This window comes from Clostridium sp. DSM 17811, from assembly GCF_018861905.1.
GTDB lineage: Bacteria > Bacillota > Clostridia > Clostridiales > Clostridiaceae > Clostridium_AD > Clostridium_AD frigoriphilum.
In genome coordinates, this window is record NZ_JAHLDU010000010.1 from 1 (window position 1) to 115,343 (window position 115,343).

Consider the following 115,343-nt stretch of genomic DNA (forward strand, 5'->3'; position numbering starts at 1 on the left):
ACATAATTTATTTGTTATAGAAGATGCAACAGAAGCACTAGGATCTACTTGTGATGGCAAAATGGCCGGAACTATAGGTGATATAGGATGTTTTAGTTTTAATGGAAATAAACTTATAACTACTGGAGCAGGTGGAATGCTTGTAACTAACAATTTAGAATATGGTGAAAGAGCAAAATTTTTATCTACTCAAGCAAAAGTGGTTACTGACAATAAAGCATTTTACCATTCAGAAATAGGATATAATATGAGAATGCCAAATCTTTTAGCTGCATTTGGAGTAGCTCAACTTGAGAATGTTAAGGAATATTTAAAAACTAAAAGAGAAAATGCATTGTATTATAACGAGCTTCTGGGTAAGATTAAAGGAATTACATTGCCAGTTGAAAGAAAAAATGTAGAAAACTGTTATTGGCTATATTCAATCCTAGTTGAAGATGAATATGGTATAACTCGTGATGAGCTTATACAAAAATTAAATGCAGATAAAATAGAGGCGAGACCTTTCTTTATGCCTATCCATGATATGCCTCCATATAAGGGAAGTAAACATGGTGATTTAACTGTTACAAATGATCTTTACGCACGAGGAATAAATCTTCCAAGTTCTGTAGGACTTAAAAAAGAGGACATAAAAGCGGTATGTGAAATAATAAAAAACTCCAAGAAATAACGTTGTTATTTCTTGCTTTTTAATGGCACAAAAGAAGATGGTTAACAGCACCAGAGGTGATGGTTAACAGCAGCAAAAGTGATGGTTAAGCTGGATAGGAGACAGATATGAACATAGATTTTTTAAAAAAACTGTACCAGAGCAGATTAGTGAAAAGTGGGATATGGTTTACTATAGGAACTTTTTTCATACAAGGAATTTCATTTATAACCATGCCTATATTTACGCGTATGCTTGGTACTACTGGCTTTGGAATAGTTAATGTATATACTACATGGCTTTCCGTTTTTACGACCCTAATTACATTAGGACTCCTTGCTACAGTTAATAATGCAAAAGTGGATTTTAAAGAAAGATATGATGAGTTTGCCTCCTCTATACTTTTTTTAGCTACACTGCTTGCTATTTTATGGTTTATAATTGCATTTATTTTTAAAAAGCAAATAGGTAATATTATTAATTTAAATTCTATATTAGTTATGTGCCTTATCATTCAAAGTTTTTTTGGATTTATTGTGGATTTTTCAAATGCAAAATTAAATGCTGAATATAAGTATAAGAAATTTTTACTAATATCAATAAGTAATGCTATTTTAAACACAATTTTAGCTATAATACTTATATATAATTTAAAAACAGATAAATATTATGGTAGGATTGGTTCTTTACTTATTGTCGCTTTACTTTATGGAACAGTTTTATACATAATTGCAATGAGAAAAGGAAAAAAACTAATTAATTTTAAATACTGGAAGTATGCTTTAATATTATCGATACCAGCAATTGTACATCTTTTATCGGGTGTAATATTGCAGTCAGTGGATACAGTAATGATAAACAGTATGTTAGGGTCAAGTGCCGCAGGAATATACAGTTTTGCTTATAAAATAGGAATGATAATGTACATTGTGTGGCTAGCTTGTAACAAAGCTTGGGTGCCTTGGTTTTATGAAAATATGAAAGAAAAAAACTATGATGATATAAGACTTAAAATTAAATATTATATTGCATTGTTTTCTGTTATGGGATTTGTATTAATATTTATATCTCCTGAAATAGGAAAACTAATGGGATCATCAGATTTTTATGGTGGATTAAATTATGTACCATTAATAATGGTTGGATATTATTTTCAGTTTTTATACAGTATACCAGCTAATCTTGAGTTTTATACTAAAAATACAAAGTTACTTTCCCTTGGAACGCTTATTGCGGCTTTAACAAATGTTGTTTTAAACTATATCATGATTCCAAGATATGGTGCAGTTGCAGCTACTTGGACAACAATAATAGCATATGTTATATTGTTTTTATATCATTATTTTATATCCCTACGTATATTTGATGTAAGAATATATACTTTTAAACCTTTTGCATATGGTATTATATCAATAGTATTAAGTAGTGTTATGTTTTATATAGTTAAAAACAATTTGATTTTAAGATATGGAATTTTAATAACAATATTAGTTATATTAGGTTATCAGATTAAAAAGATTAGTAAAAGATTAATGCAAAAATAAATCAAAAGAGTAGGATGGAATTTAATGGTTAAATTAATCTATACAGCACAAAAAAAAGAATTAATAATGAATGGTAAGGTTATGGGTTTATTTGAATATATAGGGAATATAAACATAGAAGATGAAGCCTTCAAATATTTAAGCTACTTAGAAAATCAAAAGGTTAATGGGTTAAAACTTGAAGAATTATATTTATATGATAATGTACCCTTATATGTGTTCGATAGACCTACAATATACAGAAAATTGAATGGTTTGATCTTTTGTATTATGGTTATAATGAATACAAAGGATAAAATTAATGAAGATTTAGAAGTAGATACAGATGATGACATTATGGAAAAGGTTTGTGATGATGTATTCAATATTAAATGTAATAAAATATATAACAAAAAAAACATTCGTACAGTAAGTAAAGTAAAGTTATTTAGAAGATTTATCAGAGGAATAGGGAGTTATTCTAAATTTTTATTAAATAATTCGCTCCTTAATAAAAAACAATGTAAACAACCATTCTTAGTTATTTCGCATGCTTCAGATTTAAATCCTGTTAAAGGTAATAAAAATGGTTATTACGATACTCAATTAGGACAAGTTATAGATAAATTAAAAGAAAATTATAATGTGATAAATTTCCAACAGTTAAACAATAAATATATTATAGATAAGACCTTAAATTATCATGAAAATTTTGTACCATTCGAATTATTTATTTTTTACAAAAGACTTAAATCAAAAAAATATATAAATATTAGCCTAATAGTTGATAATTTAATTTATATTAATAAATTAGATTTTCATTTCAATGAACTAAATCTTAAAAATGTTATGCTTAATTACGTAATGAAGAATTTAAGACAAAACTATTATTCTTATTTATATGAGTTGGTAGTAGCGGAAAAATTTATTGACAAATTGAAGATTAAGAAATGTTTAGTAGTTGGAGAAGGGGATAGAGGACGATGTTTTATAGCTGCAGGCAATAGGTTTAAAATAGAGACCTATGCAGTACAACATGGAATAATAAATGAAACATCATCTACTTATATAATTAATTCAAAGTATAAAGAGGTGTTAGTTCCTAAACATACATTCGTGTGGGGAGAAAACTATAAAAACTTATTAATATCTCATACAAATGTATATAATAAAGAAAATATTAGTGTTGTTGGACAAGTAAGAACAGACACTTTAGTTCAAAATGGATATTTAAAAACCGTTAAAAGAAGCGGGATGCTAAAAATAGTTTATGCAACTCAATATTTTAGAGATTTACTTGAACCTGCTACTATAATGTTATTTAAGGCACTAAGTTTAATGAAGGAAGACTATAAATTAATTATAAAACTTCATCCTGCAGATTTAAACTTCGAATTTTATGAAGCTATGGTGGAAAAATTTCATATAAAAAACTGTGAAATAATGAAAGATGGAGATTTGTATGAATTAATTAAATGGAGTGATCTCATAATAAGTGTACATTCAACTGTAGTTGTAGAAGCTGCTCTTATGAATAAACCATCTATTTGTATAATCCTTCCTAAATATAACGATGCTGGTGGGTTTGTTAAAGATGGAATCTCATTTGGTGTTAAGGATGAAAATGAACTTTTGGAATATATGGTAAAAGTAAATTTAGAAAATATTACTTTAAACAATAACATGAAAAAGTATATTACTGAAAATTTTTATAAGTTAGATGGAAAAGTAACAGAGAGAATAATAAGTATTATAGAAAACCCTTATGAGAGTTTTAAAGGGACAGTTAAAAATGGTGATTTATAATTAATTTTCTAAGACTCTTGTTTATGCTTAAATAGTATAAAAGAATAGGAGGAAATCCATGGTAAAAATTTGTTTTTTAGCAGATGCACAAAGTATACATACCAGAAAATGGGCTCAATATTTTTCTGGTATTTATAATGAAATTCATATAATTTCTATGAGAAAAACAGAGTATGTTTATGAAAGTAATGTATATGTGCATGTACTGAGAAGTATATCTAAAAATAAATTAAGTTACTTTTTACTAATTAAAGATATTAAAAAATTAGTGAAAGAAATCAATCCGGACATATTGCATAGTCATTATGCATCTAGTTACGGACTTTATGGGAGAATGTGCAATTTCCACCCTTTTATAATTTCTGTATGGGGTAGTGATGTATATGAGTTTCCTAAAGGGAACATTGCTAAAAAGTTGTTACTTAAGTATATATTGAAAGGATCAGACAAAGTCTGTTCTACAAGCTATAATATGGCTGAGGAAACAAGGAAATATTATAACAAAGAGATTATAATAACCCCATTTGGTGTAAATATAGACAAATTTAAATGTTACACACCTATATTAAGTAGTAGTAATATTACAATAGGGGTTATTAAAGGATTAGAAAAGATATATGGAATAGAGTATCTTATTGAGGGCTTTTCAAAGGCTATACGTGAATACCAAGGGAGCAAAGAATTAAAGCTTTTAATTGTTGGTGATGGTACCCAAAGAATTAAACTTGAATCATTAGTAAAGGAACTAGGTATTAATTCTAGTGTTATTTTTACAGGGAAAATAGATAATGATAAAGTACCTGAATATATAAATATGATGGATATCGTATGTTTACCTTCGTTAAGTGAGAGTTTTGGGGTTTCAGCTGTTGAGGCATGTGCATGTGGAAGGCCAATACTTGCTACTAACGTAGGTGGATTAAAAGAGATAATTTTTGATAATTATAATGGCTTTATAATAAAGCAAAAAAGTAGTGAAGATATAAAATTAAAAATTATTAAAATTATTGGGAATGAAGCACAAATGATGGAATTTTCAAAAAATGCAAGAAAGTTAGTTCTTGAGAAGTATAGTTGGGTTAACAATGCAAAAATAATGGATAATTTATATAAAAAACTGGTCAATATTGATAAATAGTGATATTATGTTATAGTTTGAAACAACTTTGTTATTAAAAACAAAAATAGAAGGAGTAATACAATTAATAGTATGAATTGGGGTAGTGGTGACGTTAAATGAAACATATAGCATTTATATATTTTAATGAGGCATTTAAAAATCAAATAGAATATACAGTTAATACTATATTTCAGGATTATGAAGTAGATGTCTTAATAGTTAGTGCTAATGATTTTAAGTGTTTAGACCAAATTTTTGATTTAGTAATATGTTATGGAAATATTAGGACTGATATTTGTGCAAATATGATATTATTAGAAGGCCCTTTATTTTCAAAGGAATACCTGACTTTAAAATCAATTCCAACGGATATACAAAGCTATGAAGGATTACCTGTTTTTTTTATGAATAGTGACGAAGACTATTTTATGAAAAGTGTGGAAAATAAATTTATTGTCAATATAGACATTATTCAAGCTAGTTTTTTCTTTTTGACTTGTTATGAGGAATACGTCATAAATGAATATGATATGTATGGTAGGTTTAACATAGAGAAAAGTACATTGTATATACATGATTTACTCAACAGGCCGGTTGTAAATGAGAGCATTCAATGGTTTGTAGATACGATAAATTTAAAATATAATTTTAATATTAAAAAAAAGAATTTATGGGGTGAGAAAAACTTTCAGGTATTATTGTCACATGATGTAGATGTGGTTAGTAAATACTTGACTTTTCTGCGGGAAGTAAGGCTTCAACTTAGTATTTTGCTTATAGACAGAAAACCAATAGAAGTTTTAAGGCGAATCAAAGGATATATAGCTACAGAGTTATGTAAAACAGAGAAGGATCCTTGTGACACTTTTAATATGATTTTAACTATGGAAAAAAGCAAGGGATACAATTCTAGCTTCTATTTTATGGCAGATGGTAAGGGATATAGTCCAAATAATAGAAAAGTGAAAGAAATCTTAAAACAAATATCTTATGGAAGAAATGAAATTGGATTTCATCCAGGGCTTGGTACATCTGATAATGAAAACTTATTCAATAAAGAATTTATGATATTTAAAAAAAACTTTATGGGGGTAGGTAAGGTTGGGGTTAGGCAGCACTATTTAAGTTTTAATGCTCAAAAAACTTGGTCAATTCAGGAGAAGTATGGAATTAATTATGACACTACGTTATGTTTCCCCGAGCGTGCTGGTTTTAAGGGTGGATATTGTTTACCTTATAAGCCATATGATTTAAAGAACGATAGAATTGTTGATGTATGGGAAATCCCATTAATAGTTATGGATGGCTCTTTAATGCAATACATGAAATTGGATTTTATGGGATCCGTAAAGTATATTAAGGAATTGATTCAAAAAGTTGAGATTCATAAGGGTGTTTTTGTTTTATTGTGGCATAATTCTGCAATTTCAAATGAATATAATATTCATTCTAGAGATATATTTCAGTGGTTTTATGATTATATTAAAACTTGCAATTGCGATGTTACTAGTGGAGGAGATATAATTTCAAAATACGAGAAAACTATTTAGGAGGATGAAAATGAAATTTACAGGAGACCTTAAGGATTATTATAATTATATGAAAAAATATATTTATATAATTTTAGGATTATATGTGATTATAGAAATAGGACTATTTATAAAAATTGGTACATCAAATGTGCTTATGTTTCTCTGTAGCATATTTGTAACGTTATTTGTAATTTGTAGTTTGATATTAATGTTTAAAGACTTTATTACAGCAAGTAAGATTTACGCTATATCAATGCCCATAATACCTATGGTGTTTTATATTATGCATAGGTTGCATATGGATGAAATAGGTCAAGTATTATATATAGCTTACTTTGCTATATATTTAATCACTATGATTCGTGAATATAAAAATGGTGAATTTGATCTTTCAAGACTTACAACTAAATATAAGAAAATAAGTATATTATATGTTATATTGTTAATACTTGCAATAATATCTTCGGTGGGAAGCATTCATGTTTTAGAAGCATTTAAACTCGTGATACTTAGCATAGTCTCAATGATGGTATATAGTATTGGAATGTTATGTTATAAGAAAAACAATAAAGACTTTTTTAAGGATATATTGTTTTATTTATGTATAGGAGTTACATTATCATCAATTCCAGATATAATAGTTACAATATATAATTTAATAATTAGACATACTAATCAGCATCTTTATGGTGTTCTAGGTAGCAATTTTATGCTTGGATATACAATAATGGTAATGCCGTTTATATTACTCTATGCTTTAAATAAAGAATTGTCTGGGAAATATAATAAAATATATCAATTGTTATTATTAATTCAAATAATCAATTTTTGTGGTCAAAAATCAAGAGGTATTCTTTTCACATTAGCAATATGCTTTTTTGTTTCTATTATCATTGATAGAAGAAATTGGAAAAAGTATATATTAATCTCTATCGTTGTATTTTCTTGTATGACTTACAATGTTATGCATAGATGGGATGTGGAGGGTATTGTAGATGGTATTAAAATAACTAGTCCAGCAAGCCTTGTTACGAGTAATGCAAAAATATGGAACAGATTAATAAATGAAGCTAAAAATAGAAGACCTATATGGGCTTTAGCTCTTGGAATGGTTAAAGATCATGCGTATTTTGGTGTGGGACCAGGGCATTTTAAATATTATTACTTAGAATATGGTGGTAATCCTAAAAAAATGTATATAGATGCTCATAATATTGTGCTTGATTTAATTACAGAATTCGGAATTGTATTTTCATTTACATTTATGGTAGCATGGATAGGAGCTTTATTAAAATCAGTATTAGATATTATTAAAAATAGGAAGAAAGATTTTAAAGAGTTTAAATGGCCTGGAATTATTGGGGTTATTTGTCTCTTAATTTATGGAAACATTACAGGGCAATCTTTTATGGCCTCAGCAAATCCACTAAGTGTAGCACCTGCTTTTGTTTTTACTGTGGTGATGATATTAATGATATACCCAGAAGGAAAATCTACTAATTAAGATTTAGAATAGTGTGAGGGGTTTGTAATGAAAAATATACTAATTGTTGCTTATTTTTATCCGCCACTTGGTGGTGCAGGAGTTCAGAGAACTTTAAAATTTGCTAAATTTCTAAAGAAATTTGGCTATAATGTATTTGTACTTACTGTAAATAATGAAAAGGGAACTATAAAGGATGAATCTTTAAAACTTGAGTCAACTGATGGAATAAAAGTATTTAGGGCTATTCAAAAAGAAAATTTTATTGTTAATTCCATTCTTAATAGAAAAGTAACTGATGTTAAAATAGATAATAAAGAAAATACTATAAAAAAAGCGCCTGAGACTACATTGAAATCTAGAATTAAGAGGAAAGTAAAAAAACATTTATTAAATATGTATAGAAATATGTATATACCTGATGATAAAATATCGTGGAAAAAAGATGCGGTAAGGGTAGGTCTTAAAATAATTAATGATGAGAAAATAGATATAATATATTCTACATCAGCACCATATACTGCACATTTAATTGCATATGAATTGAAACAAAAGTCTAATCTGCCATGGATTGCAGATTTTCGTGATCAGTGGGTAGCTAATCCATTTGTAGCTTACTCATCCTATGCTAAAATAAAAAATGAAAAAATGGAGAAAATGGTAATAGAAAAGGCTGATAAAGTAATATCTGTAAGTAAACCTATAATAGATGAGTTCGCTTATAGATATAAAGATGAGGCAGCAGGTAAATTCAAGACTATTACTAATGGATATGACGAAGAAGATTTTGCTGATTTTAACATGAATTTGGTGGCAAAAAAATATATTATAACTCATAATGGTACTCTATATGGTAAGAGATCACCTAAGAATTTCTTGATAGCTATAGATAAACTGATAATGGAAAAAAAGATAAAGCAGGATGAACTTACAATTAGATTTGTTGGACAAATAGGAAAAGATGCCCAAGAGGATATACGATTTTTTGTTGCTAAATATGATAATATTATTGAATTTATATCATACTTGCCACATAAAGAAAGTTTAAAGAAATTAGAAGAGTCTACTGCAACACTTTTAATTATTGAAGCTGGCGAGGGTAGTGATGGAATATATACAGGTAAGCTTTTTGAATACATAAGGAGTGGACGCGATATCGTAGGTATTGTGCCTCCAGGGGTTGCTAGAGATTTAATAATAAGTACAAATACAGGTTTTTGTTGTCATCCTGAAAAAGTGGATGAAATTGAAGTGGCTATATACAAATCTTATAGTATTTGGAAGGGTATGCATAAAAGAACAGATATTAATTGGAAAAAAGTTAGTGAGTACAGTAGGGAAAATTTAACTCGCGATTTAATGAATGTTATTGAAAGTTTATAGAGAATGTTGTGGAAGGAAGTGTAAATCCTGATTTTATCAAAGAAAAACTTTGGTGAATGGTAGGAGTATATATGAAAATATTAACAGTAGTAGGAGCAAGACCACAGTTCATAAAAGCAGCGGCAGTATCTAATATCATCAGAAAAGAGCATGAGGAAATTTTAGTGCATACAGGCCAACATTATGATGAAAATATGTCAAAAATCTTTTTTGAGGAACTTAACATACCTAAACCTGATTATAATTTAGGAGTAGGTTCAGGTGGACATGGCAAACAAACAGGAAATATGTTAATAGAACTTGAAGAACTTTATGAAAAAGAAAAACCAGATATGGTTTTGGTTTATGGAGACACGAACTCAACTTTAGCTGGTGCACTTTGTGCAAGTAAATTACTTATTCCAGTAGCTCATATAGAAGCTGGACTTAGAAGCTTTAATATGACTATGCCAGAAGAGCAAAATAGAATTTTAACAGACCATATATCAAAATATTTATTTGTACCTACGGCTTCAGCTATTAAAAACCTTAGTAACGAAGGAGTTACGAGTGGTGTTTATAATGTAGGAGATGTAATGTATGATGCAACACTTAATTTTTCAAAACTTTCAAAAGAAAAATCAAAGATTATGAAAGAGCTGAACTTAAAACAGGAAGAATTTATATTAGCGACTATTCATAGAGCAGAAAATACCAATGATATAAATAGGTTAAGAAATATAATTGAAGCATTAAATGAAAGTGGTCAGCAAGTAATACTACCATTACATCCAAGGACCAAGAAGTATATGGACGATTATAATTTATCATTTAACAAAAATATAAAGATAATAGATCCAGTTGGGTACTTAGATATGATAAGTTTAGAAATGCACTGTAGAAAGATTATTACAGATAGTGGTGGAGTTCAAAAGGAAGCTTTCTTTATGAATAAGCCTTGCATTACTATGAGAGATGAAACAGAATGGGTAGAAACAGTAGAAAATGGTTGGAATATTGTTGTTGGAACTAATAAAGCTAAGATATTAGATGGTATAATCAATTTTACACCCAATAAAGTTCAACAAAATATTTTTGGTGATGGTCACGCTGCAGAGAAAATTTTAGAAATCATAAACAAATAATAGAGGTGGAAAATGCGTATTTTATTCTTAACACAATATTGTCCTCCAGAAGTTGGGGCGCCTCAAAATAGAATTTTTGAGTTTGCTAAAAAATTAAAAGAATTTGGTCATGAAGTTACAATATTAACAGCTCTACCTAACTACCCTAGGGGAGAAATCTTTGATGAGTACAAAGGACGTGGAGTTGTTATCGAGGAAATCGAGGGTATAAAGATAGTTAGAACTAGTATTTATGCTACAAAATCTAAGCAGTTTACTAAAAGGTTAAGAAATTATTTATCTTTTACTTTTTCATCAGTAATTAGTGGCGCTAAACATATAGATAAACAGGATGTAATAATAACAGAATCTCCACCACTGTTCCTTGGATTTTCAGGGTTCGTATTAGCTAAGCTTAAAGGAGCTAAATTTATTTTTAACATATCTGACTTATGGCCAGAATCAGCTATAAAATTAGGTGTGCTTCATAATAGATTGTTCATAAAAATGTCTGTATGGCTAGAAGAATTCTGTTATAGAAGGGCTGCAGCTGTTACATGTCAAACACAAGGAATAGTTGATGACATAGTTAATAGAGGTTTCGATAAAAATAAAATACACCTTTTAACTAATGGAGTGGATACAAAGTTATTTAAAAAAGAAAACCGAGATGAAAATTTTAGGCGAGAAATAGGTATAGAAAATAAATTCGCATTATGTTATGCTGGCATTCATGGTATTGCACAAGGACTTGAAGTTATAATAAATGCAGCGGAGATAGTAAAAGATGAAGAAAATATTCAATTTATTTTTGTAGGTGATGGTCCAGAAAAACAGGATCTTATAAATTTGGTTAAAGAAAAAGAGTTAACAAATGTTACATTTTTGCCTCTTCAGCCGAAAACTAATATGCCTAAAATAGTAGCATCAATGGACGCCGCTATAATTCCTTTAAAGAAATTAGAGCTGTTTAAAGGTGCACTACCTTCAAAAATGTTTGAAACATTGGCTTCAGAAGTTCCAATTATTCTTCCTGTACAGGGAGAAGCTGCAAAGCTAATAAATAATGCAAATGCAGGGATAGTTGTGGAACCTGAAAATTCAAAAGAAATTGCAGAAGCGGTGTTAAAGTTATATAATGATATAGAACTTAGAAATGAATTAGGTCAAAATGGCAGAGCTTATGTTATGGAAAATTATGCTAGAGAAAATATAACAAGAAAACTTGAAAAAATATTGATGAATTTATAAAAATCATAATAAGTTGCAGTCCCTCACTTACAAATTGAAGCGTCTTTGAAAGTGAGGGACTGATTATGTAGTAATGATATTATTATTGTATAAAGAGGTGTAAATAATGAAAAATAAGTATAGTATTTTATATTGTTTAATGTGTGTATATATAGTAATAATGCCTTTGATTCAGGAAGGAACAAATTTTAGAGGAATACCTGTGTCGGATATCTTACTAGGAATAGTTATATTTGTGTATCTTATAAAAATAATTATTGAGAAGGCTACGCGTGAAAGGTTTCTTTACGGCATTAAAGACTTGTTTAGTAGTGTTTTAAGTATTTCCATAATGGTATTATTAGGTATAATGTTATTGTCCACATTGTATGCAACTGAAAAAACATTAGCATTAACCGAAAGTGCAAGATTTTTAACTTATGTATTTATATTTTTTGTAATTAAATATGAGTTTAATACTAAAAAATTAGTGAAGAATTTATTGAAATGTTATATATTCACAGCAGGGCTCTTAAGCATTTTTGGTATAATCCAACATTTCACAAGGATTGGATTAGATAAAAAGTTTGTAGTTCATTATACAGGATATAGTGTGGTTAAAATTGCAGCGACTATGTTTAATCCTAATGCCTATGCTGCCTTTCTTATTTTAATTATATTTCCAGTAGTAATGCTCACTATTTATGAGAAAAACAAAAAAAACAAGGGTATGTACGGGATAATATCAATTTTATTATTTGTAAATATAATTATGACTTATTCTAGGAATGCACAAGTAGGAGTTTGTATAGGTGCAGTAGTATTATGTGTAATTTACAGCTATAAATTAATTATAGCTTTTGGTGGTATAGGGATTTTTACTTTATTTATGCCATCGGTCCTTGATAGGGTTCGAGATTTACCAAATACAGCGGAAAATGAATCTAGAATTAAATTGTGGAAAACGGCAATGATGATGATTAAAGATCATCCGATTTTAGGCGTTGGAAATGGTAACTTCATTAGTAGATATAATGAATATGTTAGTAAATATAAGGGTTTAAGTTATAATGCTTACAAAAGATATCCTGCTCATAATTCTTATTTGAAGGTTGAGAGTGAATTGGGTATAGTAGGAATAGCATCTTTTTTAGCAGTTTTAGTGACATCACTTATTAGAGTGAAGAAACTATTTACTATAACAAATGATAAGTTTATAAAAGCTTTTTATATGGGAGCATTTGCTTCAATGATTGCATTTTTCTTTATGAATATATCAGATAATTTATTTTTTGTACCTATGGCTACAACGTATTTTTGGTTTTTAATAGCTACAGCTGAGAGTTTATTAAATTCATCAGAAATTAATTAAAATATATGAATTATTAAAAAAATTGTAAATAAAAAGTATTTAAATATTCATGAGAAGGTAGGGGTATAAGGTGAATAAAAGTAAAATGATAACTATAGATAAGAAAACACACATTGAGAATAAAAAATTTCAATTTGCACTTAAGAGATTAATGGACATTATATTATCTTTAATAGGGATAATTATATTATCACCTATATATTTAATTATCATTATTGCTATTAAAATAGACTCAAAAGGTGGAACTATATTTAGGCAAATTAGGGTTGGGAAAGATGGTGAAAATTTTACCATTTATAAATTTCGAACCATGATAGTTCAAGCTGAGAGTAAAAGAAAACTTGATATTAATCCAGATGATCTTGAAAATTTTGTATTTCAAAGCAGGTCAGACAGTAGGGTAACTAAGGTGGGTAATTTTTTAAGACGTAGTAGTTTAGATGAGATCCCTCAACTTTTTAATGTTTTATTTGGCAATATGAGTCTTGTAGGACCTAGACCTGAAATACCAGAAGTAGTTAAGTATTATCCAGAAAGTTATCATCAAAGACTTCTAGTTTTGCCAGGAATAACTGGACTTGCACAAATTAGTGGAAGAGGTGAAATAGAGCTAGGAAAAACGGTTGCTTATGATCTTGATTATATTAAGGACTTTTCAGTTATATTAGATATAAAAATAATCTTATTAACAGTGGTGTCTGTATTTAAGAAAGATGGTGCTTTTTAGTAGCTCACATTAGTGAGTTACTAAATTAAAGTAATTTAATATTGAATCTGCTAGAGGTAGGTTGTTTGGAGGAATTTATGATAACGAAAATTTTACAATATAAAATTTTTAATGATAATATGGGAGCTTTATTTGAGGCTATAGACAATTTTGAAAAAGTACATATTATTTCAGGAAACCCAGAAGTTCTCCTTAGTGGACTTGAAAATACTGTTTTGCTCCATAATTTTACAAGTGAAAATTCGATTATTATTCCAGATGGAATTGGAACAGTTATTTGTTCGAAAATTGTAGGAAATCCTGTTAAAGAAAAAATTGCAGGTATAGAAGTCATGGATAATATAGTGAAAAAATGTGAAAAAGATAATGAAGGAATATATCTCTTAGGATCAACAAAAGAGACAGTTGATATGTGTAATATAAATTTACGAACTAAATATCGAAAGCTTAATATACTTGGTAGCCATGATGGATATTTTGAATTAGATAATTGTGAAGATATATTAAAAGAAATAGAAACCGTAAAACCTAAAGTATTATTCGTTGCAATGGGATGTCCAAGGCAAGAATTATTTATAACAAAGTACATGGACAGGCTTCCTTGCAAAATATTTATGGGGGTTGGGGGAAGTTTTGATAATATTGCGGGTAAGGTTAAACGCGCACCTAAATGGATGATAAACTTAGGAATGGAATGGTTATATAGAGTAATAAAAGAGCCATTTAGGATTAAAAGATTATCATCTATACCAAAATTTATTATGATGGTAATAAAATATAAAAACAAACAGGAGTAAATATTGTTTTTTTAGATAAATAAAGGAGGGGTAAACATTAAAGTATTACATATTATATCTGGTAATGACAATGGTGGTGGTGGAAAACATGTATTAAATATATGTGACAAATCAAATAAAAAATTTGAAAATATAATTGCTTGTCTTGGAGAAGGGCCATTATATATAAAAGCTAAGGAACTGGGTGTTAGTTATAAGCTTTTTAGTAAGAAGCTTTATAATATGGAGCTTGTTAACTTCATAAATCACAATTCGATAAGCATAGTTAATTTCCATGGAGCCAAACCTTTCCTATTACACTTAATTTTAAAAAGCAAATTAAATGTACCAACAGTAGCCGTAGTTCATAGTGATTTTAGATATGATTTTCTTAATAATAAGTTGAAATACTTTATATTTACACCTTTAAGCACTAGGGGATTAAAGAGTTTTAAAAATTATATTTGTGTATCAAATAACTTGAAGTCTTTACTTGAAGATAAAAAAATAGAAGGAAAGATTTCGGTTGTAAACAATGGTATAGATATAAAAAGTTGTATCATTGAGACCCCTGCAAAAGATATAAGAAATAGTTTGAAAATAAAAGAGAATGAATTCATATATGTTATGGTAGCAAGATTACATCCAATAAAAAACCATAAAGAAGTTATTTTAGCATTTAAAAAATTAGAGCTTGAATTTCATGATGTGAAATTATTACTAGTTGGTGGTGGAGAGTTAGACTTAGAACTTAAAAATTTAATAAAGGAATTAAAACTAGAAAATGAAGTTATTATGGTAGGAAATGTTTTTAATCCTTTAGACTACATAAATGCATCTAGTGTTAGTATTCTAGCTTCTTTAAGTGAGGGTGGAGCACCTCCACTTACAGTATTAGAATCAGGGATTGTAAAGAAACCATTAATTTATACTCAGGTAGGAGACTTAGAGTGTATATTAGATGACAATAGTGGATATAAAATAAAAGATAAGGATAATGTTTATATTTATATGGCTATGAGAGAGGCATATTTAGATAAGGATTATTCAAATGTAAAAGGAAAAAATTTGCATGACATCGTTATTAATAATTTCACTATAGATAATTTTTGGGAAAAATATTATCAAATTTATAAAAAAATATTAGAAAAATGATTTAACAGTGAAGATGATAATAATTCTTAAATTCACAAAAATATGGAGCGTATCATGAAAGAAAACAAAGTTTTAAAGAGTTCAATGATTGTAATGGTTTTTGTAATACTTGGAAAAGTATTGGCTATAGTAAGAGATAGCTTAATGTTAGCTAAATTTGGAACTACTCATTCAGCAGACATATATGTATGGTGTTTTGGTGTAGTATTTCTTTTTACTAGTTTAGGTTATGGACTTAGTACAACCATAATACCCATTCTCACAGAGTATATTGAGACAAAAGAATTAAAAGAACGAAATCGTTTTGTAAACAATGTAACTAATACTTCCATGTTATTAACCATAATTATTACGGGAGTTGGGATATTATTTTCATATTATATAGTTTATTATTTCGCTAATAACTTATCTAATGACCCAGTTATGTTTAATCAAACTGTAAAAATACTTAAGATTATGTTCTTATCAGTGTTATTTTTAACTCTACAAGGTGTTGTCGCAGGAGTACTTCAAGCTCACAAAGAATTTTCTATTCCAGCTGCAATGGCTGCTGCTGCAAACTTAATATATATAATTTATTTAAGCTTATTTGTAGATAAATTTGGTCTTAACGGATTTGCAATAACTACTGTATTGGCTTTTTTCGTTCAATTTATAATTAATGTACCTAAGTTTAAGCAACTAGGATACGGGTATAAATTTGAAATGAATTTTCGTGATAAAGACTTAAAAAAACTATTTATATTAATGATCCCTATAATAATAAGCACTTCAACCATGCAACTTAATTTGTTTATTAATAGATCATTTGCCATGGCATTATATGAAGGTGCAACTGCAGTTCTTGATTGTGCAAATAAGGTAACTCTACTTACTTATGAAGTTTTTGCTGTAGCGGTTTCTATGATAATATACCCAATACTCTCTACATTCATAGTTCAAAATAATCATGAGGAATACAAAAAATCTTTAGTTAAATCAATTAACATTATAAATCTAGTAATGATACCTGCTGCACTTGCAATAGTGATATTAAGAGAACCTTTAATTAGTGTACTATATTTAAGAGGTAAATTCACCATAAGTGATGTGAAATTAGTTTCAGAGGCGTTAATATTATATTCTCCAACTATGGTAGCTTATGGAGTGCGTGACGTATTAAATAGGGCCTTTTACTCCGCTAAAGACACTAAAACACCTATGATTTATAGTATAGTGGGTGTAGTGATAAATGTTGTTTTAAGTGCTATTTTGTACAAATACATGTCAGTACCAGGACTTACACTTGCTTCATCAATCTCAGCTACAGTTATTACTGTAATGTTGTTAATCAAGATGAATAAGAAATTTCCAGGGATCCAATTTAGTTCTATGATTAAGACAATAGAAAAAATATCTATAGCTTCTATAATTATGGGGTTTGTAATATATTTCATGAAAAAAATATTTATAATTAATTTAGTGTCAGGATTTGTTTTGAATTTAACAATTTTATTTGTTTGTGCAGTTATAGGAAGTATGATATATTTTGCTTTAACATACCTTTTTAAAATCGAGGAAACTATGTATATATGGAATATATTTAAAAGCAAAATTTCGAAAAAATAATTACATTGTTTATGCAACTATTACACATACTAAATTTAAAGGAGTGTGTTATATGGAATTTTATGATGTAGTTGAGAGTAGAAAAAGTATTAAGAAATTTAAAACTACCCCAGTAAATGCAGAAAAGTTAGCTAAAATGATTAATGCGGCTATGATGTCGCCATCATGGAAAAATAAGACTTCTTACAAATTTATATTAGTTGATGAAAAGAAGGAGCTTATGGAAATTTCAAAATCAATAATGAATAAGGATAATTCAGCAGCACAGTCAATAATTGATGCGCCAATGACGGCAGTTGTAGTTGCGGACCCAGATGCTTCAGGTGAAGTAGAAGACAAAGACTACTATTTAGTAGATAGTGCAATAGCTATGGAGCATTTTATTTTATCAGCTACTAATGAGGGTTATGGAACTTGCTGGATTGCTGATATTAATGAAGACATTATCAAAACAGCATTATCAATTCCACAAAATTATAAGGTAGTTGCTATAACTCCAATCGGAGAAATAGCAGAGAGTAAAGATCATTATGATAAAAAAGATGTAAAAGAATTTGTATTTTCAAACACTTGGGATAAGGCATATACTAAGAATAGTAAATAGATAATTTATTCTAGGACCCTATGATGTTTTTGTTATCATGGGGTCTTATTTTAGTTGATTTTAAGTTACAGTGTTTTTTATTACAATGTTATACATCTAATATTTGTAAAGTTTTAGTTAATTGATGAAATAATAACATAAAGATGGTACAATTTTAATAGTTATGCGATTGTTATTTAGTTTCATTTAATCTATGTGAAAACGAGGAGGGATACTATGGAGAAAACAAAAGGAATTCTATATATTATTTTATCAGCTAGTGCTTTTGGAATTATGCCAATACTTGCGAAATTGTCATATAGAGGAGGAGCAAATACCTACAGTACATTGTTTCTTAGGTTTTTGTTTGCAGCAATTATGCTTTTTTATTATTTGAAGACTAAAGGTATATCTATGAAATTAACTAAAAAACAGTCCATTTTAATATTAATTATTGGTGTGTTTGGATTTACACTTACAACTTCTAGTTTATACATGTCATATAATTATATAGGCATTGGAATGGCAAGTATGATTTTCTACATATATCCATCCATTGTCACTATATTAGCATATATGGTTTATAAAGAAAAAATATATTCTAGAAAGATTATATCTTTGATTATATCTTTAATGGGTATTTATATTTTAATTGACAAGACAAGTGTCAGTTTTAACATAAAAGGAATAATGCTCGCATTAATAGCCGCAGTATTATATTCATTATATGTGTTAGGCGCTTCTAATAAAGAAATTAAGAATATAAATAGTTACGTATTAACCTTTTATATTTCATGTGCATCTGCAACCGTGATGTTTATAGCTGCTATGACCACTAATAATTTTAGCATCCATATTTCTTTCTATGCACTTGTGGCAATTCTACTTATAGCATTTATATCTACGGTTGTAGCTTTAATGGCATTTTTAGAAGGGGTTAGACTAATAGGACCTTCTAAGGCTTCAATTCTAAGTACTATTGAGCCTATAGTTAGCTTAATACTAGGAATAATAATCTTAGGAGAGCCTATTTCATCTAGAATAATAATTGGGAGTATAATGATTGTTTTGTCAGTCGTGATATTAACAAAAAAATAATTAGATTTTTAGGCCTTTTTCAATCCTTTTTCCAAATTCTTTGTTCGCCTTCATAAAGTGCACAAGCATTCTTTCTTGAATAGGTTTGATGGCAGCACTTAATGATTCAACTATATTTGAGACCAAATGATCTTGTTCAATAGTACTTAATGAGCAGTACCTTTCGCCTGCTTGAGCATAATCATTTTTCTTACTTATTGCTTTGCGGACTTCGTAACCTTCAACATAAGTTTTTTCAGGAATGCCGTTTTCTGGTGATTGCTTAGGAAGACCACATCCAAGTGAATTTGGATAATAATTCGTACTACTATGGTTTGGCATTATCTGCATGAAACCATCTTGCTGATTATTGTTAACAGGTACTTTGGGTCTATTAATTGGTATTTCTAGATAGTTAGTACCAAGACGATATCTTTGAGTATCAGTATATGAAAATACTCTACCTTGAAGTATCTTATCATTCGAGAAATCAATTCCGGGAACAATAGTAGCGGGACAAAATGCTGATTGCTCAACCTCTGCAAAAAAGTTTTTAGGATTTCTATTTAATACTATTTTTCCAATTGGCATTAATGGCAATATATCCTCTGGCCAAACTTTTGTATCATCTAATGGATCAAAGTCAAATTTATATTCATCCTTTATATCAATCATTTGAACAAACAATTCATATTCTACTGGAATGCCTTTTGCAAGTGTGTCAAAAAGATCGCGACTAGCAATGTCTGGGTCGATGCCTGCTAATCGTTTTGACTCAGCACTATTTATAGATTTAATTCCTCCAAGTGGTATCCAGTGATATTTAACATAAATAGCTTTTCCTTTTGCATTAATCCATTTATATGTGTTAACGCTAAATCCTTCAATAAATCGGTAGCTCTTAATTGTACCTATATCTGAGAATAGGTAAGTAAGCATATTAGTTGCCTCCGGTGTTAAAGATATATAATCCCAAAAACGACTGTTTGCAGAAGAATCACCTGGTATGTTAGAAACAGGATCAGGTTTTAAAGCATGAATTAAATCTGGAAATTTTATAGCATCTCTTATAAAAAATACTGGGATGTGATTTCCAACTAAATCATAATTACCTTCATTGGTATAAAATTTTATTGAGAATCCTCTAACATCACGTACTGTATCAGCAACTCCTTTTGATCCTACAACTATCGAAAATCTTACAAATATTGGTGTTTCTTTTGATGGGTCTTGTAAAAAATTAGCTTTTGTATAACGATACATATTTTTGTATGGCTTAAAATAACCATGTGCTCCTGCTCCTTTAGCATGAACTACTCTCTCAGGAATTCTTTCACGATCAAAGTGAGCAATTTTTTCTAAAAGAATATGATCCTTTATTAATACTGGTCCTCTTTCTCCCACACTTAGTGAATTTTGATCATCGGTTACGGGAGCCCCTTGATTTGTAGTTAGGTAATCTTTTTTCATATAAATCTCCTTTTTATAAATGCATTAGATTTTAAAAGTGAATAATAAAAATATTTATATATTATAATATGAATCATAAAAAAATTTATTCTTATTAGTGTATTTCTTAAAAGCATAATATGTTTGTGACTTTTGCTTATTTTCGTACAAATGCTATACAGATTGTAATGAAAAATGGTAATATTGTAATACGAAATTAATTAATAATAAATAGATTTTATTTAATTTATAGTATAAGTAAATAACATATTAGATTTTTGAAGGGAGAATAAAAAATGTTAGATCAAAAAACTGTAAGAGAATTTATTAATGAATTAGGTTCAAATTCACCTGTACCAGGGGGTGGAAGTGTTGCAGCACTTGCAGCATCTTTAGCTAGTGGATTAGGTTCTATGGTGTTTAATTTAACTATAGGTAAGAAGGTATATAATGAATATAGTGATGAGGAAAAAATACTTATTTCTAAAACTCTAGATGCATGTCTTAAATATCAGAGTAAATTTTTAGAACTAATGAACAAAGATAAGGAGGCATTTTTAATCCTGATGTCAGCTTTTAAACTTCCAAAGGAAAGAGATGATGACAAGAAAGTAAGAAGTGCTAAGATAAAAGAAGGATATTTAGGCGCCTTAGAAGTCCCCTTAATTGTAGCGGAAGAAGCATATAAAATATATGAGTATGTGATGGTAGCGGCTAAGTTAGGTAACAAAAATGCTATTTCTGATGCGGGGGTATCAGTTTTAATGCTCCAAGCATCTATTGAAAGTGCAATTTTAAATGTTAAAATAAATCTTTCTAGTATTAAAGATGAAATTTACAAAGAAAAAGTTAAAAAACGTTGCTATGAATTGGTTGAAAATGGAAGAATAAAACGGGATGAAATATTAACTATTGTTGATGAGAGTTTGTAGCTAAATAATAACACGATAAAACTAAATGTTAGTAACCTGGGTGGGAGAAAATAAATGCTTGATTTATTAAAACAAGAAATAAAAGAGGTATATAATATTATAATAAGTCCAATAGATGATGCATACAAAGTAATTGCTCTTAAAAATTATAAAATAAAATTAGAAAGATCAGGAAAAAAAAGTTTTGGTGATGACTATTATAAATTTATAAAAAATAATAAAGAGAAGGGTACGGTGTATACTCCAGAACCTATAACCTCTTATATGATAGAAAATACTATAAAAGCTGAGCAGATAATAAATAATCCATATATAAGAATTGTCGATCCATCCTGTGGCACAGGAAATATTTTGATTTGTTGTTTTAAATTTCTTAAAAATTTATATAAGGATAATTTGGGCTTTATTAATGAGAAAAATGGATTAAAATTAAATGTAAAAAGTATTGATGACCATATAATAAGATATAATTTGTTCGGATTTGACATTGATAATATAGCGTTAAAAATTCTTGTTATTGATTTATATGATTTAAGCAAGGGTTGCATACTTGAAAATATTTTCAATAAGGATTTTTTATTGTATGAGAATGAATGTAAATATGATATCGTAATAGGGAATCCACCTTATGTTGGCAAAAAATCTATAGATAACGAGTATGCTTCATTTCTAAAAATAAAATATAAAAAAGTATACAGCGACAAAGGGGATTTATCATATTGTTTTTTTGAGAAAGCATTAGAGGATTTAAGTGAGGGTGGAAAGCTTACATTTATTACTTCAAGATATTTTATAGAATCACCTAGTGGAGAAGATTTGAGGAAAGTGTTAAAGGAAGGCTACACCATAGATAAAATGATAGATTTTTATGGTATAAGACCATTTAAAAATGTAGGGATAGATCCTTTAATTATATTTATTACAAATTATAAAACTATGGATAATAAAATTGCAATTATAAAGCCATTGGCCGTAAAAAGTAAAGAAAAAAAAGAATTTTATAATAATGTATTTTTAAAAGGTGGCAATAAATTTAACGCTTTTATGCTAAATAAAAAAGAATTAGATGATAAGGGTTGGGTTTTAGTAGATGAGAAAGTTAGAACTATTATAAAAAAAATAAAACAACAAAAGTATACTAGCCTTAGTAATATATGCAATAGTTATCAGGGAATAATAACTGGGTGTGATAAAGCTTTTGTACTAAATAAGGATACTTCACTAAGAAAAAACATTGAAAATGATATAATAAAACCTTGGATTAAGAGTAGTTACATAGAAAAAAATAAAATTTTAAGGCAAGATAGTTATATAATATATTCAGATTTGATTTGTAATCCTAAAGAATATAGTAATGCTATAGCTTATATTGGATTACAGAGGGAAAAGCTTCTAAAAAGAAGAGAGTGTCAAAAGGGTATCAGAAAATGGTATGAACTTCAATGGGGAAGAAATCAAAGTATATTTGAAGGAGAAAAGATAGTTTTCCCATTTAAAGCCAGTAGTAACAGATTTGCTCTTGATACGGGAAGTTATTTTAGTGCAGATGTATATGCACTTACATTAAAAGAAGATGCTGCGGTTACTTATGATTTCTTATTATACATATTAAATAGTAAAATATACGAATTCTATTTTAAGACCTTTGCGAAAAAACTTGGTGAGGATGCATATGAGTATTATCCAAATAACTTAATGAAATTATGCATTCCAACCATGATGGAGTATAAGGGCAAAGATGAAAATTATTTATATGATTACTTTCACCTTAGTGAAGAAGAAAAAGAGATTATACTTGGAGAAGTATAATCTCTTTTGGCATGAATATTGCTTTATATATAATAAAAGATTAATATTTAGGAGGAATTATTATGAGCAATTTAGAAAAACTAAACAAGGTGTTACGTGATGTATTTGATATAAAAAAAAATGAGGATATAAATGATGATATGGGACCTGATGAGATTGAAGGTTGGGATTCTATTGGACATGTAGAACTTATAACTAATTTGGAAGAAGTTTTTGATATAGCTTTAAATGTGGTGGATATTTCTAGAATGTATACTATAGGTGACATTAAGAAAATAGTTGGCAAGTATGGTGTTGAGATATGACCTTTACAGATTATATTTTCGAGAATTCATCAAAAATTAATAAAACAGCTGTCATATTTAAAGATGAGATTAGCTATAAAGAAATTTATGAAAATGTAAAAAAAAAGCTTCTTTCTTAATAAACAAGAATTTATCTAAAAAGAATGCTGTACTTTTAGTTTCTGAAAATTCTAACTTTTTCATTGAAAACTACTTTGGGATAATTAAAAGTGGAGCTATATGTGTTCCTATTAATCCAGCTTTAAGTAGTAATGAGATAAAGTATATTATTGACTCTCTAAATATTAAGGTGATTTTTACTCAAAACAAATTCAGTGAAAAAATAAGGTCACTTAATTATAAAGATGTTGAAATTTATACAGATAAAAGTGATCTTAATATAATTTGTTATGAGGAAAATAACAATACGGATAATATAAACATAAAAGAAGATGTAGCTGTAATATTGTTTACTTCTGGGTCTACAGGTAATCCTAAGGGCGTAATGCTTACCCATTATAATCTTATATACAATACAAATTCTATAATAGAATACTTGAAACTTACAAATAAAGATAGAGTGGAAACGGTACTTCCTTTTTATTATTGTTATGGTACTTCAATTTTACATACTCATTTTAGAGTAGGGGGAAGTCTTGTAATTAATAATAAATTTATGTTTCCACAAACAGTTATTGAGGATATAAATAAGTATAATTGTACAGGGTTTTCAGGTGTTCCTAGTACTTATCAAATATTGCTTAGAATGACTGATATGAAGAATACTAAGTTTCCAACATTAAGGTATATAACTCAAGCAGGTGGAAAGCTACCAGAGATATTTATAAAACAACTTATAGATATTTTGGGGGTTGTGGATATATTTATAATGTATGGTCAAACTGAGGCTACAGCAAGGTTATCTTATTTACCACCCTATTTAATTAAGGAAAAGATGAATTCAATAGGAAGAGGCATTAAAGGAACGCAGCTCCAAGTCTTAAATAGCGAAGGAAAGAAAGTAAAAGTTGGAGAAATAGGAGAGGTTGTAGCTCAAGGCGACAATATAATGAAGGGATACTTTAATGATAAGCAGGCAACTGACAAAGTATTAATAAAAGGTAAGTTGTATACAGGAGATGTGGCTAAGGTAGATGATGAGGGATATATATATATAGTGGCAAGGGAAAAAAATATTATTAAAAGTGGTGGAATTAGAATAAGTCCTAAAGAAATAGAGGATGTAATATTACAAATTCCAGAAGTAGTAGAATGCGTTGTTATTGGAGTTTTAGATGATATTTTAGGAGAGGCGGCAAAAGCCTTTGTAGTATTAGTCGCGGATAAACCATTTGTAGATTTTAAATATATTTTAGATTTTTGTAAAAAGCAATTGCCATCATATAAAACGCCAAGATATATAGAGTTTTTAAGCACTCTTCCTAAAAATTCTTCAGGTAAGGTGTTAATTAAACAACTTAAGTAACAATAAGAGGGTGATGAAATTGGGGATTGTGGAAATTATAGATGAGCTAGTGCTTGGTGAACAGTTTAATTTAAATCAGAAAGATAAGGAAAAGCTGCTTTTAAAAACAATATTATCTCAGCTAGATAATAATATGGAGAATATAAACATAAAATCTATGTATGAAAAATTAAGTGTAGATATAAATAGTATTAAAACATTAGAAGAGGTTCCATACATACCTGTAAATATGTTTAAATCTTTTGATCTTAGAGTTTGCGAGGTTGGGAAAGTAGCAAGAGTGTTGCTTTCTAGTGCTACAACCACAGGAATTCCTAGTAAAATATATTTAGATAAAAAAACTTCAATAAGGCAAACACAAGGGTTAATAAGTACATTATCAAATTTTTTAGGTTCCAAAAGAAGACCAATGCTTATCATAGATGATGAAGATAGCAACAAAAAAGGGGATAGCATGACTGCACGTGGGGCAGCGATAAGAGGAGTAAGCGCTTTTGCGAGTGAGATTTGTTATGTAATGGATAAAGAGAATGATGAACTTAGGGTAAATATAGATAGACTACGTACATTTGAGCGAAAGCATAAGGGCGAGAAAATTATAGTTTATGGATTTACTTATATATTATGGTCTAAATTTTTAAAAGTTTTAAAACAGGAACAAATACAATTAAATATGCCAAATATGAAGCTGCTACATAGTGGTGGATGGAAAAAATTAATATCTGAAAAGGTAGAGAAAAAAGTATTTTCAGAGACTGCTGCACAGTTATTTAATACTAAAGTCTCTAATATAATAGATTTTTATGGAATGGTGGAGCAGTTAGGAGTAGTTTTTATTGATTGTGAATATGGGTATAAACATGTCCCTAATTTTGCAGAGATTATTATAAGGGATATACAAACATTAGAAGAAGTGAAATTAGGACAAATTGGGATTATAGAGGTTATGAGTATTTTAGGTACTAGTTATCCATCACAAGCCATCCTAACTGAAGATGTTGGCAAGTTTATAGGCATAGATGATTGCCCATGTGGTAGACATGGCAAGTATTTTAAATTTAAGTCGCGAATAGACAAAGCTGAAGTTAGAGGATGTGGAGATACTTTTGCACAGAGAGAGGTAGGAAGATGATAAATTGTTATGAGCTAAATGGTGAATTTAATGAGAATGGTTTGAGTTTTAAAGATTTTAACGAAATGGAAACCTACTTAAATAACAATCTTTCGGAAATTCATAAAATTCCAGTAGAAGCTATAATACTTATAATTAATGAGTATAGTAAAAAAATTGCGAAAAACAAAGAAATATTAAGAATGGAAGGCGTTTCATTTTTATGTTTCTATTTGAAGAAGATAAATATTGAAAAACAGTTAAAACTTAACTTAGAAAATATCGAATACTTAAATAAATTCGTACAGATAGATGATGAAAAATACATTAAAGCACAACCCAGAGGTATAGTATGTCATTGGATGGCTGGGAATGTGCCTACACTTGGAATTTATTCCGTTATGCAAAGCATATTATGTAAAAATGCCAATATTCTTCGAGTATCTAAGAAAAGTGTAAGTGTTGTATATAATTTATTAATAATTTTAGCAAATATAAATGTTGAATATGAAGGGCAAACATATTCTTCAAATATTTTACTTAAGAATATTGCCCTTATTTATTTTGATAGTTTTGATAGAAATCTTAATTCTTTGATGTCCTTAAAAGCTGATGTTAGGATAGTTTGGGGAAATAAAACAGCAGTAGATATTATTTGCCTGTTGCCAAAAAAAACTACTTGTAAGGATTTGATTTTTGGCCCTAAGTATTCATTTGCTGTTTTTGATAAATCAGCAATTGAGAGTAATGATTTAGAAGAATACTTAGAGAATTTGGTTACAGATACAATTGTTTTTGGTCAAAAGGGATGTTCTTCGCCTCAAGTGTTATTTATAGAGAAAAGTAAATTACATGTAAAAGATGTAGCTCAAATGTTAAGTTTAAAGTTTGAAAAAATAACTAAAAGATATACAAATTTAGATTTAGAGGAGGCTATTGTTGCTAAGATAATTAACAAAAGAGGAGAATATTTATTAGGCCTTGATAAGCTAGCTTATATAAGTAAGGGGCTTAAATATACAATATTAATTGATAGTGAAATAAAGCTTGAGGAGCCAATTACGGGGCGAACTATATTTATAAAAGAGGTGGAGGATATATTTGATGTATGCCCTTTAATTACTAAAAATATACAAACTATAGGAATAGCTTCTAAGAATAAGGAAAAGGTTTTAGAATTTACGGATAGGGTAACAACATTTGGAGTAGATAGAGTTGTGAAAATTGGGTACATGAACTTCTATGATTCTCCTTGGGATGGAAGCTTAATAATGAGTGAATTAGTTAGATGGTGTTCACTTAGTATAAAGGGAATGATATAACAACATTAATTTTAATATGTAAGAAATAATTGTACAATTTATGAAAGCTTAATATAAGCTCACCTTTTCTGATATAATAAAATTGAACTATGTAATGTATAATAATGCATGGTTTAATTTATTATAAATTGAGAGGTGTTTTTTTTGAAAGTAAAGGATATTATGACGAAAAGTAATTTCAAACTAAAAGAAAATAATACTTTTTATGAGGCAGCGCAGTTATTTAATAATAATGAAGTAGAAGTAATACCTATATTAGATAAAAAAGAGACCTTAGTTGGCGTTATAACGAAAAATGATATAATTAATAATTTTATTAACGGTACAAGCCCTGATACATATGTAAAATACCTTTTAAGGTGTACAACAAATATTATAAATGAAGATTCTAAAATATCAGACTGCATTGATAAAGCGGAAGGTTATATGGCAGTTACAAATTCAGATGGTAAATTTGTTGGATATTTCAATGTGAATAATATTTATAAGCATCGGTTTGCTAATTCATTAGAAAAAATAAATGATCTTAAGCAAAGATTAAACTGCAATAATGAATGTGGCATTGGAGAGCTCAATTGCATTGAATTGGATGCAGTTATTGAAGCATCATTTGATGGTATCTATATAACCGATGGTAAGGCTAATACATTAAAGATTAATAAATCTTATGAAAACATAACAGGGTTACAAAGAAAAGATATGATTAATAGAAATATGTTTGAACTAGAAAAAGAGGGCTATATATCTAAGTCAGCTACACTTATGGTATTAAAAAATAGAAAATCTAATACAATTGAGCAAGAATTTAATACAGGTAAAAAGGTGCTGGTTTCAAGTAGCCCTATATTTAATGATAAAGGTAATATAAGTATGGTAGTTACAAATGTACGGGATATAACAGAACTATATGAGTTACAAGATGAGTTGGTTAAAAATATGAAATTAACAGAAAAATACCATTCTGAGATAGAAGCTATGCGAATTCAATATCTAAATTTAGCTGACATAATTGCTAAGGATACAGTGATGATTGATTTGCTTGAGGTGGCTAAAAGGGTAGCTAGTGTGGATACTACTGTTTTAATATTAGGTGAAACTGGAGTTGGGAAAGAGGAAATAGCTAAATTTGTATATAAAAATAGTTTGAGAAAGAGTAAAAACTTTATTAAAATTAACTGTGGAGCAATTCCTAGTAATCTTATAGAATCTGAGCTTTTTGGGTATGTCAAAGGGGCATTTACAGGAGCTAATAAGGAAGGGAAAATGGGACTTTTTGAAGTGGCAGATGGAGGTACAGTTTTTTTAGATGAAATTGGAGAACTTCCTTTAGATATACAGGTTAAACTACTTAACGTGCTTCAGGAGGGCGAAGTTGAAAGAGTTGGAGCAGTAAAATCAATAAAGATTGACGTAAGAGTATTAGCTGCTACAAATAGAGATTTAGAAGAAATGACTAAGGATAAGACTTTTAGAGCTGATTTATACTATCGTTTAAACGTTGTCCCGCTTGTCGTACCACCACTAAGAGAAAGGAGAGGTGATATTATTCCTTTAGTCCAATACTTCTTATCTAAATTAAATAAGAAATATAAGTTTAAGAAAACATTTACTATTGAGGCATTGAATACACTTTACAATTACAGTTGGCCTGGCAATGTTCGCGAACTTAAAAATATTGTAGAGAGGGTTATAGTAATGAGTAGCAGTGATAAAATATTCAAAAACGATCTGTCAATTAAAAATTTTCCTGATTCTATTGAAACAAATATTAATGGTGATGATATTTGTAATTTAAAAGAAGCAGTAGAAAAGGTAGAAGCTAAACTTATTAATAATGCTTTTAATAATGCAGGCAATGTTCGAGATGCTGCTAAAATGCTTGGCATTAATTCTTCTACTTTTTTTAGAAAGCGTAAAAGATATTTAGAAAAAGATATGTTTTAAAAATGAAACATGTACCATAAATGCAACAATAATAAATATAATGTGCCATGGCATAAACTTTGGGAGCGTTTACAATAATTCCAATTAAAATGTTAAGATGTGTTTCGTTTATGAGACACATCTTATTTTTTATAAATATAATTATAGGAATAATCATAACAAATAGTTAAAATAGCATATTAAATTATCAAAATGTGCTTAAATCATACTATTAAAAAAAAATCATATAACCATAACTTTGGCACGGGTATTGCTAAGTATATAAGTGTAAATATATAAAGTTACATAAAATATAATTGTGAAAGGAATGATTTATAATGGGATTAATGACAGGAGAACAATACGTAGAAAGTCTTAGAAAATTGAATTTGAAAGTTTATATGTTTGGAGAAAAAGTAGATAACGTAGTAGACAACCCAATAATTCGTCCTTCAATGAACTCAGTAAAAATGACTTATGATTTGGCACAATTGCCTGAATATGAGGATTTGATGACTACTACTTCGAGTATTACAGGAAAAAAGATTAATAGATTTTCTACTCTTCATCAAAGTACTGACGACTTAATTAAAAAAGTTAAAATGCAAAGACTGTGTGGACAAAAAACTGCTTCATGTTTCCAAAGATGTGTTGGAATGGATGCTTTTAACTCTGAATATAGTACTACTTTTGAACTTGATAAAGCTCATGGAACAAAGTATCATGAAAATTTTGTAAAGTTTTTAACATATGTTCAGGAAAATGATTTAATAGTAGATGGAGCAATGACGGATCCTAAGGGTGATAGAGGTTTATCACCATCAAAACAAGAAGATCCAGATATGTATCTTAGAGTAGTTGAAAGAAGACCAGATGGTATTGTTGTTCGTGGTGCAAAGGCTCATCAAACTGGTATATGTAATTCACATGAAGTTTTAGTTATGCCAACGCAGGCTATGAGACCAGAGGATAAGGACTATGCAGTATCATTTTCAGTTCCAACAGATACAAAAGGTATTTTTATGATTCTTGGGCGTCAATCTTGTGATACAAGGAAAAGTGAAGAAGGTGCAGACATTGATGTTGGAAATTACAATTATGGTGGAGTAGAAGCATTAACCATATTTGACAATGTTTTTGTACCAAATGAGAGAATATTCTTAAATGGAGAAACTGAATTTGCAGGTATGCTTGTTGAAAGATTTGCAGGATATCATAGACAAAGCTATGGTGGATGTAAAGTTGGCGTAGGAGATGTGCTTATTGGTGCTGCTGCTGTAGCTGCAGAGTATAATGGAACTGCCAAAGTAACACATATCAAAGATAAATTAATAGAAATGACCCACTTAAATGAGACACTATACGCTTGTGGAATTGCATGTTCTGCAGAAGGTCATAAAACTGAATCAGGTAACTTTATAATAGACTTATTACTTGCCAATGTCTGTAAACAAAATGTTACAAGATTCCCATATGAAATAGTAAGACTTGCAGAGGATATAGCAGGGGGACTTATGGTAACTATGCCTTCAGACAAAGATTTTAAAGATCCAATTGTTGGACCTTATTGTGAAAAATATTTAAAAGGTGTTGCATCAGTTTCAACTGAAAATAGAATGAGAATATTAAGATTAATAGAAAACATGTCGCTTGGAACTGCTGCAGTTGGTTATAGAACGGAATCAATGCATGGTGCAGGTTCACCACAGGCTCAAAGAATAATGATAGCAAGACAAGGGAATTTACCTCGTAAAAAAGCCTTAGCAAAAGTTATTGCTAGGATAAAAGAATAAATTTATAAACATGTGTGGGAGGAACTCTCGCACATATTTTTAAAGAATGGAGTGACGCAATGGTTTCTAAAGACAAAGTGGGCGCTAATGAAGTTATGTATTCAGAGATTGAAAAAATTCTTGAGTTTAATGTTAGACCCAAGTTAGCAGAGCATTATGGAAATATCGAACTTATTAGTTACAATGATGGGATAGTTGAAGTTAAGCTTATGGGGCAATGCAAAGGATGTCTTTCTGCAAAATATACAGTTGAGGACGTAGTTGAAGTTGCACTTAAAAAAAATATACCATGTATTAAAAAGGTAATTTTAAGAAATGAGGTAAGTGAAGAGCTATTAAATCAGGCAAGGAAATTTCTAAATGAACGCAATAGAGGGAAATAATGAAAATTGGAATTAAATATTGTGGAGGATGTAATCCAACCTATGAGAGAATAGATGTTGTACTAAGAATAAAGAAAAAGATTGGTATAAGTCATAATATTGAAACGATAAAACAAGGAATTTTTTACGACATAGTGATTATTTTATGCGGATGTAGTCGTGCTTGTGCGAGTCATAAGAATATTGAAGTTAAATACGAAAAAATATGTATAACTAGTGGAAACGACGATAGTAAGTTATTGAAGGTTATAGATAAAATAAATGTTTTGTCTAGGGGGGAGTGGGACATATGAATTTAGAAAAAATTTACAAATCAAAAATTATTACTGCAAAGCAAGCAGCAGTGAAAATAAAGTCTGGCGACAGGGTAGTAATAGGCCATGCAGTTGGTGAACCAACTGCAGTTATAGATGCTATGGTAGCAAACTGTAATGATTATGAAAATGTTGAAATCGTTCACATGGTAGCGATGAGTAAAAGTGAATACGCACAACCAGGTATGGAAAGCCATTTTAGGCATAACTCACTATTTGTAGGCGGAAGTACAAGGGAGGCAGTAAGTTCAGGAAGAGCAGATTTTACACCTTGCTATTTCAGCGAAGTTCCGAGTCTTTTTAAAGAAGAGTTACCAATAGATGTAGCACTTATTCAAGTAACGTCGCCCGATGAACACGGTTTTTGTAGTTATGGTGTATCTAATGATTATACAAAGCCAGCAGCAGAATGTGCAAAACTAGTAATTGCAGAAGTAAACAATAAAATGCCAAGAACAATGGGTGATTGCTTTATACACGTTTCTAATATAGATTACATTGTAGAATTTGATCATCAAGTAATTGAGCTAAATCCTCCTAAAATAGGAGATATCGAGAAAGCTATTGGTGAACATTGCGCATCTTTAGTTGAGGATGGATCTACACTTCAACTTGGAATAGGTGCTATACCAGATGCAGTATTGTTATTTTTAAAACAAAAGAAGAATCTTGGTATTCATTCAGAGATGATTTCAGATGGAGTTGTGGAATTAGTTGAAGCAGGTGTAATTACTGGTAAATCTAAAACTATTCATAGTGGAAAAATTATTGTTACATTTTTGATGGGAACTCAAAGACTATATGATTTTGTTAATAATAATCCAATGGTTGAAATGTATCCTGTAGATTATGTAAATGACCCTATTGTTATTATGAAAAATACAAAAATGATATCAATAAATTCTTGTGTGCAAGTGGATTTAATGGGTCAAGTAGCTTCAGAAAGTATTGGTTTAAAACAGATAAGTGGTGTTGGCGGTCAGGTGGATTTTGTACGAGGTTCAAATATGTGTCCCGATGGTAAATCTATTATGGCTATGTCATCTACAGCAGCTAGAGGGAAAATCTCTAAAATTGTACCATTCTTAGACGAGGGGTCAGCAGTTACCACTGGTAGGAATGATGTGAATTATATAGTAACAGAATATGGAATAGCAAAGCTTAAGGGCAAGAATCTAAAAAATAGAGGTAGAGCATTAATCAATATTTCTCATCCAAACTTTAGACCTTCACTCATTAAAGAATGGGAAAAAAGATTCAATGCTAAATTCTAAAGTATACAATGAAATAATAAAGATAAGCTAATAAATTAAGTTCAACTTGAAAATAAGTTTTAAATTAAATTTTAAATCGAATTTAGGGGGGGAAATAATATAAGTTTAAAAAGAGAAGATGGTAAAGGTGGACCTATTGTAGGCGGAACTTTATGGCCACATATTCAATGGGGATTTTCACAATCAGCATTTGGAGAACTCTGGAGTAAATGGACGTTCTGGTCAATAGGTTTTCCGCCGGCTATTATGTTTATAAAAGCTCTTCCAATGGTTTTTTCAGCCTATATCATACTATTTGGTGAGATGATTCAGGCACAAGCATTTCTAGAAGATGCAGCACCATCAAGGCCAGATGAATTAATAGATTATAACCCTAATAGATCTCACATGATATTTGGATTACGTAATATGATAATGTCAATAACCGGACCTGATTTAACAATGTGTGGGCCGCTTTGGGCAGCAATGCAAGTTGTTGTATGTGATAGATATAAACATGGTAGAAAATCAATGGATTCAATAAATGGACACATATATATTTGAAGATAAATCGCAATTATCGGAATAAAAGTATATTATAAACAAATTAATGAATGGATAACTTTAAATTAGTGCAATTTACACCTGAAAAAATGACCAATGCACAAGCATGAGTCATTTTTTTAATTTTAATTTAACAGACTTTAATTAAAATATAATAATGATATTATGAATATTTAAATTAATGACGTTATTCATACACCATAAAAAGTATTTTTAAGAACATGTTTCAAAAATGAAACACGTTCCAGATATGCAACAACAATAAATATAGGGTGTAACACTTATATAGTGCAAGGGTTTAAGTGATTCGCTAATTTAAATTGTCAAGATTTGTTTCTTTTATGACACATATATTATTTTTTTTGTGAAATTTACATGCATATAATATTCAGAATATTTAATTAAAAGAAACGTAAAAAGTGCTAACGAGTCAATAATTTCAGAAAATATTATTTTATTTTAACTTTGGCATAAGTATTGCTACATATGTAAGTATATTTCTGAAAATGTAACTTTGTTAGATGAAGGTTCAACAATTACTACTGGCAGAAATGATAAGAATTTCAATCAGAACAAATATGAAGAAAAGAAAGGTAGGATGTTATGAAAAACTTTCAATTAGTACCTCAGATTCATAGTTTTAATAATTTTAAAGATTTTGCAGATGAGTTTAAAATTGGTGAAGGTGACTTAGTATTAACTCAAGAATTTATTTATGAACCATTTATGAAATATTTGAATTTAAAAGCAGACTTTATTTTTCAAGAAAAATATGGTGTTGGTGAACCTTCTGACGAGATGATTAACAACATTATTGCAGCGATGCCTAATAAAAACATCAAAAGAATTGTTGGTATAGGGGGCGGAACTGTTATAGATATTTCTAAATTAATGGTTTTTAAGGATGTAAAAAATTGTCTTGATTTGTTCGAGAAAAAAGTACCTTTTATAAGGGATAAGGAATTAATAATTATCCCTACGACTTGCGGAACTGGGAGCGAAGTAACTAATATCTCAATTGCAGAAATAAAATCAAAACATACAAAAATGGGACTTGCGACTGATGAGTTATTTGCAAACCAAGCAGTGCTTATTCCAGAGTTAATTAAGGGATTGCCTTTTAAATTTTTTGTTGCTAGCTCCATAGATGCATTAATTCATGCTATTGAATCTTTTGTATCTCCTAAGGCTAGTGTATACACAGAGATATTTTCAGTTAAAGCTATAGAAATGATTATGAAGGGTTACATGGAAATTATAGAAAAAGGTGAGGATCATCGTCAGAATCTATTAAAGGAATTTTCAACCGCCAGTAACTATGCTGGAATTGCTTTTGCAAATGCTGGAGTTGGAGCAGTTCATGCTATGTCTTATCCATTAGGTGGAGTTTATCATGTAGCACACGGAGAGGCAAACTATGAACTATTTACTGAAGTTTTTAAAATGTACAGTAAAAAGAATCCAAATGGAAAGATAAAGGAAATAAATACTCTTTTGGCAGATGTATTAGGTCTTAGTCATGGTGAGGATGTTTATAAAGAAATTGAAAATGTGTTAAATAAATTATTGATGAAAAAGCCATTAAAAGAATTTGGAATGAAGAAAGAAGAAATAGAATTGTTTACTGATAGCGTTATAGAGTCGCAACAAAGATTGTTAGTAAATAATTATGTAGCATTATCAAGAGAAGAAATGATTGAGATATATACAAATTTATATTAGGAAACATATTTTTAGGAGGTAGATTTCAATGGAAAATCAAGGTGGTCAGCAGGTATTTAAACGTACTTTAAAATTACATCACTTAACTTTATTTGGGCTGGCATATTTGGCGCCAATGATTGTATATGGAATATATGGTGTTATTTCTGAAACAACTCATGGCGTCGAAGCAGGAGCTTATCTTGCATCCTTAGTGGCTATGTTTTTTACCGCTCTCAGTTATTGCCATATGGTAAAGGCCTTTCCTGTAGCGGGATCAGCTTATACATATACTGGAAAAGCAATTAGCCCGCATCTGGGATTCATGGTAGGGTGGGCAGTTATGCTTGATTATGTCTTCATCCCAATGGCAATCTGGCTAATTGGTGCTTCTTATTTTAACGCTGCTTTCCCAAGTATTCCATCATGGGCGTTTGTTTTAGGATTTATTTTCGTCACTACCTCAATCAACATCATCGGTATCAAGATTGGCGCACAAGTCAATGTTGTCATGGTATTACTGCAACTTCTAGTAATTGGCGCTTTTATTGCTTTTAGCGTTAAAGCTGTTATGCATGGTATTGGTACAGGAACTATGTTATCGATAAGTCCTTTTTACAACAAACATGTTCCGTTTGGCTTTGTGATGGCCGGTGCATCTATTGCTTGTTATTCATTTCTTGGATTTGACGCCGTTTCTACTTTCGTTGAGGAAGCAGTGGATCCATTAAAAAATATTCCACGTGCTATCATACTTACAACAGTGATTGGTGGGTTGATTTTCATAGTGGCAACTTATACTACCCATATGGCTCACCCAGGTTATGTTTATAAAGATGCAGGTAATGCTGCATTTGAGATTGCTAAACAAGTTGCACCACCTATATTCGGTACCATTTTCCTAATCGGCATGATTATCGCGCAGTTTGCCTCGGGTATTTCAGCCCAAGCAAGTGGTGCCCGACTTATGTATGCAATGGGGAGGGATAACGTATTACCTAAAAAAATATTTGGAGTACTGAGCAACAAATTTAATACTCCAATTAATAATATCATCATCACAGGAGTGATTGCATTGCTTGCTCTTAAACTTACTGTTGCCACATCTACATCCTTTATTAACTTTGGAGCTTTCACGGCATTTGCATTTGTGAATATTTCAGTGATTGTCCATTATTTCATCAAGGAAAAGAGACGGTCATTTAAAGATACTATTCTGTTTTTGATTTTTCCAATGATTGGTGCAAGTTTTTGTTTTTTGCTTCTTACGAACTTAGACAAAGCTGCTTTGACTTTAGGATGCATCTGGGCCACATGCGGTTTTATCTATTTAATATTTCTTACTAAAGGGTTTAAAGTAAGCCCACCAGAGATGGCAGCTGGCAGCAATGATATAATAACGACTAATGTAGAAAGTAAAATAAAAATAGAACAATAGTTATTTAAATAATGGAACACAAAGTGTTTACACAATGAAGTTGTTAATGAAAAACTATATATAAAGTTAGAAATACAAATATTAGATTATTAATATAATCGAGGAGGAATTTATTATGACCGAATTAAGAACTAGTTTACCTAAAATAATAACAACAATACCGGGACCAAAAGCAAAGGAATTAATAAAACTTAGACAAGAAAATGTTCCAGTTGGAGTATCATCCGGAGTACCTACTTTTATTGAAAGAGGAGAAGGTGCAATGTTTGAAGATGTAGATGGAAATATCATGTTGGATTTTGTTGGTGGAATTGGGGTTTTAAATATAGGATATTCTAATCCAGAAGTTATTGAAGTTGTAAAAGAACAAGTTTCAAAATTTTTTCATTCAAGTATAAATGTAGTACAGTATGAATCTTATGTACGTTTAGCTGAAAAGTTAAATAGTATTATTCCGGGGAATTTCAAGAAAAAAACAATGTTCGTAAATAGTGGATCTGAAGCTCTTGAAAATGCTGTGAAAATTGCCCGTAAATATACAAAAAGAACAGAAATAGTTACATTTACAGGTGGGTTTCATGGAAGAACAAGTTTAACTATGGCAATGACAAGTACAATAAAACCATATAAACTTGGCTTTGGACCTTTTGCTCCAGGAGTTCATCAAGCAGAATTTCCTTATATTTATCGTCGTCCAGCTGGAATACCTAAGGAAGATGCAATGAAGTACTACATTGAAAAATTAAAGAATTTTTTCTTAGAAAAAATAAATGTAGAAGACGTTGCAGCAGTAGTTATTGAGCCGCTTCAAGGCGAGGGTGGATTTCTTCCAACACCTATGGAATATGTAAGAGAGCTAAGACGTATATGTGATGAGAATGGTATATTATTAGTATGTGACGAAGTACAATCAGGATACTGCAGAACTGGTAGAATGTTTGCTAGTGAATACTGGGCAGACAATGGATTATATGCTGACATAATAACTTCTGCAAAATCACTTGGAGCTGGAATGCCAATCAGTGCAGTAACAGGTAGAGCTGAAATTATGGATGCTTCTCAAGCTGGTGGAATTGGTGGGACTTATGCTGGAAACCCAATAGCATGTGTTTCAGCTTTGAAAGTTATTGAAATTATGGAAAGAGATAATTATGCTGCTAAATCAAACCATATTGCAGAAATAGCTATGGATAGATTTAATAAAATGAAAGAAAAATATAAAATTATTGGAGATGTTCGAGGCCTTGGGGCAATGATGGGTGTTGAGTTTGTTACTGATAGAGTAACAAAAGAACCAGCTTCAAAAGAAGTAAAAGCAATAATTAAAAATTGCAATGATAATGGCTTAGTCATATTAAATTGTGGCGTTAGAGGAAACACCCTTCGTTGCTTAATGCCTTTATGTATTACGGATGAACAATTAAATGCAGGACTCGATATACTTGAAAATGCAATTTCAAAGGTAAGCACTAAAGCATAAAATTAATAATTATTATTTGGATTTTAAAATGGCTGTAGATAAATTATCTACAGCCATTTGTATAAGTTGTTATTAACAGGTTATAATGTTCAAGCTTTTTTTATTTGAATGGATTCTCTGATTTGTAAAGCATTCCTTTTGGTTGATTAAATGATAATTCTTTAACGCCTAAGTATCTAAACAAATTGTACATTGCTTTTCCATAATGGCCAAATGCAACTGCACCATGATGTGGATATCTCTTTTCGATTAACACATTACGATAGAATCTTGCCATCTCAGGAATTGCAAAAACACCAATAGATCCAAATGATCGAGTTGAAACTGGTAATACTTCACCCTCTGCTACATATGCTGTTAATTCTGATTCTGCATTGCTTTGTAAACGGAAGAAAGTTATTTCGCCTGGAATAATATCTCCTTCAAGTGTTCCACGAGTTATGTTTGGTTCTACATTAGGTTCAAGGGATCTTGCCATAATTTTTTGGAATTTCATAGTACCACTTGTTAATTTACAAGCTGCTGTGTTACCACAGTGGAATCCCATAAATGTATCCTTTAATGTATAATCAAATTTATCTTTAATTTCTGATTCATACATATCATTTGGTACTGTATTATTAATATCTAGTAATGTTACAACATCTTGGCTTATGCAGGTTCCTATATATTCACTTAATGCACCATAAATATCAACTTCACATGACACAGGGACTCCCATTGCAGTTAACCTACTATTTACATAACAAGGTACAAATCCAAATTGTGTTTGGAATGATGGCCAGCATTTATTTGCAAAAACAACAAATTTTCTTGAACCTTTATGCTCCTCCATCCAATCAAGTAGTGTTATTTCATATTGTGCAAGCTTTGGCAGTATACCAGGCATTTTATTACCTTTACCTAATTCTTTTTCCATACTAGCTATTACTTCTGGAATTCTTGAATCATTTGCATGTTCATTGTAGGCTGCATATAAATCAAGTTCTGAATTCTCTTCTATTTCAACTCCTAGATTATATAGCTGTTTTATTGGTGCATTACATGCTAAAAAATCTTGTGGACGAGGCCCGAAAGATATTATTTTCAAATTGTCGAGGCCTAGTAATGTAGTAGCAACAGGTACGAATTCTGAAATCATATCAGCAACTTCACTAGCTGTTCCAACAGGATATTCAGGAATGAATGCCTTTATATTACGTAGTGCTAAATTGTAACTTGCATTTAACATTCCACAATAAGCATCTCCACGTCCATTCATTAAATTATCACCACTTTCCTCAGAAGCAGCAGCAAACATTACTGGTCCACCAAATTGTTTTGCAAGTAGGGTTTCTGAAGTTTCGGGACCGAAATTTCCAAGGTATACTACTAAGGCATTTACACCAGCTTCTTTAACTTCTTTTAATGCTTTTAACATATGTGTTTCATTTTCCACAGTAGTTAAACATTCAAATATATCAACGTTAGATTTTTTGAAATTTTCTACTACTGCTTTTCTACGGCTCTCAGATAACTCCATTGGGAAGCAATCTCTGCTTACTGCAACAATTCCTAATTTTAATTGTGGTAAATTTTTCATTTTTCATTCCTCCGATTATTTTATTATTAATAGTTATTTTTATACTTTTTTACTTTATTGAAATATTTTTACCTTTTAAGCCTATAAATGCTCCTTGAGTTCCTAAATCAGTATCTTTGTGACCAATTAACCATTTGTTTCTAGCAAAGAGTAAAACATCTTCACCAGATTTATTAATTTTATTTTCGAGTGGCAAATTAGTATCCCTAGGTAGTACAACCACACATTTAAAGCCATTTTCATTTGCATTACAAGGTGCATAATGAAGTGTAGTTGCATAAACCTCAAGGATTGTACCAGCCGGAACTAAAAAGGCTTCTATATTTGAAGTATCATATGAATAATCTTTTTCAACATCTTGAATACAACCTAGAAGTAAAATAAAATCAGTAACTGCAACATTTATTTCAGATGAACGATGGTATTCCACAGCGTTTAGTAAATAATTATTACCATTACAATATCCTATTTGAATTGGTAATTCACCAAATTCTCTTATTTTTAAGTCTTGCGCTATTTCTAAATCTTCTAATTCTTTAATTGATGGCTCATAGACGACATCATTTGTTAATGGTGTCGTTTTCATTTTTTCAATTAATTTAGAACAATCATAATTTTCTAAAACATGTCCATATTTCTTAAACTCACTTTCTGTAATTTTTTTAATAATCATAGTCATCTTCCCTTCTATTAAAACTTTTGTTATTATAATAAATAACTTTTTAAATTCCCTTTAATAAGTCTATTCTACTATTCTTTTATAATTTTATCAACATGTTTTGTAAACTATTTCATTTTATTCAAAAGTTTTTAATATTGTGGTAGGTACTAGCGAATGTTAAGATAATATTATTAAAGCGGAAAACTTAATTTTTGTTTTGATAATAATTTTTTTTACATGTACAAGTTAAAAAAGTTGGTGTATAATGGAACAATAAAGAAGTGAGTGAGCCTAATGCAAAACTAAAGACAAGAAATATCACAAAGGTATAATATACATCTTTATGAGATTTTTTTTAAAAAAGATTGTGAAAATAATCACAAAAATATACTCTAAAACTATGAAAAATGTATTAATACATGTAGTAATAATAGTAAATCAATTAAAATTATGGACAAAAATTTGATTATTAGGGAGAGTGTAGTTATGAATTTACAAGAAATCTACAAATCAAAGGTTATTACCGCAGAGCAAGCTGCTGGAAAGATAGTGTCTGGAAATAGGGTAGCAACAGGGCATGCTTGTGCTGAACCTGTTACTCTTATAGAGGCAATGTTAAAGAATAAGGATTCCTATCAAGATGTTGAAATTGTGCATATGGTTCCTATGGGAAAAGATGAATATACTAAGCCAGAAATGGAAAGTCATTTTAAACACAATGCACTATTTGCAGGTGCAAGTACAAGAGAAGCTATCGCTTCTGGAAGAGCAGATTTTACGCCCTGTTTTTTTTCTAAGATACCTGAGCTATTTAAAAATAATTATCTACCAGTAGATGTGGCACTTATTCAAGTTTCATCACCTGATGAGCATGGTTGTTGTAGTTTTGGTCTATCTGTTGATTACACAAAGACAGCAGCAGAATGCGCAAAAATGGTAATTGCAGAAGTAAATAAAGAAATGCCAAGAACTATGGGTGACTCTTTTATAAATGTTTCTGACATTGATTATATAGTAGAATCAAATCATCCACTAATAGAACTTACTTCTCCTAAAATTGGGGATGTTGAAAGAGCTATTGGAGAGAATTGTGCTTCTTTAGTTGAGGATGGTTCTACATTACAACTTGGAATAGGTGCTATTCCAGATGCAGTTTTATTGTTTTTAAAAGGAAAGAAGGACTTAGGAATTCATTCTGAAATGATTTCAGATGGAGTTGTGGAACTAGTTGAAGCAGGTGTAATTACGGGTAAGGCAAAATCCCTTCATGAGGGAAAGATTGTTGTGACATTTTTAATGGGAAGCAAAAGACTATATGATTTTGTGGATAATAACCCTATGGTAGAAATGTATTCTGTAGATTATGTAAATGATCCCTATATTATTGCTAAAAATAATAAAATGGTGTGTGTAAATTCTGCTATTCAAGTAGATCTTATGGGTCAAGTTAATGCAGAAATGATAGGAGAAACTCAGTTTAGTGGAACTGGTGGTCAAGTTGATTTTGTTCGCGGTGCATCTATGGCCAAAGACGGTAAATCCATAATCGCAATGCCATCGACTGCATGCAAAGGAAAAGTTTCGAGAATTAAACCAAATCTTGATGAAGGAGCAGCTGTTACAACACTTAGAAACGATGTGCAATATATAGTTACTGAATATGGTATTGCAGAATTAAAAGGTAAAACTTTAAAAAATAGAGCAAAAGCGCTAATAAATATCGCTCACCCGGATTTTAGAAATGAGTTAATACAGGAATTTGAAAAAAGGTTTAAGTGTAAATTCACATCAAAATAATTAAATATGATTAATAATAGTAGCCAGATAATTAAGTACCTAATTATCTGGCTACTATTTATTTTATTGCAGTAGATTTAGAATAATAAAAATATTTAATGTGCATTATGTTAAAAAGTACAAAATTGGGTATAATATAAAGAAATGAAAAAATATTACATAAAAAAGAAGGATTATCTTATAAGTTAGCGAATATAGAATATGGATACATTATTTAGACGATATCAAGATAATATTTAAATTCCAAATGATTCGGGGGGAAGAGAATGCATTTAAATTTTGAAAATAGCGAAGATAAATTGATAGTTTACATGTCTGGGGAATTAGACCACCACAGTGCTGAGGAAGTTAGGAATATTATAGATGATAGGTTAGAACGAGATAGTTATAACAAATTAATTATGGATTTTGGAGAAGTGACATTTATGGATAGCTCTGGTATTGGTGTAGTTATTGGAAGATACAAAAAGTTACATATGAGAAATGGAAAAGTAGGTGTAACTAATATTAAATCTTCAGTAAAAAGGGTATTTGAATTGTCAGGAATGTTTAAAATTATCATGTTATACGATGACGTAAAGCAAGCTGTAAACAATATTTAGTGGGGGGATTAGTATGTGTTACAATAAAATTAAGATAGAATTTTTAAGTAAATCGCAGAATGAAAGTTTCGCAAGAGTATCAATAGCAGCATTTGCTTCACAATTAGATCCTACAATTGATGAAATCACCGATGTTAAAACAGCTGTATCAGAAGCAGTTACTAATGCAATTATTCATGGATATGAAAGTGAAGAGGAAATGATCACTGTTGAAGCAATTATTAATGGCACGGAATTGACAGTGATAGTTAATGATACAGGTAAAGGAATTGATAATTTAGAGTTAGCTATGCAACCGCTATACACTTCTCGTCCAGACCTGGAGAGGTCTGGAATGGGTTTTACTGTAATGGAGACTTTTATGGACAGTCTGGAAGTAAAGTCTGACAAAGGTAGGGGAACAAGTATAATAATGAAAAAAATATTTAATCCTTTAAGTTAGGTGGAATATTATGGATCAAAAAATAGTGAAAAAAAGCAACTATAATTATGAAGATAATATGCAACTTATTCAAATGGCTAGAAATGGAGAACCTGGTGCACTAGACACTTTAGTAGAAATGAATTTGCCATTAGTTTCATCTATAAGTAAAAAATTTTTAAATAGGGGATATGAATATGATGATATCTTCCAGATAGGTTGTATTGGGCTCGTAAAAGCAATTAATAATTTTGACACTAAGTATAATGTGAAATTTTCCACATATGCAGTGCCTATGATAATGGGAGAGATTAAAAGATTTCTTAGAGATGATGGAATTATAAAAGTAAGCAGGAGCGTTAAAAATACTGCAAGGCAATTGCATTATGATAAAGATACTCTAACCAAAAAATTGGGTAGAGATCCTACAATTGACGAATTGTCGGTCTTTTGTAATATAGAAAAAGAAGATATAGTATATGCATTAGAGTCTGCTAGCAATATGTTGTATTTATTTGATACGATACATCAAGATGATGGTGCACCAGTATTGTTAATTGATAAGCTAAGTGAGAAATATGAAGAAGATAACCAAGTTTTAGATAAAATATCTCTCAAAGAAGCACTTAGAAAACTTGATGCAAAATCAAGGCAAATAATTATGCTCAGATACTTTAAAGATAATACACAAATTCAGGTAGCAAAAATGATGGGAATTAGCCAAGTGCAGGTATCAAGAATAGAAAAGAAAGTTTTGAAAATAATGAGGGAAAAATTAATTTAGAAAGATAATAAGATGTATTATAGACAAATAACTTCAAGTTTGATTTGAAGCCGTTTATCTTTAGTTACATCTTATTTTTTGACTAAAAACTATATAAATGCAAATACTAAAATTAAGAATCAGAGTATTATATTTTTATAAAAAAACAAATCAATAATAACTTTCAAAAGTGACAAGGAGGATTTTATGAAGGTAGAAGAAAAAGCCATAAGAAAAAAATTCAATAAACTTAATTCAAATAATATCCCAAAGCCAAATTTATTAAAACATTGTTTTAATGCCTTTTGGGTTGGAGGATTAATATGTGTAATTGGACAATTTATAAGTGATATTTTTTCGAAATTTGGTGTTCCAAAGGATGAGCTAGGGACATATGTATCTATAGTCATGGTGTTTTTAGGTGCAGCACTTACGGGTATTGGTGTATATGATAAGTTGGGTGATTTTGCGGGCGCAGGTTCTGTTGTGCCAATTACAGGATTTGCAAATTCAATTGTTTCACCTGCAATGGAGTTTAAAAAAGAGGGTTTTGTTTTTGGCGTTGCAGCTAAAATGTTTACTATTGCAGGACCTGTTCTAGTTTATGGAATTGGTTCATCTGTAATTGTAGGAATTTTATATTATTTTTTAAGGTGGTGATGCAGAATGGGTAGAAGAATTGGTCTTCAAACAGTAGAAATTGAAAGTAAACCTAGAATTATCGGCACCTATAACATAGTTGGTCCTAAGGAAGGTCAGGGACCATTAAAAGAGTATTTCGATAAAATTATAGAAGATGATCTTAATGGAACTGCAAGTTTTGAAAAAGCTGAAACAAGTCTTTTATATACTGCTATATCAGGAAGTATAAAAAAAGCAAAGTTAAAGGAAGCCGATATCAATTATTTATTAGCGGGTGATTTATTAAACCAGTTATCATCTTCATGTTTTGCTGCTAGAGATTTAGACATACCGTTTATAGGTCTATATGGAGCTTGTTCAACTATGGCAGAGTCTTTAAGCGTTGGTTCAATGATAATGGAAGGTGGCCTAGCTAATTATGTTGTAGCAGCTACCTCCTCACATTTTTCTTCAGCGGAAAGGCAATTTAGATTACCACTTGAAATGGGAAGTCAGAGACCACCAACAGCGCAGTGGACTGTTACTGGTGCAGGTTCAATGGTTTTAGGTAAAAAAGGTAAATTCCCTTATGTTACTCATATTACAACTGGAAAAGTTAAAGACTATGGAATAATTGATGCGAATAATATGGGAGTTGCAATGGCACCAGCAGCCGTTGATACTATTAAACAACATTTTATGGATACTGGTAGAAAACCTTCAGATTATGATGTTATTGCTACTGGAGATTTAGGTATTATAGGAAAGGAGTTTACAGAAAAATTATTACTTGAATACAAGTACGATATGAGAGGTCATTATATTGATTGTGGTGAGAAAATTTTTGATGCTTCGAGGCAAGGAACTAATGCTGGTGGTAGTGGTTGCGGTTGTTCTGCAGTAGTTGCAACAGGTTATTTACTTAAAAATATGCTGAAGGGAAAATTTAAAAGGATCCTGTTAGTTTCAACAGGGGCTCTTTTAAGTCCTACTTCAACTTTGCAGGGTGAAACAATACCAGGAATTGCTCATGCTGTTTCAATAGAGTTTGGGGGTGAATAAATGAATAATTACATTATGGCTTTTATAGTTGGAGGACTTATATGTGTAATAGGTCAAATACTTATGGATACAACTAAACTTACTCCTGCTAGGATATTGGTTGTATTTGTAACGGGTGGTGTAATACTAGGAGCATTTAATATATATGATGTAGTAATCAAATATGGGAAAGCTGGGGGGAGTATACCTCTGCCGGGTTTTGGATATAGTTTGGCTAAGAGTGTAATGAAAGAAGTAGATGAGTTTGGTCTTATAGGTGCTTTTACAGGAGGTATAAAGGGTACTGCGGGCGGCATTACTGCTGCAATTTTCTTTGGATATATAATGGCATTGATTTTTAATCCTAAAACTAAATAAAAAACAACTATTAAAATACATAATATTTTAATAGTTGTTTTTTTAGTTTGTTTTATGTGTAGTAGTGTCATTATTTTGATTAGGATAAGTATTGTTAATAGGTGTATTTGGGTTAAGTTGACCACCACCATTCGTAGTGTTATTTCCTCCATTAGTTTTAGGAGTAGTAACAGGAGGTGTTATTTCAGGGGTAGTTGATGGAATATTTGGAGTGACAACTGAAGGAGAAGAAAAGGAACCCGAAGAGGTATCAACTGCTGTTGGTAATACAAAAGCAGAGTCTTCTAAATATGCATTAGGAACATAATCCCTCTTTATAAAAACCCTTGTTTCAATTTTCCAAATTGGTGTATATTCTGATGCCAAAACATAGCTACCACTTGCATCCCTTGTGACTTTAGCAGAAACATGTATGCTGTCAAGGGTTGTAGGCTGAGTCCCGTCAATAAACAGTTCAGAGTAAACCCTATCGCCCCTTGGGTCTGCAATAGTTAAATCTGTAGGTATATTACCTGAATCCTTTGATACGGACAAGGAAGATATACCAGAAGGCATATCAACGTTCTTTACTGGAAGAGAAGTATGAGCAGATTTCATAACTTTTCCCCATAACTGCGCAGCATCATTACTGCCCAATCCTTCAATTTTATCTGCTTTATCAGTTCCAATCCAGACTGCGGCAGAGTAATATGGAGTTAAACCAACAAACCATAAATCTTTTGAATTAGAAGAAGTACCAGTTTTACCTCGAACAGGCATGTCGCTAAAAATAGCGTTTGTTCCAGTGCCACCTGGGCCTACAGGTCCGCTTAATAAATCGTACATGATATAAGCACTTTGAGGTGATAAAACAGGTGTTGTTTCAGGTTTTGTATCAAGCAGTACCTTACCAGTTCTATCGATTACTTTAGTATATAATCTTGGAGTAGTACGATTCCCGCTATTACCAAAAACGCCATATGCAGCTGCCATAGTAAGAGGATTAGTTCCACTATTTAATTGACCAAGGGACATAGCAGACAGACTAATCTTATCTACGTTATCTAGCTGCAATCCAAACTTTTCACCATAGGAAACTCCAGTCTTGATACCAATCATATTTTCTATTTTTACAGCTGCCACGTTAACAGAATATTTCAAACAATCTCTTAGAGTTAAATACCCTCGATATATATCAGGCGAATTTTTAGGGTTATATCCAATACTTGCAGAGACGGGTGAATCCTCAATAACAGTAGATGCCGTAGCTATTTTTGTATTAATAGCTGGACTATATACGGTTAAGGGCTTAATACTTGATCCAGGAGCCCTTAAAAATTTATCATCATAGGCAGCTCTGTTGTAAGAGCCAGGAACTTTAACATTACGACCACCTATAATAGTTTTAACTTCACCTGTATGATAATCCATGATAACACATGAGGCTTGTAGTTTTTCTTGTGAAGAGTTCATAGGAGCATCAATTAAACTTTGTGATGTATTTTGCATATTCCTATCCATGGTTGTATAAATTTTTACACCATCATACATAAGCATTGAAGATGCTTCCTTTTGGCTAATCTTATATTTTTTCATTAGATCATTAGTAACTTGAAGGAGTGCAGGTCTTGAAAAGAACTCATAGTTCATTTTATTTGCATCTTTTTTTGAAAAACTAAAAGTTAATTTTTCAGCCATGGCTGAGTCAAATTGTACTTTACTAATTTTATTATATTTGTACATATTAGCTAAGACCGCTTTGGTTCTAGCTGAATCAAAAGCTGTTTTAGTATCATATGATTTAGTTGCCATAGAATATGAAACACTAGGGTTTTGTGCAGCACTAGCTATAAAAGCAGATTGTTTTAAGGTTAAGTTTTTAACAGATTTATTAAAATATTGTTGTGACGCCGCTTCTATACCATGAGCATTTCCACCTAGAAAAATAGTATTCATATATGTCTCTAAAATTTGGGACTTGGTTAATACTTTTTCTATTTGTAGTGATAAGTAAATTTCTTGAACTTTTCTTTTTATAGAAGTCCTATTTTCGATAGAATCTTCTAAAAATACTCTGTATTTGACCAGCTGTTGAGTTATTGTTGAAGCACCCTGAAGACTTTGACCACTTCCAGTTATTTTTATTTTTATATCATTAAATATAGAACCAGCTAGTCTTTTTATATCAATACCTGGGTGAGTTGCAAATCTAAAATCTTCAATACTTATAAATGCTTCCTGAAGATTAACTGGAACATCACTAATAGGTACATTAATTCTTCTTTGCGAAATAACATATTCATCCATAAGTTTTCCGGAATCATCTAATAATACAGTAATTTCATCTAATTTTAAAAATTCATTAATATTTAAACTAGGAGCCGTCTTAATCATAGCTAAGACTACTCCACCGATGGCTACACTGATTGTTAAGGCTATAATTAGAATGGTAAAAATAAGTTTTTTAAAAACATGCTTCTCAGCTTTTTTTTTCTTTTTCTGAGAAGTTTCTTTTTTATCCATTGAGCATCCTCCTTGTATTTTTATGAAGCAGATAAAAACTAACAATTTTTACCATGACATCTAAAAATTCACGTTGTTTAGCTATAATTAGCTTTTAATATTATAACATATAATTATATTATTTATTTAAATAAAACTTAATATAAAATATTGTGTTTTGAAATGCTATTTGAATTCTTTACTTTAAATGAGTTACATATAATAATGTATAACCTTAAATGGGGGTAATGAATATTAATAATAAAATTAAAGGTAGAATATTAATAATTATAGCCATAGTTATGATTAATTTTACAATATTCATATATATTTTTGATAAAACTACAATGCCAACTGTAATGGCAGTCGCAGATTCAGAAATGAGAGCAAAAGCAACAGAGATTGTAAATAAGGCAATTATAGATGAATATTCAAATCAATTTAACTATGATGAGATAATAAAGGTGGATAAGGATTCTGTTGGAAATATCGTAATGCTGAAAGCGGATACTTTGAAAATGAATAAAATAGCTTGTGATGTTGCACTAAAGTCACAAAAGGAATTAATGAAATTGGGCGATGTAGGAATTAAGGTTCCAATAGGATACATAACAAGAAATAATATTCTATCCTATTATGGACCTAGTGTTAATATCAAAATGCAGCCTATAGGACATGTAGAAACTAAATATTCATCGGAGTTTGAAAGTGCGGGTATAAATCAAACAAGACATAAGATCTATGTTAAGGTGAGAACTACGGTTAGAGTAATTATACCTTTGAGAAGTAATGATATTGAGGTAACAAATGAGGTGCCAATTGCCGAAACTATTATAGTTGGAAAAACACCTAATACTTCAGTTCAATTAGATTTAAATGGAACTGGATTTAAACTAGGAAATAGCAATTAACAAAAGTATAAAAAATAAAGCGCGCGGTGCGCACTTTATTTTTTATACTTTTATGTATTTATAGGGCATTTAAATTAATCTTCCCAATTAAATATGTACGGTATATTTCTGTAGTAGTCTCCATAATTTAATCCATAACCAACTACAAAAAGATCTGGAATCTCAAAGCAATAGTAATCAGGTGTTATTTCAACCTTTCTTCTTTCTATCTTATTTAAAAGAACACAAGTTTTAACACTAGCAGCGCCTAAAGATCTAACGTGATTCACAACGAAATCCATAGTTAAACCAGTATCAACAATATCATCCACTATTAATACATCAAACCCAGAGATATTGTCAGGTATGTCATTCACAATATTAACGAGTCCTTTTGATTCTTCGTCATCCCCATAACTCGAAGTTGTCATAAATCCTATTTTTGTAGGTACAGTGATTTGACGTACAAGGTCTGCAGTATATATGAAGCTACCTCTAAGCAATGATAGAACATATAATTTTTTTCCCAAATAATCTTTGGAAATTTCAGTACCAAGTTGTTCAATTCGCTCATTAATTTGATCTTTTGATATAAGAATATTTATTTTTTTATTATCCAATGTTAATCCCGCCCTCTTTACATATTTACAATATGCTCTCAATAGTATAAAATTATAAGAAACTTGTCAAGTATAAGAATAAGAAAATTAGTTAAAATATTAGTAGAATGGAGTGATATGATGATATATGGAAATATAGATGGAGTTAAAAATTCAATTTTAAATAAATTAGAAAAGGCTTGTGAATTAAGCGTTTCTAAAGATTCTATTTTATCTGTTGAATTGGTAGATATATTAGTTGAGGTAACACAAAATCTAGATAGAGAAGTTAGTGCAGCTATAGATAGAAAGGGCCAAATTATAAGTATGGGTATTGGCGACAGTAGTACTGTGGAACTGCCTATAATTGATATAAGAGAAGGACGGTTATCAGGGGTTAAAATAATACACACCCATCCAAATGGCAATTCTAGATTATCAGCGCTTGATATGTCAGCACTTGTAAAACTAAAATTAGATTGTATAGTGGCTATTGGAGTAAGTCCGGAAAAGGAAAATTTAAAATACAACATAGGTTTTTGTGGAATAGATAAGGGTATTTTAATAGAAGAAGAAGTGGGTCCAATAAGTTTAAATGAAGTAATTGAATATGATATTTTAGACAAAATTAAATACATTGAAAAATTAATGAAAACATGCGATGTTATTGAAGATGATACAGAACGAGCTATTTTAGTAGGGATAGGTAGTGAAGAGGATTTAGTAGAACTCACAGAACTTGCAAGAGCATGTAATGTAGAGACTGTAGACACTATACTTCAAAATAGACATAAAATAGATGCAGCTTTATATATAGGTAGAGGAAAAGCTGAAGAAATAGCAAGCATAAGGCAAGCGTTAAGAGCAAATCTAGTTATATTTGATGATGAATTATCAGGTTCTCAAGTTAGAAACTTGGAAGAAGTTCTTGGGTGTAAGGTAATAGACAGAACTACGCTAATTTTAGAGATTTTTGCACGAAGAGCAAGAACCCGGGAAGCGAAAATACAAGTTGAGCTTGCACAATTAAAATATAGATTACCAAGATTAACTGGACTTGGAACAATGCTTTCAAGGACAGGTGCTGGAATTGGAACAAGAGGTCCAGGGGAGAAAAAGTTAGAAATTGATAAAAGACGAATAAGAGAAGGTATTTTTGATTTAAACAAAGAATTAGCAAAAATAAGAACAACGAGAAGTGTACAAAGGGAGAAGAGAAGTCGAGAGAGTATCTCAAAAGTATCTTTAGTAGGATACACTAATTCTGGTAAATCAACGCTTAGAAATGCATTGTGTGATGTAGCAGCATTAAAAAGTGTTGCTATAAAGGACAAAGTGTTTGAAGCAGATATGCTTTTTGCAACACTAGATGTAACAACAAGAGCATTACTATTACCTGATAATAGAGTGGCGGCAGTAACGGACACAGTAGGTTTTATTAGAAAACTACCTCATGACTTAGTTGAGGCTTTTAAATCAACACTTGAAGAGGTAGTATACTCCGATTTGTTGCTACATGTGGTAGATGTATCATCTGAAACTGCAGAACTTCAAATAGAGGCTGTAGAAGGTGTATTAACAGAATTAAACGCAATTGATAAACCAGTGATATTAGTATTAAATAAAATTGATAAAGCCTCACCAGAAAATATTTTGAAAATCAAAGAAAAATATAAGGAATTAAAATGTATAGAGATATCTGCTAAAAATGGTACGAATTTGGATGGACTATTGAAACATGTTTGCACAGATCTTCCATACACTCTTAAAAAAATTGAGGTGCTTATTCCATACACTGATCAGGCTATGGTTGCATACTTACATAGGGGTTCAATGGTTGATTCAGAAGAGTACAACGAGGAAGGAACACTTATGTCAGTACGAGGAGATGATGAAGTTTACAATAAATGCAAAAAATACATTTTAACTTAGTTGTGTTTATTAATGAAAAATTTTTAGAAGTGTAATAAAATATAGATCTATCTTATATAATTTAATATTAGTCTATAACAGTTATTAAAGAATGTAGGAGTAGATATGGGAGAAAAAAAGTCGAATTCAGATAATGAAGAAGATCAAGATAAAAGAACAATTCAAGACCGTATAAATTATCAACAAATACAACAACAAATTATAAATGATATGAACAAACAGATTGGGAGCATAAGTAGTGGGAATTATACTGATCAGTCATTAGCTACTTCGGCGGATACATCTAATAGTTCTTGCATTAAATTATTGGCAGATAAGGTTGTAGACATAAATATTTTAAAATTTGAATTAGATAGATTACCATTGGATTTTAAAGCAAGAGCTTATTTTGAAAATGATGTAAAACCATTGTTAGATACTCTATATACTTTATCACTTGCATCCCTTGATTTTTCAGCTACTGCAGTTAGTTTGACAAATACAAATTTCGGGCGTAGTTCAAAAATTAAGAACGCTCTAAAATTAACAGACAGCGTTGATGAAATATCATCAGATGTAATTAAAGTATTAAGATGTAAAGTTGATAATATGCTGAAATTATCAAAAGGTGATTGAAAATAATTTTTTTGGGGAATGGAGAGAATTAGTTTAATAAATATTAAACTTGTTTCTCTTTATTTTTTAAGTATATGTTTATTTGTAATTGTGAAAAATGTAGTGCTATAATGAAGGATAGAGGAATAACATATAGATTATATTAAAAATTAGTGGGGGAAGAGAATGATAAAAACTATTTTACAATATCAGAAGGCTTTTAATAGTGTGGTTGACAGGATGAAGATTGATGAATCTGTTTTATCAGTAATGGTTTTTGGAAGTATGGTAACAGGTGATTTATGGGAAGAATCAGATATTGATTTTATCGTAATTGTTGATAAAAACTATGATGAAATTAGGAACTTATATTCGCAGGAAGAAGGCATTTCTGTTCATGTTAAACTTATGAGTAAGGAAAAATTTATTCAAGTTTATTCTAATAATTTAAAGGGAGGATATTTGCATAGAATTTTCTCGTCATCAAGGTTAATATTTTCAAAAGATATGGATATAACAGTAAGGTATGACGGTGGTAGACTTTTTCCTGATGTTGATAGAGAACGTTGGGGGATTAGTTTTTTAGGTAAGTTATTAAAAGAAATGGGAGTCTGTAAAAAATATTTATGGAGTGATGCTATATATACTTCATACAGTTCTGCAACAAGATGTATAGAAAAGTACTCAAAGCTCTTTGTTAATTCATCTGGATATATGATTAGCAAGGATGTTATGACTATGGCACTTAATTTAAATGAAGAATTTAAACTTTGCGTTGATAAATTGTTTTTTGAAAAATCAAATATAAAAGAGGTAATCCAAGAAACAATGACGTTTTTAGAACAGAGTGTAGACTTAAGTATTAAGGATAATTGCAATTTGCTTTTGAACTATATGAGAGAACAAGATAAGTTTATAAGTGCCGAAGAAATTATGTCGGATGATTTGTTTAAGGAATTTGATATAGATATGGAAGAAGTTCTTAATAAACTATGGAAAAGAGATATTATTAAAAAAGAAAGTAGAGATTTTAAGATAGATAAGGACAATATATTGATTAAGCAAAATGTGTATTTCGTTTAACGACATTTCAGATAAGCAGGTGAAAATATGTATAGATATGAAATCAAATTTAGTAACGAAATTCCTAAATATCTAGAAATATCAAAGCATATAAAAAAGCTAATTGATGAAAATAATATTGATGATGGTGAAAAATTACTCTCAATAAGGAAACTAGCTAAAATACTTAAAGTTAATGAGGTTACGATAGTAAGCGCTTATAAAAAACTTGAAGCTGAGGGCTATGCATATCAAAAGATGGGAAGTGGTACTTATGCTAAAAGAAGAGATACAAACATTAAGTTTAAAAAGGAATACTCTAATACCTTAAAAAAAATATCTAGTCAAAATCTAAAAAGCTATGTGGATTTTACAGGAGAAATCACAAGTAGTGAGTTTTTTCCTGTGACAGTCTTTAAAGATGTGCTGAATGAGGTATTAGATAGAGATGGTACGGAGGCTTTTGCATATAAGGAATCACTTGGGTACGAGGGACTTAGAAATAGTATAAGTACTTTCTTTTGGAATAATAGGGTAAGTAGTGAAGATATATTGATACTCTCAGGTGCACAACAGGGGATTGATATAGTTTCAAAATCTATAATTAATATTCATGACAACGTAATTGTAGAAAAGCCAACATATGGTGGTGCACTGACGGTTTTTAAATGGAGAAGAGCTAATATATTTGCAGTTGATATATTAGAAGATGGTGTTGATTTAATTCAATTTGAAGCAATATTAAAAAAGAATAGAATTAAATGCTTTTATGCAATGAGTTATTTCCAGAACCCAACAGGCGCCACTTATAGTCTGGAGAAAAAGGTAAAAATATTAGAACTAGCAGAAATATATGACTTTTATATAGTTGAAGATGATTATTTATCTGAACTAATATATGATAATAAGGAATATAAAAGTTTTAAGAGCTTAGACGTAAACGATAAAGTTATTTATATAAAGAGTTTTTCAAAGATATTTCTACCTGGGATAAGGCTAGGATATATGATATCACCACAAAAATGTAAGGAGTATATTCAAAATTCTAAAATTAATACAGACATATCAACATCTAGTCTTATGCAACGTGCTTTAGATTTATATATAAATAAAGATCTTTGGAAAGAGCACATAAGCCGTCTAAATTTGGCATATAAGGATAAATATAATTTTATGTTAGAATGTATAGAAAAATATTTAGGCGCCAAGGCTAGTTATTATACGCCTGGAGGAGGAATTCATTTTTATTTTAAAATAGCTACTGATCTAAAAATTAATTCAATGGAATTGTTTTATAGGTGTATGAATAAAAAGGTTTTAATTACACCAGGAGTACTATTTTATAAAAATGCAAAAGAAGGCAACAACTATTTTAGGTTGAGTTTTTCGGAAATAAAAAAGCCTGAAATAGAAGAAGGAATTAAGATTATCTCAGAGATACTCAAAGAAAAATAACTATAGGGTAAGGAGCGACGTTTTTGAAAAAGGGATTAGTTGAAATTGACTGGTTATCTATTAGTAAATATTCTAATGAGGAAATATCCTATTTCTTGTTTTTAGAGGGGAAAACGATGGAGGCCATATGTAAAATTAGAAATTTGGATAATGCCATTGTACAAAAACACATTATAGATGGTAAAATTAAATATAGATTTTTAGTGCATAGCAATGATACTGATGAACTTTTTAAGAGCATTGCTAAAGCAGGGAAAGAAGATAAGATCTATTTTTTAAATTCTATAAGTCAAGATAATAAAAACCAATTAATTGAGTTAATAAGGACTAATTATGTGGAGATGCATCCGAGGGACAAAGAGGTTGCTGTTTGGATTTTAGGGGAATTAAATGAAAAATCTTCTTTAAATATATTAATTAAGGCATCTGTGCATAAATTTATAAATGTGCGACGAATGGCAGTCTCAGCTATGGGAAAATTAGGTGATCTAAGGGCTGAAGGAGCATTAATTAGAGCACTTGAGGATGAAAATCCACAAGTGATAAGTTATGCAATAAAGTCCCTGGGTAAAATAAAGAGTGAAAAAGCTATTGTAAAGATAAAGTATATATATGAAAACACAGACAAACAATACATAATTAATGCTGCGCAGAGTTTTTTATTGCTGATGGGGCAAATAGAGATATAAAGATAGGGTAAAATTAAATCTAATTTAGAACATTTAATCGTAGGTGGGATAATTGAAATGAGCTACTTTACTATAAAAGATGAATCAATTGCTGAATTTAAAGAAAAGAAATCAATATTTATTGGTCATGGAAAAAGGGTTGAAAATGAAGATGAAGCTAAGGAATTTATTCAAACAATTAAAAATAAACACAAACAAGCAAGGCACAATGTTTATGCTTATATAATTGGTGAAAGAAGAGAAATACAAAGGTATAGTGATGATGGAGAACCTCAAGGTACTGGAGGAATTCCAATGCTAGAAGTGTTAAAAAAAAGTGATATAACTGATGTAGTAGTGGTAGTAACTAGATATTTTGGAGGAATTCTTCTAGGAACTGGGGGGCTTGCAAGAGCGTATTCAAAAGGTGCATCCCTAGCTGTTAAAGAGGGCGGGGTAGTGGAGAAAGTTAATGGTGTTTCCCTCGAAATAATAATTGAATATGATTTATTAGGAAAAGTGCAACATGTCTGTGCTAAAGATAACTTTTATATAGAAGATGTAGAGTATACAGACATTGTAAAAATTAAAATACTCTGTCAGTATAGCAATTTGGAAAATCTAAAGTCACAAATAACTGAGGTTAGCTCAGGGAAGGCTTTGTTTGAAGAAGAGAAGGAGAAAATGTATTTTAAACTAGAACATAGATTATATGATAGTGAAATTATAAATTCAACACTTTTAAATGAGAAAGAGAAGTAAAATATACATTTCTTATTTATTTGAAAAGTGCATTATTTCTATGATATAATGTGAAGGTAATGTACTTGTAGCCAATTCATAGAAGTACTGCTATTTATTAGCTCGGTTAGGAATATTCCACATTAAAATAGTTGGGGGGGATTTCAAATGTCAGGACATTCAAAATGGCATAATATTCAACAAAAAAAAGGTAAAATTGATGTTATAAGAGGTAAAGTTTTTACGAAATTAGGTAAAGAAATAATAATGGCAGCTAAAAATGGTGGATCTAAGTTAGAAATCAACGCTCATCTTAGAGATGTAGTTGCAAAGGCTAAATCTAATAATATGCCACTCGAAACAATAAATAGAGCGATTAAAAAAGGTGCTGGGGAGCTCGAAGGCGTAAACTACGAAGAAATAGTTTATGAAGGATATGGAGCAGAAGGGGTTGCTGTAGTAGTTGTAACGCTAACAGACAAAAAAAATAGAAGTGTTGCGACAGTAAGGCATGCTTTTGATAGACATAATGGAAATATGGGAGCAGCTGGATGTGTAAGCTGGATGTTTGCTAAAAAAGGGCAAATTATAATAGAGAGAACTGAAGTTATGGACGAGGATGAAATCATGATGATAGCTCTTGAAGCTGGGGCCGAAGATTTTAATGCAGATGAAGAAATGTTTGAAATTATTACTACTGTAGAAACCTTTGGACAGGTAAGAGAAGTGCTCGAGAAAGCAGGCTTTGAATTTGCGTCAGCTGAGATTACAATGATTCCAGATAATATGGTTCCTGTTAGCATGGAAGGTGCAGTTAAGGTTCAGGATTTAATAGATACACTTGAGGATAATGAAGATGTTCAGGATGTCTATTACAATGCGGAGTATCCAGAGGGATTTGAGGGTTAATGCTATTGGCTAAAGTAAGCGATTTCAGAGACATTCGAGTTGCGATGAGTTCATGATGACAAATAACACTTTTAGATGTATGTATGAAACTATATATATATCTGAAGGTGTTTTTTTATAAAATTAGACGATATATTAATACTTTACTCAATTCTATATTTAGGTATTTAAGAAGTTGCAAGATTTTTGTGTTATGGAATAATATACTTTAATGAAAGGCATACTAAATTTATAAATAACCGAAATAGATTTAAAAATGTATTATTTTCGAAAAAGAAATATATAAAATAAATATAAAAGTAAAGGGTGTGCAAATAATGAATAAATTAGAGAAATTAATTGATGCCGGATTTAAGGTGAAAATCCAATCAAGTTCTAAGTTTTGTTTAACATTAGATGATACAATTCCTTGTGTGAGCTTTAATTCTGATAGCATAGATGAAGCTATTGATTCAGCTTATGATTTTGTAAAAGAACAGAAAAAAGTAGCAGATAAGACTGAAATAGAAAAGCAAAAAACTGATTATAAAATTATAATTGATGCATCGAAGTCACAAGAATTAAAGATTGATGAGGAGATGCTTGATGAAGAATTCAAGACGACCAATACTATTAGAGTATATTCGTATGTTTGGGATAAATTTAAGGATTTTACAGAAAAACATGAAGACTGTAAAAGCATGGATTTAGTTAGTATGGCACTTTTAGAATATATTGAAAAATATAAAGAATAATTGATATAGAAGTTGGATTAGCTTAGGTTGAAACTTTTTTATTTAAGCAATATAAAAGAATTATTAACATTTTAAAATAGCAGAGTTGCGATTAAATATCAACTCCGCTTTTATATTAGTTTTCTTTATAGCAATGTTTATTGGAATGTTCTTTTCTACAACAATTATCGTAACACCATAAGTTACTCCAAGGATCACTCCAAGGTTCACTCCATGGATCACTCCATGGATCACAACAATCACACTTATCATAATAATCTTTACAACAATCAGTATAAGGTTGTCTATTTTCATACGTCGACATAATATCACTCCTTGACTTTAGTCATTATATAATATGCTCACTAATTAAAATTGACACTTAAAATTAAAAGGTAGGAATGTATTAATTATTCGTTAGTGGATATTTTTTAAGATTTGATGTACAATAATTTAAGGATGTTTGAGTGAATGGGGGATTTAGCATGAAGTTACTGTGCAAGTGTGGAAATATTGAAGACTTGAAAACAGATAAACCTATTACAGAATTTGAATTTAAGAACTGTAATGATGGATCTGCGGTATTAGTATGTAAAAGATGTAGTGAAGTAGTAATTATTAATTTTAAAAATAGTTAAAGAGCGCTGAGTAATTTCTTAGGGCTTTTTATCTTTGATTTTATTCACAAAAATATTTATAACTGAATATATTATAGTGTAGAGTATACATTATCAAAATTATATATAAACCCATTAATTTAACTTTTCAGATCTGAATTAAGATACTAATCTTATTTAGGAGAACATATATCAATGTAAAAATTTATGTTGAAAGTATATTGAAACGATATATGTAAAATTTTATATGAAAAGGAGTTTTATTAAATGGGTAAAAATGATAAGTGCAATAAATGTTCATGTGATTTATGTAGTGTTATTAATGCAGATCCAGTAGATATGGAAAAACATGGCGCTAGATTATTAACTGTAAGAATACAAGTAAATAATGTATGTTTTGATAAAAAAGTTGCTGTTGCATGTATTATATATGACCAATGCCATAGAATACTTGCATTTAGAGGATTTATTACTACAGTATGTAGAAATGAATGTAGTAGCAATGAATGTGGTACAATTGAGAAGAAACTAGTATTTGTACTTCCAGATGATGATAGCAGTGACCCAAATGAAATAGAAGTACGTACTGCAGCCAATTATATATATCCATGTGAGTGAAAGTGTTAGGTAGTTAAGAACTAATCAAGATTAAAATATACCCTATAGAGTAGACAATGAAAGGTCTATCCTATGGGGTATATTCATTATGTGAAATGTAGTTAAATACACATAAATACAGTATCTTTTTTATTTCTTATGAATAGTTTAATAGGAGGATATATATTGCAGATATTTATATACATTTAAATTAAGTATGCGTATATTTTATAAGGGGGAGTGAATAAGATGAATTGGAAGGAAGAATTAGTTTTGCAATTTAGAAATATGACTATTGATAGAACTATAATTAGCAAAGCAATGCAAAATTTTGTGGATGTTTTTAATAAAAATTTGGATAAATATAATATAAAAAATATTCGAGCAATAACAGATTTAAATGAATATATAGATATTAAGTTTTATAAAAAAGTATGTATAAAATATACCGATGATAACGTTACTTTTATTTTATTTAATAAGGATGGAATAGAGCAAAATATATCTATTAAATTAAGTATTGCAAAAAAAGTGGGTGGGTATTTTCTTCAGTATATTAATACAGAAGAACGTAATCCAAAATTGAAAGCATTTATTGATGAAAATATTATTGATGGGATTTTGCAGGACTTATTTGAGCTAAATGAAGAAGTAATAAGCATAAAGTAAAAACAATTAATTAAAAGCACCCAAAGTATGGGTGCTTTTAATTTGCTAATAAAACACATATAATTTTAAATTTATAAAGTACTATTATTTAGAACCGTGCTTATTAAATTTGAATTATTATTAATATTAGTGCTATTACCGGTACTGTTTTGTTGTTGCGTTATAGTTTGTATTAATTGAGATAAGTCTTTATTGTTGTTTGTACTTGGAAAGAGACTTTCTGAACTACTGTCACTTCCATCTGTACCAGTACTTGAACTACTGTCTGCATCTTGAGTTGTCATAATCTGCATCATTTGTTGCATTACCATCTGTTGAAGTTGTTGAGCCTTTTGGGATTGTAATGATATACTATCGAGTCCACTAGTTTTATTGTTTATGATAGGAGTACTTGCCCCAACATTATTTGAAGTCTGTTTTTGTGAACTATCCACTAATTGCTTAAGCAAAGCTTCAAAACCGGTACTAGCATCACTTCCTGAAACCCCTGTAACTGATTGTGTGCCTCCAATACCCATAAGCTGTGATAATTGTGATATTTGATTTACATCCAAAATTATTCCTCCTTTGTTTAACAATAAATGTTTATATTCCTAATTTTACTCTTAATAACAATAATTATCTATGTTTATTATAATTTACTTAAAATAAATCTAAAAGAAGAAGATTATTTAATAAATTTTACAATCTCATTTTTGCCTAATACAATATAAATATCTTATAGTGTATTAGGTCTGTTTATGGTTTTGGATATTTCAAATAGTATATTACTAATAATCTATATGATATAAATTTAAAAATGTTAATTTATAAATTCAATAATACCAAGTAATATTAGCAATATACCTGAAAATAATGGGGCAAATTTACCCAAAATTTTACCCAAGACATGATTACCTGCGGCTTCGCCAAATTTGATCGCAAGAAAACTTAATATAAATGTTGATATGACTGTAAACTGGATACTAACTCCTGTTATACTTGCGGCAATCCCTGTTCCTAAATTATTAAATGTTAATCCAGATGCTATAATGAGTGCTTCTTTATTACTTATATCACCAGAATTATCTAAGTCTGATTTTTCAGCATACTCTATCATATCAGTAATATCTTTTAAGGCAAGTTCCTTTGACTTAGTATTATTAACAAGTTTTATTATGCTTTGGGATACAAAATATAATCCCAAAATAATAATAATAATAGCACCTATTCCATTGGCTGAAGTGCGAGGCAAAAATTCTGATATATAAACCCCAATTAGCATAGATAAAAATGTTGCTGCAGATGTTACAATTGCTATTATGAGATTTGCAATTATCCCTATTTTTACTTTTTTTATTCCGTAAGCTATTCCTATAACTACGTTATCTAGGTTAGAGGATAAACTAAATGATAATGCAGATAAAATTAATTCCATATATGTTCTCCCTTTTTATCATTTGCATTTCAATATATGAAATGTAAACTTATAAGGTGATTAAACATTTAAATTATGATTATATTTAAGAATTAATATATGCATTTAAATAATAAAATGGTCATAAACATAAATAAAGAATAACAACACTTGTATAATACAAGTGCTATTATTCTTTATTTATATTATAAAGTCTAAGGTATACTCTGCATTTAGACTTTTATATTTTTCTACTAGGTCCTGTAGAGTTACAGAATCCATAACTTTATTAATTTGTTTATTAACTTCTTGCCATACGATAGTGTCTATACAAACTTTTATGTTGTTATCAAGACCTGCAGCTCCATCATCATCACCTGCGATATTTAAGTCACCTTCAAGTATTCTTAAAACCTCACCTACTGTGATTTTTGATGCTTCAGTTGAAAGGGTATAACCACCTTGTGATCCTCTCGCACTTTTCACTAGTTTAGCTTTTCTAAGTATTGAAAAAACTTGTTCTAAATAATTTTCAGAAATTGCTTGTCTTTCAGCAATAATTTTTAATGGTATATAGTCACCAAATGAATGCACAGCTATATCTACCATTGCTCTTAAACCGTATCTTCCTTTAGTAGAAATATTCATGGTAAGTTAATTCTCCTTATCAATTACAAAATATAAATATATCATAATATAATCTATTTACTAAAACAAATAATACTATATTAAAAAGCATAAGTCAACTAGCGTAGTAAAGGAATATTATTATTTATTCCACATAGGATTTTAACATATCTAATTGCTGTATAACTAATATCATATAAGCAATTCTAGTTTCAGCATCATTTGTAGCAAGATTATGAGCAAGATTTTCAGTCTGACTTAAACGTTTTGTAATTACTTGAAGCAATTTCAAAGAAATTTTTTTATCTGCTCCTCTGAAAGCGAAGAAAATATGGGAACTTTTTTCGCACATAGAGTGTTATTACAACTAGTACAATTACACTGACTCATAGATTAATCACCTACCAAATATTATTTATATTTCAATTACTTAGTTCATAATAGCATTTTTGACTTAAATTGGTCAATTAGTTATTGAACATAATTTATATATTTCAATTTATCGAAAAAATATATTATAGGTAGCTGATTTGTTTTTTGTATATATAGAATAAAAAATACATAAGCCTATAAAACTCATAGGCCTATGTTAACTTGGATCTAAAAGATTATTAGATTTATATATTCTCAAACTCATTTAAAGTCTTTATTTTATTCTCAACTTTAATTTTGTCGCTTCTTATATTATCTAATTGTTGTAGCAACTTTTTGTTTTCTACTTTTATTGTTTTACTTGAATTATGTGCAAGACCAGTCTCTGAGAGTTCTAAAGTGTATTGTATTTCTTGTTCAAGTTTACTTTTATAAGTTTCTTCAAATTCCTTTTCAACCTCAGTTAATTCATCATTCAAAGATGTTTTCATATTATCGATGACTTGCCTTGTTACTTCTGATTTGATTTGTTCTTCTGTTTTCATATAAATTTCATCTCCTTATAATCTATTGTTTGAAAATGTTTTATTAAAAGTGAACGTTAATCAACCAAAATTTGATGCTTTTATCACTCCAACCAAGATCCCAAGGCACTTTACTTCTATCAGAATTATGGCAACTAACCAAAGAGTATCCTCTTGAATCAGCCCCTGTAACAACAGAAATGTGAGTAATATCATTTTTATTTTCATAAGCAACAATATCACCTGGCAGTAATTTATAACTAGCTTTATATACTTTGTCATAACTTCCATAGGCAATCACGGATCCTCTACCACTATATATCATATATCTTTTAAAGCTATCTGCATTAAGCCAAGCTTTTGTTGCTCCGTTTTTATCTGAATTCCATGTGAAATTTTTTCTGAATTTTCCTCCTTCAAAAAGAATTTGGGATGCAAAGTTTGCACAATCCCCACCTTGAGGATTATAGTCACGATAAAGCATGTTATATTTATACTCACTATCGCTGGCAGCACCACAATATTTATCAGCATATTTTACAGTATCTAGTCGTCTTTGTCCTATGTTTTTTAAATCTCTTGGTTTTTGAAATAATATATATTCTTTTATTGAATCTGCTTTTATATTACTTAGGTCTAAAGAATTTGCGAAAGGGTCTTTGTACCATTCTTTAGAGATAACCCAAGAACCATCTTTACTCATAAGTTGCAAGTTGTGGTATGTTCCAATCCTCGATGTGTTTTCAAGCTTTGGTTGATCTATATATATATATTTGTATTCAGTTGAACACAATAAATATATTGAAAAATTATTATTATTTTCTTTGATTTTTTTGATAATTAAAGTTGGAACAATATCCGTAAATTTAATTCCTTGTTTTTCGGCCCAATTATTAATGTAATCCATTTTTTTCTTTTCATACTCATATGCCCAGGTGCCATATTTTGTGTCCATATTATAAAATGATTGTATTAATTCTAAATCACCATTTAATATAGCTTTATTTCTGTTTTTAAAAATTTGGTTTATATAATTAGTTACTTCTTTTTTTGATTCATCAGTAATAGCATTTGCATAACTACTAATATATACTTGCATTGATAAAAGAAGGATGATAAATATAAGCAATTTAAGTTTGAATGATTGTGATTTTTCAATTTTACGTAAATTCATAATATTATACTCCTATTATTTTATTAATGAATCAATTTTATATATTGCATTTTTTACAGAAGTCTCTTGTATCGGAGCGCCTTCATACCATGTTTTTTTTAGAATGTTGCTATTTGGAAAATAGCGAGCTTTTAAAATTATTTCAGGTCTATACTCAAAATGTAAAATATCAAAGTGGGACCATTTACCACCCCAAACAAAATTGTTTTTTTCAAAGATTTCTACAAGTTCAGTGGAATATGATGATAGTCTTTTTTCTCCAGCATCTTTGGTAGACCATTTCCAATAGTCTCTTTTGTCACTGGCAAGATCAATAGCGATTCCAAAAGAATGTGGACTTAATCTATTAGTACCTGAAATTACTCGATAGTTAAAGGTTCCACTGCAAGGCAAAAGGCAGTTTCTCAAATTTGGATTCGTTTTTAATAAAGGCTTTAATTCTTCCATAACTGTCTGTAATGAACTAGATGCGTTATTGCTCTTATTAAATTGATAATTATTATAAATAATATTAACTTTTGTAAGGTTATCTTCTATGAGTTGTTTTGATGTACCATAAACTTCAGATAATAACCCGTAAGATCTATAACGCCCTGGATCAAAATCTGCTCTCATAACACATCTAATAGGAGATAAAGGATACATTTGATCCAAAGTGTCTTGAAGGTCTGGGTTTACAAGTTTTTCTTGAATGCTTTTCACTTTTTTATCATCGTAGCATAATTTCTTGCCTGATTTCATATTTAGATATACATAACCATTATTTTTTTCTATATTTTTAATATATTCAGGATAAGCAATCATTAAGCATAAAATATCTTGTTTCATTGTTACATCGTATATATTGCTGTTTTCTTTTTTGATTGTATCAGTTGCAGCAGAGGTTATTGATGTATTTCCTATATTAAAAAGCAAATTTACAATAAGTGTAACAATAAGCATTTTTCTCATGATTAAATTTCCCCCTTTATAAAAATAATATTAATAGTACAAATTTATAAAAATCAAATCACTTTTAATAATACTTTTGCTATATATAATTGCCAATGAACTATTATTATATGTGTGGATATATTAACAAAAAATATATGAATTTTTCCAAAATATAAAAAAACATGTCTATATGTATTAATACATGTTCAAGCAATAATAATTTGAAGGAATATACTTAATAGCAAATAGGCAGCGAGGTATTGCTGCCTACTTGTTCATCTTTTATTTTGTTAAACCACTTTCTAAGTGCGAAAACAATATAAACTATGCTAATTGATTAGTGGGACGTATTAACCATTTATAACAGTGCAACCATTAACGTGAATAGTTTCACCACTTATATAGGATGCACCATTTGATGCTAAAAACAAATATGTTTCAGCAAGCTCAACGGGTTGGCCAGGTCTTCCCATAGGTGTATTTCTTCCAAATTCACCAACCTCACTTTCACTGAAAGACGATGGTATAAGCGGTGTCCATATGGGACCTGGAGCTATTGCATTTACCCGTATCTTCCTACTTGTAAGGGAAAGAGCGAGTGAACGAGTAAATGTAACTATTGCGCCTTTAGTTGAGGAATAATCAATTAATGATTTATGTCCTTTGTAGGCAGTGACTGAGGAAGTATTTATAATTGTAGCACCCTCCTTTAAATATGGTAATGTTGCTTTAACCATATAAAACATTCCAAAAATATTAGTCTTAAAAGTTCTCTCTAGTTGCTGCTTTGTAATATCTTCAATACTATTTTGAGGATGTTGTTCTCCAGCGTTATTTATAAGAATATCTATTTTACTTAATTCTTTTATTGTTTGACTGACAGCATTTACGCAGAAAGTATCGTCGCCAATATCTCCAGGAATCAAAATGCACTTTCTACCTTTTGCGCAAACAAGCTTTTTAGTTTCTGCCGCATCTTCATGTTCATTAAGATATACTATAGCTATATCAGCACCCTCTCTTGCATATGCAAGAGCAACTGCTCTACCAATTCCACTATCACCACCTGTGATTAGAGCAACTTTATTCATTAATTTTTCAGAGCCCATGCAATTTGGATCTTCAAAAATAGGTCTTGGGTTCATTAGTGTTTCAAAACCTGGTTGTTTGTCTTGATGTTGCTTAGGTATACTCATGGGGAAATTAAAGTTCTCATTCATAAAAATGTCTCCTTTTGTAAATAAAATATATTTTATAGCTGTAGTTTATGATAATTCGTCATTTATATTCAATTTAAATTAAGGATATGAAAAAAATTAAAAATACTTAAAAATACTTATCAGATTGCATATTATGGGTTGTAAAAATTAGAATAATAGCTAGAAGACTAGAAATATGTTATAATTAAAAAATATGAGTGTTACGAATATTTAAATTATAAAATTATAAATTTGAAGTTGATAAAAATGAAACATATTTATTTATATATCAAAGACCTATAAAGTCAGAGTTAAATGAAGATTAATCAGCCTAAATATGCTCATATCGCTAATAAAGGGTGGTTTCTTAGATGCAATATAATCATGGAAGAAAGTTGTTGTTTCCAATTTTCAAGAAGATTCATAACAGGATATTAGTGATTTGTGACATTTAAAGTTCAAGACAGCCACTTCCAAAGGAGAAAAAATGTTATTCGAAGATTTAAATCTCATTACACCAATAAAAAAAGCATTAAATGATGAGGGATATGTGGAACCTACACCTATCCAAGAGGCATCAATTCCTAGCATATTAGAAGGTAAGGACTTTCTAGGCTGTGCTCAAACAGGTACTGGAAAAACTGCAGCGTTTGCTATTCCTATACTACAAATTCTTTGTGGAAAACAAAAGGTTATAAAAGGACCCAAAAATATTAAAGCTTTAATACTCGCACCGACAAGAGAACTTGCAATTCAAATTGGAGAAAGCTTCGATTCGTATGGTAAGTATATGAATCTTACTAGTACTGTAATTTTTGGAGGAGTATCACAAAAAAAACAAACTGATGCGTTAAAAGATGGAGTAGATATTTTAATTGCAACCACTGGTAGATTACTTGATCTTATGCAGCAGAGATTCATAAACATACATCATGTTGAGATGTTTGTACTTGATGAGGCAGACCGTATGCTTGATATGGGATTTTTACGTGATGTAAAAAAAATAATAGCACAATTGCCTAAGATTAGACAGACTATGTTATTCTCAGCAACTATGCCTGGTGAAATCTCAAAGCTTGTAGATAATATTCTTGTTAATCCAGTTAAAGTAGCAGTAACACCGGTTTCGTCAACTATAGAACTTATTGAACAGGCAGTATATTTTGTAGATAAAAAAGATAAAAAATCATTGCTTATTCATCTGTTAAAAGATAAATCTATAGTTTCTGCTTTAGTATTTTCAAGAACAAAACATGGAGCAAATAAAATCACTAAGGATTTAAACAATGAAGGTATAGAGGCTCAAGCTATACATGGTAATAAATCACAGAGTGCAAGGCAGCTTGCTTTAAATAATTTCAAGCAGGGGATAACAAGAGTACTCGTTGCTACAGATATTGCAGCAAGAGGGATAGACGTTGATGAATTATCTCACGTAATTAATTTTGATTTACCTAATATTCCAGAGACCTACGTTCATAGAATAGGAAGAACTGGCAGAGCAGGACTAGGTGGAATTGCATTATCGTTTTGTGATGTAGAAGAAAAACCATTTCTTAAGGATATTGAGAAGGTTATAAAAAAATCAATACCAGTGATAGAGGATCATCCTTATCCTGCAAGTAATATAGTAGTAATAGCAAGTAAGGATGATGCAAAGAAAGTGACTACTGGAAAATCACGTTCTAATGGTTATGCCAGACGAAACGGAAGAAATCAGCAAGGGCGATCACAATCTAAAAACACGGGATCAACAAGATAAATAATATATAAAGCATAAAGCCAATGATTATTTTTAAATAATCATTGGCTTTACTACTCTGTATTTTAAGTTTCATACAGAATTAATCAGTAGTCTCCATTTTTAGCCTTAGCAATGCTGCCTGCGCTTAAAATTATAAATAATTTATTATTTAACATAACTAACATCTCCCTACTATAAGTTTAATGTTTGTTTGTCGACTACAATAATAGTATATCCCATAATTAAAAAAGCATACATCAATAAAAAATTAATATTATTAACAAGGGGGTTATAAATTATGATTTTTATATCAGAAAATAATGTTATATTTAATTCTATTGTAAAGGAATTTGATTTGAGTAATTCTATTGTAGAAAAATCAGAAGAATTAAAAAAGTTAGTTGAAAGCTTAACTAATTATAGAATGGACATATGCAAACTATTTAAGATGCAAAAGTTTAAGAGTGAATTTTTAGAAGTGAATAAAAAAGAACTTATTGAAAGTGTAAATTTAAATAAATCTAGAATTGTGGATAATGAAAAGAACAAAATAGAGATAAGAGATAAGATTAAAGTTAATAGGGAAAAAATTAAAGAAGTAAAACTTTATATAAAGGAATTAGAGAATAATCTCAATGAAGAAAAGCAACAAAGCAGAATATTATTTGGAGCACTTGATATTTTTATGAGTAGAGAAAGATTTAAAATTATCAAAAAATTAGTTGTTAGGGAATATAAAAAAGTTTATTCAAATTATTCTAGTGAATTAAGTATAAAAACAAAAATAAAACAATGTGATGAAAGAAAAAATAAAATAAGAAAAGAGAGAAATGATTTTAATAATAGGATAGATAAATATAATAGAAAAATAACTATTTATAAATCAGCATTAGCAGAAATAAGAAAAAGTACTTTAAGTATGTCGAAAAATAATGATTTATCTACTATAAAAATTGAAAAAGTGATAAATTACATAAAATTAGAAAATAACTTTAGAATAGAGGCTTATAATTATAAAATATAAAAACATCAAGAGGATAACTTAAGACCATCTTCATAATGTTTTTATTGATTTTTAATTAAGAAACCATTTTATTTAAAAGCTTTTTCAAATATATTATTAACAATATTTTTAGAGGTAACTCCCTCATGAACCTTTATGCCATCAACATAATAAGTAGGGACATAATAGTATGTATATTGCTTTGCTATATCAGGCTCTAGCTCTTCGTCGATTATTTTAATTTCAATATCAGCATATTGTGGATTTTGTTTTTTTATATTTTCCATCCAACCAAGTGCCTTTTTACAGTATGGACACCATTCAGTTACAAACATAATTATTGGTTTCATTTATTTTCACCGCCAAACTTTCTATTTAGGATCTAATATTATTAGACGCATTAATATTATACACCATTTTTCTTATACTTAGGGCATTATAGTAAATTATAAAAGCGAAACTTTAAATTATATTTATTCGTAATTAAAATAGATAGTTATAAACAAAAAAAATTTATAATTATAATGATTAAGGTTATTAAGAGTAATTAATAGAAATAAGTTAAAAAATTTGCTATAATGAACTAGTCGAAAAATAATTTATTATGTTGATGTAAGTAGGAGAAACTGTAGTACATATTGAAGGCAACTAATAAAAGAAAATGAAGGAGTATTTTAAATGCAAACTATAAAGCTGTTATGTAGGAAAGAGTCAGTTATGAAAATAATATTATTTGCATCAATAGTAGTATTCGCGTATTTAATAAGATCCATTTTTGATTTAATTTTATTAACTTTTATGATTACTTATTTAGTGAATAGTATGCAAAGTTTATTAGTGTGCCAAATCAACAAAATTATAAAAGTAAGTCCAACCATTATTACGATAATTATATATGTATTTATTACAGCAACTATAGCGCTCCTAGCAGTAAAATACATACCAATAGCAATATCTGAAAGTTTACTTGTTTTGGATAAGATGGAGTATAATGATTTTGCGAAAAACACAAAAGGCGTTATGCCATATCTGTCACCAATAGTTAATCAAATTGACATAGCAAGTTATGCTAAATCAGGTATTCAAAGTATTATGCTTTTGGTAACAAATTTAGGTAAATGGAGTATTAATTTCTTTATGGCACTTCTATTAAGTTTAGTATTTATATTAGAAAAGAAGAGTATTTTAAACTTTGTCTACAAGTTTAAACATAGTAGAGTATCAGGTGCATATAATTATTTTAGTTATTTTGGAAATAACTTCTTAAATTCTTTTGGTAAAGTAATCCAGGCTCAAATAATGATAGCAATTACAAATACAGTATTATCAATTATAGGACTTACTATAATGGGTTTTCCACAATTATTTGCTCTTGCATTTATGATATTTATTTTAAGTCTTGTACCAGTGGCTGGAGTATTTATTTCTTTAATACCATTATGCTTAATTGCGTTCAAAATAGGTGGGGTAGTTAAAGTGCTATTTGTGCTTATTATGATTTTTATAATTCATGCGATTGAAAGTTATATTTTAAATCCAAAGTTTATGTCTGATACTACACATCTTCCAATATTTTTTACTTTTGCAACATTAATAATATCAGAACATTTTATGGGTATATGGGGTCTTCTACTAGGCATACCAATAGTTATATTCTTATTGGATTTAATTGGAGTGAATCTTAACGAAAAAAGTAGTCCTAAATTTACAGATGATTAATTGTCTAAGAAACACGTACAAAGTACGTTAGTTCATTCTTTGGAAGGTAGTGATTTTGTGGTAATAGAAAATATGCAGTCTGTATTAAAATGTCCTGTTTGTAATTTAAGTCTTGAAAAAAAAGAAAAACAATGCCTTTGTTTAAATAATCATAGTTATGATATATCTAGCAAAGGATACATTAATCTTTTATTAGCTAATCAAAAGAAAACCAAAGATCCTGGAGATAGTAAGGAAATGATGGAAGGTCGTAAAGATTTCTTAAATAGAGGGTATTATCACACTTTTTCAGATAGACTTAATGAGATAATAATATCGAATATAAGTGAAAAAAATATAAACATACTTGATGCCGGGTGTGGAGAAGGATATTTTTTATCAAGACTTAAGGAAGCTATATATGCGAATGAATCTAAATGTCTTTTAAACAAGCAATTTAATTTTTTTGGCGTAGATATATCGAAATCCGCAGTTACTTATGCAGTTAAGAGGGATAAAGAAATAAACTTTATAGTAAGCAGTAATTTTAATTTACCCATAATGCCAAATACTATAGATGTTATTATTAGAAATTTTGCGCCTTCTGATGATCTAGAACTTAAAAGAGTTCTAAAAGATAATGGAAAACTGATAGTTGTAACACCTGGGATTGAGCATTTATATGGTTTAAAAGAGATATTATATGTAAATGCGAGAAAACACGCGGAAAAAGAAACAACTTTTGAGGGGTTTAAATTAATAAAAAGATCAGAAGTTAAGTATAACATTCATTTAGAAGACAGGGAAAGTGTAAAAAATCTTATAAGAATGACCCCATATTATTGGACTTTTGACAATGCTATGAGAGAAAAAGCGATTGAGACTTCTAAACTTTCAACTGCACTTAATTTTGATATAAGTGTATATGAGAAATGTCGTTAAATCATCTTCTGGGTAGCTGCAAAATTACGAGAAATTAGAATTAATAACTGGATGTAGGATTATCCTACAATCAGTTATTTTGTTTTAAAATATAATTATTAGCTAGTAGTACTATATTTATAATGTATAATAAACTATACCAATATAAATTTTTCCAAAGGAGGGGTTTGTGTGAAGTTTTATATAAAGCAAAAGATATTTTCAATAGGTGACAATTTTAGTATTAAGGATTTTTCGGGCAATGATATGTTCAAGGTAGAAGGGAAAATTTTTTCAATAGGAAATAAGCTTAGAATTTATGACATGAAGGATAATGAAATTGTATATATTGAGCAGAAATTATTTAAGTTATTACCGGAATATAATATATATCTAAATGGAAACTATGCCGCCAAGGTGAAGAAAGAATTTACTTTTTTTAGCAATAGGTTTCATATAGAAAGTAATATGGGCGATTATGAAATTGAAGGGGATTTTTTAGCTCATGATTTTTCAATAGTGAAAAATGGTAAAAGCATTGCGCAAATAAACAAGAGGTGGGTTTCATGGGGAGATACCTATGAAATAGATATAAATGAATCCGAAAATCATGTATTTGTATTAGCAATGGTAATTGTAATTGACCAAGTGTTGCATGACAATAAAAATCAAAATAATGGATAAATGTGAGAAGTAATAGATTTTATTATAATTGATGTATTGATGTATTGATGAGGGCTAAGATGATATAATGTTAATGTATTTGATAAATAAAAGATTAGAGGTGTTATCATGACTAATGATGAAATGTATAAACGAATAATTGTTATGACTAGTATTAAAACTGCAAAAAGTTTTATTAAAACTTATGATATAAGTAAAAGTGATTTAAGCAAGCTTTGCAAAAAATTCAATATATTTATAGACGGTAAGGCTACTAAGGATGATATGATTGATAGATTTTTAGGCGAGACATTGGGTAAAAAACTAAAAAACAAGGTGATTAACAAGTACAATATTAGATAAGTTTTTAAAAAATGTAATTTTATGAATAGGATAAGTGTATAAATAACCTTATTTAATAAAACAATACTTATGAGGTGAAATTAATGAAGTTATTTATACCAGATATTGCCTATATAGACCCGAAATTATTAAAATTTGAGGAGTCAAAAAAAACAATAAAATATCTAGAAAAATTAAAGGTACCTATAGTTAATTCAAAAAAAGTTGTAATAGACTCTGGGTCTCCTGAGAAAAACTATGCAGTGGCTAAAAAGACTGTTCTTTTTACAACAAATGGTCAAAAGAAATTAGTGAGTTGTAAACCATCTGCAGATTACCAATTTTCGCTTTCGAGTTCATGCCCTGCAAATTGTGAATATTGTTATCTGCAAACTACCCAAGGTGAGAAGCCTTTCATGAAAATATTCCTAAATATTGAAGAAATTTTAGAAAATATACAAACATATATAGATGCTAACTTGCCAAGTATTACTTCTTTTGAATGTGCTAGTATAACTGATCCAATTGCACTTGAGCATCTAAGTGGAAACTTAAAAAAATGCATAGAGTTTTTTGGGAGGAGTGAGAAGGGAAGACTTAGACTTGTAACCAAGTTTGATGATGTTGATCCATTTTTAAAACTGAAACACAACAAACACACAAAATTTAGATTTACTTTAAACACGCCTTATGTAATAGATAATTTCGAACATAATACCTCAACTTTTAAAGAACGAATAGGCGCAGTTAAAAAAATAGCTTCTGCTGGGTACCCAATAGGATTTATAATTGCACCTATTATGATATATGATAATTGGAGGTCAGAGTATAAGGAACTATTTGAAACGTTAAAAATAGCTCTTGCAGATTACAAAGATGAAGTAAGTTTTGAACTTATTCAACATAGATTTACAAAGGCTGCAAAGGAACTTATAGTGCAGAGATTTAAAAATACTAAGCTTGATCTGGATGAAGAAAAAAGGCTGTTAAAATGGGGACCATATGGAAAATTCAAGTATGTATATAAGAAACCAGAGAGTGAGGATATAAAGAATTATATCTCAGAACTGATAAACAATAATTTTGATTTAGCAATAATTGAATATTTCACTTAATAATTAAAATATTTTAGTAATTTAAATAATAAACATGAATATCTATGTCTTCATGTTTATTTATTTTTTATATTTTTAATATCATGTAGCTTATAATGATAATTTTAAAGGCGATTTTGATATTCCATCTTTCACAAGTTCTAAAAAGTTTTCTCTAGGCATATAAACGGCGCCTAAACTTTCAAGATGATTTGTATGAACCTGACAATCAATTAAAGAAAAACCCTTATTTTCTAATACTTTTCCAAAGGTAATAAAGGCAACTTTAGATGCATTATCCATAGTAGAAAACATTGATTCACCAAAAAAACATTTTCCTATGCTTATCCCGTATAGTCCACCAACTAACTCATCATTGAACCAAGTTTCTACGCTGTGGGCATAGCCAAGTGTGTGGAGTTTGCAGTAAGCTTCAATCATTTCATTTGTAATCCATGTGCCAGCCTCGCGCCTGAGATTTGAACAATTAGATATAACATCCCTAAAGTGAGTATCAAAGGTAACTTTATATATATTTTTTTTAAGTGTTTTTTTCATAGAGTGGGAAGTTCTTATATCTTTTGGATAAATGATAAATCTTGGATCAGGTGACCACCAAAGTATTGGTTCATCATCCGAGTACCAGGGAAATATTCCATTAGAATATGCAAGTAATAATCTCTCTTGCGATAAATCTCCACCAATTGCGAGTAACCCATCATCATCTGAAAGAGATGGGTGAGGGAATATTAATTCATTTGATAATCTATAAACTGTCATAATAACTCCTTTCAGTATATAACCTATAAACCTTATTATATACTACCTAAATCAATCTTACATGCTTTTACATTGATAGACATAAAAATTTGATTAAAAAGAAAGTTATGGAGCATCATAAAAAAGATGAAAACTAAAATAAATATTGAAGTAGTATGGAGATTGAAGTAACATAAATATATAATCTAATGAAAAATTATAGTAAATTGTTGAGAGGATGTTTTTATATGAAGTTGTCTTATAAGGAAAGAATAAATAATGTTAAACCAGTAGTCGTTGTGAGTAGATGCTTAGGTTTTGAAGCGTGCAGATATAATGGTCAGATGGACGGTTGCAATTTAGTAGATAAATTAAATGATTATGTGGAGTTTATAACAGTTTGCCCTGAGGTCCAAATAGGACTAGATACCCCTAGGGAGGCTATAAGGATTGTTAAAGAAGATGAACTATCACCTGTGAAATTAGTGCAACATGTTACTGAGAGGGAATTAAGCACGGAAATGGTTGAATTTGGAGAGGAATTTCTAAAAGATCTTCCGAAAGTCGATGGCTTTCTACTGAAAAGCAAATCCCCATCTTGCGGCATAAAAGAGGTTAAAATTTACAAAAGTACACAAAAGGGTTCATCATCGGTTAAAGGAAAAGGATTATTTGGTGAACTAGTAATAAATAAATTTCCTAGTGCCGCAATCGAAGATGATGGAAGGGTTAAAAACTATAATATAAGGCAACATTTTTTAACAAAATTATATATTATTAAGAATTTTAGAGTTATAGAAGAAAGTATGCTTATAGAAGATCTAGTTGAGTTTCATAGCACAAATAAGCTTCTTCTTATGTCGTACAACCAAAAGCAACTGAAAATACTCGGGAGAATTATAGGTAGCCATGGAGAATTAAGCGCAAAGCAAGTTTATGAAGAATATGCAATAAACCTTAATCTTGCCCTTAATAAGTTACCAAGATATACATCGAATATAAATGTGCTTATAAAATCTATGGGCTATTTCTCAGATAAGTTAACGCATAGAGAAAAAGAATTTATTTTAAATACAATAGAACAATACAGAGAAAGTAAAATACCTTTTAGTGTTCCACTTTATGTTATAAAATCAAATGCTATACGTTTTGAAGAGAAAAATCTTATTAATCAAACTTTCTTTGAACCTTATCCGCTTCAATTAGATAATGTTACTGATTCTGGAAAAGGTCTAGATAAATAAAACAAATTAAATTCTATGTATAATTGTGATATATTTTTAATTTATTGAATGAATAATCCTTTCTTTGGACATAATTCCAAATAAGGAGGGGAATTATGAAAAATAGAAAAATTTTATATTCACTTTTAACAATAATCTTAATAGCTTTTGTTTGTGCCAATTATTCTCTAATCCATTATATGAATAAAAATGATTTAAAACTTGAAGCTTATGGTAATTTACCATATTTAAAGTTTACATCTAAAGTCATTGAAAACGGTAATTCATTACAAACATCTGTAACCACTAATTCGGCTAGGGTATCAACAGACACAAAATTCATTTTCAAGATTAAATATAAAGATAATGTAGTAAGGAACATGGTACTTGAAAAGTATTTTAATAGTTCGAAAGTATTAATTAGAAAAAATAAGGAAGAACTTAATGAATATTTTAAAAATCAAGGTTACACAGTTTCTAATATGGGTACTGATGAAGTTGTTTTTGTTAATAATAGCAATAGGTATAGTTATAAAGCCAATAGATATTTTTTAGGTGTGTATAGCGATATGGTTACAATATATAAAACAGATGAAAATGGAAATATATCAGCGAGTAAACTATTTAATGCTAACGTTTATTCAGCAGATGGTAAACAGCAGAAATATGATTTTGAAGCTGTAGACAAAGGAGAATTACAACATATTAAAATAATTGACTTAAAAGAAAAAGATGGACTAGTGGAGGATCTTATTCACGGCAGAAAATATAGCAAAGATGATGATACAAAAAAAGATATGGAAGATAGCGAAGAATATGAAAAAGGAGAATTCAAATCTCCGGCAAAGGCTTTTGATTATGCTATGGGTCTATTAAAGTCATGATAAATTAATTTGAATTAATTAAAATAATGAAATATGTACTATATCATTAGGAAATATATTTTCTAGAAGGATAAAACTTTAAGAAATGTATTTTTCTAATAAAAAAGCCTTATGAATTATATTTCTTAAGGCTTTTTACCATATTTTTTTATTTTCATGTATCTTATTTATTGAATTAATAACGTTTAGGTGGTAAAGTAATATATGTTGCTATAAAAATAGAAGGATAACAATTAATAATTAGTATCTTAAAGGAAGCAGCAAGGAGGAAGTATTATGTTCGAATATATAAAAGGCATTTTTGTAGGTATTAATAAAGACTATATTATACTAGACAATAACGGAATGGGTTATAGAATATATACTTCTGGAAGCACTATGGCTAAGATGCCTAAAACAAATGAAACTGTATTATTATATATAAAACAAATTGTTAGAGAAGATTTTATTGGTTTGTATGGGTTTCTAACAAAAGATGAGATAGAGATGTTTAGCCTTGTAATTAGTATAAATGGAGTTGGGTCAAAAGCTGGTTTGTCATTACTTTCTATTTGCAGTGTAACAAATTTGAAGTATGCTATTGTATCGGGGGATGAAAAAACTCTAATTCGGGCACCGGGTATAGGAAAGAAAATTGCTCAAAGAATAATTTTGGAACTTAGAGAAAAGATACATCTTGAGCAGTCTACCACTCAAGACCTATCACAGAATTCAGGAATGAATTTAATAGAAGATAGAAAACTTATGGAGGTTTTGGGTGCTCTTATTTCACTAGGATATTCTGAAAAAGAAGCGGAAAAAGCAATGAGTGCTGTAAGTCATGAACAATCACTTGAAAACATAATTAAAGATTGTTTGAAATATTTAATGAACTAAGGTGGGAATATACTATGGATGATACTCAGGAAAGAATTATTACTTCGTCTATTACAGAAGAAGATGTGGATGCTGAGTATTCTCTAAGACCTCAAAAGCTTGGAGAATATATTGGTCAATCTAAAATAAAAGAAAAATTAAGTATATTTATTAAAGCGGCTCAAAATAGAGACGAACCTCTTGATCACGTGCTTTTATATGGACCACCAGGCCTTGGTAAGACAACTCTTGCGAATATTATTGCGAAAGAAATGAAAGGGAATTTAAAAGTAACTTCTGGACCAGCAATAGAAAGAGCAGGGGATTTAGCAGCTATTTTAACTAGCCTTAGTGATTATGATGTGCTTTTTATTGATGAAATACATAGACTTAACAGATCTGTAGAAGAAATTTTATATCCTGCTATGGAAGATTATGCACTTGATATTGTTATAGGAAAAGGAGCATCTGCAAAATCCATAAGATTAGATCTTCCAAAATTCACACTTATTGGTGCAACAACTAGGATTGGGCTATTAACTGCCCCACTTCGTGATAGATTTGGAGTGCTAAGTGCTATGGAATATTATTCTCAAAGTGAGTTAAAAGAAATAGTAGTACGTTCAGCAGCTATTTTGAAAGTGGATATTACGAGTGATGCTGCGGTGGAAATTGCAAGACGTTCAAGGGGGACTCCAAGAATTGCAAATCGTTTGCTTAAGAGGGTAAGGGATTATTGTGATGTTAAGGGAAATGGAATTATAGATCTGAATATAGCAAAATCTGCATCAGAGCTCCTTGAAATAGACGACGAAGGTTTTGATAGGATAGATAACAAAATGCTTGAAGCTATTATAGATAATTTTAATGGTGGGCCAGTTGGTATTGAAACATTATCCTATTTTGTAGGAGAAGAGATAGGCACACTCGAAGATGTTTATGAACCATATCTAATTCAAAAGGGATTTATAATAAGGACACCAAGGGGACGAATAGCTTCTAAAAAAGCGTATCAACATTTAAATAGACCACAAAAGACATAGAAAGCAAAGAAACTTAAATAATTCATAATATTAATTATGATGGACATAAAATTTAAATGATTTTTGCATAAAGAGAGGGTGTAATATTTTGAAAGTAAAGGATTTTTATTTTGACTTACCAAAGGAACTTATAGCGCAACATCCACTTGAAAAAAGGGATGAGTCAAGGCTTATGGTAATCAATAAAACTAAAAAGGAAATAGACCATAAACATTTTAAAAACATAATAGATTATTTGAATCCAGGTGATTGTTTAGTATTGAATGATACTAGAGTATTGCCAGCAAGGCTACTTGGAGTTAAAGAGGGAACCGGTGGTAAGATGGAATTCTTACTTCTTAAAAGAATAGACATTAACAGGTGGGAAACTTTAGTTAAGCCTGGTAAAAAGGCAAAGATAGGAGCAACCTTTATTTTTGGTAATGGAGAGCTTAAAGCAACCGTTATTAGTGATTCAGAGGGCGGAAGCAGAATCGTTGAATTTGAATATGACGGAATTTTTGAAGAAATTTTAGATAAACTTGGAGAGATGCCACTTCCTCCTTATATTACTGAAAAATTAGAAGATAAAGAAAGATATCAGACTGTATACTCTAGAGAGGAAGGATCCGCCGCAGCTCCAACTGCTGGACTTCATTTTACAAAGCAGCTACTTGCTCAAATCAAAGCTAAAGGTGTTAAAATCGCTTTTGTAACATTACATGTAGGTCTAGGTACTTTTAGACCTGTAAAAGCAGAAGAAGTTGAAGAACATGAAATGCATTCAGAACATTATATGTTAAATAGAGAAACAGCACAGTTAATAAATGAAACAAAGGAAAATGGTGGAAGAGTAATTGCGGTAGGTACAACTTCTAACAGAACACTCGAAAGTATAGCAGATGATAATGGAAGAGTATGTGCGAAATCTGGATGGACAGACATTTTTATATATCCAGGATACAAGTTTAAAATTGTTGATGCATTAATAACTAATTTTCATTTGCCAGAATCTACACTAATAATGTTGGTTAGCGCTTTTGCAGATAAAGATTTAATTATGGGAGCATATGAAGTAGCGGTTAAAGAAAAATATAGATTCTTCAGTTTTGGAGACGCAATGTTTTTATATTAAAAAATAATAGTAAAGAAAGAGCTAACTCGTAATTATTGTATAGAAAGTAGGTTAATTATGTATAAATTACTTAAAAAAAGTGGTAAAGTAAGACGTGGTGAATTTACAACACCTCATGGCACTATTCAAACACCTGTATTTATGAATGTAGGTACACTAGCCGTAATTAAAGGTGCCGTATCAACTATGGATTTAAAAGAGATTAACTGCCAAGTAGAATTGTCTAACACTTATCATTTACACTTAAGACCAACAGATACGGTTGTACGTAAAATGGGAGGACTTCATAAATTTATGAATTGGGATAGGCCTATCCTTACAGATTCAGGTGGATTCCAAGTGTTTTCTTTATCAAAAATGAGAAAAATTAAAGAAGAAGGAGTTTACTTTAATTCTCATATTGATGGAAAAAAAATATTCATGGGTCCAGAAGAGAGCATGCAAATACAAAGTAATTTAGCATCGACTATTGCTATGGCGTTTGATGAATGTATACCCAATCCTTCTACTAAAGAATATGTTGTAGATTCAGTAGCAAGAACTACAAGGTGGCTCAAGCGGTGTAAGATTGAAATGGATAGATTAAATTCTTTAAGTGACACTATAAATAACAAACAAATGTTATTTGGCATAAATCAAGGTGGAACATATGAGGATATTAGAATAGAGCATGCTAAAACAATTAGTAAAATGGACCTAGATGGCTATGCGATTGGTGGCCTTGCAGTTGGAGAATCTCACGAAGAAATGTATAGAATTATTGATGCAGTTGTTCCACATTTGCCACAGGATAAGCCGATATATCTTATGGGGGTTGGTTACCCGAGTAATATATTAGAGGCTGTATCAAGGGGAGTAGACTTTTTTGATTGCGTATTGCCAGCAAGAAACGGAAGACATGGGAATGTTTTTACGAAAGATGGTAGAATAAATATGTTTAATGCTAAATTTGAGCTAGATGCTGGTCCAATTGATGAGGGATGTAAGTGTCCTGCATGCAAACATTATACTAGAGCCTACATAAGACATTTATTTAAAGCAAAGGAAATGCTCGCAATGAGGCTTTGTGTACTTCATAATTTATATTTTTATAATAAACTTATGGAAGATATTAGAGATGCTATTGATAATGATTGCTTTGAAGAATTTAAGGCTGAGAAACTTGCTCAGTGGAATGAAGGAAAATAATTATTTGCTATAATATGATTAGCCTATAAGATATATCTTTATAGGAAAATTATTTTATTATAAGTTAGAGAAACAATTATTGAAAGGAGGAGAATATAGATGGGACAATTAGGAAGTGTGTTTACAATGGTATTAATGCTAGTAGTATTTTATCTAGTAATATTTATACCAGAAAACAAAAGAAAGAAAAAATATGCTGCGCTTTTAAACAATTTAAAAGTAAATGATGAAGTACTGACTAAAGGCGGTGTGATGGGAAAAATCATCAACATCCAAGATGAGTATATTATACTAGAAAGCGGTCCAGACAGAACTAGAATTAAATTAGCAAAAAGCGGAATTGGAACTGTTATAAATTTAAATACTGATGCAGTAGTAGAGAAAAAATAATGAATTATGTAATAAAACCCCTTTTCAAATCATAATTAATATTATAGATTTCAATAAAAAAATTGTTTGTTTATTGGAATTTATAGAAAAGGGGGGATTTACATGGAAAATAAAAAAAAGTATTCTTACGCTGGAGAAGGAGTATTTAGGGCTTCAATTTTAACCTTAATTATATTAGTTATTTATTCTATAGTAACAACTGTTTTGCCAGCTAGCATGAAGGTTACATCCGTTTTTTATATTGTAATAACACTAGTGAGTGTACTTTACGGATCTATATTCGCTGCGAAAAAAGCAGGGGAAAAAGGTTGGCTAATGGGTATTATGGTTGCTGCGACTTACATGTTGGTTTTGTACTTAGTTAAAGTCTTTGGTGGTGGAAGTGCTGCTATTGGAATGCGCGAAATAGTAAGAACTTCACTCGCTTTAGGTATAGGTACCTTATCAGGAATGCTTGGAATAAATTTATAAAATTACTTTATTTAGCTAGAATATTATGATATGATGTACAGGTCAACTTTATGATATGGAGGAATAAAAAATGAAACATATAAAAACTATAAATGCAGCAACAATCAAAGAAAGTTTAAAAAAACCAGGATGCAAGGAATGTGCTAATTCATGTCAGTCAGCATGTAAAACTTCTTGTACAGTAGCTAACTTAGCTTGTGAAAACTAATAATGTTAACGGGGGCAGTAACTTAGGGTTACTGCTTTAAATTTAGTTAGGAGGAAGAAAATTGTCACTTATTCATAAATTTATCCAAGATAATGAACACTATGTAATTGATGTAAATTCTGGAGCACTACATATGGTAGATGAAATAGTTTATGATCTTTTAGATGAAAATGAACTTAGGAAAAAAGAAGATTTAATAGAAGATTTTAAAAATAAATATTCAATAGAAGATATTAGTGAAGTATATGATGAAATTAAAAGCTTAATTCAGGAAGAAACTTTGTACACAGGAGATTTATACAAATCAATTGCATTAAGTGGTGAAAAAGAAGAGCCATATATAAAGGCACTGTGTCTAAATATAATTCATGATTGTAACTTAAGATGTAAGTACTGTTTTGCTGACGAGGGTGAGTACCATGGCGCTAGAAAAGCAATGTCAGTAGAAGTTGGCAAGAAATCAATAGATTTTGTTTTAGAGAAATCTGGACCTAGAAAAAATATCGAGATAGATTTGTTCGGTGGAGAGCCACTTATGGCTTTTGAAATGATAAAAGAAATAGTTAAATATGCTAGGGTTCAGGAGAAAATTTATAATAAATCCATAAGATTTACTATGACTACTAATGCAACATTGCTTACTGATGAGGTTATGAAATATATGGATGAAAACATGGGCAATATAGTACTTAGCATAGATGGAAGAAAAGCTGTTAATGATAAGGTTAGAGTAAAGGTAGATGGAAGTGGTTCATATGATAATATTCTTCCTAAAATTAAAAAAATGGTTGATATGAGAGATAAATCAAAACAGTATTATGTTAGGGGAACCTTCACTAGAGAAAACACTGATTTTTTTGAAGATATAAAACATATGGCAGATTTAGGCTTTAAAGAAATATCTATAGAGCCAGTAGTACTTCCACCTGAACATAATCTTTCACTTAGAGAGGAAGATTTACCAGTGATATTTGAGCAATATGATAAGTTATATACAGATATGCTCAAAAGATATAAGGATGGGACAAGCTTTAAATTTTATCATTTTAATATTGATTTAAAGGGTGGTCCTTGTGTATATAAGAGAATAGCAGGATGTGGAGCTGGGCATGAATATGTAGCGATTACACCGGATGGTGATATATACCCTTGTCATCAATTTGTTGGTAATAAAGATTTCCTTATAGGAGATATATATACTGGGATTACTAATAAAAAGATGGTTAAAGAATTTAAAGAAGCCCATATTTATAATAAACCTGCTTGTACAGAGTGCTGGGCCAAATTTTATTGCAGTGGTGGATGCCAGGCAAATAACTTTAATTTCAATGGAGATATGCATATACCATATGAAATTGGATGTAAGATGCAAAAAAAGAGGATAGAATGTGCTATAGCTTTAAAAGCACAAACTATGACTAAGTAAATTATATTTAGGCAAGATTGACTAAATTTGTTAATCATAATATAATTGTAGTTATGAGTAAACAGTGAGGGGGATAAACATGAAAAAGAAGAAAAGCACAATACTGTTTCTAGTCAGTGTTTTTGTTGTCGGATTATTAGCATTTACAGGATTTCACGGATTTACAATAGGAGACTATAGGGTTAAACCATTTACTCAAACAATAAACAAAGGTCTAGACATACAAGGTGGAATTTCAGTGCTCGAAGAAGTTCAAGGTGGGGCTGTTGATGCGAAAACCTTAGACAGGGCTATTGAGCTTATTTCTATGAGAGTTAATAAAATGGGAATTAGTGAAACATTAGTTGCAAAGGAAGGTCTTAATAGAATTAGAATCGAAATACCAGGTAAATTTGATTCTAAAGAAATTCTTGATACTGTAGCTAAATCAGGAGAACTTAAATTTGTTGGTCCTGATAAAGTAACAATTCTTACTGGTAAAGATGTAAAGGACGCCACTGCAGCATACGGTCAAGATAATAAACCTGTTATAAATCTTGTACTTAATGATTCAGGAAAGGCAAAGTTTGCAGTAGCAACTCAGAAATTTATAGGACAAAAGATATCTATTTATATGGATAAAGATAAATTAACTGATCCTACAGTGCAAGTAGCTATTACAGACGGTAAGGCTGAAATTTCAGGAAGTGCAACATTAGCAGAAGCTACATCACAATCACAAATTATTAAATCAGGAGCATTGCCTGTAACTTTAAAAGCTGTTTCAGTTAAGACAGTTGGAGCCACTTTAGGAGAAGCAGCAATGGCACAAAGTATGAAGGCAGGAGCCATTGCAATATTATTTGTATTCCTATTTATGCTTTTATATTATAGAGCACCAGGGGTTATCGCGTGTATATCTCTAGTGTTATATATTGTTTTGGTTCTCGGAGCATTCTCAGCTATGAATGCAACTTTAACACTTTCAGGTATTGCTGGATTCCTACTTACAATTGGTATGGCAGTAGATGCTAATGTGTTAATATTTGAGAGAATAAGAGAAGAACTCAAAACTGGAAAATCAATAAAATCTTCAGTACATTCTGGTTTTCATAGAGCGCTTCCATCAATATTAGATTCAAACATCACAACTATTGTTGCTGGTTTAGTTCTTTATATGATGGGAACGGGTTCGGTTAAAGGTTTTGCACTAACACTAGTAGTTGGTGTAATTATAAGTATATTTACAGCACTTACATGTACTAAATTTTTATTGAAATTAGCAGTTGAAATGGGACTAATAAGTAAAACATCTCATTTTGGCGTAAAGAGGGGGTAAATATATGCTAAAGGTAGTTGAAAAAACTAAAGTATGGTTTGCTATATCTCTAATTATAATTGTAATAGGAATGGGGGTCGTAGCAACTAAAGGTCTAAACTTAGGTATAGATTTTAAAGGTGGTACAGCAATTACTATAAATATGAATCAAAAATTTGATAAGTCAAATGTAGATAAAATAATTGATAAACACGCAAAGGGTGAGTATTTATCAAAAACAATAAATGATGCTAAAGAAATCGAAATAACTGTAAAAAGCGATGCTCTTTCAGCTGATGAAACAGCAACCATGTTAAAAGAAATTAAGACACAATTTAAATCTAGTACTTTAGTTTCAGAAGATACAATTGGTGCATCTATTGGTTCTGAATTAAAGACAAAAGCAGTGAGTGCTTTAATTGTTGCTATGCTTTTCATGTTAGTTTATGTTGGTTTTAGATTTGAATTTAAATTTGCAGTTTCTGCAATACTTGCATTAGTACATGATATATTAATTACTATTACAGTGTATGCGGTATTTCAAACACCAGTAAATGCAACATTTATAGCTGCTATTCTTACTGTAGTTGGTTATTCTATTAATGATACTATTGTTATATTTGATAGAATAAGAGAAAATCAGAGAATTATGAGAAAAGCAACTATAGCAGAAATTACTAATACTAGTGTTACACAAACAATGGCTAGATCAATAAATACAGTTCTTACAGTTTTAATTTGTATATTTTCGGTATGGGTATTCGTACCATCTATAAGAGACCTTAGTGGTCCATTACTAATTGGTATAGGAGTTGGATGTTATTCTTCAATCTTTATAGCAAGTCCTATGTGGGCATTTCTTAAGAAAAGAACTAAGAAAGTAACTGCATAATCGCAATTAATGGTTCGATTCAAACAATTTAAAACAAAGGACAGAGGAGTAAGATGTATTAATTACTTCTTTGTTTTTTTTATTTTACATAATAGAAAACTACAATTATATATTTTCTATTAATATCGAGGAGTTTTTATGGTGGATTTTTTTAAAGACATACAAAAGAATAATAATGATTTTATAGAATATAACATGTATAATCCACTTTTATTAAAGGGAATGGAAGATGCATTAAAAAGGATTATAAAAGCGATAAATTATAGAGAAAAAATTGTCTTATATGGATTTTATGATGTGGATAGTATTACTGCAATATCTTTGTTGATGTTAGTTTTAAAGTTTGTAAATGCTGATGTTGAGTATTTTATACCAAGTGAACTTAGTGAAAATCGTGATTTAGTTGAAAAAGATATTACTAATCATATAAAATATTTAGGACCTGAACTTATAATAACGTTAGGCTGTGGTACTAATTCTTTTAGTGAAGTAGAACTATGTAAAAGTATTGGAATAGATGTTATAATAACTGATTTTCATAAACCAATTAAATACGTTCCACATACTATAGTTGTCAATCCAAATCAAAAGGGATGCAATTACCCATTTAAGGAATTATGTACCTGCGGGATGACGTTTAAACTAGCTCAAGCGATTTCAACTTACTACAAGATGAAATCTGTAAACAAATATATGGATTTGGTAATGATAGGTACTATATATAGCAGGAAAAAGATTGAAAGTGAAAATAAAATAATAGTTGAAGAAGGTATAAAACAATTAAATTGTACAACTAATTATGGAATTTGCGCATTGATAAAAATACATAACATCAATATTATTAATGAACAAACGGTTTTAAAATTAGCATCCACAGTTAAACCAACAATTAATCCTGTTGGAAAAATGGATAATGCTAAAATTGTTGTCGAGTTATTTATAACAACAGAGAAAAATAGGGCACTGCAGATATCAAAATATTTAGATAAGGAACTTAAAAATAGTATATAATGTTTAGTATATGGCAAGAGTAAAAATAATGAATTCTTCATGTGTTTGTGTAAATCATCTAATTTAGGGGGATAACAATGGAACTTAAAAATAGTATTAGAGTAATAGAAAATTTTCCAAAGGAAGGTATTAGTTTTAAAGATATAACTACCATATTACAAGATGGAAAGGTTCTTAAGCAGACAATAGATGATATTGTTGAGTATTTAAGAGATAAGCAAATAGATGTTATAGTGGGACCAGAGGCAAGAGGCTTTTTATTTGGGGTACCTGTAGCCTATGCTCTTGGAGCAGGATTTGTACCAGTTAGAAAACCTGGTAAGTTACCTTATGAAACACTACAAATTGAGTATGAACTCGAATATGGAACTGATAAACTTGAAATACATAAGGATGCAATAAAGCCTGGACAAAGAGTAGCTATTGTAGATGATTTACTTGCTACTGGTGGGACAGTTGCAGCGGTAACAAAACTTATAGAACAAATGGGTGGAGATGTTATTTCTTTAAACTTTGTAATAGAACTTACAGATCTTCACGGCAAAGAGAAACTTAAGGATTATGATATAATGTCTCTTGTAAAATATAATAGTTAGTCTAGTTTAGTTAGTCAATAAATTAAAATTGCATAATTCTACAAATTACTATATAATATTAGTAAAAAGTATTGGCTGGTTATTTAACCAGCCTTTGATTTTAGGAGTGTATAAGCATGTTAGAAAAATTATTATCTAAGATTGAAAATAATTGTAATAATGTAGACAAAGACCTTATTATTAAAGCATTTAATTTTTCTTATGCTGCACATAAAGAGCAAAAGAGAGAATCTGGTGAACCATATATAGTTCATCCAGTAGAAGTAGCATGTATTTTAGCAGAAATGGGACTTGATACTAGTACAATTGTTGCGGGCTTACTTCATGATGTAATTGAGGATACAGTATATACTTTTGAAGATGTAAGCAGAGAATTTAATATAGAGGTAGCAAATTTGGTGGAAGGCGTTACTAAGCTTGGACTTATAAAATATAAGACTAAGGAAGAGGAACAAGCTGATAATGTTCGTAAAATGTTACTTGCTATGGCAAAAGATATTAGAGTTATTCTTATTAAGCTTGCAGATAGACTTCACAATATGCGAACGCTTAAATATATGCCAATTGTAAAACAAAAACAAAAAGCAAAAGAAACTTTGGATATCTATGCTCCGCTCGCACATAGGCTTGGAATGTCTAAAATAAAATGGGAACTTGAGGATTTATCACTAAGATATTTAAACCCAAATGAATATTATAATCTAGTAAGAAAAATTGCGGAAAAAAGAGTTGAGCGTGAAGATAATATTAACAATATAATGAAGGAATTAAAATATAACTTAAATATTGTTGGAATAGAAGCTGAACTTGATGGTAGACCAAAGCATTTTTACAGTATATATAGAAAGATGGCTACCCAAAACAAGACTATAGATCAAGTTTTTGATTTGACTGCCGTTAGAATTTTAGTAAATGATATTGGTAATTGCTATGCGGCTTTGGGTATAGTACATACAGTTTATAAACCAATTCCAGGAAGATTTAAAGATTATATTGCTATGCCAAAACCTAATATGTACCAGTCACTTCATTCAACAGTAATAGGGCCACATGGAAAACCTTTTGAAATACAGATTAGAACCTATGAGATGCATAAAACTGCAGAGTATGGTATTGCAGCTCATTGGAAATATAAAGAGGGTACAGATCAAAGTGATGATAAAAATCTTGATTCTAAACTTTCATGGCTAAAGGATATTCTTGAATGGCAAGGGGAAACTTTTGATGCAGAAGAATTTATGGAAGGTTTTAAAATTGATTTATTCTCAGATGAAGTTTTCGTATTTACACCTAAAGGTGAGGTTATTAACTTACCTTTAGATGCAACTCCAATTGACTTTGCATATAGAATACATACAGATATTGGAAACAAGTGTATGGGTGCAAAAGTAAATGGAAGAATGGTGCCACTTGAATATCACTTAAAAACTGGAGAAATAGTTGAAGTTATAACTTCACCTACGGCTAAGGGTCCTAATATTGATTGGCTAAATATTACAAAAAGTAATCAAGCTAAGAGTAAAATTAAGGCCTGGTTTAAAAAGTCCAAAAGAGAAGAAAGTATTGAAAAAGGTAAAGAACTATTAGAACGAGAATCCAAAAGACAAGAATATAATTTTGGAGTGATTGCTAAGGGCGAAGCAATAGAAAAAATATACAAAAAATATAATTTTAGAAGTTTAGATGATTTATTTGCATATGTTGGAGTGGGAGATATTATGCCTTCAACTGTAGTTAATAGATTGAGAGAAGTTTATGAGAATAAAAACAAACAAGAAAACATGACGGTTGAGGATATTGAGGAAAAGATAACTAAGACCATAAGCAAAGATGATAAAAAGAAATTGGATTATTCAGGATTAATAGTTAAAGGTGAAGGAAATCTACTTGTACGTTTCGCTAAATGCTGTAACCCAGTTCCAGGAGACGAAATAATAGGTTATATAACAATGGGTCGTGGAGTTTCTGTTCATAGACGTGATTGTAAAAACGCTAAATCCCTAATGAATAATGATGCAAATAAGGTGGTTGAAGTAAGCTGGGGAGTTTCAGAGGGAAAAGGGTATATTACCGAAATTCAAATTAAAGCTGATGACAAATATGGTCTATTATCTAGTATAATGGAGATAATAACATTAACTAAAACTCAACTTTATTCAATAAATGCAAAAACTTTAAAAAACAATGTTGCCTTAATAAATATAAAGTTAAAAGTTGCAGGGATAGATAATTTGAAAGAATTACAAAAGAAAATAGCTAAATTATCTGGTGTATTAGAAGTTTATAGGATTAAAAATTAAGAATTGTTTTATTTTATTTAGGAGATGTATTTATGAGAGCAGTAGTTCAAAGAGTTAAATCATCAAGGGTTGAAGTGAGTGGCAAAGTAGTTAGTGAAATAGGGTTTGGTTTAAATGTTTTAGTTGGAATATGTGATGGAGATACATTGGATGATATAAAGTACTTAAAGGATAAAATTTTAAATCTTAGAATTTTTGATGAAGATGATAAAATGAACAAATCTTTAATAGATGTTGGCGGAGAACTTCTTATAGTCTCACAATTCACATTATATGGAGATTGTAGGAAAGGCAGAAGACCAAGTTTTATGAGAGCCCTTGGTGGTCAGCAATCTGAAAAATTGTATTTAGAGTTTGTAAAACAGTGTGCGGAAGTAATAGGCGAAGTTAAAACTGGAGAATTTGGGGCGGATATGCAAGTTTATATCCAAAATGATGGCCCAGTAACTCTGCTTTTAGAGAGTAAGAAAGATTTCTAGGAGGATTAGAATGGAAATTAAAAAAGTTATAGCAGGAATATATGAAGCAAATTGTTATATTGTAATGGATAAGAACACAAGTGAAGCGGTAGTGATTGATCCAGGTGGAGATGTTGATGATATTGTTAAAGTAATAAACAATATGGGTGCGAAAGTTAAGTATATACTTTTAACACATGGTCATGTAGATCATACATCGGGGGTTTGCGAACTTAAAGCAATAACAAATGCAATAGTTTGTATAAGCAAAAAAGATGATGATTTAATAACTAAAGGTGAGTATTTATTTGGACCTCTTATTAAAGGTGGTGCAGATAAATTATTAAGTGATGGTGATATAATAAAAATTAAAAACATTCAAATTACTTGTGTAGATACTCCAGGGCATACACCTGGTGGCATGAGCTTTTTAACAGGCAAATGTTCGTTTACTGGGGATACACTTTTTGCAGGTTCTATTGGGAGAACAGATTTCGTAGGAGGAGATTTTAATGCTATAATTAATAGTATTAAATCAAAGCTTTTGTGCCTTCCAGGTGACACCTTGGTCTATCCTGGTCATGGACCTGGTAGTACAATAAATAAAGAAAAATTAAACAATCCATTTTTACAGGATTAATATGGTGTATAATATATTAGGATATTATACACTATGTTTATTAAGGAGTTAAGATGATAAAAGTAAAATTAAGTAATGAGCAATTTAATTATGATGTATTTCAAATCATAAATTTATTTTATTTTTTCCCAGATATTAAGTTCGTAGAAGAAGATTATGATTTTAATATTAATGTAGGGGAAACTGTAATAGATATACAAGGCGAGCCTGAAAGTTTTAAGTATTTTGTTAATAATGCATATAAACTTAAGGATGAAGTTAAAAAGGCTGTTTTTATATATTTTTCAAAAAACACAACTCAGGAACTTCCGTGGGGTACAATAATAGGAATTAGACCTTCTAAAAAAGCTCTTGACTTGCTCGAAAGGGGAGTAACAGACGATAAAATAATCGCAGAGTTTAAAGAAAAACATGTTACAAGAGAAGATAAAGCACAACTTTGTATTGATGTTGCAAAATTTGAGCGAAATATTGTTAATAAAGAAAAAAATAATGTAAGTATTTACATTGATATGCCATTTTGTCCTACTAGGTGTATATATTGTTCCTTTACTTCTAATCCTATAGGTAAATGCAAAAATATTGTTATGCCTTATCTCGAGGCTTTAGCTCATGAGATTAAGAGTATAGGTGAGTACATACTCGAAAAGAAGTTAAATATAGAATGTGTATATTTTGGTGGGGGTACACCTACAGCAATAAACAATGAACAATTTGAGTTTATAATGAATTATATATATGATGCATTTATTTTGCAAAACAATGTGCGAGAATTTACAGTGGAATGTGGAAGACCGGATAGCATAACACGTGAAAAGTTAATTACTATGAAAAAATATGGGGTACATCGAATAAGCATTAACCCTCAAACAATGAATGATGATACATTGAAATTAATTGGAAGAAATCACAACGTAGAAGATGTTTTTGAAAAATTTGAAATGGCAAGGGAATTAGGGTTTAATAATATAAATATGGATTTGATAGTAGGTCTACCTGGAGAAAAAATTTCACATATGATTAAAACTTGTAATGAAATTTATAAGATTAAACCGGATAGTATTACAATTCATGGTATGTCTATAAAAAGAGCTTCAAGGCTTCATGAAAATATGCTTAATAATTATAGATTTGAAGTTCCAGGGCAAGAAGAACTAAATAAAATGTATGGGCTTACTGTAGAATTAACAAAAAAACTTGATATGAAACCATATTATATGTATAAGCAGAAAAATATGATAGGCAATATGGAAAACATAGGATACACAGCGCTTTCTAAAGAAGGAATCTATAATATTCAAATGATTGAAGAAAAACAGACAGTCATTGCACTAGGTGCAGATGCAGTTTCTAAAGTCGTGTTTTTAGATGAAAATAGACATGAAAGGTTCGCAAACGTAAAGGATGTTCGTGAATACATAAAAAGAGTAGATGAAATGATTGATAAGAAAATTGTATTACTTAATACATTATATGCTTAAAATATAATGTATATTAAAGCGCCTAAGGGTACTGATTTAAGTGTTAATATAATTTATAATAAGGAAGGAGAAAAATAAAATGGCAGAAGCATTAAATGGTTTAAAGAGAACCAATATGTGTGGAGATCTTAGAGAATCACACATATCAAATACAATAACAGTAATGGGCTGGGTTCAAAGAAAAAGAAATCTAGGGGGACTTGTTTTTATAGATTTAAGAGATAGAACAGGAATACTTCAATTAGTATTTGGAGAAGAAATAAACAAAGAAGCTTTTGAAAAAGCAGATAAAGTAAAACCAGAATACTGCCTTGCTGTAACTGGTGAACTTGTTAAAAGACAATCTCCAAATGAAAATCTACCAACTGGGCTTGTAGAGGTTAAAGGAGAGCAAATAAAAATATTGTCTGAATCAGAAACACCTCCTATATATATAAAAGAAGGTCTAGATGCAGCAGAAAATATACGTCTAAAATATAGATATCTAGATTTAAGACGGCCAGATATGCAAAAAATATTTATGATACGATCTAAAACAACTAAGGTTGTTCGCGACTTTTTAGATGAAAATGGATTCTTAGAAATAGAAACACCTATGCTTACAAAAAGTACTCCTGAGGGTGCCAGGGATTATCTAGTCCCAAGTAGAAATTATCCAGGTATGTTCTATGCACTTCCACAATCACCACAGCTATTTAAACAATTACTAATGGTTTCTGGGTATGATAAATACTTTCAACTTGCAAGATGTTTTAGAGATGAAGATTTGAGAGCTAATAGACAACCAGAGTTTACACAAATTGATATAGAAATGTCGTTTGTTGAAGAAGATGATGTTATGGCTATTAACGAAGCACTAATTAAAAAAGTATTTAAGGAAGTTGTGAATGAAGATGTTAAACTTCCTATAAGGCGAATGAAGTATAAAGAAGCTATGAGTAAATATGGTTCAGATAAGCCAGATATAAGATTTGGAATGGAAATTAATGATATTACAAGCGTTGTAAAAGATTCTGAATTTGTAGTGTTTAAAAGCGCTATAGAAAATGGTGGCTCAGTAAGAGCTATAAAAGTTGAGAATGCTGCAGATATGGGAAGAAAGAAATTAGATAAATTTGGTGAGTTTGTTAAGACTTATAGAGCAAAAGGGCTTGCCTGGATTGCATGTAAAGAAGATGGAATAAAATCACCTATGGCTAAGTTCTTTAATGACCAGCAAATGCAAGAAATACTCGATAAGGTTGAGGCAAAAACTGGAGATCTAGTGCTTATTGTTGCAGATAAGGATAGTATAACACTACAAAGTTTAGGAGCCTTAAGATTACATGTAGCTAAAGAACTAGAAATTTTAAAAGATAATAAGGAATTTAATTTTGTATGGATTACAGAATTCCCTTTATTTGATTATAGTGAAGAAGAAAATAGATATATAGCAGCGCATCATCCTTTCACAATGCCAATGGATGAAGATCTACAGTATCTTGAATCAGATCCAGGTAGAGTTCGTGCTAAAGCTTATGATATAGTCTTAAATGGAGAAGAATTAGGTGGAGGAAGTATAAGAATACATAGTTCAGAGCTTCAAGAAACTATGTTTAAGGTTTTGGGATTTACACAGGAAAAGGCATGGGAAAGATTCGGTTTCTTACTAGAAGCATTTAAATTTGGCCCACCACCTCACGGCGGACTTGCTTTTGGACTAGATAGAATGATAATGTTTTTAGCAGGAACAGATAACATCAAGGATGTTATTGCTTTCCCGAAAAATCAAAATGCTTACTGTCCAATGAGTGAGGCACCAAACATGGTTGATGACAAACAGCTAAAAGAACTTGGTATTACAAAAGCTGAGGTAAAATGATAAATGATGATAAATCAATAAATGACGAATTAGTAAAAAATATTCAAGTTAGATTGAGGAAGATCGAGGGACAAGTTAAAGGTATAGAAAAGATGATAACAAGTGAAGCTTGCTGCAAAGACGTATTGGTTCAAGTCGCCGCAGCAAGAGCCGCTATGAATAAAGTTGGTGGACTTGTTTTAGAAAGATATACAAAGAATTGTCTTTTACATGAAGATGGTGGTAGTGATGAAGAAAAGAATGAAGAAAAAGCTAAAATTGAAGAGCTAGTCTCAACTTTTCTTATGTTTTTAAAGTGAAAATAAAGAAGTGAAATTTGATATCAAATTTTACTTCTTTATTTTTTTAAAAATTGTACTTATTGAAGCTACCAATACTATTCCAACTGCAATTGCACCTGCACTAAATAGCGTCTCAGCGCCTTTGGTTAGAGCAACAGTAAAGTTACCTTTTACAGCTTCAAGGGTGGCATAATACATTCCACCACCGGGCACAAGGGGTATAATTGCACAGATTACAAACATAGTCACAGGATTTTTATATAATCTTGCCATTATTTCTGAATATATGCTACCAACCATTGATGCAAGAAACAATGAAAAAACGAGGGATGGTTGAAGTCTTCCAGAAATAAGATAAGTAAGCCAAGCAAGTCCACCTCCAAGTGATGCGATTATTAGGTTTTTACCACGAATGTTAAATAATACTCCAAAACCTAGAGAACTTAAAAATGCGTAAAAAGAATTAAGAATCATACAAGAGTACCTCCAAACAATAAGAACCAAATTTTGAAAATTATACTCGTGCCAGAAGATATGGCAACAGCTATAAATAAAGCCTCTATTGATCTAGATATACCAGAAACTAAATCTCCAGCAATAGTATCCCTTATTGCATTTGTAATGGCTATGCCAGGTACTAGTAACATTATTGATCCTATTATTATAGTATCCATATTACCTACTAAATGAAGCGAGTTAGCTATTAGCGCTATGAGTGCAGCTACAGAACCGCTAAGCGTATTTTTTAAAAAACTATTTACCTCAAATTTATCTAAAAATAAACTTAAATAATTAATAAGGGCTCCGATTATAAAGGCTACAAAGAAATCTTTATAATTTCCACCAAAAAGTAACGTAAAAAATCCTGCGCAGAAAGCTGAAAAAAAAGTAGTAGTCTTTTCAGAATAAGGTTGTAAATTATTAATATATTCAATTTCTTTTTTTATATCCACTATGGATAAAGGGGCCGATACAACTTGTCTTGATAGATTATTAATCATGGAAACCTTGCGAAGGTTAACTGTCCTAATGTGAATTCTTCTAATTAATGAAATGGTCTGATTTTTACTATTAGTTATAGAAATCATAATGCCCGTAGGAGTAACAAAACTCTCAGTTCGTGATACGCCATAAGACTTACATATCATAGTTATTGTTTGCTCTACCCTATAAGTTTCCCCACCATTTTCTAAAATGATTTTACCGGCTTCAGCAGCGATTTGAATGATATCGTCAGTATACATATAATCTCCTTTCTGAATAAATTTTACTTTAGATATTATATAGTATATAATAATAAAATTGCTCTATTAGTATATACCATAAAGCTAATAAATTCTTATTAGTTAGAAAATTAAGTTATTTTATTTATTATTTTGCGGATTTTAATAGGTCACTTATGATTAAAAAATGTAATTTAGGTAGCATTAATTTCTTATATTAATAATATTTTATAAGAAAAATCAGAAAATTTCATGGAATTAGCATCTTTTAGTTGATAATTATCGTATAAAATTTTATAATATAATTATACTATTTATTTCTGAAATTTCAGAGTATTATTTTTATTGATTTTTATAATTATTAATGGAATCATTTTATTGGATTATTTAATTTAAAAGACGAGAGGAAGGGTATGAACATGGAAGAATATTTAAAAAACAGTGATTTAGCAATTTACGAAATAATTGAGGAAGAGAATAAAAGGCAGGAGGATCATATCGAACTAATTGCTTCAGAAAATTTTGTTAGTAGAGCTGTACTTGAAGCAAATGGATCTATATTAACTAATAAATATGCAGAAGGATATCCTGGAAAAAGATATTATGGCGGTTGTGAAGTAGTTGATAAAGTCGAAGATTTAGCTCGCACACGAATTAAAGAACTTTTCGGTGCTGAACATGCTAATGTGCAACCTCATTCAGGATCTCAAGCTAATATGGCTGTATATTTCTCTGTGCTTAAACCAGGAGATACAGTACTAGGTATGAATTTGAGCCATGGAGGACATTTAACTCATGGAAGTCCAGTAAATTTCTCTGGAATATTATATAATTTTGTTCCTTATGGTGTTGATTTAGAGACAGAAACAATAGACTATGAAAAAGTTAGAGCTTTGGCTAAAAAACATAATCCTAAAATGATAGTTGTTGGAGCTAGTGCTTATCCAAGAGCTATAAATTTTAAACTATTTAGAGAAATATGTGATGAAGTTAATGCGTATATGTTTGTAGATATGGCACATATAGCAGGCCTTGTTGCAACAGGTGCACATGAGTCTCCAGTTCCATATGCTGATTTTGTTACTACTACAACTCATAAAACTTTGAGAGGTCCTAGAGGTGGAGTAATTTTATGTAAAGAAAAATATGCAAAGGCAATAGATAAAGCTATTTTTCCAGGTATGCAAGGTGGACCTTTAATGCATACTATAGCAGCCAAAGCTGTTTGTTTCGGAGAAGCTCTTAAACCAGAATTTAAAGTTTATATTGAACAAGTTGTTAAAAATGCTAAGCTACTTGGAAAAGAACTTCAAAAATATGGTTTTAAGTTAGTATCTGGTGGTACAGACAATCATCTTTTATTAATAGAATTAACAAATAAAAATATTACTGGTAAGGAAGCTGAAAAGTTATTAGATATCGTTGGGATTACAGTAAATAAAAATACTGTACCAAATGAAACTTTAAGTCCATTTGTTACAAGTGGTATAAGGATTGGTACACCGGCTGTAACTACAAGAGGATTTAAAGAAGAAGAAATGAAAATAATAGCTGAACTTATAAATGAAACTATAGAAAATAGAGAAGGAAATTTAGTACCAATTAGAGAAAAAGTAAAAGAGTTATGTAGTAGATTCCCATTATATAAATAGAAAGAATAAAAAGTAGCAGTAACCTAGATTACTTAGGTTGCTGCTATATATTTTTATGCTAATTTTTGATATAATTAAAGGCATTAATATAATTTAAGGTTGTTAAACATTAGAAAAAAATGCTAGGGGGATGAATTATGATTGACTCACATATACACACAGATTTTTCAGATGACTCTGAAATGAAAGTTCAGAATGCTTTGGAACAATCGAGAAAAAGTGGTATAGGTATGACTTTTACAGAACATCTAGATTTGAAATTTCCAGCAGGAGCAGATATGGCTTTTGATATAGATAAGTATTTTAATGACTATGAGAAATATAGGAGTAAAAAGCTTATGCTTGGAATTGAAATTGGAATGCAAGAAGTTTGTTTAAAAGAAAATAGAGAAGTTGCAAGTAAATATCCTTTTGACTATATAATTGGGTCTATACATGCAGCAGGTGGGGAAGATATTTACTACCCAAAATATTATGAAGGTAAGACAAAAAAAGAAGCCTATGACAAATATTTTTTAACTATGCTTGCGAATGTGGAGCAACATGACTTTATTGATAGCTTGGGCCATATTGATTATATATCAAGATATGCAACTTATGATGATAAAGAAATACATTATCATGAGTTTGATGAATACATAAATGAGATTTTTAAATCTATAGTAAAAAATGAAAAAGTTATTGAAATTAATACTAGGCGTCTTGGAAATAAGGAAGCATATACTAATTTAATTAATATTTATAAAGCATATAGACAAATAGGTGGAAAATATGTAACCATAGGTTCAGATGCTCATAATGCAGAAAATATTGGTGCTTATTTTACTCAGGCTATTAGGCTCTGCGAGATATGTAACTTGAAACCTGTCTATTTTAAAGAAAGAAAAATGGAGTATATGATTATATAATGAACTATGATTTACTAAAATGGCAGTATAGTTTATGGTATTACTATACCTATTATAATATTATTTTTATAAGCTTATTTAAGTAATTCGTTCTAAATAAGATTTTACAAGGAGGATAAACAAATGGAAATTAACTTTACGGATAATTTAGAAAGAGGTATGAAATTTTTGCATACACAAGGTGCTTTTTTAACAGTAAAATCCGGTGAGAAAATCAATACAATGACTATAGGGTGGGGAAATGTAGGATATGTTTGGAATAGGCCTATATTTACTGTAATGGTAAGGAAATCGAGGTATACGATTAATTTTTTAGAAGAGTCTGATAATTTTACAGTTAGCATACCCTTAAGTAAAAAATTAAAGAATGAATTAATGGTATGTGGAAGTAAATCTGGAAGAGATATTGATAAATTTAAGGAGTGCAATTTAACACTTGAGAAGAGTAAAAAAGTAGATACTCCGGTAATTGCTGAGTGTGATCTTTTTTATGAATGCAAAATAGTGTATAAACAAGAAATGGATCCTAAGTTACTTTCAGAAGATATTGTAAAAAATTCTTATGAAAATGGAGATTTTCATATATTGTATTATGGAGAAATTTTAGAAACTTATATAAAATAGAAAGGCTTTATATTATTAAAATAGTACACAGAGGTAAGTGTACTATTTTTTTTTGTCCAGAAAAAATACATATTAAAAGTCAAAAAGTGTCTTTTTCATATTTTCATATTTAATAATATAATAATCTCTTCTTAAAGAAATTTGTTCTAGAGCATAAGCTAATATATCGATTTCTGCGTATGTGTTATAAAGTCCAAAACTAATTCTAACCATTCCTGGGTGATACAAATCAGGATTTTCTAAACGCTTAATTAGAAAATCATTAGAAATACCTAGTAATTTAACTAGGTATGGTTGGGCACAAAAACAACCACTTCTTACCGAGATGCCACATTCATAGGAGAGTATTTTTGCAACTAGTGAGTGATGCATTCCGCATATATTAAAAGGGATTATGCTAACTCTGTCAACACATCTAGAAGTATCACAATATATTTTAATATTTGGTATATCTTTTATTTTATTGAGGGCATAGGCAGTCAATTTCTTTTCAACACGCTCCACGTTATCCATACCAATTTTACTTAATGTCCTAATAGCCGCGGCCAAAGCTATAGATCCTATAACATTTGGTGAGCCGGCTTCATGTCTCTGTGGAGAGTCATTCCATTTTATAAAATCATGAGTGACAATATCGACTGTTCCACCGCCTACTAAATCAGGTTCACAATTATCTAAAATACTTTTAGGGCCTATTAATACTCCAGTCCCAAAAGGTGCATACATTTTATGAGCAGAGAAAACCAGAAAATCTATATTATATTCTGAATTTTTACTATTCATTATAAAAGGAGCATGAGGAACTAATTGTGCTCCATCAATTAATAATTTAGAATTAAATTTATGAACTAGTTTAGCTATATCATATATAGGGTTTTTATAGCCAGTTACATTTGAAGCACCTGTAATTGTAACTAATCTCACATAATTATTGTATTTATTCAATTTAGACTCTAAATCATCTAAGGACAACTTGCCATCTTCATCTACAGATATATATTCTACAATAAACTTATCTCTCCAAGGTAGGTCATTTGAGTGATGTTCCATATCAGTAGTTAAGATAACATTTTTTTTATAAGGATTGTACAATAAATTGGATAGTTTATTAAGGGCTTCTGTGCAGTTTTTAACATAGATAACTGTATTACTAGAATCGGAATTAACAAAGTTACTTACAATATTTCTAGAATCATCATATACTTTGGTAGTTAATTGGGACTTATATCCTTCACCACGATGAATAGAGGAATACCATGGTGCAAAATCAATAATATCTTCCATAACAGATTTAAATGGTGGTGTAGTTGCTGCATTATCAAAATTAATTGCAGTAACCATTTTCCCAGATATAAGAGGGACCTTCTTATTTATGCCAAGTACCAGATCTCTGTAGCTTGGACTATTATCTTTAAATGACATGATACTCCTCCTCGCATACTTATTTACAGTATATAATATTAGGATTACGAGGAAAAGGTGATACAAAATTATGATTTAAATATTAACCATTTTATAAGCTTCATCCAAACTAGCAGTTTCTTGCACGCCAGTGACCATATTTTTTACTGTAACAGTTTTATTTTGTACTTCTTCATCGCCTATTAAAATTGTATATGGTATTCCTAATTTATTTGCATAACCAAGTTTCTTTACTATCTTAGTGTCCTCAAGGTAAATTTCTGTAACAACACCCTTGTCTCTTAAGGATTTTGCAAAAGAAATTGCATAATCAATAACATTATTATCAAGTGGTATGACGAGTACTTTTGTTATACCGCTATTTGTGTCATTTTTAAAAAATCCGACTTCATTTAATTGATAAAATAAGCGAGTTAATCCAATTGAAATTCCGACTCCTGGCAATTTTTGTTTTGTATAATATTCTGCTAAATTATCATAACGCCCACCGGAACACACAGAACCAATAGATGGATATTCATTTAAAAATGTTTCATAAACCGTGCCTGTGTAATAATCAAGACCTCTTGATATTTTCAAATCGATTTTAAAATTATTATCCGGAACTCCAAACAATTTAACGTATTTTGAAACGGTTGTAAGTTCACATACACCCTCTTTAAAGGTTGAATTAGAAATATCTAAATTCTTTAAAAATAGTAGGATATCTTCGTTGCTTCCACGAGCATTAATAAACTCAAGAATTTTATCTATAACTCCCTTACTTAATCCACTAGTTAATAGTTCTTCAACCGCTACAGTAACTCCGATTTTATCTATCTTATCAATAATCCTTAAGACGTCAGATTTATCTTCAATGTTTAAAAATTCAAAAAATCCATTTAGAATTTTTCTGTTATTTACTTTTATGGTGAAATCTTCGAAACCGAGATTGTTAAATATTGAGTAAATGATACTAGGAATTTCAGAATCATTTAAAATGCTTAAACTGTTGCTTCCAACAATATCAATATCGCATTGATAAAATTCGCGAAAGCGCCCTTTTTGATTTCTCTCTCCTCTATATACCTTTCCAATTTGATATCTTCTAAAAGGAAAAGTTAAGGAATTAGAATTTTGAGCCACATATCTTGCGAGGGGTACGGTTAAATCAAATCTAAGAGATAAATCATTACTACCCTTTGAGAATCTATAGATTTGTTTTTCAGTTTCTCCACCACCTTTTGCGAGTAAAATCTCTGATTTTTCGATTACTGGAGTATCTATTGGCATAAATCCAAAACTTTCATAAGTTTTCCTTATTGTATCTGATAATTTGTTGAACTGAATTTGATCTGATGGTAATAACTCCATAAATCCAGGTAAAATTGATGGTTTCACAATTTCATTTTTCATTATTAATACCTCCTATAAAAATATAAAAAACCCGACATAAGTGTTGTACTTACATGGGTGATCATCCGCTAAAGTGCTTGCTAAATTATACTATATATAATTAAATACTTCAAGGATGAATATAAATTTAGTTTTAATGTTATTTTAAGACTTTTATGATTATGTAATATCGAGTATTATGGATATATTATCTGATTATTAGTGGATAATAAGATAATATGGGTTAAGGATAGATATAATAAAAGAAAATTTTAAAATTTATAGTTGACAAGAATACTAGGGTTTGATATTATGAATTTAGAAAGTGTAGTAAAACACTCTACTTTAATAATAACTCATAAGGAAAGATTCGCTATTGTAAGCAATTATTACATACTTAAACAGTTTGAAAACTTTAGGAGTGTAAATTTCCTTATGGATTTGTTAATGCTTCACCACCTGCGATGATAAATAACACCTTAGGTGATGATGAATGACACCTAAGGTGTTAATGAATAGCTGGGCAGATGATGACAAAAAGGAGTGATTAAATGAAATTATCTACAAAGGGAAGATATGGAGTTAAGGCCATGGTAGATTTAGCGATAAATTATGGAGAACACCCTGTATCTATAAAGAGTATATCTGAAAGACAAGGTATATCTGAATATTATTTAGAACAATTATTTTCATCACTTCGAAAGGCTAAGCTTATTAAAAGTGTAAGGGGATCTCAGGGTGGATATTTACTCAATAGAGCTCCTGCGGAAATAACTGTTTATGATATTATTAATGTACTTGAGGGACCAATAGAAATTTCAACTTGTCTTCATGATGAAGAATGTACTAATATTGATTGTTGTGCCACTCGGCCATTATGGAAAAAAATTAAAAATAGTATAGATAGTGTAACTACTTCGATAAATTTAAAAGATATTGTATCTGATTATAACGAAATGACGTTAATTAAAGGAGTGAAGGATAATGAATAAATCAATTTATATGGATCATGCTGCAACAACATATGTTAAACCAGAAGTTATGGAAGAAATGCTTCCGTATTTTACAAAATATTTTGGAAATCCATCTTCTATTTATACTTTAGCAAGGGATACTAAAAAGGCTATTGATATTGGACGTGATAAGGTAGCAAAAGCGATAAATGCTGATTCAAGTGAAATATTTTTTACAAGTGGAGGCTCAGAAGCAGATAATTGGGCTATAAAGGGCATTGCTTCTTCTTACAAGAAAAAAGGAAATCATATAATAACAACAGCTATAGAACATCATGCAGTACTTCATACCTGTGAATATTTAGCTAAAAATGGATTTGATATTACATATTTACCGGTAGATGAATATGGATTTATTAGTATTAAAGATCTAGAAAATGCAATTACAGATAAAACTATTTTAGTATCAGTAATGTTTGCTAATAATGAGATTGGAACAATAGAACCAATAAAAGAAATAGGAGCATTATGTAGAAGCAAAAAAATACTTTTTCATACTGATGCAGTTCAAGCTGTAGGGCATATACCAGTTGATGTAAAAGAAATGAATATAGATTTATTATCACTTGCTGGTCATAAGTTTTATGGACCAAAAGGCATAGGAGCTTTATATATAAGAAAAGGTATTAAAATAGAAAATTTAATACATGGTGGTGGGCAAGAAAGAGGTAAAAGAGCTGGTACTGAAAATGTAGCTAGTGTAGTTGGAATTGGTAAAGCTCTTGAGCTAGCTGTTGCGAACATGGAAGAGAATAATAAAAAACTAGTTATTTTAAGAGATAAACTTATGAATGGATTATTAAAAGTACCTTACACAAGACTTAATGGACCAATAGGAGAAAAAAGACTTCCTGGAAACTCTAATATTAGTTTTAGATTTGTTGAAGGTGAATCTATATTGCTAATGCTCGATGCGAAGGGTATTGCAGCATCAAGTGGAAGCGCATGTACTTCTGGTTCTTTAGATCCATCACACGTATTACTTGCAATAGGTCTTATTCATGAGATAGCTCATGGATCACTTAGATTAACAATAGGCGATGCTACCACTGAGGAAGAAGTAGATTATGTATTAGAAACAGTTCCAAAAGTTATACAAAGATTAAGAGATATGTCACCATTATATGATGACTACTTAAAGAAGGGGGAAAAATAATATGGATTACAGTGCAAAAGTTATGGACCATTTTACTAATCCAAGAAATGTAGGAGAAATTGAAAATGCTAGTGGTATAGGTGAAGTTGGTAACGCTAAATGTGGAGATATTATGAAAGTTTATTTAAAAGTTGAAGATAATATAGTAGTAGATGCAAAATTTAAAACTTTTGGTTGTGGATCAGCTATAGCTTCTTCAAGTATGGCAACAGAACTTATTAAAGGTAAATCTATAGATGATGCATGGACATTAACAAATAAAGCTGTAGCTGAAGCTCTAGATGGACTTCCAGCAATAAAAATGCATTGCTCGGTACTAGCTGAAGAGGCAATTCATATGGCAATAAATGATTATAGAAAAAAAGCTGGTCTAGAGGAATTTGATTATGAAGAACACGATGACATACATGGTGAAATACCAGAAGAATAGGTGATTTTAAATGAAGAAAAAAGTAGTTATTGGAATGAGTGGTGGAGTAGATAGCTCTGTAGCAGCGTATCTTTTGCAAGAGCAAGGTTATGAGGTTATAGGAATTATGATGAAGCTCTCACCAGATAATCCTGATTATGAGGAAAATGAAGGCGGATGTTGTTCTATATCAGCGGCAAATGATGCAAGACGTGTTGCTGATGTGTTAGATATACCATTTTATGTTATGAATTTTAAAGATGTTTTTAAAAAAAATGTTATTGATAATTTTGTTGATGAATATATGGAAGGTAGAACTCCCAACCCTTGTATTGTATGCAATAGGACTATTAAATTTGATGAATTTTTAAGAAAAGCGAGAGCCCTTGGTGCTGATTATATAGCTACAGGGCATTATGCTAAAATTGAAAAACAAGATGATAGATACGTTCTTAAAAATGCAGAAGATAATAAGAAAGATCAAACATATGCTTTATATGGTTTAACGCAAGACCAACTAAGTCGTACTCTAATGCCTTGTGGAGAATATACTAAACCAGAAATACGAAAGATTGCAGAGAAAATTGGTCTTGAAGTTTTTAAAAAAAGGGATAGTCAAGAAATCTGTTTTATACCTGATAATGACCATGGAAATTATATTAAAAAATATAGCGGTAAAGTTATAAAACCAGGAGACTTTGTTGATAAGCAAGGAGTAGTTATAGGGAAACACAAGGGAATAGTGTATTATACTATAGGACAAAGAAAGGGATTGGGTATTGCACTAGGAAAACCTGTATTTGTTAATGATATTAATCCTATTACTAATCAGGTAATAGTAGGTGATGAAGAAGATATCTTTAAAACTGGGCTCATAGCTAAAGATTTGAATTTTATTCTTTTTGATAAATTAACCTCAAATTTGAAAGTTACAGCTAAAATTAGATACTCGGCAAATCCACAATCGGCTACTTTAATTCCTATGGAAAATAATAGAGTAAAGGTTGTTTTTGATGAGAAACAAAGAGCTATAACCAAAGGTCAATCGGTAGTTTTCTATTTAGAAAACTTAGTAGTTGGTGGAGGAATAATAGAGAAAATTTTATAAATTCAATATAAATATTGCTACTTTAGTGCATGATTATAGCAGAGGGATATCTAGTTAAAAAACTAGATATCCCTCTGCATTTATAAGAAATAATAGTTAATATTATAAAGTAACGATTAGGATACTGTTATCAACAATTTTATTGAGAGGAAAGGAGTAATACTATGGAATATAGTGATAAGGTTATGGAACATTTTTATAGTCCAAGAAATATGGGTGTATTAGGTGATGCTAATGGTATTGGAGAAGCAGGAGACCCTAATTGCGGAGACATAATGAAAATCTATATTAAGGTAAAGGATAATATAATAAACAACGTTAAATTCAAGGCGTTTGGTTGTGGTTCAGCTATAGCATCGTCGAGCATTGCGACAGAACTTATAAAAGGCAAAACTTTAGAAGAGGCTTGGAAATTAACCAATAAGTCAGTTATTGAGGCTTTAGAGGGTTTACCAGTTGTGAAAGAGCATTGCTCTGTACTTGCAGAGCAAACTATACATAATGCAATAAATAATTATAGAGAGTCACAAAATCTGAAACTTTGGTAGTTAAGGGACATTCAAGTAAATATTTATTTTCATGCCCCTAAGTTTAACAAAAATAGAACTACATTGAGGGCTAATCAATGTAGTTCTATTTTTGTTAAATTATTTGAGAAGGATTTTATTTTATCATTAATTTCATTAATTTTATTGGTATTTATGGTATTTAACGTATCATTATTGATTTTATACTTTTCTTTGAGTTTCAGTATACGGTACACACTCTCATTAAGTCTTTTTTCTGATATTGTTTTACTCTGGACTGCAGCTTTTAGTGAATTAATTACTTTTAGCTCATTATTATATTCATGGCATACTAAAATAATATCACTACCAGCATTAAAAGACTTAATGGCAGCATCTCCAATGTCATTATATTTCATTATGGCCGCCATGGTCATATCATCAGTAATAACCACTCCGTTAAATTCAAGCTTTTTTCTTAGTATATCCGTTATAACAACTTTTGACATGCTAGCAGGATTTTCATTATCTATTTTACTTAGCAAAATATGAGCCACCATAATAGCATCAGCGTTGTTTTTTATAGCGCTTTTAAAAGGTAATAGTTCAAATTTATTAAGTGTATTTATATCTTTATTTACTACTGGCAGACCTACATGGGAATCAACTGAGGTATCACCATGTCCAGGAAAGTGTTTTACAACAGGAATTATATTGTTATTACTCATGCCTTTCATGGTTTTAATTCCTAGTTTGCTCACAATATTTGAATTATTACCAAATGATCTATCTCCTATTATAGGGTTATTTGGGTTGCTATTTATATCTAGTACTGGAGCAAAATCCATATTAAATCCATAAATTTTAAGTTCATCTCCAATTGTTTTTCCAATGTTGTAGCTTAAGTCAGAATCATTCATATTGCCTATTATTTGATTTGATGGAAGCTTTTTTAATTCATAGGGCATTCTTGATACCCTTCCACCTTCCTCATCAACAGAGACAAATAGAGGTGCTTTATTTAAAGAATTATTGGTTTTAATTGAATCAATTAAGTTAACTAGCTGATTAGAATTCTTTACATTTTTACTAAATAAAATAACTCCAGAAACTTTATGTTGTTTAATTAAATTAGTTATATTATTGTTTATTGTATAACCATCCAGTCCAACGATTACCAACTGACCGATTTTTTCATCTAAATTCATAGAATCAACTTTTTTTTGGACTAAGTCAATAGGTTTTGGCTTTATAATAGCGACATCATCCTTAGTTTTAACATTAGATAAAGAGCTATGATCAGAATTATTACATCCAGATAGTAATAAACTACTAATTAATAAGGTGATTATAATGGATTTTTTCATTATTAAATTAAACCTCTTTTCTAAAAACAAATAAAATATTTAAAATTACTAGGTAACTATACTATTTAAAAGATATATAAGCAACAGTATTAATGACAATTTATAGAAATGGGTATATAGAAATTTTAATTTTATAAGTACAACTATTACTTTAATCATTTATCTTTATTTTATGTAATATTTTTATACTAATTGGAAAAGATAAGTATAACAAAAACAATTAAATTATTTTGATATAGGAGATAATATGTTTAAAAGTAAAGATTTTATGTTTATGAATGTTGTGAGTGTGGATGGTAAAAAAATTGGATTTATTAAAGACTTATTAATAGACTTTAATAAAGGTAAAGTAATTGGATTTCTAATATCTCCATACAATTTTTTTCAAAAAAATCTGAGTGTACTAAAAGAAGATATCATATACTTTAATAAAGATATGGTGGTTAAAAAAGCAGAAAAAAGTACACATTTATGCTTACATAGTTTTATTAGTATGGATGTAATAGATATATGCAGAAATGTATTGGGCATGGTGGAGGATATTACCTTTACAGGCAACAAGTTTATAATAAAAGGGGTTATAGTATCTTCAGGATTTATTACGAATTTGATTCGTGGGAAAAGAATAATATTAATAAATGAATTAATACTTGGTGAAGAAAATATTCTTTATATTCCAAATCACGATCAATATTGTTTTAAAAGTATGCCTCATAACTTTTTTGTACAGGGGAAATCAAATGAAAAAAAACAATAAAAAGAGGCTAGTTATTTGCGCTGTAAGCATTGTTATATTAATAGTAATAATCGCTATAGCTATAAGAATACCAATTATTAAACAATTACTAAATTTAATATTTATATCGTTTATTATAGCGTATTGTCTAAAACCATTATATATTCTTTTAATTAGAAGAGGGGTAAATAAAAAGGCAGCATCTGCTTTAATAGTAGTTGGGCTATTAGTTTTAATATTACTAATATTTATAGTGGTGATACCATCAATATTTAGAGAGAGCTTATCTATAAACAAAGTAATAAACGATTTGGGGAGTTATTTAATCAATGCGAAGACAAAAATAAAGGTATTAAGTACGAATAAAATAATGGATAGTATTATAAATACTATATATTATAAATCTAATACACAAATCATTTTAATATTCAATAAGCTACTTGATTTTATCATGGGACTCGGGGAGAATATATTAACTTATATGGTTTCACCTTTAATAATATATTATTTTTTATGTGATAGTGAAAACATGATAAATAAAACACTTATAATTTTCCCTCCTGAGAGCAGAAATATAATAAAAAAAATTATAGATGATATTGATAAGGTACTAGGTAGATATATTATGAGTCAGCTTATTTTATGTGGAATTATAACTATTGCTACCTTTTTAATCTTAATGTTTATGAAAGTTGATTTTCCATTAATATTAGCTTTAATAAATGGTATTTTTAATATAATCCCTTATTTTGGTCCTATATTTGGACTAATACCTATAATTTTGATTGCACTACTAGAATCCCCCAAAATAGCGTTATACACAACTATATGGATATTTGCACTTCAACAAATTGAAGGAAGTTTATTATCGCCAAAAATAATTGGAGAAAGCATAAGTATGCATCCATTAACGGTAATATTATTATTAATGATAGGTGGAGAAGCTGGAGGAATATTAGGTATGATACTTGCAGTACCACTAGGAGTAGTAATTAAAGTTATATATGAGGACTTAAATTATTATTTATTTTAGATGTTGTTATTAAATCTTAAATATTGACAAGAAATAGATTATTACTTATAATTTATATATAATAAGGTATTTAGTTAGAATATGTTTTAATGAATAAATAAAGTTAATATTAGGTAATGATGAGAGTTAGTAAATATATGGAGTCATTTAGAGAGGAAGTGGGTGGTGAAAACTTCTTGATAGGTATATTGAAGCTATCTTTGAACCTGTTTTTATTGAGAGATATCGCTATATAGTTAATTTTATTAATTATATAGCGATATAATTAGGGTGGTAACGCGGAAAACTTTCGTCCCTTGTTTTAGGGAAGTGAAGGTTTTTTTGTATTATAAAAATTCATGAATTTTAAATAAACGGAGGAGATATTATGGAGAATTTAGGCTTGAATGAAATTAGAGAATCATTTCTAACATTTTTTGAAGGTAAAAAACATCTTAGACTGGAGAGTTTCCCTCTAGTACCTAAGAATGATAATAGTTTATTACTTGTAAATGCAGGTATGCAACCACTTAAATCATATTTCACAGGAATTCAAACACCACCTAGTGTTAGAATAACTGATTGTCAAAAGTGTATTAGAACAGGGGATATTGAGAATGTGGGTAAGACATCAAGGCATGGTACTTTCTTTGAAATGCTAGGGAATTTTTCTTTTGGTGATTATTTTAAGCAAGAGATTATTCCATGGGCTTGGGAATATGTAACAGAGGTTTTAAATATACCAAAAGAAATGTTATATGTAACTGTATACTTAGATGATAATGAGGCTTTTAATATATGGAATGAAAACACCGATATTGATCCGCTACATATTTTCAAATTAGGAAAAGAAGAGAACTTTTGGGAAATAGGTCAAGGACCTTGTGGTCCAAGTTCAGAAATACATTTTGATAGAAATGTAAAATTAGGTAGAATAAAGACTAGTGAAGAATTTATGGAAGCAGGAAATGAAGACAGAATAATAGAATTTTGGAATTTGGTATTTACTCAATTTGATAAGGATGAAAAAGGCAACTATAATAAATTAAAGAATCCTAATATAGATACAGGTATGGGACTTGAGAGAATATCTGCTATAATGCAAGGCACGGATAGTATATTTGAAGTGGATACTATAAAAAACATTTTAAATGAAGTATCAAGGGTTACAGGTGCTAAATGCGGAGAAAGCCCTGCAACCGACGTATCATTAAAAATTATAACTGACCATGTTAGGAGCACAACTTTCATGATAAGTGATGGAATACTTCCGTCTAATGAGGGAAGAGGTTACGTTTTAAGACGTCTAATAAGGCGTGCTGCAAGGCATGGTAGACTACTTGGAATTAAAAATACTTTTTTATATGAACTCTGTGATATGGTTATAAAAAATTCTTGCGTAGCATATCCTGAACTTAAAGAGAAAGCATCTTATATTAAGAAAGTTGTAAAAATTGAAGAGGAAAGATTTCTTGAAACTATAGATTCTGGCATGGATATATTAAAAGGATATATACAGGAACTTGAAGTCAATAATGATAAAATATTAGGTGGAGATAAGGCTTTTAAATTATATGATACATATGGATTTCCATATGAACTTACAGAAGAAATACTCGAAGATGTAGGCATAAAGATTGATTTGAAAGAATTTAATACTGAAATGCAAAATCAGAGGCAGATGGCAAGAGATGCCAGGGGACAGTCAGATTACATGGGTAATGCAGACAATGTTTTAAATTTAATTCCTAAAGATATAGAAATTAAATTTGAAGGGTATGATAAAACTGAATTGTTTTCTAAAGTGAAAGTTTTAATTAGTGAAGGTGAGATTGCTACAAAACTTTCAAAAGGTTCAAAGGGAATAATTGTAACAGAAGTTACACCTTTTTACGCTGAAATGGGAGGGCAAATCGGAGACAAGGGAATAATCTTTAATGATAATTTTAAGGCAGAGGTTTATGATTGTAAAAAGAGTATTTCTGGAAAAATTGTACATCTTGTCAAAATGATTGATGGAACATTGCTAACAGGAGAATTAGTAACTCTTAAGGTTAACGAGGATAGAAGAAATGAAATTTGTAGAAATCATTCAGCAACACATATGCTGCAAGAAGCTTTGAAAAAGGTATTAGGTGATCATGTTCATCAATCAGGATCATATGTAAATGAAGATAGATTAAGGTTCGATTTCACCCATTTTTCAGCATTAACGGAGATGGAAGTTATTAAAGTCCAAAAGATAGTCAATGACAATATTTTAAAGGCGTATACAGTTAATACGAGTGTCATGACTATAGAAAAGGCTAAGGAAAGCGGAGCTATAGCTTTGTTTGATGAAAAGTACAAAAATGATGTTAGAGTTGTATCTATAGGTGAATTCAGTAAGGAATTATGTGGAGGTACTCATGTTAAAAACACAGGAGAAATAGGTCTCTTTAAAATTTTATCTGAATCAGGGGTAGCTGCAGGAGTTAGAAGAATTGAAGCTATAACAGGTATTAATTCTATTGAATTTCTAGAAGATAAAAATAATCAATTAAAAGATATTGCGAGTACGTTAAAATGCTCCGAAAAGGATATAATTAATAAATTACAACTTCAATTAGGTGAATTAAAAGATAAAGAGAAGGAAATAATATTATTAAAAGGGAAACTAGCTAGTTCTTCAGTCGATGAAATGTTAAATAATGTTAAAGAGGTTAAAGGTGTTAAAGTAATCTGTGGTACTGTACGCAATATGGACTCAGAGGCATTAAGGGATTTAGCTGATAAACTTCGCGATAAACTCGGTGATGGCGTAGTAGTTCTTGGAAGTAGTGTAGGTGACAAAGTACAGTTTATTGCAATGGCATCTAAGTCTGCAATAGATAAAGGAATTCATTGTGGAAAAATAATCAAAGAAGTAGCTAAAATTGCTGGCGGCGGCGGTGGCGGTAGACCGAATATGGCAGAGGCTGGCGGAAAACTGCCAGATAAATTAGATGAAGCAATCGAGAATGTATGCTCTATTATTGAAAGATTAGTAAAATAGTATACTTTTTGTAATAGTTGTTTTATAATATAATTAATTAGAAATAATTTAATTATCGTTAGTATATAATTGTACAGTTTTTTTTAAAAAGTTATAAAATATTACGAAGTGATTTCCGAGTGTACTAAAATATGGTATATTACAGTGTTTAGTGTATTATAAGGAAGGGGTGTATATAATGGATAGTAATCAAAATACAGTCCAATTTGATTTTGTAAAAGATAAAAAGGATTTAACAAAAACTATTTTAACTGACGTATATAATTCGCTTATAAAAAAGGGATATAACCCAGTAAATCAAATGGTAGGATATTTAATTTCTGGAGATCCTACATATATAACGAACTATAATGGAGCAAGGGCGTTAGTAAGAAAGCTAGAAAGAGATGAAATATTAGAAGAAGTTTTAAAATCTTATCTAGACATAAAAAAATAAAATGCCCATATGGGCATTTTATTTTTTAAGATAATACTGTAATATAATAAGGCTAATGATAAAGGAGGTTTACATGAGAATACTAGGATTAGATATTGGAGATAGAACAATAGGGATAGCTGTGTGTGATCCACTTGGGTTAACGGCGCAAGGAATTACAACAATTAAAAGAAAAAGCATAGTAATAGACATAGAAGAAATTGATAAAATATGTAAAAAATATAATGTGGAAAGTTTTGTATCAGGACTTCCTAAAAATATGAATGGTACTATTGGACCTCAAGGAGAAAAGGTTCAACGGTTCTGTGAAAAGCTCCGAGAAACATTGAACTTAGAAGTGAAAATGTGGGATGAAAGATTAACTACAGTCGCTGCTAATAGAGTAATGCTTGAGGGCGATTTATCAAGGTCAAAACGAAAAAAAATTGTTGATAAAATTGCTGCTACATTCATTTTGCAAGGATATTTAGACAGTTTAGGTACACGTTTATAAACCTAACGATCATAAACATGAGATTAAATTAAAATATTATTTATTACATAATGTAAAAGGAGATAAAAAAATGGATAACAATGTAGAGACTGTACTATTATATGATGAAGAAGGTAAGGAAATCGAATTTGATGTGCTGACAAAATTGGACATTAAAGATAAGGAATATGTTATAGTTGCACCAACTGGAGAGGAAGACATTGATGCAATTGCACTAAGAATTGAAAAGGATGAAGATGGCAATGATATTTTAGTTACAATAGAAGACGATGAAGAGTTTGAAATGATTTCAGAAGCGTATGATGCTATTTCTTCTGATGAGATTTAATCCTATTATAGAAGAAAACCACAATTAAATTGAAAAATTTTAAACAAATTATCCTGTTTTCTTAATGCTAAATGATTATCAATTGACATTACTTAAAAAAAGTATTAAAATGAACCTATAGTAAAGAAATTTATACTTATAGGTCAAATGATAGTTATAAGAAAAGGGGTATATATATGTCAAAGGTATCTCCAGAAAGCGTTGAGAGTTTAAAAGAAACCTTAAAACAAGAGGGATATAAACTAACTCCACAGAGAAGAGCTATTTTAAATGGGATAATTAAAAGTGAAGGTAGCCATCTTACTGCGGAAGAACTATATGACTTGGTTAAAATTGACTGCCCAGAAATAGGTCTTGCTACAATTTATAGAACCGTTCAACTTTTAGAAGATATGAGCGTAATTAGAAAATTTGATTTAGATGATGGATGTAGTAGATATGAGCTTAACCATCAAGATGAGCATCATCAGCATCATCACCTTATATGTAATCGGTGTGGTAAAGTGTTAGAAGTACAAGGGGATTTACTTGAAGAATTAGAATCAATTGTTGAAAAAGAATATAATTTCAAGATTGAGGATCATAGTTTGAAATTTTATGGGGTTTGTGAAAAATGTGCAGGCAAATAACTTTTGAATTGATAGCTTATAAAGTAAATGTTTGGATTTATGTAGGATTATATAATAAAAAAACTAATTATATGATATAATTTAAGTGAATTTATCATTTTTTAATATTGAGTAACAGACATAGTTGACTTTTTTGCAAGATAATATTAGAATAAGTATAGTAAATGCGAAAATTGGATACTTCAAGGCGTATCCAATTTTCGTTTGTGTAAAATGTGTAAACACATGAAAAAAATTGGAGGATTAATATGAATTTATTTACAAGAAATGACGTTAGAAATATAGCAATTATTGCCCACGTAGATCACGGCAAGACAACACTAGTGGATTGTTTACTTAAACAAAGTAATATTTTTAGAGAAAATGAAAAAGTACAAGAGAGAGTAATGGATTCAAATGACTTAGAAAAAGAAAGAGGAATAACAATTCTTTCTAAAAATACTGCAGTAATGCATAATGGAATTAAAATAAATATAGTTGATACTCCAGGACATGCTGATTTTGGTGGAGAAGTTGAACGTGTGCTTAAGATGGTTGATAGTGTACTTCTTGTAGTTGATGCATATGAAGGTCCAATGCCACAAACTAAATTTGTTTTAAAGAAAGCATTAGAATTAGACCTTAGACCTATCGTTGTTATAAACAAAATTGATAGAAAAGATGCTCGTCCAACTGAAGTTCTTGATGAAGTCTTTGACCTATTTGTTGAACTTGGAGCAGATGATGAACAATTAGATTTTGCAGTTGTATATGCTTCTGCTAGAGAAGGGTTTGCAAAACTTGAAGTTGATGATGTAAGTGATAACATGGAACCATTATTTGATTCTATAGTAAAGAATGTAAAGGCACCAGAAGGATATTTAGATATGCCACTTCAAATGCTTATTTCTACTATTGATTATAATGAGTATGTTGGAAAAATCGGAATAGGAAAAATCCAAAGAGGATCAATTAAAAGAAATGAACAAGTTGCACTTATAGCTAAAGATGGATCAATAAGCAACGTTAAAGTTTCAGCTCTTTTCGTTTATGATGGACTTAAGAGAGTAGAAACTGAAGAAGCAATGCTTGGTGATATCGTAGCAGTTTCTGGTATTCCAAACATTAACATTGGTGAAACAATAGCTGATGTACTTGAGCCAGAGGCACTTCCGTTCGTTGAAATTGATGAACCTACTTTAACTATGAATTTCATGGTTAATAATTCTCCTTTTGCAGGTCAAGAAGGAACTTTTGTAACATCAAGACACATAAGAGATAGACTTATGAAAGAACTTGAAACAAATGTTAGTTTAAGAGTAGTAGAAGCTGAAGAAGCAGATGGTTTCGAAGTAAGCGGAAGAGGAGAACTTCATCTTTCAGTTCTAATTGAAACTATGAGACGTGAAGGATATGAATTCCAAGTGTCAAAAGCTAATGTTATATATAAAGAAGAAGATGGGCATAAAACAGAGCCAATTGAATTCCTTACAATTGATGTTCCAGAAGAATTTATGGGCGTTGTTATGGAGAAAATGGGACCTAGAAAAGCAGAGATGGTTAATATGACTTCTGCTATAAATGGATACACTAGATTAGAATTTAAAGTACCATCAAGAGGATTGATTGGATTTAGAAGTGAACTTATGACTGATACTAAGGGTAATGGTATAATGAATCACGTTCTAGATGGTTACGATA

At 30.0% G+C, this 115,343-nt stretch carries 114 protein-coding genes and 1 other annotated feature (1 of these 115 running past the window's edge); of the genes, 93 read left to right on the forward strand and 21 right to left on the reverse strand.

Annotated features, from left to right (window positions below):
- From KPL44_RS13385 to KPL44_RS13460, 16 genes are all read left to right on the forward strand, one after another.
- Window positions 1-673 (forward strand): DegT/DnrJ/EryC1/StrS family aminotransferase (locus KPL44_RS13385; RefSeq protein WP_216251148.1); only part of this gene is annotated, 673 nt, incomplete at its 5' end.
- A gap of 107 nt (window positions 674-780) precedes the next feature.
- Window positions 781-2,196 (forward strand): oligosaccharide flippase family protein, encoded by a 1,416-nt coding sequence (locus KPL44_RS13390; protein ID WP_216251151.1) that lies wholly within the window; start codon window positions 781-783, stop codon window positions 2,194-2,196.
- Window positions 2,197-2,220: 24 nt separating this feature from the next.
- Window positions 2,221-3,981: a hypothetical protein gene (locus tag KPL44_RS13395; RefSeq protein ID WP_216251154.1), complete on the forward strand. Its 1,761-nt coding sequence runs from the start codon at window positions 2,221-2,223 to the stop codon at window positions 3,979-3,981.
- Window positions 3,982-4,039: 58 nt separating this feature from the next.
- A complete protein-coding gene (locus KPL44_RS13400) occupies window positions 4,040-5,119 on the forward strand; it encodes a glycosyltransferase (RefSeq protein ID WP_216251156.1) in 1,080 nt (359 codons plus the stop codon).
- A gap of 98 nt (window positions 5,120-5,217) precedes the next feature.
- Window positions 5,218-6,651 (forward strand): polysaccharide deacetylase family protein, encoded by a 1,434-nt coding sequence (locus KPL44_RS13405; protein ID WP_216251171.1) that lies wholly within the window; start codon window positions 5,218-5,220, stop codon window positions 6,649-6,651.
- 10 nt (window positions 6,652-6,661) lie between these two features.
- On the forward strand, window positions 6,662-8,137 hold the full coding sequence (locus KPL44_RS13410) for an O-antigen ligase family protein (protein ID WP_216251173.1): 1,476 nt from the start codon (window positions 6,662-6,664) through the stop codon (window positions 8,135-8,137).
- 27 nt (window positions 8,138-8,164) lie between these two features.
- The gene (locus tag KPL44_RS13415; protein WP_216251175.1) at window positions 8,165-9,499 is read left to right on the forward strand and encodes a glycosyltransferase; all 1,335 of its coding nucleotides are present in this window, start codon (window positions 8,165-8,167) and stop codon (window positions 9,497-9,499) included.
- A gap of 71 nt (window positions 9,500-9,570) precedes the next feature.
- Window positions 9,571-10,623, forward strand: a complete 1,053-nt coding sequence (gene wecB, locus KPL44_RS13420; protein WP_216251177.1) for a non-hydrolyzing UDP-N-acetylglucosamine 2-epimerase — start codon at window positions 9,571-9,573, stop codon at window positions 10,621-10,623.
- Window positions 10,624-10,635: 12 nt separating this feature from the next.
- Window positions 10,636-11,853 carry a glycosyltransferase family 4 protein gene (locus KPL44_RS13425; RefSeq protein ID WP_216251179.1) on the forward strand — a complete coding sequence of 406 codons (1,218 nt, stop codon included), beginning with the start codon at window positions 10,636-10,638 and terminating at the stop codon, window positions 11,851-11,853.
- A gap of 106 nt (window positions 11,854-11,959) precedes the next feature.
- A complete protein-coding gene (locus KPL44_RS13430) occupies window positions 11,960-13,204 on the forward strand; it encodes an O-antigen ligase family protein (protein WP_216251181.1) in 1,245 nt (414 codons plus the stop codon).
- 85 nt (window positions 13,205-13,289) lie between these two features.
- Window positions 13,290-13,931: a sugar transferase gene (locus KPL44_RS13435; protein WP_216251552.1), complete on the forward strand. Its 642-nt coding sequence runs from the start codon at window positions 13,290-13,292 to the stop codon at window positions 13,929-13,931.
- 77 nt (window positions 13,932-14,008) lie between these two features.
- Window positions 14,009-14,728: a WecB/TagA/CpsF family glycosyltransferase gene (locus tag KPL44_RS13440; RefSeq protein ID WP_216251184.1), complete on the forward strand. Its 720-nt coding sequence runs from the start codon at window positions 14,009-14,011 to the stop codon at window positions 14,726-14,728.
- 54 nt (window positions 14,729-14,782) lie between these two features.
- The gene (locus KPL44_RS25800) at window positions 14,783-15,862 is read left to right on the forward strand and encodes a glycosyltransferase family 4 protein (protein WP_367302949.1); all 1,080 of its coding nucleotides are present in this window, start codon (window positions 14,783-14,785) and stop codon (window positions 15,860-15,862) included.
- Window positions 15,863-15,916: 54 nt separating this feature from the next.
- Complete coding sequence (murJ, locus tag KPL44_RS13450) at window positions 15,917-17,470, forward strand: murein biosynthesis integral membrane protein MurJ (protein WP_216251190.1); 1,554 nt, start codon at window positions 15,917-15,919, stop codon at window positions 17,468-17,470.
- A gap of 52 nt (window positions 17,471-17,522) precedes the next feature.
- Window positions 17,523-18,074 carry a nitroreductase family protein gene (locus KPL44_RS13455; protein ID WP_216251206.1) on the forward strand — a complete coding sequence of 184 codons (552 nt, stop codon included), beginning with the start codon at window positions 17,523-17,525 and terminating at the stop codon, window positions 18,072-18,074.
- Between the two features lie 216 nt (window positions 18,075-18,290).
- The gene (locus KPL44_RS13460) at window positions 18,291-19,151 is read left to right on the forward strand and encodes a DMT family transporter (protein ID WP_216251208.1); all 861 of its coding nucleotides are present in this window, start codon (window positions 18,291-18,293) and stop codon (window positions 19,149-19,151) included.
- On the opposite strand, the gene KPL44_RS13465 is transcribed toward KPL44_RS13460, so the two are convergent.
- On the reverse strand, window positions 19,152-20,600 hold the full coding sequence (locus KPL44_RS13465; protein ID WP_216251210.1) for a catalase: 1,449 nt from the start codon (window positions 20,598-20,600) through the stop codon (window positions 19,152-19,154).
- 275 nt (window positions 20,601-20,875) lie between these two features.
- Here KPL44_RS13465 and KPL44_RS13470 point away from each other — a divergent pair, with 275 nt between their 5' ends.
- From KPL44_RS13470 to gabT, 15 genes are all read left to right on the forward strand, one after another.
- Window positions 20,876-21,511, forward strand: a complete 636-nt coding sequence (locus KPL44_RS13470) for a cyclodeaminase/cyclohydrolase family protein (protein ID WP_216251212.1) — start codon at window positions 20,876-20,878, stop codon at window positions 21,509-21,511.
- Window positions 21,512-21,565: 54 nt separating this feature from the next.
- Window positions 21,566-23,320, forward strand: coding sequence for an Eco57I restriction-modification methylase domain-containing protein (locus KPL44_RS13475; protein WP_216251213.1), 1,755 nt, complete (start codon window positions 21,566-21,568; stop codon window positions 23,318-23,320).
- Between the two features lie 62 nt (window positions 23,321-23,382).
- On the forward strand, window positions 23,383-23,625 hold the full coding sequence (locus KPL44_RS13480; RefSeq protein WP_216251215.1) for an acyl carrier protein: 243 nt from the start codon (window positions 23,383-23,385) through the stop codon (window positions 23,623-23,625).
- A 118-nt stretch (window positions 23,626-23,743) separates the two neighbouring features.
- Window positions 23,744-25,090 (forward strand): AMP-binding protein, encoded by a 1,347-nt coding sequence (locus KPL44_RS13485; protein ID WP_331702410.1) that lies wholly within the window; start codon window positions 23,744-23,746, stop codon window positions 25,088-25,090.
- A 13-nt stretch (window positions 25,091-25,103) separates the two neighbouring features.
- Window positions 25,104-26,222: a LuxE/PaaK family acyltransferase gene (locus tag KPL44_RS13490; protein ID WP_216251555.1), complete on the forward strand. Its 1,119-nt coding sequence runs from the start codon at window positions 25,104-25,106 to the stop codon at window positions 26,220-26,222.
- A complete protein-coding gene (locus tag KPL44_RS13495) occupies window positions 26,219-27,523 on the forward strand; it encodes an acyl-CoA reductase (RefSeq protein WP_216251217.1) in 1,305 nt (434 codons plus the stop codon). The genes KPL44_RS13490 and KPL44_RS13495 overlap by 4 nt, the downstream gene beginning before the upstream one ends.
- 144 nt (window positions 27,524-27,667) lie before the next feature.
- Window positions 27,668-29,467, forward strand: a complete 1,800-nt coding sequence (locus KPL44_RS13500) for a sigma 54-interacting transcriptional regulator (RefSeq protein WP_253201773.1) — start codon at window positions 27,668-27,670, stop codon at window positions 29,465-29,467.
- 317 nt (window positions 29,468-29,784) lie between these two features.
- Window positions 29,785-31,239 carry a 4-hydroxyphenylacetate 3-hydroxylase family protein gene (locus KPL44_RS13505; RefSeq protein ID WP_216251219.1) on the forward strand — a complete coding sequence of 485 codons (1,455 nt, stop codon included), beginning with the start codon at window positions 29,785-29,787 and terminating at the stop codon, window positions 31,237-31,239.
- Between the two features lie 59 nt (window positions 31,240-31,298).
- Complete coding sequence (locus KPL44_RS13510; RefSeq protein ID WP_216251220.1) at window positions 31,299-31,622, forward strand: NifU family protein; 324 nt, start codon at window positions 31,299-31,301, stop codon at window positions 31,620-31,622.
- A complete protein-coding gene (locus KPL44_RS13515) occupies window positions 31,622-31,915 on the forward strand; it encodes a hypothetical protein (RefSeq protein ID WP_216251224.1) in 294 nt (97 codons plus the stop codon). The genes KPL44_RS13510 and KPL44_RS13515 overlap by 1 nt, the downstream gene beginning before the upstream one ends.
- On the forward strand, window positions 31,912-33,210 hold the full coding sequence (locus KPL44_RS13520; protein ID WP_216251227.1) for an acetyl-CoA hydrolase/transferase family protein: 1,299 nt from the start codon (window positions 31,912-31,914) through the stop codon (window positions 33,208-33,210). Before KPL44_RS13515 ends, KPL44_RS13520 begins: the two co-directional genes overlap by 4 nt.
- 267 nt (window positions 33,211-33,477) lie before the next feature.
- Window positions 33,478-33,753 carry a hypothetical protein gene (locus KPL44_RS13525; RefSeq protein ID WP_253201774.1) on the forward strand — a complete coding sequence of 92 codons (276 nt, stop codon included), beginning with the start codon at window positions 33,478-33,480 and terminating at the stop codon, window positions 33,751-33,753.
- Between the two features lie 603 nt (window positions 33,754-34,356).
- Complete coding sequence (locus KPL44_RS13530; RefSeq protein WP_216251229.1) at window positions 34,357-35,475, forward strand: 4-hydroxybutyrate dehydrogenase; 1,119 nt, start codon at window positions 34,357-34,359, stop codon at window positions 35,473-35,475.
- Between the two features lie 28 nt (window positions 35,476-35,503).
- Window positions 35,504-36,892, forward strand: a complete 1,389-nt coding sequence (locus KPL44_RS13535; protein ID WP_216251232.1) for an APC family permease — start codon at window positions 35,504-35,506, stop codon at window positions 36,890-36,892.
- Between the two features lie 115 nt (window positions 36,893-37,007).
- Entirely contained in the window at window positions 37,008-38,372 is a 1,365-nt protein-coding gene (gene gabT, locus KPL44_RS13540) for a 4-aminobutyrate--2-oxoglutarate transaminase (protein ID WP_216251235.1), read from the forward strand.
- Window positions 38,373-38,472: 100 nt separating this feature from the next.
- On the opposite strand, the gene KPL44_RS13545 is transcribed toward gabT, so the two are convergent.
- Window positions 38,473-39,954, reverse strand: coding sequence for an L-fucose/L-arabinose isomerase family protein (locus KPL44_RS13545; protein ID WP_216251238.1), 1,482 nt, complete (start codon window positions 39,952-39,954; stop codon window positions 38,473-38,475).
- Between the two features lie 49 nt (window positions 39,955-40,003).
- Complete coding sequence (locus KPL44_RS13550) at window positions 40,004-40,627, reverse strand: DUF4867 family protein (RefSeq protein ID WP_216251240.1); 624 nt, start codon at window positions 40,625-40,627, stop codon at window positions 40,004-40,006.
- Window positions 40,628-41,101: 474 nt separating this feature from the next.
- Here KPL44_RS13550 and KPL44_RS13555 point away from each other — a divergent pair, with 474 nt between their 5' ends.
- The 7 genes from KPL44_RS13555 (at window position 41,102) to spoVAE (ending at window position 46,238) form a co-directional block, all read left to right on the forward strand.
- On the forward strand, window positions 41,102-42,412 hold the full coding sequence (locus KPL44_RS13555; RefSeq protein WP_216251242.1) for an acetyl-CoA hydrolase/transferase family protein: 1,311 nt from the start codon (window positions 41,102-41,104) through the stop codon (window positions 42,410-42,412).
- Window positions 42,413-42,678: 266 nt separating this feature from the next.
- Window positions 42,679-43,014 (forward strand): anti-sigma F factor antagonist, encoded by a 336-nt coding sequence (gene spoIIAA, locus KPL44_RS13560; RefSeq protein WP_216251244.1) that lies wholly within the window; start codon window positions 42,679-42,681, stop codon window positions 43,012-43,014.
- 13 nt (window positions 43,015-43,027) lie between these two features.
- Window positions 43,028-43,456: an anti-sigma F factor gene (gene spoIIAB / locus KPL44_RS13565; RefSeq protein WP_216251245.1), complete on the forward strand. Its 429-nt coding sequence runs from the start codon at window positions 43,028-43,030 to the stop codon at window positions 43,454-43,456.
- Between the two features lie 10 nt (window positions 43,457-43,466).
- A complete protein-coding gene (gene sigF / locus KPL44_RS13570; protein WP_216107060.1) occupies window positions 43,467-44,219 on the forward strand; it encodes an RNA polymerase sporulation sigma factor SigF in 753 nt (250 codons plus the stop codon).
- A gap of 186 nt (window positions 44,220-44,405) precedes the next feature.
- Window positions 44,406-44,858, forward strand: a complete 453-nt coding sequence (spoVAC, locus tag KPL44_RS13575; RefSeq protein WP_216251247.1) for a stage V sporulation protein AC — start codon at window positions 44,406-44,408, stop codon at window positions 44,856-44,858.
- Between the two features lie 6 nt (window positions 44,859-44,864).
- The gene (gene spoVAD, locus KPL44_RS13580) at window positions 44,865-45,881 is read left to right on the forward strand and encodes a stage V sporulation protein AD (protein WP_216251249.1); all 1,017 of its coding nucleotides are present in this window, start codon (window positions 44,865-44,867) and stop codon (window positions 45,879-45,881) included.
- Complete coding sequence (gene spoVAE, locus KPL44_RS13585; RefSeq protein ID WP_216107063.1) at window positions 45,882-46,238, forward strand: stage V sporulation protein AE; 357 nt, start codon at window positions 45,882-45,884, stop codon at window positions 46,236-46,238.
- Between the two features lie 42 nt (window positions 46,239-46,280).
- Here spoVAE and KPL44_RS13590 read toward each other — a convergent pair whose 3' ends face one another.
- Window positions 46,281-48,740 carry a transglycosylase domain-containing protein gene (locus tag KPL44_RS13590; RefSeq protein WP_216251252.1) on the reverse strand — a complete coding sequence of 820 codons (2,460 nt, stop codon included), beginning with the start codon at window positions 48,738-48,740 and terminating at the stop codon, window positions 46,281-46,283.
- 227 nt (window positions 48,741-48,967) lie between these two features.
- Here KPL44_RS13590 and yunB point away from each other — a divergent pair, with 227 nt between their 5' ends.
- Window positions 48,968-49,630 carry a sporulation protein YunB gene (yunB, locus tag KPL44_RS13595; protein WP_407935013.1) on the forward strand — a complete coding sequence of 221 codons (663 nt, stop codon included), beginning with the start codon at window positions 48,968-48,970 and terminating at the stop codon, window positions 49,628-49,630.
- Between the two features lie 74 nt (window positions 49,631-49,704).
- Here the strand turns inward: yunB and hpt are convergent, their stop codons facing one another.
- A complete protein-coding gene (gene hpt / locus KPL44_RS13600) occupies window positions 49,705-50,229 on the reverse strand; it encodes a hypoxanthine phosphoribosyltransferase (protein ID WP_216121651.1) in 525 nt (174 codons plus the stop codon).
- Window positions 50,230-50,349: 120 nt separating this feature from the next.
- On the opposite strand from hpt, the gene hflX reads away from it, so the two are divergent.
- From hflX to KPL44_RS13640, 8 genes are all read left to right on the forward strand, one after another.
- Window positions 50,350-52,140, forward strand: coding sequence for a GTPase HflX (hflX, locus tag KPL44_RS13605; protein WP_216251561.1), 1,791 nt, complete (start codon window positions 50,350-50,352; stop codon window positions 52,138-52,140).
- A 105-nt stretch (window positions 52,141-52,245) separates the two neighbouring features.
- Window positions 52,246-52,755: a hypothetical protein gene (locus KPL44_RS13610; protein ID WP_216251258.1), complete on the forward strand. Its 510-nt coding sequence runs from the start codon at window positions 52,246-52,248 to the stop codon at window positions 52,753-52,755.
- A 165-nt stretch (window positions 52,756-52,920) separates the two neighbouring features.
- Window positions 52,921-53,817, forward strand: a complete 897-nt coding sequence (locus tag KPL44_RS13615) for a nucleotidyltransferase domain-containing protein (protein WP_216251260.1) — start codon at window positions 52,921-52,923, stop codon at window positions 53,815-53,817.
- Window positions 53,818-53,844: 27 nt separating this feature from the next.
- Complete coding sequence (gene pdxR, locus KPL44_RS13620) at window positions 53,845-55,251, forward strand: MocR-like pyridoxine biosynthesis transcription factor PdxR (RefSeq protein ID WP_216251262.1); 1,407 nt, start codon at window positions 53,845-53,847, stop codon at window positions 55,249-55,251.
- Window positions 55,252-55,274: 23 nt separating this feature from the next.
- Window positions 55,275-55,940: a HEAT repeat domain-containing protein gene (locus KPL44_RS13625; RefSeq protein ID WP_216251263.1), complete on the forward strand. Its 666-nt coding sequence runs from the start codon at window positions 55,275-55,277 to the stop codon at window positions 55,938-55,940.
- A gap of 57 nt (window positions 55,941-55,997) precedes the next feature.
- Complete coding sequence (locus tag KPL44_RS13630) at window positions 55,998-56,681, forward strand: YigZ family protein (protein ID WP_216251265.1); 684 nt, start codon at window positions 55,998-56,000, stop codon at window positions 56,679-56,681.
- A gap of 147 nt (window positions 56,682-56,828) precedes the next feature.
- Window positions 56,829-57,569, forward strand: coding sequence for a YebC/PmpR family DNA-binding transcriptional regulator (locus tag KPL44_RS13635; RefSeq protein ID WP_216251267.1), 741 nt, complete (start codon window positions 56,829-56,831; stop codon window positions 57,567-57,569).
- A 317-nt stretch (window positions 57,570-57,886) separates the two neighbouring features.
- Complete coding sequence (locus tag KPL44_RS13640) at window positions 57,887-58,303, forward strand: hypothetical protein (protein ID WP_216251269.1); 417 nt, start codon at window positions 57,887-57,889, stop codon at window positions 58,301-58,303.
- Window positions 58,304-58,418: 115 nt separating this feature from the next.
- Here KPL44_RS13640 and KPL44_RS13645 read toward each other — a convergent pair whose 3' ends face one another.
- Complete coding sequence (locus KPL44_RS13645) at window positions 58,419-58,607, reverse strand: hypothetical protein (RefSeq protein ID WP_216251271.1); 189 nt, start codon at window positions 58,605-58,607, stop codon at window positions 58,419-58,421.
- A gap of 160 nt (window positions 58,608-58,767) precedes the next feature.
- Here KPL44_RS13645 and KPL44_RS13650 point away from each other — a divergent pair, with 160 nt between their 5' ends.
- From KPL44_RS13650 to KPL44_RS13660, 3 genes are all read left to right on the forward strand, one after another.
- Window positions 58,768-58,920 (forward strand): hypothetical protein, encoded by a 153-nt coding sequence (locus KPL44_RS13650; RefSeq protein ID WP_153882466.1) that lies wholly within the window; start codon window positions 58,768-58,770, stop codon window positions 58,918-58,920.
- A 246-nt stretch (window positions 58,921-59,166) separates the two neighbouring features.
- Window positions 59,167-59,517: a hypothetical protein gene (locus KPL44_RS13655; RefSeq protein WP_216251274.1), complete on the forward strand. Its 351-nt coding sequence runs from the start codon at window positions 59,167-59,169 to the stop codon at window positions 59,515-59,517.
- Between the two features lie 228 nt (window positions 59,518-59,745).
- Window positions 59,746-60,165, forward strand: a complete 420-nt coding sequence (locus KPL44_RS13660; RefSeq protein ID WP_216251276.1) for a hypothetical protein — start codon at window positions 59,746-59,748, stop codon at window positions 60,163-60,165.
- 71 nt (window positions 60,166-60,236) lie between these two features.
- Here the strand turns inward: KPL44_RS13660 and KPL44_RS13665 are convergent, their stop codons facing one another.
- From KPL44_RS13665 to KPL44_RS13700, 8 genes are all read right to left on the reverse strand, one after another.
- Window positions 60,237-60,719 carry a hypothetical protein gene (locus KPL44_RS13665; RefSeq protein ID WP_216251278.1) on the reverse strand — a complete coding sequence of 161 codons (483 nt, stop codon included), beginning with the start codon at window positions 60,717-60,719 and terminating at the stop codon, window positions 60,237-60,239.
- A 248-nt stretch (window positions 60,720-60,967) separates the two neighbouring features.
- Entirely contained in the window at window positions 60,968-61,582 is a 615-nt protein-coding gene (locus tag KPL44_RS13670; RefSeq protein WP_216251281.1) for a sporulation membrane protein YtaF, read from the reverse strand.
- A 180-nt stretch (window positions 61,583-61,762) separates the two neighbouring features.
- Window positions 61,763-62,209 carry an RrF2 family transcriptional regulator gene (locus KPL44_RS13675; protein ID WP_216121611.1) on the reverse strand — a complete coding sequence of 149 codons (447 nt, stop codon included), beginning with the start codon at window positions 62,207-62,209 and terminating at the stop codon, window positions 61,763-61,765.
- A gap of 124 nt (window positions 62,210-62,333) precedes the next feature.
- Complete coding sequence (locus KPL44_RS13680) at window positions 62,334-62,480, reverse strand: hypothetical protein (protein WP_216251284.1); 147 nt, start codon at window positions 62,478-62,480, stop codon at window positions 62,334-62,336.
- Between the two features lie 325 nt (window positions 62,481-62,805).
- Window positions 62,806-63,105 (reverse strand): hypothetical protein, encoded by a 300-nt coding sequence (locus tag KPL44_RS13685; protein WP_071613003.1) that lies wholly within the window; start codon window positions 63,103-63,105, stop codon window positions 62,806-62,808.
- 43 nt (window positions 63,106-63,148) lie between these two features.
- Window positions 63,149-64,258 carry an amidase domain-containing protein gene (locus KPL44_RS13690; protein ID WP_216251286.1) on the reverse strand — a complete coding sequence of 370 codons (1,110 nt, stop codon included), beginning with the start codon at window positions 64,256-64,258 and terminating at the stop codon, window positions 63,149-63,151.
- 15 nt (window positions 64,259-64,273) lie between these two features.
- Entirely contained in the window at window positions 64,274-65,209 is a 936-nt protein-coding gene (locus KPL44_RS13695; RefSeq protein WP_216251299.1) for a M15 family metallopeptidase, read from the reverse strand.
- A gap of 332 nt (window positions 65,210-65,541) precedes the next feature.
- Window positions 65,542-66,411 carry an SDR family oxidoreductase gene (locus KPL44_RS13700; RefSeq protein ID WP_216251301.1) on the reverse strand — a complete coding sequence of 290 codons (870 nt, stop codon included), beginning with the start codon at window positions 66,409-66,411 and terminating at the stop codon, window positions 65,542-65,544.
- A 466-nt stretch (window positions 66,412-66,877) separates the two neighbouring features.
- Between KPL44_RS13700 and KPL44_RS13705 the strand changes: the two genes are divergently transcribed.
- Window positions 66,878-68,152: a DEAD/DEAH box helicase gene (locus tag KPL44_RS13705; protein WP_216251303.1), complete on the forward strand. Its 1,275-nt coding sequence runs from the start codon at window positions 66,878-66,880 to the stop codon at window positions 68,150-68,152.
- Between the two features lie 280 nt (window positions 68,153-68,432).
- The gene (locus KPL44_RS13710; RefSeq protein ID WP_216251306.1) at window positions 68,433-69,158 is read left to right on the forward strand and encodes a hypothetical protein; all 726 of its coding nucleotides are present in this window, start codon (window positions 68,433-68,435) and stop codon (window positions 69,156-69,158) included.
- Between the two features lie 68 nt (window positions 69,159-69,226).
- Here the strand turns inward: KPL44_RS13710 and KPL44_RS13715 are convergent, their stop codons facing one another.
- Window positions 69,227-69,487, reverse strand: a complete 261-nt coding sequence (locus KPL44_RS13715) for a thioredoxin family protein (protein ID WP_216251308.1) — start codon at window positions 69,485-69,487, stop codon at window positions 69,227-69,229.
- Between the two features lie 328 nt (window positions 69,488-69,815).
- Here KPL44_RS13715 and KPL44_RS13720 point away from each other — a divergent pair, with 328 nt between their 5' ends.
- The 5 genes from KPL44_RS13720 (at window position 69,816) to splB (ending at window position 73,876) form a co-directional block, all read left to right on the forward strand.
- Window positions 69,816-70,856 carry an AI-2E family transporter gene (locus KPL44_RS13720; protein ID WP_216251311.1) on the forward strand — a complete coding sequence of 347 codons (1,041 nt, stop codon included), beginning with the start codon at window positions 69,816-69,818 and terminating at the stop codon, window positions 70,854-70,856.
- Window positions 70,857-71,777, forward strand: coding sequence for a methyltransferase domain-containing protein (locus tag KPL44_RS13725; RefSeq protein WP_216251312.1), 921 nt, complete (start codon window positions 70,857-70,859; stop codon window positions 71,775-71,777).
- A 171-nt stretch (window positions 71,778-71,948) separates the two neighbouring features.
- The gene (locus KPL44_RS13730) at window positions 71,949-72,440 is read left to right on the forward strand and encodes an LURP-one-related/scramblase family protein (protein WP_216251314.1); all 492 of its coding nucleotides are present in this window, start codon (window positions 71,949-71,951) and stop codon (window positions 72,438-72,440) included.
- 108 nt (window positions 72,441-72,548) lie between these two features.
- Window positions 72,549-72,782, forward strand: a complete 234-nt coding sequence (locus tag KPL44_RS13735) for a hypothetical protein (protein WP_216251317.1) — start codon at window positions 72,549-72,551, stop codon at window positions 72,780-72,782.
- Between the two features lie 83 nt (window positions 72,783-72,865).
- Window positions 72,866-73,876: a spore photoproduct lyase gene (gene splB / locus KPL44_RS13740; RefSeq protein WP_216251321.1), complete on the forward strand. Its 1,011-nt coding sequence runs from the start codon at window positions 72,866-72,868 to the stop codon at window positions 73,874-73,876.
- A 90-nt stretch (window positions 73,877-73,966) separates the two neighbouring features.
- On the opposite strand, the gene aat is transcribed toward splB, so the two are convergent.
- A complete protein-coding gene (gene aat / locus KPL44_RS13745; protein WP_216251324.1) occupies window positions 73,967-74,635 on the reverse strand; it encodes a leucyl/phenylalanyl-tRNA--protein transferase in 669 nt (222 codons plus the stop codon).
- A 227-nt stretch (window positions 74,636-74,862) separates the two neighbouring features.
- On the opposite strand from aat, the gene KPL44_RS13750 reads away from it, so the two are divergent.
- From KPL44_RS13750 to KPL44_RS13845, 20 genes are all read left to right on the forward strand, one after another.
- Window positions 74,863-75,858: a YbgA family protein gene (locus KPL44_RS13750; protein ID WP_216251325.1), complete on the forward strand. Its 996-nt coding sequence runs from the start codon at window positions 74,863-74,865 to the stop codon at window positions 75,856-75,858.
- A 95-nt stretch (window positions 75,859-75,953) separates the two neighbouring features.
- Window positions 75,954-76,721, forward strand: a complete 768-nt coding sequence (locus KPL44_RS13755) for a hypothetical protein (RefSeq protein WP_216251328.1) — start codon at window positions 75,954-75,956, stop codon at window positions 76,719-76,721.
- A 276-nt stretch (window positions 76,722-76,997) separates the two neighbouring features.
- On the forward strand, window positions 76,998-77,597 hold the full coding sequence (ruvA, locus tag KPL44_RS13760) for a Holliday junction branch migration protein RuvA (protein WP_216251331.1): 600 nt from the start codon (window positions 76,998-77,000) through the stop codon (window positions 77,595-77,597).
- 14 nt (window positions 77,598-77,611) lie between these two features.
- The gene (ruvB, locus tag KPL44_RS13765; protein WP_216251334.1) at window positions 77,612-78,619 is read left to right on the forward strand and encodes a Holliday junction branch migration DNA helicase RuvB; all 1,008 of its coding nucleotides are present in this window, start codon (window positions 77,612-77,614) and stop codon (window positions 78,617-78,619) included.
- 88 nt (window positions 78,620-78,707) lie between these two features.
- The gene (gene queA / locus KPL44_RS13770; RefSeq protein ID WP_216251337.1) at window positions 78,708-79,733 is read left to right on the forward strand and encodes a tRNA preQ1(34) S-adenosylmethionine ribosyltransferase-isomerase QueA; all 1,026 of its coding nucleotides are present in this window, start codon (window positions 78,708-78,710) and stop codon (window positions 79,731-79,733) included.
- Between the two features lie 57 nt (window positions 79,734-79,790).
- Window positions 79,791-80,921 (forward strand): tRNA guanosine(34) transglycosylase Tgt, encoded by a 1,131-nt coding sequence (gene tgt, locus KPL44_RS13775; RefSeq protein ID WP_216251340.1) that lies wholly within the window; start codon window positions 79,791-79,793, stop codon window positions 80,919-80,921.
- 99 nt (window positions 80,922-81,020) lie between these two features.
- Window positions 81,021-81,311 carry a preprotein translocase subunit YajC gene (gene yajC, locus KPL44_RS13780; RefSeq protein ID WP_216251342.1) on the forward strand — a complete coding sequence of 97 codons (291 nt, stop codon included), beginning with the start codon at window positions 81,021-81,023 and terminating at the stop codon, window positions 81,309-81,311.
- Window positions 81,312-81,413: 102 nt separating this feature from the next.
- Window positions 81,414-81,782: a TIGR04086 family membrane protein gene (locus KPL44_RS13785; protein WP_216121577.1), complete on the forward strand. Its 369-nt coding sequence runs from the start codon at window positions 81,414-81,416 to the stop codon at window positions 81,780-81,782.
- 70 nt (window positions 81,783-81,852) lie between these two features.
- Window positions 81,853-81,990 carry a six-cysteine ranthipeptide SCIFF gene (gene scfA / locus KPL44_RS13790; RefSeq protein WP_071612985.1) on the forward strand — a complete coding sequence of 46 codons (138 nt, stop codon included), beginning with the start codon at window positions 81,853-81,855 and terminating at the stop codon, window positions 81,988-81,990.
- Between the two features lie 61 nt (window positions 81,991-82,051).
- Window positions 82,052-83,416: a thioether cross-link-forming SCIFF peptide maturase gene (gene scfB, locus KPL44_RS13795; protein WP_216251345.1), complete on the forward strand. Its 1,365-nt coding sequence runs from the start codon at window positions 82,052-82,054 to the stop codon at window positions 83,414-83,416.
- A gap of 79 nt (window positions 83,417-83,495) precedes the next feature.
- Window positions 83,496-84,734, forward strand: a complete 1,239-nt coding sequence (secD, locus tag KPL44_RS13800) for a protein translocase subunit SecD (RefSeq protein WP_216251348.1) — start codon at window positions 83,496-83,498, stop codon at window positions 84,732-84,734.
- 4 nt (window positions 84,735-84,738) lie between these two features.
- A complete protein-coding gene (secF, locus tag KPL44_RS13805) occupies window positions 84,739-85,605 on the forward strand; it encodes a protein translocase subunit SecF (RefSeq protein WP_216251351.1) in 867 nt (288 codons plus the stop codon).
- A 138-nt stretch (window positions 85,606-85,743) separates the two neighbouring features.
- The gene (locus KPL44_RS13810; RefSeq protein ID WP_216251354.1) at window positions 85,744-86,616 is read left to right on the forward strand and encodes a DHH family phosphoesterase; all 873 of its coding nucleotides are present in this window, start codon (window positions 85,744-85,746) and stop codon (window positions 86,614-86,616) included.
- A 77-nt stretch (window positions 86,617-86,693) separates the two neighbouring features.
- Window positions 86,694-87,212, forward strand: coding sequence for an adenine phosphoribosyltransferase (locus tag KPL44_RS13815; RefSeq protein ID WP_216251356.1), 519 nt, complete (start codon window positions 86,694-86,696; stop codon window positions 87,210-87,212).
- Between the two features lie 116 nt (window positions 87,213-87,328).
- Window positions 87,329-89,512 (forward strand): RelA/SpoT family protein, encoded by a 2,184-nt coding sequence (locus tag KPL44_RS13820; protein ID WP_216251358.1) that lies wholly within the window; start codon window positions 87,329-87,331, stop codon window positions 89,510-89,512.
- Window positions 89,513-89,544: 32 nt separating this feature from the next.
- Entirely contained in the window at window positions 89,545-89,991 is a 447-nt protein-coding gene (gene dtd, locus KPL44_RS13825; protein ID WP_216251360.1) for a D-aminoacyl-tRNA deacylase, read from the forward strand.
- Between the two features lie 10 nt (window positions 89,992-90,001).
- On the forward strand, window positions 90,002-90,610 hold the full coding sequence (locus tag KPL44_RS13830; protein WP_216251361.1) for an MBL fold metallo-hydrolase: 609 nt from the start codon (window positions 90,002-90,004) through the stop codon (window positions 90,608-90,610).
- A gap of 53 nt (window positions 90,611-90,663) precedes the next feature.
- Window positions 90,664-92,091 (forward strand): coproporphyrinogen III oxidase, encoded by a 1,428-nt coding sequence (locus KPL44_RS13835; RefSeq protein ID WP_216251362.1) that lies wholly within the window; start codon window positions 90,664-90,666, stop codon window positions 92,089-92,091.
- Window positions 92,092-92,170: 79 nt separating this feature from the next.
- Window positions 92,171-93,952: an aspartate--tRNA ligase gene (gene aspS / locus KPL44_RS13840; RefSeq protein WP_216251363.1), complete on the forward strand. Its 1,782-nt coding sequence runs from the start codon at window positions 92,171-92,173 to the stop codon at window positions 93,950-93,952.
- Window positions 93,949-94,251 carry a metal-sensitive transcriptional regulator gene (locus KPL44_RS13845; protein ID WP_216251364.1) on the forward strand — a complete coding sequence of 101 codons (303 nt, stop codon included), beginning with the start codon at window positions 93,949-93,951 and terminating at the stop codon, window positions 94,249-94,251. Before aspS ends, KPL44_RS13845 begins: the two co-directional genes overlap by 4 nt.
- 30 nt (window positions 94,252-94,281) lie before the next feature.
- Here the strand turns inward: KPL44_RS13845 and KPL44_RS13850 are convergent, their stop codons facing one another.
- Window positions 94,282-94,707, reverse strand: coding sequence for a threonine/serine exporter family protein (locus KPL44_RS13850; RefSeq protein WP_216251365.1), 426 nt, complete (start codon window positions 94,705-94,707; stop codon window positions 94,282-94,284).
- Window positions 94,704-95,477, reverse strand: coding sequence for a threonine/serine exporter family protein (locus KPL44_RS13855; RefSeq protein WP_216251367.1), 774 nt, complete (start codon window positions 95,475-95,477; stop codon window positions 94,704-94,706). Before KPL44_RS13855 ends, KPL44_RS13850 begins: the two co-directional genes overlap by 4 nt.
- 398 nt (window positions 95,478-95,875) lie before the next feature.
- On the opposite strand from KPL44_RS13855, the gene glyA reads away from it, so the two are divergent.
- The 3 genes from glyA (at window position 95,876) to KPL44_RS13870 (ending at window position 98,640) form a co-directional block, all read left to right on the forward strand.
- Window positions 95,876-97,108, forward strand: coding sequence for a serine hydroxymethyltransferase (gene glyA, locus KPL44_RS13860; RefSeq protein WP_407935012.1), 1,233 nt, complete (start codon window positions 95,876-95,878; stop codon window positions 97,106-97,108).
- 134 nt (window positions 97,109-97,242) lie between these two features.
- On the forward strand, window positions 97,243-98,016 hold the full coding sequence (locus KPL44_RS13865) for a histidinol phosphate phosphatase (RefSeq protein WP_216251563.1): 774 nt from the start codon (window positions 97,243-97,245) through the stop codon (window positions 98,014-98,016).
- Window positions 98,017-98,139: 123 nt separating this feature from the next.
- Complete coding sequence (locus KPL44_RS13870) at window positions 98,140-98,640, forward strand: flavin reductase family protein (RefSeq protein ID WP_216251372.1); 501 nt, start codon at window positions 98,140-98,142, stop codon at window positions 98,638-98,640.
- Between the two features lie 72 nt (window positions 98,641-98,712).
- On the opposite strand, the gene KPL44_RS13875 is transcribed toward KPL44_RS13870, so the two are convergent.
- Together KPL44_RS13875 and hisS are read right to left on the reverse strand one after the other, a co-directional pair.
- Window positions 98,713-100,062 carry an aminotransferase class V-fold PLP-dependent enzyme gene (locus KPL44_RS13875; RefSeq protein WP_216251375.1) on the reverse strand — a complete coding sequence of 450 codons (1,350 nt, stop codon included), beginning with the start codon at window positions 100,060-100,062 and terminating at the stop codon, window positions 98,713-98,715.
- A 75-nt stretch (window positions 100,063-100,137) separates the two neighbouring features.
- Window positions 100,138-101,457: a histidine--tRNA ligase gene (gene hisS / locus KPL44_RS13880; protein WP_216251377.1), complete on the reverse strand. Its 1,320-nt coding sequence runs from the start codon at window positions 101,455-101,457 to the stop codon at window positions 100,138-100,140.
- A gap of 530 nt (window positions 101,458-101,987) precedes the next feature.
- Here hisS and KPL44_RS13885 point away from each other — a divergent pair.
- From KPL44_RS13885 to nifU (KPL44_RS13905), 5 genes are all read left to right on the forward strand, one after another.
- Window positions 101,988-102,428, forward strand: coding sequence for an RrF2 family transcriptional regulator (locus tag KPL44_RS13885; RefSeq protein ID WP_216251380.1), 441 nt, complete (start codon window positions 101,988-101,990; stop codon window positions 102,426-102,428).
- Complete coding sequence (gene nifS, locus KPL44_RS13890; protein ID WP_216251382.1) at window positions 102,421-103,605, forward strand: cysteine desulfurase NifS; 1,185 nt, start codon at window positions 102,421-102,423, stop codon at window positions 103,603-103,605. The genes KPL44_RS13885 and nifS overlap by 8 nt, the downstream gene beginning before the upstream one ends.
- A 1-nt stretch (window position 103,606) precedes the next feature.
- Entirely contained in the window at window positions 103,607-104,035 is a 429-nt protein-coding gene (nifU, locus tag KPL44_RS13895; protein ID WP_071612965.1) for a Fe-S cluster assembly scaffold protein NifU, read from the forward strand.
- A 10-nt stretch (window positions 104,036-104,045) separates the two neighbouring features.
- Complete coding sequence (gene mnmA, locus KPL44_RS13900; protein ID WP_216251385.1) at window positions 104,046-105,122, forward strand: tRNA 2-thiouridine(34) synthase MnmA; 1,077 nt, start codon at window positions 104,046-104,048, stop codon at window positions 105,120-105,122.
- Window positions 105,123-105,286: 164 nt separating this feature from the next.
- Window positions 105,287-105,670: a Fe-S cluster assembly scaffold protein NifU gene (gene nifU / locus KPL44_RS13905; protein ID WP_216107121.1), complete on the forward strand. Its 384-nt coding sequence runs from the start codon at window positions 105,287-105,289 to the stop codon at window positions 105,668-105,670.
- Between the two features lie 74 nt (window positions 105,671-105,744).
- Here the strand turns inward: nifU (KPL44_RS13905) and nagZ are convergent, their stop codons facing one another.
- A complete protein-coding gene (gene nagZ, locus KPL44_RS13910; RefSeq protein ID WP_216251388.1) occupies window positions 105,745-106,995 on the reverse strand; it encodes a beta-N-acetylhexosaminidase in 1,251 nt (416 codons plus the stop codon).
- Between the two features lie 247 nt (window positions 106,996-107,242).
- Between nagZ and KPL44_RS13915 the strand changes: the two genes are divergently transcribed.
- The 8 genes from KPL44_RS13915 to typA form a co-directional block, all read left to right on the forward strand.
- On the forward strand, window positions 107,243-107,752 hold the full coding sequence (locus KPL44_RS13915; RefSeq protein ID WP_216251390.1) for a PRC-barrel domain-containing protein: 510 nt from the start codon (window positions 107,243-107,245) through the stop codon (window positions 107,750-107,752).
- Complete coding sequence (locus KPL44_RS13920; RefSeq protein WP_216251394.1) at window positions 107,736-108,764, forward strand: AI-2E family transporter; 1,029 nt, start codon at window positions 107,736-107,738, stop codon at window positions 108,762-108,764. Before KPL44_RS13915 ends, KPL44_RS13920 begins: the two co-directional genes overlap by 17 nt.
- Window positions 108,765-108,871: 107 nt before the next feature.
- Window positions 108,872-109,064: a binding site (T-box leader), on the forward strand.
- A gap of 67 nt (window positions 109,065-109,131) precedes the next feature.
- Window positions 109,132-111,777 (forward strand): alanine--tRNA ligase, encoded by a 2,646-nt coding sequence (alaS, locus tag KPL44_RS13925; RefSeq protein WP_216251397.1) that lies wholly within the window; start codon window positions 109,132-109,134, stop codon window positions 111,775-111,777.
- 178 nt (window positions 111,778-111,955) lie between these two features.
- Window positions 111,956-112,213 carry an IreB family regulatory phosphoprotein gene (locus KPL44_RS13930; RefSeq protein ID WP_071612958.1) on the forward strand — a complete coding sequence of 86 codons (258 nt, stop codon included), beginning with the start codon at window positions 111,956-111,958 and terminating at the stop codon, window positions 112,211-112,213.
- 73 nt (window positions 112,214-112,286) lie between these two features.
- Entirely contained in the window at window positions 112,287-112,706 is a 420-nt protein-coding gene (gene ruvX, locus KPL44_RS13935) for a Holliday junction resolvase RuvX (RefSeq protein ID WP_171297108.1), read from the forward strand.
- A gap of 70 nt (window positions 112,707-112,776) precedes the next feature.
- Complete coding sequence (locus KPL44_RS13940) at window positions 112,777-113,034, forward strand: DUF1292 domain-containing protein (protein WP_071612956.1); 258 nt, start codon at window positions 112,777-112,779, stop codon at window positions 113,032-113,034.
- A gap of 176 nt (window positions 113,035-113,210) precedes the next feature.
- Window positions 113,211-113,663, forward strand: a complete 453-nt coding sequence (locus KPL44_RS13945) for a Fur family transcriptional regulator (RefSeq protein WP_216251400.1) — start codon at window positions 113,211-113,213, stop codon at window positions 113,661-113,663.
- 248 nt (window positions 113,664-113,911) lie between these two features.
- A protein-coding gene (gene typA / locus KPL44_RS13950) for a translational GTPase TypA (protein WP_216251403.1) crosses the window boundary here: on the forward strand, window positions 113,912-115,343 show its 5' portion. The gene runs 395 nt beyond the window's last position; the window shows 1,432 of its 1,827 coding nt (coding positions 1-1,432); it begins with the start codon at window positions 113,912-113,914; its stop codon lies off the right edge, out of view.

Coding starts and splice junctions, on each gene's coding strand:
- KPL44_RS13390 (WP_216251151.1), top strand. CDS start 781: ATGAACATAGATTTTTTAAAAAAACTGTACCAGAGCAGATTAGTGAAA.
- KPL44_RS13395 (WP_216251154.1), top strand. CDS start 2,221: ATGGTTAAATTAATCTATACAGCACAAAAAAAAGAATTAATAATGAAT.
- KPL44_RS13400 (WP_216251156.1), top strand. CDS start 4,040: ATGGTAAAAATTTGTTTTTTAGCAGATGCACAAAGTATACATACCAGA.
- KPL44_RS13405 (WP_216251171.1), top strand. CDS start 5,218: ATGAAACATATAGCATTTATATATTTTAATGAGGCATTTAAAAATCAA.
- KPL44_RS13410 (WP_216251173.1), top strand. CDS start 6,662: ATGAAATTTACAGGAGACCTTAAGGATTATTATAATTATATGAAAAAA.
- KPL44_RS13415 (WP_216251175.1), top strand. CDS start 8,165: ATGAAAAATATACTAATTGTTGCTTATTTTTATCCGCCACTTGGTGGT.
- wecB (WP_216251177.1), top strand. CDS start 9,571: ATGAAAATATTAACAGTAGTAGGAGCAAGACCACAGTTCATAAAAGCA.
- KPL44_RS13425 (WP_216251179.1), top strand. CDS start 10,636: ATGCGTATTTTATTCTTAACACAATATTGTCCTCCAGAAGTTGGGGCG.
- KPL44_RS13430 (WP_216251181.1), top strand. CDS start 11,960: ATGAAAAATAAGTATAGTATTTTATATTGTTTAATGTGTGTATATATA.
- KPL44_RS13435 (WP_216251552.1), top strand. CDS start 13,290: ATGATAACTATAGATAAGAAAACACACATTGAGAATAAAAAATTTCAA.
- KPL44_RS13440 (WP_216251184.1), top strand. CDS start 14,009: ATGATAACGAAAATTTTACAATATAAAATTTTTAATGATAATATGGGA.
- murJ (WP_216251190.1), top strand. CDS start 15,917: ATGAAAGAAAACAAAGTTTTAAAGAGTTCAATGATTGTAATGGTTTTT.
- KPL44_RS13455 (WP_216251206.1), top strand. CDS start 17,523: ATGGAATTTTATGATGTAGTTGAGAGTAGAAAAAGTATTAAGAAATTT.
- KPL44_RS13460 (WP_216251208.1), top strand. CDS start 18,291: ATGGAGAAAACAAAAGGAATTCTATATATTATTTTATCAGCTAGTGCT.
- KPL44_RS13465 (WP_216251210.1), bottom strand. CDS start 20,600: ATGAAAAAAGATTACCTAACTACAAATCAAGGGGCTCCCGTAACCGAT.
- KPL44_RS13470 (WP_216251212.1), top strand. CDS start 20,876: ATGTTAGATCAAAAAACTGTAAGAGAATTTATTAATGAATTAGGTTCA.
- KPL44_RS13475 (WP_216251213.1), top strand. CDS start 21,566: ATGCTTGATTTATTAAAACAAGAAATAAAAGAGGTATATAATATTATA.
- KPL44_RS13480 (WP_216251215.1), top strand. CDS start 23,383: ATGAGCAATTTAGAAAAACTAAACAAGGTGTTACGTGATGTATTTGAT.
- KPL44_RS13490 (WP_216251555.1), top strand. CDS start 25,104: ATGAAATTGGGGATTGTGGAAATTATAGATGAGCTAGTGCTTGGTGAA.
- KPL44_RS13495 (WP_216251217.1), top strand. CDS start 26,219: ATGATAAATTGTTATGAGCTAAATGGTGAATTTAATGAGAATGGTTTG.
- KPL44_RS13505 (WP_216251219.1), top strand. CDS start 29,785: ATGGGATTAATGACAGGAGAACAATACGTAGAAAGTCTTAGAAAATTG.
- KPL44_RS13510 (WP_216251220.1), top strand. CDS start 31,299: ATGGTTTCTAAAGACAAAGTGGGCGCTAATGAAGTTATGTATTCAGAG.
- KPL44_RS13515 (WP_216251224.1), top strand. CDS start 31,622: ATGAAAATTGGAATTAAATATTGTGGAGGATGTAATCCAACCTATGAG.
- KPL44_RS13520 (WP_216251227.1), top strand. CDS start 31,912: ATGAATTTAGAAAAAATTTACAAATCAAAAATTATTACTGCAAAGCAA.
- KPL44_RS13525 (WP_253201774.1), top strand. CDS start 33,478: ATGGTTTTTTCAGCCTATATCATACTATTTGGTGAGATGATTCAGGCA.
- KPL44_RS13530 (WP_216251229.1), top strand. CDS start 34,357: ATGAAAAACTTTCAATTAGTACCTCAGATTCATAGTTTTAATAATTTT.
- KPL44_RS13535 (WP_216251232.1), top strand. CDS start 35,504: ATGGAAAATCAAGGTGGTCAGCAGGTATTTAAACGTACTTTAAAATTA.
- gabT (WP_216251235.1), top strand. CDS start 37,008: ATGACCGAATTAAGAACTAGTTTACCTAAAATAATAACAACAATACCG.
- KPL44_RS13545 (WP_216251238.1), bottom strand. CDS start 39,954: ATGAAAAATTTACCACAATTAAAATTAGGAATTGTTGCAGTAAGCAGA.
- KPL44_RS13550 (WP_216251240.1), bottom strand. CDS start 40,627: ATGATTATTAAAAAAATTACAGAAAGTGAGTTTAAGAAATATGGACAT.
- KPL44_RS13555 (WP_216251242.1), top strand. CDS start 41,102: ATGAATTTACAAGAAATCTACAAATCAAAGGTTATTACCGCAGAGCAA.
- spoIIAA (WP_216251244.1), top strand. CDS start 42,679: ATGCATTTAAATTTTGAAAATAGCGAAGATAAATTGATAGTTTACATG.
- spoIIAB (WP_216251245.1), top strand. CDS start 43,028: ATGTGTTACAATAAAATTAAGATAGAATTTTTAAGTAAATCGCAGAAT.
- sigF (WP_216107060.1), top strand. CDS start 43,467: ATGGATCAAAAAATAGTGAAAAAAAGCAACTATAATTATGAAGATAAT.
- spoVAC (WP_216251247.1), top strand. CDS start 44,406: ATGAAGGTAGAAGAAAAAGCCATAAGAAAAAAATTCAATAAACTTAAT.
- spoVAD (WP_216251249.1), top strand. CDS start 44,865: ATGGGTAGAAGAATTGGTCTTCAAACAGTAGAAATTGAAAGTAAACCT.
- spoVAE (WP_216107063.1), top strand. CDS start 45,882: ATGAATAATTACATTATGGCTTTTATAGTTGGAGGACTTATATGTGTA.
- KPL44_RS13590 (WP_216251252.1), bottom strand. CDS start 48,740: ATGGATAAAAAAGAAACTTCTCAGAAAAAGAAAAAAAAAGCTGAGAAG.
- yunB (WP_407935013.1), top strand. CDS start 48,968: ATGAATATTAATAATAAAATTAAAGGTAGAATATTAATAATTATAGCC.
- hflX (WP_216251561.1), top strand. CDS start 50,350: ATGATATATGGAAATATAGATGGAGTTAAAAATTCAATTTTAAATAAA.
- KPL44_RS13610 (WP_216251258.1), top strand. CDS start 52,246: ATGGGAGAAAAAAAGTCGAATTCAGATAATGAAGAAGATCAAGATAAA.
- KPL44_RS13615 (WP_216251260.1), top strand. CDS start 52,921: ATGATAAAAACTATTTTACAATATCAGAAGGCTTTTAATAGTGTGGTT.
- pdxR (WP_216251262.1), top strand. CDS start 53,845: ATGTATAGATATGAAATCAAATTTAGTAACGAAATTCCTAAATATCTA.
- KPL44_RS13630 (WP_216251265.1), top strand. CDS start 55,998: ATGAGCTACTTTACTATAAAAGATGAATCAATTGCTGAATTTAAAGAA.
- KPL44_RS13635 (WP_216251267.1), top strand. CDS start 56,829: ATGTCAGGACATTCAAAATGGCATAATATTCAACAAAAAAAAGGTAAA.
- KPL44_RS13640 (WP_216251269.1), top strand. CDS start 57,887: ATGAATAAATTAGAGAAATTAATTGATGCCGGATTTAAGGTGAAAATC.
- KPL44_RS13645 (WP_216251271.1), bottom strand. CDS start 58,607: ATGTCGACGTATGAAAATAGACAACCTTATACTGATTGTTGTAAAGAT.
- KPL44_RS13650 (WP_153882466.1), top strand. CDS start 58,768: ATGAAGTTACTGTGCAAGTGTGGAAATATTGAAGACTTGAAAACAGAT.
- KPL44_RS13655 (WP_216251274.1), top strand. CDS start 59,167: ATGGGTAAAAATGATAAGTGCAATAAATGTTCATGTGATTTATGTAGT.
- KPL44_RS13660 (WP_216251276.1), top strand. CDS start 59,746: ATGAATTGGAAGGAAGAATTAGTTTTGCAATTTAGAAATATGACTATT.
- KPL44_RS13670 (WP_216251281.1), bottom strand. CDS start 61,582: ATGGAATTAATTTTATCTGCATTATCATTTAGTTTATCCTCTAACCTA.
- KPL44_RS13675 (WP_216121611.1), bottom strand. CDS start 62,209: ATGAATATTTCTACTAAAGGAAGATACGGTTTAAGAGCAATGGTAGAT.
- KPL44_RS13685 (WP_071613003.1), bottom strand. CDS start 63,105: ATGAAAACAGAAGAACAAATCAAATCAGAAGTAACAAGGCAAGTCATC.
- KPL44_RS13690 (WP_216251286.1), bottom strand. CDS start 64,258: ATGAATTTACGTAAAATTGAAAAATCACAATCATTCAAACTTAAATTG.
- KPL44_RS13695 (WP_216251299.1), bottom strand. CDS start 65,209: ATGAGAAAAATGCTTATTGTTACACTTATTGTAAATTTGCTTTTTAAT.
- KPL44_RS13700 (WP_216251301.1), bottom strand. CDS start 66,411: ATGAATGAGAACTTTAATTTCCCCATGAGTATACCTAAGCAACATCAA.
- KPL44_RS13705 (WP_216251303.1), top strand. CDS start 66,878: ATGTTATTCGAAGATTTAAATCTCATTACACCAATAAAAAAAGCATTA.
- KPL44_RS13710 (WP_216251306.1), top strand. CDS start 68,433: ATGATTTTTATATCAGAAAATAATGTTATATTTAATTCTATTGTAAAG.
- KPL44_RS13715 (WP_216251308.1), bottom strand. CDS start 69,487: ATGAAACCAATAATTATGTTTGTAACTGAATGGTGTCCATACTGTAAA.
- KPL44_RS13720 (WP_216251311.1), top strand. CDS start 69,816: ATGCAAACTATAAAGCTGTTATGTAGGAAAGAGTCAGTTATGAAAATA.
- KPL44_RS13735 (WP_216251317.1), top strand. CDS start 72,549: ATGACTAATGATGAAATGTATAAACGAATAATTGTTATGACTAGTATT.
- splB (WP_216251321.1), top strand. CDS start 72,866: ATGAAGTTATTTATACCAGATATTGCCTATATAGACCCGAAATTATTA.
- aat (WP_216251324.1), bottom strand. CDS start 74,635: ATGACAGTTTATAGATTATCAAATGAATTAATATTCCCTCACCCATCT.
- KPL44_RS13750 (WP_216251325.1), top strand. CDS start 74,863: ATGAAGTTGTCTTATAAGGAAAGAATAAATAATGTTAAACCAGTAGTC.
- KPL44_RS13755 (WP_216251328.1), top strand. CDS start 75,954: ATGAAAAATAGAAAAATTTTATATTCACTTTTAACAATAATCTTAATA.
- ruvA (WP_216251331.1), top strand. CDS start 76,998: ATGTTCGAATATATAAAAGGCATTTTTGTAGGTATTAATAAAGACTAT.
- ruvB (WP_216251334.1), top strand. CDS start 77,612: ATGGATGATACTCAGGAAAGAATTATTACTTCGTCTATTACAGAAGAA.
- tgt (WP_216251340.1), top strand. CDS start 79,791: ATGTATAAATTACTTAAAAAAAGTGGTAAAGTAAGACGTGGTGAATTT.
- yajC (WP_216251342.1), top strand. CDS start 81,021: ATGGGACAATTAGGAAGTGTGTTTACAATGGTATTAATGCTAGTAGTA.
- KPL44_RS13785 (WP_216121577.1), top strand. CDS start 81,414: ATGGAAAATAAAAAAAAGTATTCTTACGCTGGAGAAGGAGTATTTAGG.
- scfA (WP_071612985.1), top strand. CDS start 81,853: ATGAAACATATAAAAACTATAAATGCAGCAACAATCAAAGAAAGTTTA.
- secD (WP_216251348.1), top strand. CDS start 83,496: ATGAAAAAGAAGAAAAGCACAATACTGTTTCTAGTCAGTGTTTTTGTT.
- secF (WP_216251351.1), top strand. CDS start 84,739: ATGCTAAAGGTAGTTGAAAAAACTAAAGTATGGTTTGCTATATCTCTA.
- KPL44_RS13810 (WP_216251354.1), top strand. CDS start 85,744: ATGGTGGATTTTTTTAAAGACATACAAAAGAATAATAATGATTTTATA.
- KPL44_RS13815 (WP_216251356.1), top strand. CDS start 86,694: ATGGAACTTAAAAATAGTATTAGAGTAATAGAAAATTTTCCAAAGGAA.
- KPL44_RS13820 (WP_216251358.1), top strand. CDS start 87,329: ATGTTAGAAAAATTATTATCTAAGATTGAAAATAATTGTAATAATGTA.
- dtd (WP_216251360.1), top strand. CDS start 89,545: ATGAGAGCAGTAGTTCAAAGAGTTAAATCATCAAGGGTTGAAGTGAGT.
- KPL44_RS13830 (WP_216251361.1), top strand. CDS start 90,002: ATGGAAATTAAAAAAGTTATAGCAGGAATATATGAAGCAAATTGTTAT.
- KPL44_RS13835 (WP_216251362.1), top strand. CDS start 90,664: ATGATAAAAGTAAAATTAAGTAATGAGCAATTTAATTATGATGTATTT.
- aspS (WP_216251363.1), top strand. CDS start 92,171: ATGGCAGAAGCATTAAATGGTTTAAAGAGAACCAATATGTGTGGAGAT.
- KPL44_RS13845 (WP_216251364.1), top strand. CDS start 93,949: ATGATAAATGATGATAAATCAATAAATGACGAATTAGTAAAAAATATT.
- KPL44_RS13850 (WP_216251365.1), bottom strand. CDS start 94,707: ATGATTCTTAATTCTTTTTACGCATTTTTAAGTTCTCTAGGTTTTGGA.
- KPL44_RS13855 (WP_216251367.1), bottom strand. CDS start 95,477: ATGTATACTGACGATATCATTCAAATCGCTGCTGAAGCCGGTAAAATC.
- glyA (WP_407935012.1), top strand. CDS start 95,876: ATGGAAGAATATTTAAAAAACAGTGATTTAGCAATTTACGAAATAATT.
- KPL44_RS13870 (WP_216251372.1), top strand. CDS start 98,140: ATGGAAATTAACTTTACGGATAATTTAGAAAGAGGTATGAAATTTTTG.
- KPL44_RS13875 (WP_216251375.1), bottom strand. CDS start 100,062: ATGTCATTTAAAGATAATAGTCCAAGCTACAGAGATCTGGTACTTGGC.
- hisS (WP_216251377.1), bottom strand. CDS start 101,457: ATGAAAAATGAAATTGTGAAACCATCAATTTTACCTGGATTTATGGAG.
- KPL44_RS13885 (WP_216251380.1), top strand. CDS start 101,988: ATGAAATTATCTACAAAGGGAAGATATGGAGTTAAGGCCATGGTAGAT.
- nifS (WP_216251382.1), top strand. CDS start 102,421: ATGAATAAATCAATTTATATGGATCATGCTGCAACAACATATGTTAAA.
- nifU (WP_071612965.1), top strand. CDS start 103,607: ATGGATTACAGTGCAAAAGTTATGGACCATTTTACTAATCCAAGAAAT.
- mnmA (WP_216251385.1), top strand. CDS start 104,046: ATGAAGAAAAAAGTAGTTATTGGAATGAGTGGTGGAGTAGATAGCTCT.
- nifU (WP_216107121.1), top strand. CDS start 105,287: ATGGAATATAGTGATAAGGTTATGGAACATTTTTATAGTCCAAGAAAT.
- nagZ (WP_216251388.1), bottom strand. CDS start 106,995: ATGAAAAAATCCATTATAATCACCTTATTAATTAGTAGTTTATTACTA.
- KPL44_RS13915 (WP_216251390.1), top strand. CDS start 107,243: ATGTTTAAAAGTAAAGATTTTATGTTTATGAATGTTGTGAGTGTGGAT.
- KPL44_RS13920 (WP_216251394.1), top strand. CDS start 107,736: ATGAAAAAAAACAATAAAAAGAGGCTAGTTATTTGCGCTGTAAGCATT.
- alaS (WP_216251397.1), top strand. CDS start 109,132: ATGGAGAATTTAGGCTTGAATGAAATTAGAGAATCATTTCTAACATTT.
- KPL44_RS13930 (WP_071612958.1), top strand. CDS start 111,956: ATGGATAGTAATCAAAATACAGTCCAATTTGATTTTGTAAAAGATAAA.
- ruvX (WP_171297108.1), top strand. CDS start 112,287: ATGAGAATACTAGGATTAGATATTGGAGATAGAACAATAGGGATAGCT.
- KPL44_RS13940 (WP_071612956.1), top strand. CDS start 112,777: ATGGATAACAATGTAGAGACTGTACTATTATATGATGAAGAAGGTAAG.
- KPL44_RS13945 (WP_216251400.1), top strand. CDS start 113,211: ATGTCAAAGGTATCTCCAGAAAGCGTTGAGAGTTTAAAAGAAACCTTA.